The following is a 109641-nucleotide window of genomic DNA, read 5'->3' on the forward strand; positions in this document are numbered from 1 at the left end:
AAGTAACTCATTGAATCTCAAGGAGTTTCTCGTTCCGACTACGCTGGAAGTGGGGCGCATTATAAGGGGATTCGAAAGCCCGTCAAGGCTTAATTCCAAGAAACCTCAATATCGCTGAAAAGCGAAGCAGGGAGGCCTGACGGCCTCCCGGCTTTTCAGTACATCCCTATAAAGCTAAAGCACCCCAGCATCTCGCAAGCGTTGCAAGCTACCGGCATCCAGCCCCAGCACATCGGCCAGCACCACCTCGGTATGCTCACCCAGCAAAGGTGGCGCATGCCGATATTCCACAGGGGTTTCCGACAGCCGAATAGGGCTAGCCACCTGCGGCACGCTGCCCGCCAACACATGCGGCAAGGTCACCGCCAAGCCGCGCGCTACCACCTGGGGGTCCTGAAACATCTGCGCCAGGTCATTGATCGGCCCACAGGGCACCCCTGCAGCCTCCAGCTGCTGCACCCACTCAGCCGTGGTCTTGAACACCGTAGCCTGGCGGATCAACGGAATCAGCTCGGCGCGATTGGCCACCCGCTGCTTGTTGGTCGCAAAGCGCGGGTCGTCCGCCCACTGCGGCTGGCCAGCCACTTCGGCAAACTTGCGGAACTGCCCATCGTTACCCACGGTGAGAATGAAATCACCATCCGCCGTCGGGAAGTCCTGATAAGGGACGATATTGGGGTGCGCATTGCCAAGCCGCCGCGGCGGGTTGCCCGTGGTCAGGTAGTTCATGGCCTGGTTGGCCAGGCATGCCACCTGCACGTCGAGCAACGCCATATCAATGTGCTGGCCAACGCCGGCCTGGTCACGATGGGCGAGGGCAGCCAGGATCGCCACGGTCGAATACAGCCCGGTAAGGATGTCGGTCAGCGCCACCCCGACCTTTACCGGCCCCGCACCTTCTTCACCATCCGGGCGCCCGGTCAGGCTCATCAGCCCGCCCAGCCCCTGGATCATGAAGTCATAGCCGGCTCGCTTGGCATAGGGGCCCGTCTGCCCAAAGCCGGTGATGGAGCAATAGATAAGCTTCGGGTTCACCGCCTTCAGGCTCTGGTAGTCCAGCCCGTAGGCGGCCAGCCCGCCCACCTTGAAGTTCTCGATGACGATATCCGACCTGGCCGCCAGCTCGCGCACCAGGCGCTGGCCTTCCGGCTGGGTGAAGTCGATGGTCACCGAGCGCTTGTTGCGGTTGGCCGAGAGGTAGTAGGCCGCCTCGCTGGTATTCTCGCCCTGCGCATCCTTGAGGAAGGGCGGCCCCCACGCACGGGTGTCGTCGCCACTGCCAGGGCGCTCGACCTTGATCACATCAGCGCCCAGGTCAGCCAGGATCTGGCCAGACCAAGGCCCCGCCAGCACACGAGAGAGATCGAGCACCCGCAGATGAGAGAGCGCACCCATGGCCGGTCTCCTTATTAGTAGAAGGCCTGGATGCCAGTCTGCGCACGGCCCAGGATCAGCGCATGCACATCATGGGTACCTTCATAGGTATTGACCACCTCCAGGTTGACCAGGTGGCGCGCCACGCCGAACTCGTCGGAGATGCCATTGCCGCCCAGCATGTCACGGGCCATGCGCGCGATATCCAGGGCCTTGCCGCAGGAGTTGCGCTTCATGATCGAGGTGATTTCAACGGCCGCAGTGCCTTCATCCTTCATGCGCCCCAAACGCAGGCAACCTTGCAGGGCCAGGGTAATTTCGGTCTGCATGTCGGCCAGCTTCTTCTGGATCAGCTGGTTGGCTGCCAGCGGGCGGCCGAACTGCTGGCGGTCCAGGGTGTATTGGCGCGCGGTGTGCCAGCAGGCTTCCGCCGCACCCAGGGCGCCCCAGGAGATGCCATAGCGCGCCGAGTTCAAGCAGGTGAAGGGGCCTTTGAGGCCACGCACGTCAGGGAAGATGTTCTCTTCAGGGACAAACACGTTGTCCATGACGATTTCGCCGGTGATCGAAGCGCGCAAGCCGACCTTGCCATGAATGGCCGGGGCGCTGAGGCCCTGCCAGCCCTTTTCCAGGACGAAGCCGCGGATATCGCCGGCATCATCCTTGGCCCAGACCACGAACACATCGGCGATCGGGCTGTTGGTGATCCACATCTTGCTGCCGCTCAGGCGATAGCCGCCATCGACCTTCTTCGCCCGGGTAATCATCGAACCTGGGTCGGAGCCATGGTTAGGCTCGGTCAGGCCGAAGCAACCGATCCACTCGCCACTGGCGAGCTTGGGCAGGTACTTCTGCTTCTGCGCCTCGGTACCGAACTCATTGATCGGCACCATCACCAGCGACGACTGCACGCTCATCATCGAGCGGTAGCCAGAATCGATACGCTCCACTTCGCGAGCAATCAGGCCGTAGCACACGTAGTTCAGCCCGCTGCCGCCGTACTGCTCGGGGATGGTCGCGCCCAACAGGCCGACTTCGCCCATTTCGCGGAAAATCGCAGGGTCGGTCTGCTCATGGCGGAAAGCCTCGAGCACGCGCGGCGCCAGCTTGTCCTGGGCGAACTGATAAGCGCTGTCACGCACCATGCGCTCTTCTTCAGTGAGCTGCTGATCCAGCAGCAGCGGGTCGATCCAGTGGAAGCTTGCTTTACCGGCCATGAGCGAAATCCTCGTAATAGGGAGCAGGTTCTTGTGCCCATTGATCCTAGGCCTGTTATGGCACCTGGACAAACGAGGAATGCGCACGCATTAGTGATATTTTGTCACTTCGAAAACAAAAAGAACCCAGCATTGGCGAACCCCACAAGTGAGGTAGACGTACATGCGCCGCAAGATCCCCAGCACTACCGCCCTGGTCTGCTTCGAGGCAGCCGCCCGCCACGAGAGCTTCACCAAGGCCGCCCAGGAACTGGCACTGACCCAGGGCGCCGTCTGTCGGCAGATTGGCGGCCTGGAAGACTTCCTCAATGTGGAACTGTTCCGCCGCTCACGGCGCGGGGTGAAACTGACCGAGGCCGGGCTGTCCTACAGCCGCCAGGTCGCGACGCAACTAGATGCCGTAGAGCGCGACACCCTCTCGGTGATGCGCCAGCAGGGCGCCAACGTGATCGAACTGGCCGTGGTGCCCACCTTCGGCACGCAATGGCTGCTGCCACGGCTCAAGGACTTCCAGCAGCGCCACCCGGAAGTCACCGTCAACCTGACCAACCGCACCCGGCCCTTCCTGTTCGCCGACACGCCGTTCGATGCGGCTATCTATTACGGCGATGCCGACTGGTCCGGCACCCAGTCCCAATGGTTGATGGGCGAAAACCCGCTGCCGGTCTGCAGCCCGGCGTTGCTGGACGGGGAGGGCCTGCTCGATGCCAAGCGCATCGCCAGCCTGCCGCTGCTGCAACAGACCACACGCCCCTACGCCTGGCGCCAGTGGTTCAACGGCCAGGGCCTGAATGTGCCAGGCGACATGACAGGGCCGCGCTATGAACTATTCTCCATGCTTGCCCAGGCCGCGATGCACGAGATGGGCGTGGCGCTGATTCCACCGTTCCTGATCCAGCGCGAACTGGAGGAGGGCAGGCTGGTGGTCGCTAACAGGCACGTGCTGTCCAGCGACAAGGCCTACTATCTGATGATTCCCGAGCGCAAGGTCGAATCCGCCTCCCTGCGCGCCTTTCGTGACTGGCTGGCAGTACAGGCACAGCAGTACATCGCGTCGCGCCAAGCTGCAACGCCTTCCCGACTGCTGTAGTCAATTATTTTAAACACCTACAGATATACGTTTTTGTCGCATACAGACAAACTGTTCAGGTGAATCGAAAAACCCCGCCAAAGCCGCCAAACACGCGGCTTTCAGAGGGTTTTACGACACTCGCGAGCCCATCCGCGAAATCAACGCAAAAAATTTCAAAAAATCCCCTAATCTGCCAATAGCCCATGCTTGACGGGCTGCGGCCAGATCGTTGCGACATACGGTCACAGGGTGACTTGTAGTTTTAACTTCGTTTCGCTCCAGAACCGGTTGTAGGGCCCTGGGTTCGTCTGCAAAATGCTCGGCCCGCCCAGGATTCGGCGGGCTTGGCGCCTAACAGCCAACCCTGCGCACCACCCGAAGTGCGCGGGCTCTTATAAAGACAATAAAGGTCACCGCAGGAGAAATAGTCGTGCACATTGGTGTTCCTCTCGAGACGCAGACCGGTGAGACAAGGGTCGCTGCGACCCCAGAAACCCTCAAGAAACTGATTGGCCAGGGCCATCAGGTCACCGTCCAACGGGGGGCAGGGCTCAACGCCAGCATTCCGGACAGTGCCTATGAGGCCGTGGGTGCTTCCCTGGGGAGCGCTGCCGATGCCTTCGGCGCCCAGCTGGTTCTTAAGGTGGTCGCACCCAACGACCAGGAGCTGGCCCAGATCAACGGCGGCAGCCTTCTGGTCGGCATGCTCAACCCCTTCAACAACGAGCTGATCGGCAAGATGGCCGAGCGCGGCATCACCGCCTTCGCCCTGGAAGCCGCGCCACGCACCTCCCGGGCCCAGAGCCTGGACGTGCTGTCGTCGCAGGCCAACATCGCCGGTTACAAGGCCGTGTTGCTGGCAGCCCACCACTACCCGCGCTTCATGCCCATGCTGATGACCGCCGCCGGCACCGTGAAGGCCGCCAGGGTGCTGATCCTCGGCGCCGGGGTTGCGGGCCTGCAGGCCATCGCCACGGCCAAGCGCCTGGGTGCGGTGATCGAAGCCTCGGACGTGCGCCCGGCGGTGAAGGAGCAGATCGAATCGCTCGGCGCCAAGTTCATCGACGTGCCCTACGAAACCGATGAAGAACGCGAGTGCGCCGAAGGGGTCGGCGGCTATGCCCGGCCGATGCCCGCCAGCTGGATGCAACGCCAGGCCCAGGCCGTGCACGAGCGCGCCAAGCAGGCCGACATCGTCATCACCACCGCGCTGATTCCGGGGCGCAAGGCGCCGACGCTGCTCAGCGCCGAAACCGTGGCGCAGATGAAGCCCGGCTCGGTAGTCATCGACCTGGCTGCCGCCCAAGGTGGCAACTGCCCACTGACGGTCGCTGACCAGGTGGTAATGGAGAACGGCGTGACCATCGTCGGCCCGACCAACCTGCCGGCCCAGGTCGGCGCCGATGCGTCGGCGCTGTATGCGCGCAACCTGCTGGACTTCATGAAGCTGCTGTTCGACAAGGACGGCGCACTGGTCATCAACCTCGAAGACGACATCGTCGCCGCGTGCCTCATGTGCCGCGACGGCCAGGTCGTGCGCAAGAACGGCTAAGGAGCACGACAATGGAAGACATGCTGATTTCCCACGGCATCTACAACCTGATCATCTTCGTGCTGGCCATCTATGTGGGCTACCACGTGGTCTGGAACGTCACCCCGGCGCTGCACACTCCGCTGATGGCGGTCACCAACGCCATCTCGGCGATCGTCATCGTCGGTGCCATGCTGGCTGCCGCCCTGACCGTGACCCCGGCCGGCAAGCTGATGGGCACCCTGGCGGTGGCCCTGGCCGCGGTCAACGTGTTCGGTGGCTTTTTGGTCACCCGTCGCATGCTTGAGATGTTCAAGAAGAAAACCAAGAACGAGGCGCAGAAGTAAGCATGAGCATGAATCTGGTAACGCTCCTCTACCTCGTCGCCTCGGTGTGCTTCATCCAGGCGCTCAAGGGCCTGTCGCACCCGACCACTTCGCGGCGCGGCAACCTGTTCGGCATGATCGGCATGGGGCTGGCCATCCTCACCACGGTGGGCCTCATTTATAAGCTCGGCGCCGAACTGGCAACCGCCGGCATCGGCTACGTCATCGTCGGCCTGCTGGTTGGCGGGACGGCTGGCTCGATCATGGCCAAGCGTGTCGAGATGACCAAGATGCCCGAGCTGGTCGCCTTCATGCACAGCATGATTGGCCTGGCCGCGGTGTTCATCGCCATCGCCGCCGTGCTCGAACCGCAATCGATGGGCATCGTCGCCGCCATCAGCGACCCGATCCCCACCGGCAACCGCCTGGAACTGTTCCTGGGCGCGGCCATCGGTGCCATCACCTTCTCCGGTTCGGTGATCGCCTTCGGCAAGCTGTCGGGCAAGTACAAGTTCCGCCTGTTCCAGGGCGCACCGGTACAGTTTGCCGGCCAGCACAAGCTGAACCTGATCCTCGGCCTGACCACCATCGCCCTGGGCCTGCTGTTCACCTTCACCGGCCACTACAGCGCCTTCACCCTGATGCTGATCCTGGCCTTCGTCATGGGCGTGCTGATCATTATTCCGATCGGTGGCGCCGACATGCCGGTGGTGGTGTCGATGCTCAACAGCTACTCGGGCTGGGCAGCGGCCGGTATCGGCTTCTCGCTGAACAACTCGATGCTGATCATCGCCGGCTCCCTGGTGGGCTCCAGCGGTGCGATCCTCTCGTACATCATGTGCAAGGCGATGAACCGCTCGTTCTTCAACGTCATCCTCGGCGGCTTCGGCGGCGATACCGATACCGGCGCGGCGCAAGGCGCCAAGGAGCAGCGCCCGGTGAAATCCGGCTCGGCCGACGATGCCACCTTCCTGCTCAGCAACGCCGACAGCGTGATCATCGTGCCGGGCTACGGCCTGGCGGTGGCTCGCGCCCAGCACGCGCTCAAGGAACTGACCGAGAAGCTGACCCACAACGGCGTGACCGTGAAGTATGCGATCCACCCGGTGGCGGGGCGCATGCCCGGGCACATGAACGTGCTGCTGGCCGAGGCCGAAGTGCCGTATGACCAGGTGTTCGAGATGGAGGACATCAACGCCGAGTTCGGCCAGGCCGACGTGGTCCTGGTGCTGGGCGCCAACGACGTGGTCAACCCCGCGGCGAAGAACGATCCGAAGTCGCCGATCGCCGGCATGCCGATCCTGGAGGCGTTCAAGGCCAAGACCATCATCGTCAACAAGCGCTCCATGGCCAGCGGCTATGCCGGCCTGGACAACGAACTGTTCTACCTGGACAAGACCATGATGGTGTTCGGTGACGCGAAGAAGGTCATCGAGGATATGGTCAAAGCGGTCGAGTAGGTTGCGATCGAACGTTGCGGATATGAAAACCCCGGCGGATATTCCCCGGGGTTTTTCATTTCACTGATCCAGATCAACGGCTCTATTTCCAGGCTTCTCATACGACCATGGTCGTGGGACGGCGACGGGCGAAATCTCTAGACTGCGCTGCAGTAGCCTCTGTAGCCCGAGATAACAATCCATGTACCGTGATCGTATCCGCTTGTCCTCCCTGCACAGCAAGGTAATGAGTGCGGCTGATGCCGCTGGCCTGATCGAGGACGGCATGACCGTCGGCATGAGCGGTTTCACCCGCGCCGGCGAAGCCAAGGCTGTGCCCCACGCCCTGGCCGAACGCGCCAAGCTGTCGCCGTTGAAAATCAGCCTGATGACCGGCGCCAGCCTGGGCAACGACCTCGACAAGCAGCTGACCGAAGCCGGCGTGCTGGCGCGTCGCATGCCGTTCCAGGTCGACAGCACCCTGCGCAAGGCCATCAACGACGGCCAGGTCATGTTCATCGACCAGCACCTGTCGGAAACCGTCGAGCAACTGCGCAACCAGCAGCTCAAGCTGCCGGACATCGCGGTCATCGAAGCCGTGGCCATCACCGAACAAGGCCACATCGTGCCGACCACCTCGGTGGGCAACTCGGCCAGCTTCGCGATCTTCGCCAAGCAAGTGATCGTCGAGATCAACCTGTCGCACAACGCCAACCTCGAAGGCCTGCACGACATCTATATCCCGACCTACCGCCCGACCCGCACGCCGATCCCGTTGGTGAAAGTCGATGACCGCATCGGCAGCACCGCCATCCCGATCGACCCGGCCAAGATCGTCGGTATCGTCATCAGCGACCAACCCGACTCGCCGTCCACCGTGCTGCCGCCGGACGACGAAACCCAGGGTATCGCCGACCACCTGATCAACTTCCTCAAGAACGAAGTGCAGGCTGGCCGCATGACCAACAAGCTCGGCCCGCTGCAAGCCGGTATCGGCAGCATTGCCAACGCGGTGATGTGCGGCCTGATCGAGTCGCCGTTCGAAGACCTGACCATGTACTCCGAAGTGCTGCAGGATTCGACCTTCGACCTGATCGACGCCGGCAAGCTGAGCTTCGCCTCGGGCAGCTCGATCACCCTGTCGAGCCGCCGCAATGCGGACGTGTTCGGCAACCTCGAGCGCTACAAGGACAAGCTGGTACTGCGCCCGCAGGAAATCTCCAACCACCCTGAAGTGGTACGCCGCCTGGGCATCATCGGCATCAACACGGCGCTGGAGTTCGACATCTACGGTAACGTCAACTCCACGCACGTGTGCGGCACCCGGATGATGAACGGCATCGGCGGCTCCGGCGACTTCGCTCGCAACGCTCACCTGGCGGTGTTCGTCACCAAATCGATCGCCAAGGGCGGCGCGATTTCCAGCGTGGTGCCGATGGTCAGCCACGTCGACCACACCGAGCACGACGTGGACATCCTCGTCACCGAGCAAGGCCTGGCCGACCTGCGTGGCCTGGCGCCTCGCGAGCGTGCCCGGGCGATCATCGACAACTGCGTGCACCCAGACTACCGCGCAGCGCTGAACGACTACTTCGAGCGCGCCTGCCAACGTGGCGGCCACACCCCGCACATCCTGCGCGAGGCGTTGAGCTGGCACGAAAATCTGGAAGAAAGCGGCCGCATGCTGGCTAGCTGATCCACGCAGTACTTTTCGCCGGCAAGCCGGCTCCCACAAGGACAAAGCTGTACCTGTGGGAGCCGGCTTGCCGGCGATAAGCTTCCACTAGAAAAAACTGTTCTACTGTACTGGTATCAACCCCAGTCTCCTCCTCGAAAAATCCCCTCACCCCCACAAAATGCACTACAACAGTGCAGACCAGTACAGTTGCGCCAATTTCGAGTGCAACAGTAGGGTTACACAGTTAACTGAGCCATCGTCTTTCACATGAACTGTATCTACTGTTATGGACAACACAGGAGGATCATGGGCACCAGTTAAATCACTACCTAATCCCGCCACAAGCGGAAGGATGAAGCATCATGGAACGTACCCTCAGTTCCGGTCTGGTTTTTGAAAGCAACGCCCAGCAATCCAACGCCTCGCTGCCGCTGCGCGCCCTGTCGACCCTGCTCCTGTGGCAGCGCCGCATGGCCAGCCGCCGCCAACTGGCTCGCCTGGACTCCCGCCTGCTGGCCGACGCCGGTATCAGCGAGTCGCAGCGCTACGAAGAGCTCAGCAAGCCGTTCTGGCGCTAAGCTCCGGTTCGCCGGCTTCGGCTGGCACCGCGAAATTCCAAACCCGTTGCAGGACGCTGCAACGGGTTTTTTATTGCCCGGCCCCCGTGCTAGAGCGCCGCAAATCTTTACAGGTACAGTTTTAGAAAAATCTAAAACAACCAATACAGTTGCTTTGAGCGTCGTTCGCCGACCTCCGCACGTACTGCCGCGTGATACGCTTGGCTTAAACAGTCTGGTGAAAACCAGTTGTCCCTGTACCGTGACGAACCGTGTGAACGTCCGATAAGCAGATTCACTCGACCCTTTTCCAGGAGTCCACGACCATGTCCCGCAAACACCTGATCGGCGCCGCCCTGTTGCTAGGCCTGGCCGGCACCGCCCACGCCAGCAGCTTCGTCGTCACCACCGATGCCGTAGTGCGCGCCTTTGCAGCATCCACCGACGCCACTTCCGACCTGACCTCGTCGTTCCGTGACGACAAGATCGTCCAGGCCGCCCGCGACGACGCCGCCAGCTTCGTCGGCAGCGAAGGCGCCATCCGCGGCGCCAAGCTGGAAAGCGCCTTCATGCACATCCGCTCGACGCTGCCGGCCCTGCAGGCCAGCGATGCGCAGCTGGCCCAGGCCATCCTGGTTATCTGACAAGCCATCTGATAAACAGGCTGTAAAACGAATGCGCTGGCTGCGGCCGGCGCATTCGTTTTAGCCTTAGCAGCCCAGTCGCAGTCGTTAAGTAGCCCCATGCGTTATCTGTTGCCGATGCTGTTCGCCGCCGTTGCCATGGGCAATGCCCATGCCATGGACACCACTACCCAAGGCCTGGTCATCACAGGCTACGTCACCAGCCAGGTGACGACCGCGCCCTTCGACCGAAAGCTGCTTCGCCAAGCCCGCGACGATGCCGCCGCCTTCGTGGCCACCGATGGCCTGATCCGCGGTGCGCGCCTGGAGGCGGCACTCGATGCGCTGCGCCACAACTGTGCCCGGCACTCCGTCGGCGACCTTGAACTGGCGCAAGCAATTCTCGTCCAATGACCACACCTGACTCCCTGTATTTTTCGGAGATGCTCCATGCGTAAACCGCTGATCGCCGCTTCCCTCGGCATGCTGTTGCTGGCCGACCTGGCCCATGCACAGACCTTGGTGGCCACCAGCAACATCATCGTGCGTGCCTTTGGTCGCTCGATCGATTTCACGTCCGACACCACCACCTCCATCCGCGATTCGAAAGTGGTGCGCGAAGCCCATGACGATGCCGCCAGCTTCGTCGCCAGCAACGGCGACATCCGCGGCGCGCAACTGGAAGCGGCCTTCGACACCCTGCGCGAGCGCGTGCCTGAAGCGCGTGGCGCCAGCGACCAAGTGCTGGCCGAAGCCATCCTGGCGCTGTGACCCGCGTGCGTGCCTGGCTGCTCGGCTGCGTGCTCACGCTGCTGGGCACGCCCGCCCTGGCCGACCTGCAGCTCGATCTGCAGGCGTCCGGCCTCGACCCACGACAGGTGCAAGCCTCCCAGGCCCTGCTCGACGAGGCCATGAGCAAGCTGCCGCCGCGTTTCAAGCAGCAGCTGGACCGGCGCATCCAGGTCAGCTGGACCGACAAGATGCCCGCCGACGCCTATGGCCAGGCGTCGCTGGTCTCGACCCTTGAGCTCAACCGCCGCCTGCTGCCGAGCCTGGCTGACGGCAGCGCAGCGACGCAGGCCACCGGCCGTCCCCACGGCACCGTCCGCCAGGAGCTGCTGGCCACCGTGCTGCACGAACTCACCCACATCTACGACCGCGCACGGCTGTGGCCCGGCGCCGAACGCTCGAAGATCACCCGCTGCATGCGCCAGCAGGGCACCCTGGGCAGGGTCGGGCTGCCGGAAGACTGCCGCGGCCAGGCCGAGCGGCGCTTCACCCTCAGCGATGACCCACGCCTGCTCGACCTGGCCGGATGGCAGCAATACGTCGGCCGCCGCGGCGAGCGCGAGCAGCACAATGGCCAGTTCGTGCGCAGCCCCGACAGCTACGAGCTGAGCAGCCCCAAGGAATTCATCGCGGTCAACATGGAGTATTTCCTCCTCGACCCGAGCTACGGCTGCCGCCGCCCGGCCCTGAACCAGTACCTGCGCGACCACTTCGGCTGGGCGCCCGCGCAAGACAGCTGCGCCAAGGGCCTGCCATTTCTCAACGCTGGCAGTGATTTCGCCCGCCAGCCGCTGGGCGAGATCGACCCCGAGCGGGTCTATGAAGTGGACTACCTGCTGGCCGAGGCCAACCAGAACTGGGTCAGCCGCTGGGGCCACAGCATGCTGCGCCTGGTCATCTGCAAGCCCGGCCGGCCACGCGGGCCGGACTGCCGCCTGGACCTCGACCAGCACCTGGTGCTGTCGTACCGCGCCTTCGTCAACGATGTGCAGCTCTCCAGCTGGGACGGCCTGGTCGGCTCCTACCCGTCGCGGTTGTTCGTGTTGCCCCTCAACCAGGTCATCGATGAATACACCAAGACCGAACTGCGCAGCCTCGCATCGGTTCCATTGAAACTCGACCGCCGCGAAATCGAGAACCTGGTGCGCCAGGCCGCCGAGATGCACTGGAGCTACGACGGCAACTACTACTTCCTGTCCAACAACTGCGCGGTGGAGTCGTTGAAGCTGTTGCGCAGCGGCACCGGCAACCCGCGCCTGAACGACCTCGACAGCATCATGCCCAATGGCCTGCTCGAGGTGCTCAAGGCCAGGGGGCTGGCCGACACCAGCGTGCTCGACAACCCGCGCGAGGCCTTGCGCCTGGGCTACCGCTTCGACTCCTACCGTGACCGTTACCAGGCCATGTTCGAGGTGCTCAAGCAGCAGCTGCCGATCAAGCAGGACAAGGTCGAGGACTGGCTGGAGCAGGGCGCCGAACAGCGCCGCAACTGGTTCGCCCAGGCCAATCTGCGCACCAGCGCGGCGTTGCTGCTGCTGGAGCAGGCGAGCCTGCGCAGGCAGTTGCTGCTGGCCCAGGACGAAGTGAAGCAGCGTTACCTGAATGCCGCCGCGCTCAAGGACGGCACCATCGACAAGGCCAACGACACCCTGCAGCAGATGCTCGCCAACAGCGGCTTCCTCAGCCGCCCGGCAGAGTTGCTCGATGCTGGCGGCTATGGGCTGCCGCAGCCGGATGAGCGCAAGCACCTGGAGAAGGTCAGCAGCGAGCGCCAGGCGCAGTTGCTGAGGCTGAGCACCGACCTGGACAAAGAGGTGAGGGCGCTGCTGGAGCCTTCGCGGGCCAAGGAAATCGCTGCCGTCGAGGCCAATGTGAAGATGGTCGGCGAGCACCTGCGGGCACTGCACAAGGCAGCTGGAGGCCTGGAGCTGCCGTAGTACCTGTTCTGGCCCCATCGCTGGCAAGCCAGCTCCCACAGGTGCCTTGATCGTGGGAGCCGGCTTGCCGGCGATGGAGCCCGAGAGCACACCACAAGGCTTACAGCTGCTCCTCGGCCTCTCCCGGCAACTGCTCATCCAGATGCACCCAGGGCAACCGGCTGCTGGTCCAGATATGCCGCGCCGCCCGCACCTGCTCAGGATGATCCAGCGTCCCCACCGTCACATCGATGCTGCCCGGGCTGTGCTCGGTCACCAACGCCACATGCGCCCCGCATTCCCCGCAGAAATAGCGCTTGCAGCTGGCCGGCGCCACATAGCATTGCGGCCGCCCAGCCATCCAGCGAAACCCCGAGCGGGGCAGGGTGAGCCAGGTCACCACCAGCCCTCCACTGACCCGCCGGCAGATCGAACAATGGCAATGGGCGATGTCCGTCAACTCGCCCTGAAGCCGATAGCGCAAGGCGCCGCAATGGCAGCCTCCCTCGGTTACATCCGGCATCACTACCTCCTGTCGCCCTTTTTGCGGCGAAAGCTGGCTGAAAGCTTGCCCCCCTAGGATAGCCGCCACCACCGGCAGCAGACCGGTTAGCCAGGGCACCCGGATTTTTCCGCGCCCGGCCCAATCAACAACAACAATGGTGATTCCGATGTTCTTCTGTGCCCGCCTTTTCGCAGCCTCCCTCCGCGTGCTCCCTGCGCAGCGCCCCTCGCGCTGATCCGCCCGAACAGCCTTTTCTTTCGCCGCGCCACGCCTGGAGTACTGCCATGCTGACCTTCCTCGGCTTTGCCATGGTCATCACCTTCATGTACCTGATCATGACCAAGCGCCTGTCGGCCTTGATCGCGCTGATCCTGGTACCGATCCTGTTCGCCCTGTTCGGTGGTTTTTCCGCCAAGATCGGCCCAATGATGCTCGAAGGCATCAGCAAGCTCGCGCCCACCGGCGTGATGCTGATGTTCGCCATTCTGTATTTCGCCCTGATGATCGACTCCGGCCTGTTCGACCCGGCCGTGCGCAAGATCCTCAAGCTGGTCAAGGGTGACCCGCTGAAAGTCTCGGTCGGCACCGCCGTGCTGGCCCTGGTGGTGTCGCTCGACGGCGATGGCGCCACCACCTACATGATCTGCTGCGCCGCCATGCTGCCGCTGTACAGCCGCCTGGGCATGAGCCCGCGGATCATGGCCGGCCTGATCATCCTGGCCGGCGGGGTGATGAACATGACCCCCTGGGGCGGCCCGACCGCCCGCGCCGCCAGCGCCCTGCACGTGGACCCGTCGGACATCTTCGTGCCGATGATCCCGGCCATGCTGTTCGGCGTCGTCGCGATCCTGGGCATCGCCTACCTGTACGGCAAGCGCGAGCGCGCCCGCCTGGGCGAGCTGCACCTGCCCACCGACGACATCGACCACAGTGAAATCAGCGTCTCGCAGTTCCCCGAAGCGCGCCGGCCCAAGCTGCTGTGGTTCAACGGCGCACTGACCGCGGTGCTGATGGTCGCGCTGATCGCCGGCCTGCTGCCGCTGCCGGTGTTGTTCATGATCGCCTTCAGTATCGCCATGATCGTCAACTACCCCTGCCTGCAACAGCAGAAAGACCGCATCGCCGCCCATGCCGGCAGCGTGCTGGCCGTGACCGGGCTGATCTTCGCGGCCGGCATCTTCACCGGCATCCTGTCGGGTACCGGCATGGTCGAAGCCATGTCCAAGAGCCTGCTGGCAGTCATCCCGGAAGCCTTGGGCCCTTACCTGGCGGTGATTACCGCGATCGTGAGCATGCCGTTCACCTTCTTCATGTCCAACGATGCGTTCTACTACGGCGTGCTGCCGGTGCTGTCGGAAGCGGCCAGCCACTACGGCATCAGCCCGGTGGAAATGGCCCGCGCGTCGATCGTCGGGCAACCGGTACACCTGCTGAGCCCGCTGGTACCCTCCACCTACCTGCTGGTAGCCCTGGCCGGTATCGAATTCGGCGACCACCAGCGCTTCACCCTCAAGTGGGCAGTGCTGGTCTGCCTGTGCATAATGGCCGCCGCGCTGATGATGGGCATTTTCCCGCTGTTCAGTAGTCTTTAATCAAGTACGCACCACCCCAACGCGAAACGCCCGTTCCTGGGCGTTTCGCCATTACCGTTCGAAGGAAGTACACATGGAATGGCTGACCAGCCCGGAAATCTGGGTTGCCTTTTTTACCCTTACAGCGCTTGAGATCGTTCTCGGTATCGACAACATCATCATGATCTCGATCCTGGTCAGCCGCATGCCCAAGCACATGCAGCCGCGCACGCGGATCTTCGGCCTGGCGCTGGCGATGGTCACCCGCATCATGCTGCTGCTGTCGATCACCTGGGTCATGCGCCTGACCGCCGACTTGTTCGTGGTCTTCGGCCAGGGCATTTCCGGGCGTGACCTGATCCTGTTCTTCGGCGGCCTGTTCCTGCTGTGGAAAAGCTCCCAGGAGATCTACCACGGCCTGGAAGGCGAAGACGAAAGCAGCGATGCGCCCAAGGGCGCGGGCGGCAAGTTCTTCTACACCATCATCCAGATCGCCATCATCGACATCGTGTTCTCGCTGGACTCGGTGATCACCGCGGTGGGCATGGTTTCGCACGTGCCGGTGATGATTGCCGCGATCGTCGTGGCGGTGCTGGTGATGATGCTGTGCGCCGGCGCCATCAGCAATTTCATCGACAAGCACCCGTCGCTGAAGATGCTCGCGCTGTCGTTCCTGATCGTCGTCGGCACCGTGCTGATCGCCGAAGCCTTCGACGTGCATGTGCCCAAGGGCTACGTGTACTTCGCCATGGCGTTCTCGCTGGCGGTGGAGGCGATCAACATCAAGATGCGCACGGCCATGGCGCGTAAAGCGGGCAAGGACCACGACCCGGTGAAACTGCGCAAGGACATTCCAGGTCAATAAGCCCTGGAAGCGCTGCAGAAAAAGGCCCTTCGGGGCCTTTTTTCATGCCCGGGTTTTCATCACAAGCTTCATGACGGAAATATTTCAAATAGCTGCAGAGCGTGCCAAGCTGGCGCGAGGTCCGCAAAACAACTAAAGCTTGAGTGAGCACTGGATAAAAACGCCCACCCCCGGGCCAGGCTCACGGCTTCACCCATTTGGCTCCGCTTCTGGAGCCCGGATAAAAAGGGGGGCTCGACCATGCTGACCCTGCTCAACCTGCTCTCCGCCGTGGCTTTGCTGGTGTGGGGCACTCATATCGTGCGTACCGGCATCCTGCGGGTGTTCGGCTCCAACCTGCGCCGGGTGCTCGGCCAGAACATGAACCGGCGGCCACTGGCGTTCATCGCCGGCATCGTGGTCACGGCCGTGGTGCAGAGCAGCAACGCCACCGCGATGCTGGTGACCTCCTTCGTCGGCCAGGGCCTGATGGCCATGACCCCGGCCCTGGCGATCATGCTCGGCGCCGACGTGGGTACCGCGCTGATGGCGCGGGTGCTCACCCTGGACTTGTCGTGGCTGTCGCCGCTGCTGGTGTTCCTTGGCGTGATCTTCTTCCTCTCGCGCAAGCAGACGCGTGCCGGCCAGCTGGGGCGGGTGGCCATCGGCCTGGGCCTGATCATCCTGGCCCTGCAGCTGATCGTGCAGGCCGCCGCGCCCATCACCCATGCCCAGGGCGTGAAAGTGCTGTTCGCCTCGCTGACCGGCGACATCCTGCTCGATGCCCTGGTCGGCGCGCTGTTCGCCATGATTTCCTACTCGAGCCTTGCCGCAGTGCTGCTGACCGCGACCCTGGCCGGCGCCGAGGTGATCAGCCTGCCGGTGGCCATCGGCCTGGTGGTCGGCGCCAACATCGGCAGCGGCCTGCTGGCATTTCTCAGCACCAGCATGCAGAACGCCGCCGGCCGCCGCGTGGCCCTGGGCAGCCTGTTGTACAAGCTGATCGGGCTGCTTTTGATCATCCCGGTGCTGCACCCGCTGGTGGAGTGGATGGATTCGCTGAGCTTCAGCCCGCAGGAGCTGGTGATCGGCTTCCACCTGCTCTACAACACCTTGCGCTGCCTGATCATGCTGCCCACGGTCAACCCCATGGGCCGCCTGTGCAACCGCCTGCTGCCCGAGCGCGAAGTCGGCAACGGCCAGGTGCGCCCGCGCCACCTCGATGCCTCGGCGCTCACCACCCCGAGCCTGGCCCTGGCCAACGCGGCGCGCGAAACGCTGCGCCTGGGCGATATCGTCGACAGCCTGCTCGAAGCCATGCTCGGCGCCCTGCGCGGCACCCACACCGCCATGCCGCAGCAGGTGCGCGCCCTGGGCGAGGACGGCGAGGCCTTGTACAGCGCGATCAAGCTGTACCTGGCGCAGATGCCCCGGGAAGACCTCAGCGACCAGGACAACCGGCGCTGGGCCGAGATCATCGAGCTGGCGATCAACCTCAAGCTCGCCTGCGACCTGATCGAGCGCATGCTGCGCAAGGTGCAGCAGCAGAAGACCAGCCAGCGCCGGGAGTTTTCCCAGGTCGGCCTGGAGGAGCTCACCGGCCTGCAGGAGCAATTGCTGGCCAACCTGCGCCTGGGCCTGTCGGTGTTCCTCAGCGCCGACCCCGAGAGCGCGCAGCTGCTGTTGCGCGAAAAACGCCGCTTCCGCGCCCAGGAGCGGCGCCTGGCGCACGCCCATGTCAGCCGCCTGCAACGCAAGGTGGTGCAGAGTATCGAGACCAGTTCGCTACACTTGGAGCTGATCGCCGACATGAAGCGGTTGAACTCTTTGTTCTGCAGCAGTGCCTATGTGGTACTGGGTGGCTCGGACACCGGCGGGCTGATGCTCGACGCGGTACCGGACGAAGCCCGCCTGTCCTGACCCTGCCTACCCGGAGACACACGCTCGCCCATGCGTTGCCTGATGTTCGTTTGCCTGCTGATCTGCAGCCTGCCCACGCTTGCCCTCGATCGTTCGCGGGTCGAGGGCTACCTGTTGCCCAACGGCCTGCAGGTGATCCTCAAGCCCGGCTACGAGCGCGACCATGTCGCCATCCGCCTGGTGGTGGGGGTTGGCCTGGACGACTTCGACTGCGAGCAGAAAGAACTGCCGCACCTGCTCGAACACCTGCTGTTCAGCGGCATCGACGAAACCGGCGAAGGCGGCCTCGAAGAGCGCCTGCAGTCGCTGGGCGGGGAGTGGAACGCCTACACCAGCAGCGCCGACACCACCTTCGTCATCGAAGCGCCGGCGCGCAACCAGCGCAAGGTCCTCGACCTGCTGCTGGCGGTGCTTCGCGATACCCGCATCGACGCCAAGAGCCTGGCCACCGCCAAGCGCATCATCGAGCGCGAGGATGGCGGCCACTACGGCCACCTGCAGCGCTGGCTCGACCGCCAGGACATCGGCCACCCCGCCAGTGACCAGCTGGCCACCGAGCTGGGCCTGAAATGCCCCGAGCGCTCCAACCTCGACGACATGACCCTGGAGCAGGTGCAGGCCCTGCGTGACCGCTGGTATGCCGCCAACAACATGACCCTGATCATGGTCGGCGGCCTCGACCGCCTGCTGCCGGCCTACCTGGAGCGCACCTATGGCGAACTACCGGCCACCGAGCCTGAAGAGCGGCGCAACCTCGAAAGCATCAGCCAGCAGGCCGAACAACGCCGCGACCTGAGCCGCGGCGTGCTGGGCGACAGCGCCAAGCTGCATTGGCTGTTCATCGAGCCGGTGCTGGACAACGACCACCAGCAGACCCTCGACCTGCTCTCGCGCTACCTGGACTGGGCGCTGTACGACCAGCTGCGGCTGCGCAACGGCCTGTCCTATGGCCCCTCGGTGCAGCGCGAGAGCTTTGGCGACAGCGGCATGCTCAGTTTCAATGCCGACCTCGAACGCGACGACATCGATGCAGCGGTCAAGGTGATGCAGCAACTGTTCGACCACTTGCGCGAGCAAGGCCTCGACCCGGAGACCTTCGCCCGCATCAAGGATGCCGCCGTGGCCAAGGAGAGCTGGAGCAGCCAGGGCAACAGTGCGCTGGCCGACTACTACTGGGGCGCGCTGAACGACTACAGCAACGGGCGCTTTACCGACCCGGCGCGCAAGCTGCGCCAGGTGAGCCTGGCCCAGGCCAACGATGCGCTCAAGCAATTGCTCAAGGACCAGGGCTACCTGCGGATCGAGAAGCCATTGCTGGGGTATGACGAGTTGTACGGGCTGATTGCGCTGCTGGTGGGGGTGATCCTCGCGGCTGGGCTGCTGCGCTGGCGGCATCACACGCCCCGACGGCCGAGTGGTGCTACACGGGAGCGGTAGTTCGGCGGTATCCTTTTGCCAGTACCGGCCCTATCGCCGGCAAGCCGGCTCCCACAGGGAAAACCACAGGCAGTGGCGTTTTGTGGGAGCTGGCTTGCGAGCGATAGGGCCGGCAGCCTTTCCCTAAAATCGTTGCAGCCCCAATGCCCCCTATCCCCCATTTCGTCCAGCGCGTCATCGAACTGCTCAAACGCTACCCCGGCGTCATCGCCCTCGGCGGTTTTCTCTCTGGCATCGGCAGCTTCATCCTGGTCGACCGCCAGGCCGGCCTGGCCAGCTGGGTCGCCATCCTGTTGCTGGTCAGCTGGGTCTGGCTGATGCTGGAGAACGCCCTCACCGGCCTGTTCGCCCGCACATTCAAACGCGAGATCCCACAACCGCTGCTGCGCTACGCGACGCAGATGATCCACCAGGAAAGCCTGTTCTTCGTCTTGCCGTTCTTCTTCATCACCACCACCTGGAACAGCCTGCAGCTGGTGTTCACCGGCCTGCTCGGCGCTGCCGGGCTGGTGTCGATCATCGACCCGCTGTACTACAAGTGGCTGGCGCCGCGGCGCTGGCTGTTCATGGCGTTTCACACCCTGACGCTGTTCGCGGCGCTGCTGACCGCGCTGCCGATCATCCTGCACCTGACCACCGCGCAAAGCTTCAAGCTGGCGTTGATCGCGGCGATGGCGCTGTCGTTCCCCAGCCTGATCAGCAGCTTCCCGATCAGTACCTGGCGCCGTGGCGTGGCGCTGGTGCTGGTGACCCTGGCCGTGGGCGGCGGCGGCTGGCTGCTGCGCTCGTGGGTGCCGCCGGCGACTTTGTGGATGACCGAGGTGGCGGTCAGCACCGAAGTGCTCAATCGCCAGCCCGGCGAGTCGCTGGAAGAAATCGCCGCCAGCCGCATCCGCAGCGCCGGCCTGTATGCCTATACCGCCATCAACGCACCGCGCGGGCTCAACGAGCGCATCTACCACGTGTGGCAGAAGGACGGCCAGGAGGTCGACCGCATTGCCCTGGATATCCACGGCGGGCGCAAGGAAGGCTACCGGGCCTGGACCCACAAGCAGAACTTCCCGCCCAACCCGGTGGGCAAGTGGCAGGTGCGGGTGCTGACCGAGGATGGCCAGGTGATCGGCGTGCTGCGCTTCAAGGTGGTCGACGACGCCCCGGCGGGCTGATGCAAAAGGGCTGCTTTGCAGCCCCATCGCCGGCAAGCCGGCGATGGGGCCAAGACAGGCACGCTGCGCTATGATCAGCCTCTACGCCCCCACGGGCTGTCAGATGCATGGAGCCTATGACCACTCCCAGCGCCACCCTGGACACCAGCTGCCAACCGGCCTGCCTGCGTATCGCCGGTGACTGGACCCTGGCCCACTACGCCAGCCTCAGGCGCGACAGCGAACAGCTGCGCGCGCAAGCCACAGGCGACGCCATCGCCGACCTCAGCCAACTGGGCCGCCTGGACACCGCCGGGGCCGCGCTGCTGGCCGAGCTGCTCGGCACTGAGCGCCTGAACCACTGCACCAACGAGCTGCCCGAAGCCAGCCGCGCCCTGCTCAAGACCGTCTACACCTCGGTGCAGGACTACTGCATCCCGGTCAAGGCGCCCGAACGCAACGTGCTGCTGCAACTGCTGGAGCGCATCGGTTCCGCGGTTGGCACGCTTTGGCAAGACAGCATGCAGCTGCTCGGCTTCGTCGGGCTGATCCTCGAAACCCTGCTGCGCCGGCTGTTCCAGCCCCACCGCTGGCGCGTCACCCCGGTGGTCGCGCACATCGAGCAGACCGGCCTCGACGCCGCCCCCATCGTCGCCCTGCTGACCTTTCTGGTGGGCGCGGTGGTGGCCTTTCTCGGCGCCACGGTGCTGGCCGCTTTCGGCGCGACCATCTTCACCGTCGACCTGGTGGCCTTCTCGTTCCTGCGCGAATTCGCCGTGCTGCTGACCGCCATCCTCATGGCCGGGCGCACCGCCAGCTCGTTCACCGCGCAGATCGGCTCGATGAAGGCCAACGAAGAGATCGACGCCATCCGCACCCTGGGCCTGAACCCCATCGAATTGCTGGTGGTGCCGCGGGTGCTGGCGCTGCTGATTTCGCTGCCGCTTTTGACTTTCGTGGCGATGATCTGCGGCATCGTCGGCGGCGCGGTGGTGTGCGCCCTGACCCTGGATATTTCACCGGCGATGTTCCTTTCGCTGCTGCAGAGCGACATCGGCGTGCAGCACTTTCTGGTCGGCCTGGCCAAGGCCCCGTTCTTCGCCTTCCTGATCGCCGCCATCGGCTGCCTGGAAGGCTTCAAGGTCAGCGGCAGCGCCGAGTCGGTCGGCGCCCACACCACCTCCAGCGTGGTGCAATCGATTTTCGTGGTCATCGTGCTGGATGCCGTGGCCGCGCTGTTCTGCATGGAGATGGGCTGGTGACGGGCCAACAAGCGGTGATCGAGGCGCGTGGCATCTGCAACCGCTTCGGCAGCCAGGTCGTGCACGAGCACCTGGACCTGGACCTGTACCGTGGCGAAATCCTCGCCGTGGTCGGTGGCTCGGGCAGCGGCAAGTCGGTGCTGCTGCGCAGCATCATCGACCTGCGCCGGCCCAACGAGGGGCTGATCAAGGTGTTCGGCGAAGACCTGGCGAGCCTGGGCGAGGAGCAACGTTCGCAGGTCGAGCGGCGCTTTGGCGTACTGTTCCAGAAGGGCGCGCTGTTTTCCTCGCTGACCGTCACCGAGAACGTGGCCCTGCCGCTGATCGAGCATGCCGGGCTGTCGCGCGACGATGCCGAGCACCTGGCCGGGGTCAAGCTGGCCCTGGCCGGCCTGCCGCTGTCGGCTGCCGACAAGTACCCGTCGTCGCTGTCCGGCGGCATGATCAAGCGCGCCGCACTGGCCCGGGCGCTGGCCCTGGACCCGGACATCCTGTTTCTCGACGAACCTACCGCCGGCCTCGACCCGATCGGCGCCGCCGCCTTCGACCAGTTGATCCTGACCTTGCGCGACGCCCTGGGCCTGAGCGTGTTCCTCATCACCCACGACCTGGACACCCTCTACACCATCACCGACCGCGTCGCCGTGCTGTCGCAGAAAAAAGTGCTGGTCGCCGGCCCCTTGGCCGAGGTCGAGCAAACCAACGACCCGTGGATTCACGAATACTTTCACGGCCCACGCGGGCGCGCTGCCGAACAGGCCGCCGCCAACGCCGGGCAGGAGCGCTGAACGATGGAAACCCGAGCTCATCACGTTCTCATCGGCCTGGTCACCGTGGTGGTGGTGGTCGGTGCCATGCTGTTCGGCCTGTGGCTGACCAAGTCCAGTGTCGACGACGCCTTCAAGGACTACGAAGTGGTCTTCAACGAGGCCGTCTCCGGCCTGTCGCGCGGCAGCCCGGTACAGTACAACGGCATCAAGGTGGGCGATGTGACCAGCCTGCGCCTGGACCCCAAGGACCCGCGCCGGGTGCTGGCGCGTGTGCGCCTGAGCGGCGACACCCCGGTGAAGGAAGACACCCAGGCCAAGCTGACCCTGGCCGGGGTCACCGGCAACTCGTTCATCCAGCTCAGCGGCGGCACCCCGCAAAGCCCGGAGCTCAAGAGCAAGGATGGGCACCTGCCGGTGATCGTCGCCTCGCCCTCGCCGATCTCGCGCCTGCTCAATGACAGCAGCGACCTGGTGACCAACATCAACCTGCTGCTGCACAACGCCAACCTGATGTTCTCCGAGCGCAATATCGAGCGCCTGAGCAACACCCTGGCCAACCTCGAGCAAACCACCGGCGCCTTCGCCAACCAGAAGGGCGGCATTGGCGCGGCCATCGAGCAACTGGCCCAGGTCGGCAAGCAGGCCAATGCCACCCTGGCCGAAACCCAGGCGCTGATGCGCAACGCCAATGGCCTGCTCGGCAACGAGGGCAAGCAGGCCATCGGCAGCGCCGAGCAGGCCATGCAGTCACTGGCGCAAAGCACGGCAACCATCAACAGCCTGCTGCAGGACAACCGCCAGTCGATCGACGACGGCGCGCAAGGGCTGAACCAGCTGACCCCCGCCATCCGCGAGCTGCGCGAGACACTCAATTCGCTCAAGGGCATTTCCCGGCGCCTGGAGGCCGACCCGAGCGGCTACCTGCTCGGCCGCGACACCAACAAGGAGTTCCAGCCATGAATCCGTCGCTGCGCCTGCTGGCCCTGGCGGCCGCCCTGAGCCTGGCCGCCGCCTGCTCGATCCTGCCGCAGCCGGCGCCGGTGGACATGTACCGGCTGCCGGTCAACCAGGCCAGCCGCAACGCAGCGCCGTTGGACTGGTCGCTGCGCCTGAACAAGCCGCTGGCCAGCGAAGCACTGAGCGGCCCGCGCATCGCGGTGGTGCCCGAGGGTGACGTGATCAGCAACTACAAAGGCGCGCGCTGGAGCGACCCGGTGCCCTTGCTGGTGCGCAACCGCCTGCTCGATGGGTTCCAGCGCGATGGCCGGGTGCAGCGCCTGAGCGCCGACGACAGCAACCTGCAGGCCGACTACGAACTGGTGGGCGAGCTGCAGGCGTTCCAGAGCGAGTACCGCTCAGGCGGCGCGGTGGAAGTGGTGGTCCGCTATGACGCGCGCCTGGTCCAGGGGCGCAGCCAGCGCATTCTCGCCAGCAAGCGCTTCGAAGTGCACCAGCCGCTGGCCGACCGCCAGGTGGCCGCGGTGGTGGCGGGCTTTGGCGCGGCCAGCGACAGGCTGGCCGGGCAGGTCATCGACTGGACCGTGGCCCAGGGAACCCAGGCTCAGGCGAAGAACCAGTAGCAGATGCAGATGGCCGCGATCACGCCCGACAACTCGGCCAGCAAGGCGCAGCCCACGGCGTGGCGCACCCGCTGAATGCCCACCGCGCCGAAGTACACCGCCAGCACGTAGAAGGTGGTTTCGGTACTGCCCTGGATGGTCGCTGCCACCAGCGCCGGGAAGCTGTCGACACCGTGGGTCTGCATGGTCTCGATCAGCATCGCCCGGGCGGCGCTGCCGGAGAACGGCTTGACCAGCGCCGTCGGCAGGCCTTCGACGAAACGGGTGTCCATGCCTAGCCAGTTGACCGCGTGGCGAATGCCGTCCAGCAGCAGCTCCAGCGCCCCGGAGGCACGCAGCACGCCCACCGCCACCAGCATCGCCACCAGGTAGGGCAACAGGCTCTTGGCCACGTCGAAGCCTTCCTTGGCGCCGTCCACGAACGCTTCGTAGACCTTCACCCGTTTCAGCGCGCCGATCACCAGGAACAGCACGATCACACCGAACAGCGTGAGGTTGCCGAGGATCGACGACAGGCTGGCCAGCGCCGCCGCCGACAGGGTGCCGAGAAAAGCCATGAAACCGCCCAGCAGCAGCGCGCCCGGGATCATGTAGGCGAGCACCACCGGGTCCCACAGGCGCAGGCGCTGCATCACCGCCACCGACAGCAGGCCGACCAGGGTCGACACGCTGGTGGCCAGCAGGATGGGCAGGAACACCAGGGTGGGGTCGGTGGCGCCTTGCTGCGCCCGGTACATGAAGATGGTCACCGGCAGCAGGGTCAGCGACGAGGCGTTGAGCACCAGGAACAGGATCTGCGCGTTGCTTGCCGTGGTGCTGCTGGGGTTGAGCTCCTGCAGGGCACGCATGGCCTTGAGGCCAATCGGCGTGGCGGCGTTGTCCAGGCCCAGGCCGTTGGCGGCGAAGTTCATGGTGATCAGGCCCAGGGCCGGGTGGCCGGGCGGCACCTCGGGCATCAGCCGGGCGAACAGCGGGCCGAGCACCTTGGCCAGCCATTCGACGATGCCGGCCTGTTCGGCGATCTTCAGAAAGCCCAGCCACAGGGTCAGGGTGCCGAACAGCAGGACCATCACCTCCACCGACAGCTTGGCCATGGCGAAGATGCTCTCGACCATCGCGGCGAAGATGCCGGCGTTGCCGCCGACCAGCCATTGGGCCAGGGCGGAGACGGCCGCCACCAGGAAAAAGCCGAGCCAAAGGCCGTTTAGCATCCGTGTGATCCCCCTGAAAAATGCTCGAATGATAACTGGTTTGGGCTGTACCGGCCTCATCGCCGGCAAGCCGGCTCCCACAGGTATAGCGCTGGGCTTCAGCCGAAAACAAAAAGCCCCGACAGGTCGGGGCTCTTCGTTCAATACGTCAGGCTCAGCGCTTGGCGTGCTCGCCTACCGCTGCAGTTTCCTGCTTGTCGGCCATCAGCGAGGCATAGTACTGCTCGCCCTTGGCCGCGTCGTACATGCCTTCCCAACGGGCGATCACCAGGGCCGCCAGGGCGTTGCCGATCACGTTCAAAGCGGTACGCGCCATGTCCATGATGCGGTCGACACCGGCAATGAAGGCCAGGCCTTCCAGCGGGATGCCCACGCTGCCCAGGGTGGCCAGCAGTACCACGAAGGACACGCCCGGCACGCCGGCGATGCCTTTGGAGGTGACCATCAGGGTCAGCACCAGCAGCAGCTGCTGGCTCCAGGACAGGTCGATGCCGTAGAGCTGGGCGATGAAGATGGCCGCGATGCTCTGGTACAGGGTCGAACCGTCGAGGTTGAACGAGTAGCCGGTCGGTACCACGAACGAGCAGATCGACTTCGGCGCACCGTACTTCTCCATCTTCTCGATCACGCGCGGCAGCACGGTTTCGGAGCTGGAGGTGGAGTAGGCGAGGATCAGCTCATCTTTCATGATGCGCATGATCTTGATCACCGAGAAGCCGAACAGGCGCGCCACCAGGCCCAGCACCATGAAGGCGAAGAAGGCGATGGCGAAGTACACCAGCAGCACCAGCTTGGCCAGCGGCAGCAGCGAGCTGAAGCCGAAGTTGGCGACCGTCACGGCGATCAGGGCGAACACGCCGATCGGGGCGTAGTTCATGATCATGTGGGTGACCTTGAACATGGTCTCCGACACGCCCTGGAAGGTACGTACCAGCGGCTCGCGCAGGTCTGCCTGCAGGCTGGAGAGGCCCAGGCCGAACAGCACCGAGAAGAAGATGATCGGCAGCATTTCGCCACGCATCAGCGCCGCGAAGATGTTCGACGGGATCAGGTTGAGCAGGGTCTCGATGAACGCATGCTCATGCTGCACCTCGGCCGCGGTGGCCTGGTACTTGGAGATGTCCACGGTGCCCAGGGTGCTCATGTCGATGCCGGCACCTGGGTGGAACACGTTGGCCAACACCAGGCCGACGACGATGGCGATGGTGGTCACCACCTCGAAGTAGATGATGGTCTTCAGGCCGATACTGCCCAGTTTCTTCGCGTCGCCAACCCCGGCGATGCCCACGATCAGCGACGAAATCACGATCGGGACGACGATCATCTTGATCAGGCGAATGAAGATGTCACCGGCAGGCTGGAGAACGTTGCTGATCCACCATGCCTTTTCCGCACTGAAGTGGTTCAGCAGCGCGCCGATTGCAACGCCCAGGACCAGACCGATGACGATCTGCCAGGCGAGGCTCAGTTTTGCCTTCTTCATGTCTTTACCCTTTGTTCTAGTGGTCACGGGCACCGACCGGAAAAGCGCGTAACAGAGCCGTTGGCAACGTCACGGGCAGCATGCAGCTTCCGTCCGGAGACCCCATGTAGGGATACCGCGAGCGAGCGACTGAGCGCTCGGGCCAGCGAAAAGGCGGCAACTATTGCGATGGGAAAGCATGAAATCTAATGCCGGAAGCGTATACCCCATACCGATTATGCATACTGATCTGCGTCAAAATGAGGCACTCGCAAGCCCTTGATTTATAACGTTCGGATTCCCGAACAGGGCCAAAGCGCCATTTTTAGGCATATATGGCAGGGCGGAAAGGGTGGCAGAGATGGCTTGTTCGACAATCCGAATGGCATAAATGCCGCTTGCGCGGCCACTCGATTGGACGAAAAAAAATTGATGTACGGTCAAGACAAAATGTGTCCTGACAGCAAATTCCTGAAAGGAGGATGGAAAGATGGACATGGCGCCTCGGAAGCCAGGCCTCAATAGTGTGGGATCACCCGCACCTGACCTAAAGCTTCCGATTCTGCCTTTTCCTGACCCGGCCCAATTCTGGAGGCACTCCCTGTACCCCTAGGCCACTCCGATCCTGCAACAATCAGAACAGCCCGGCCCCTTGGTCATGTGTCGCCCCTCCTCGGGGCGGCGCATCATAGAAGCGAGAACAATAGAAAGGTTCCGCTTCTATTACATGACAGCGCGCGACCGCTGGTCAGTAACGCTCAATACCACTTCGGGTCGCGCTTGAGTTGCTCCTGCAGCATGGCCTTCATGCCGTCGTCCGGCTTGCCCAGCCAGCGGTACTGGGCGTGGCGGGTCGGCGACTTGTCGCTGGGCAGGCCTTCGGGCACTTCCACGAGCATCCCGTAGGCATCGTCCTTGTCCCAGCTGAAAGCCACGATCAGGCGCTTGTAGGTGCAGTTGTCCTGGGACTCGCAGAGCGGGCCGACCAGGTACTTGTCGCCATCTTCGGTGACTGCCGACATTTGCTCCTGGGCGCTGCCGGTGAGGTTGATCACCCACTCGGGCAGGCGCTCCTCGCCCTTGATCGTGTGCTGCCAGGTTTCCCGGTATTCAGGGTCCGAGCCGAGCAACTGGTCGACCCGGACCTGGCCGTCATTGGCCGCCATGGCCCCTGCGCTAGCGCCCAACAGCAGGGCGGTAGCCAGGGCAGTACGTAGCATCCTGCTCATCGTCAACCTCGATTGCGTCCAAAGAAGAAGGAGGCTACGAACAGGACCAGGAAGACAATGAACAGGATCTTCGCGATACCCGTGGCGGCGCCAGCGATACCACCGAAGCCCAGTACGGCAGCGACAATGGCGATGATGAGGAAAGTGATAGCCCAGCTCAGCATGATGCTTCTCCTTTCTTTTTTGAGATCAGTCCGGCCTTGCCGTCAGAACACCCAGCGTTCTTGCGGCACGACATTTTCAACGGTGGCCGGCGAGGTATTGGCAGTCGGCAGCGGTTGGGCTGCCTTCACCAAGGTATTGGCACGTGTTGCCTGCATATGGGTCAGCAGTGCGGTCTGCGCAGCGACCTGATCGGCCAGCCGGGCGGTTTGCACGCTGTAGTAGAAGAGGCCGGCGGCCAAGGTCAGCAGCATCGCCATCCCAAGTAACAGGACCTGGCGCAGGGGGAGTGCGACATTTTGCGAGCGGTTGACGTGTTGGCGGTTCATGCCGGTTCTCCTGCTGTAATTTTTCTTCAAACCTGAAGGGATAATTGCAGCCTGCGTGCCAGCCATTTACATCAAATAAAATCCTTTAAAATCATGTAGTTACGTAATTTCCGCATAGCACTTGAGGACGTATCCTGCACGATGACCGATTTGGCGTCGTGCGAATTGCACGATTCAACCCTCGACCTTGGTAGCCACTTTCAGCAGGTCGGCATCCACACCGCGCACGCCGATGATCTGCCGGGCGATCTCTACCGCGATGGTTTTCTGCTCGCTGCTGACCACCTCGCCAGACAGCCGCACCATGCCTTCTTCACTGGCCACCTTGATGTTCAGGCCGTCCAGGTTGCGGCTGAAACGGAAGCTGCTCTGGATCTTGTCGACCACCCAGCCATCACTGGGCTGCGGCCCCGTGGGGGCATCGACCGGGGTTTCGCGGGCCTTGGCCATGGCCACGGTATCCAGGCTCACCAGGTTGTTGACCAGGTGCACGCCATCGGTGGTGCGTGCCAGCACACCGGCCAGCTCCTTGGCTTCGGCGCTGTCGACCTTGCCGCGCAAGGTCACCACGCCCTCGCTGCTCTGCACCTCGATGGCGGCCTTTTCGGTGATCCGGCTCCACAGCAGCCGCGCACGGATCACCGCGGCCAAGGTGGCATCGCTCAAGCGCTGGGCGTAGGCCCGCGACTCCAGCGGCCGCTCGACCAGCTGGGCGTTGACCCGCAGCTGGTTGTCGACCTGCTCGATGCCGCGGGTGGCCAACGCGACCTGTTCAGCCAGGTGGCGCTCGACCTCATTCTCCACCTCGCCCGACAGGCGCGCCGTCGGCCCCTCGACCGCCACCTGGATTCGAAACGGGTTGAGCATCTGGTTCAGCGAAAGCGCCGTTTGCAACGAGCCCTCCAGGCGCGCGTCCTTGACCGGGTCGGCCATGGCAGTGGTGCAAATGGACAGGAGGCCGACCGTCAATGCGGCCGTTCGGATGGAAAAGGGCATGGTTGCACTCCTTTTGTGGGCAAAATCCATAAATCGTCGCAACCAATGTGCCATCGCCAAGCTCTAACGAAATCATCGAGATATCGGGGCTTGCGGGGGCTGTTTGGCCATTGGCTAGCATGCAAAGGACAGAATCCTTCAGAATTGACCATGCAACTTGCCCGATTTTCCCCACACTAATTGAAGACCTACCCTAAGGAGCTCAGGAAAATGGAATCCGCCCAGGACAACCAAGGCCGCATTCTGCTGGTGGACGACGAGTCCGCGATCCTGCGCACCTTCCGCTACTGCCTGGAAGACGAAGGCTACAGCGTGGCCACCGCCAACAGTGCGGCGCAGGCCGAAGCCTTGTTGCAGCGCCAGGTGTTCGACCTGTGCTTCCTCGACCTGCGCCTGGGCGAGGACAACGGCCTGGATGTACTGGCGCAGATGCGCGTCCAGGCGCCCTGGATGCGCGTGGTGATCGTTACCGCGCATTCGGCGATCGACACCGCGGTCGACGCCATCCAGGCCGGCGCCGCCGATTACCTGGTCAAGCCTTGCAGCCCCGACCAACTGCGCCTGGCCACAGCCAAGCAGCTGGAAGTGCGCCAGCTGTCGGCGCGCCTGGAAGCCCTCGAAGGCGAGGTGCGCAAACCCAAGGACGGCCTCGACTCGCACAGCCCGGCGATGATGGCGGTGCTGGAAACCGCCCGGCAGGTGGCCACCACCGATGCCAACATCCTCATTCTCGGCGAGTCGGGTACCGGTAAGGGCGAACTGGCCCGGGCCATCCATGGCTGGAGCAAGCGCGCGCGCAAAGCCTGCGTGACCATCAACTGCCCATCGCTCAATGCCGAGCTGATGGAAAGCGAACTGTTCGGCCACACCCGCGGCGCCTTCACCGGCGCCAGCGAGAGCACCCTTGGCCGGGTCAGCCAGGCCGACGGCGGCACGCTGTTCCTCGATGAAATCGGCGACTTCCCGCTGGCATTGCAGCCAAAACTGCTGCGCTTCATCCAGGACAAGGAGTACGAGCGGGTCGGTGACCCGGTGACCCGCCGCGCCGATGTGCGCATCCTCGCGGCGACCAACCTGAACCTCGAGGAAATGGTGCGCGAAAGCCGCTTCCGCGAAGACCTGCTGTACCGCCTCAACGTCATCACCCTGCACCTGCCGCCCCTGCGCGAGCGCAGCGAAGACATCCTGACCCTGGCCGACCGCTTCCTCGCCCGCTTCGTCAAGGAGTACTCGCGCCCGGCCCGAGGCTTCAGCGACGAGGCCCGCGCCGCGCTGCTCAACTACCGCTGGCCGGGCAACATCCGCGAGCTGCGCAACGTGATCGAGCGGGCCAGCATCATCTGCCCGCAGGAGCGGGTCGAAATCAGCCACCTGGGCATGGGCGAGCAGCCCGCCAGCAATGCCCCGCGCGTGGGCGCGGCGCTGAGCCTGGATGAGCTGGAGCGCGCCCACATCGGCGCGGTGCTGGCGGCCAGCGATACCCTCGACCAGGCGGCCAAGACCTTGGGCATCGACGCCTCGACCCTCTATCGCAAACGCAAGCAGTACAACTTATGAGATGGCCGATGAAGCTGCGCACGCGGCTTTTCCTGAGTATTTCGGCACTGGTCACGGTGGCCTTGCTGGGCTTGCTGCTGGGCCTGGTGAGCGTACTGCAGATGGCCACGATGCAGCAGCAGTCGGTGCGCGATACTACCCAGGCGCTGGAAACCGGCCTGAAGCTGCGCCAGAACCTGGGTGAACAGCTGACCCTGATGCTCGACCAGGACACGGCCCCGCAAAGCCTGCAAACCTTGCAGCAGAACTTTCAGAGCCTGCTTCACCAAGGGCTGGAGCAAGGGGGCGAGCGCACCGGTTTCAGCAAGGCCAGCAGCAACTACCAGGCCTTCCTCCAGGCCTACCGCGACAGCCCGGCGCCAGCCGTCAGCCTGGGCGTCGACCAACCACTGGGCGCCGCTTTCAACCAGGTCCGCACCGACCTGATCGATTCCCACAAGCAGGCCCTCGACCAGATTACCCGCAGCGAAGAAATCAGCCGCGACCGGGCCATGCTGGTCAGCGGTGTGCTCGGCCTGATGGGCCTGGTGGTGCTGGTGCTGGGCTTCATTACCGCGCACAACATCGCCCGGCGCTTCGGCCAGCCGATCGAAGCCCTGGCCAAGGCGGCCGACCAGCTCGGCCAGGGCAACTTCGATGTCACCCTGCCGGTGACCCAGGCCGTCGAGCTCAACCAGCTGACGCGGCGCTTTGGCCTGATGGCCGATGCCCTGCGCAAGCACCAGGCCACCAATGTCGATGAACTGCTGGCCGGCCAGCAGCGCCTGCAGGCGGTGCTCGACAGCATCGACGATGGCTTGCTGATCATCGACCGGCAAGGGCGCCTGGAACACCTCAACCCGGTTGCCCAGCGCCAGCTTGGCTGGAGCGACAGCCGCGTCGGCACTGGCCTGGCCCAGGCTCTACAGCGCCCGGAGCTGGAGCAGCAGCTGCGCCAGGTGCTGCGTGGCGGCAACCTGGACCGGCCGCCGGACGACTTGAGCATCGAAGTCGATGAAGAATCGCGCCTGCTGACCTACAGCCTGACCCCGGTCAGCCACCCGCAGGGGCCGATCCTGGGCGCGGTGATGGTGCTGCACGATGTCACCGAGCAGCGCGCCTTCGAGCGCGTGCGCAGCGAGTTCGTGCTGCGCGCCTCCCATGAACTGCGCACGCCGGTCACCGGCATGCACATGGCCTTCGGCCTGCTGCGCGAGCGCATCAAGTTCCCGCCCGAGGCCCGCGAGAGCGACCTTCTGGACACCATTGGCGAGGAAATGCAGCGCCTGACCCAGCTGATCAACGACCTGCTCAACTTCTCGCGCTACCAGAGCGGGCTGCAGAAGCTGGAGCTTGCCCCCTGCGCCATCGACGAGCTGCTGGCGCATGCCCAGGCACGCTTCAGCGAGCAGGCGGCGGCCAAGCAGATCGAGCTGGTCAAGGAGCTGGACCTGCCGCTGCCACGGATTCAGGCCGATGTCGCCCAGCTCGACCGGGTGCTCGACAACCTGCTGCACAACGCCATCCGCCATACCGCCAGCGGCGGGCGCATCCGCCTGCATGCCCGGCGCCATGCCGAGCGGGTGATCGTCAGCGTCGAGGACAATGGCGAAGGCATCGCCTATGGGCAACAGGGGCGGATCTTCGAGCCGTTCGTGCAGGTCGGGCGCAAAAAGGGCGGGGCCGGGCTTGGCCTGGCGCTGTGCAAGGAAATCGTGCAACTGCATGGCGGGCGCATGGGGGTGTTTTCGCGCCCGGGCCAGGGCACGCAGTTCTATATGGCCTTGCCGGTCTGAGGGCCGCCCTCAGGGCTCGTCGTCCAGGCGCTGGCGCCCGACTTGCCGGCCGCGGGTGACCAGCTCGGCGAATTGCCGGGCGTTGAGCGGGTGGGCGAACAGCCACCCCTGCCCGTAATTGACCCCTTCGCTGTTGAGCAGCACCGCCTGGGCCTCGCATTCGATGCCCTCGGCAATCACCCGCAGGTGCAGGTCATGGGCCATGCGGATGATGTGCGGGGCCACGCCGCTGCTGGCGGCATCGTGCCCGAGGGCATCGATGAAGGCCTTGTCGATCTTCAGGCAGTCCACCGGCAACGTCTGCAGGTAGGCCAGGCTGCAATAGCCGGTGCCGAAATCGTCGATCAGCACCTGATGCCCGACGGCGCGCAGGGCTTGCAGGTTGTCACGGGCCACCACCACATCGATCAGCCCGCGCTCGGTCACCTCGAAGGCGATCTGGCTGGCCGCTACCCGGTGCAGTGCCAGCAAGCGTGCCGCCACCCGGCCGATGCGCGGCGCCATCACATCGCAGGCGGCGAGGTTCACCGAGATATAAAGGTTGCGGTGCGAGCGCAGCAACTGGCCCAACTGCTCCAGCACCCGCTGCAGGACAAAATCGGTGATCTGGCGGATCTGCCCGGTGTTCTCGGCCAGCGGGATGAACAGATCCGGGCTGGTCAGGGTGCCGTCCGGCCTTCGCCAGCGCACCAGCGCTTCGGCGCCCACGCAGCGGCGGCTGTCCAGCTCGATGATGGGCTGGTAGAGCACCTGCAATTCGCCACGGCGCAACGCGGTCTGCAACTCTGAACTCATCGAGCGGCGCTGCTGGATCAGCTGCAGCACCAGCCAGCCGATGCAGCAGGCTGCCAGCACACTGCCGGGGAACAGCAGCCAGAGCATGCCGTTCATCCTCAGCGGCAGGCTGGCCCGTGGCGCGATCAGCACCAGCTGGTAGTCCGGGGATTTGGTCGGCATGCGATACACCAGGCGGTCATGCAGCTCGAGCAACGCATTGTTGCTGGGCGGCGGCCAGGTGCTTGCCGGAGGCCAGACCTGCGACGGGCCCAGCACCGGGATCGCCCGGGTGCCATTGTCGAGCACCACCAGAAGGCTGCCACCCGGCGGCAGGTCGACCACATCAGTGAGGTGCCCACGTGAGGTGGACACCAGAAAATTGCCCCGCGCGAGCATCAGCGCGGCGAGGTTCTCGTTGGGTTCGGTGGTGGTGTTGAGCCAGTAGCTGTAGGTCGGGCCCTGGATATCCGGCGCCCGCGTGGGCACGAAGGCCCTGGCGCCGCCGCGGTTGGAGCAGGCGACATTGCTGTCGACATAAGCCGCCTCATAGATGAAGCGAGACCCCAAGCCCACCTGTTGCAGCAATGCCAGCATGGCCGGGCTGCATCCACGCAGTGGCTGCGACTGAAGCTCGTCGACGCCTTCGCGCAGTTGGCCGAACACCTGCTCGAGGCGGTCGAGAAAGCGCTCGCCCTGGGCGTTCATCTGCGCGCTCTCGCTTTCCTTCATCTGTTGCAGGGCAATGGCGATGCTGGCGGTGAGCAAGACTGCGGCGCTGGCCACCGCTGCCAAGGTGGCCAGCATCCAGGGTTGGTAAAAAAATTGGCGCAGTGCAGTTATCAGGGCCGACATGGGCAGCATCCAGTTGATATACAAGGTATAGCAACTGGATGGAGGATTGCCCTGGCCGTTGGGCGGAGGAGTCAGCGGGTGCGGTTGAGCACTTGCAGCATCGCTGCCGTCTGGGCATCAGGCGTGCCATCGAAGCGCTGTGGGCGGAAGCGCATCTGGAAGGCCGCGATGACGTGACGGGTGGCGACATCGAGCACCCCGGTCTGCTCGATCGCGTAGCCAAAGCGCGCCAGCTCCTGCTGGAACCAGCCGATGCTCGGCGGGTTGGCGCTGAAGTAGGCCTGCTGGCGGGCCACGGCATTGGCCTCGGGCCATACCCCAAGCCCCTCGTCGGCCAGGCGCTTCCAGGGGAACAGCGGCCCCGGGTCGAGCTTGCGCAGCGGCGCGATGTCGCTGTGGCCGATGATGTGCCGCGGCTCGATGTTGTTGCGCTTGACGATGTCCTTGAGCAGGGCGATCAGCGACTGGATCTGCGCCTCGCTGTAGGGGTACCACACGCGGCCGTTGGGGGTGTCGTCGAACCCTGGGTTGACGATTTCGATGCCGATGGAGCTGGAGTTGAGCCAGGTGCGCCCCTGCCATTGGCTGTCGCCGGCGTGCCAGGCGCGGCGGTTTTCGTCGACCAGCTGATAGACCGTGGCCGGGCCGTCGCCGATCAGGTAGTGGGCGCTGACTTCACCCTGGGTCAGCAGCGCCAGCGAACGCTCCAGCGACGCATTGGTGTAATGCAGGACGACGAACTGGATGCGGTTGTCCTGGTTGGCCGAAGGATGGCTGCGATCGATCCGCAGGCCTGTGGAGCAGCCCGTCAGGATCAGCAGAGCGAGCGCGGTGAAAAGCGTTTTCATCAGGAGGGGCACGTCGATTTGAAGTAAGCGTGCCCATCAGTATAACGAGCCCCTGCCCGGTGTTCTGGATATCCTTGTATCAGCGCGTGCACATCAGCAGGAACTCCATCGAATTGTCGCCACTGGGGCCGTCGACATCGACCAGCTGCGTATTGACCGTAACGCTCTCGTAGGTTGGCTTGCCGACTACTTTGGCGTGGCCATGCACAAGGTGTTGCTCGGAGCTGGCGTCAATCGCAGACACCGCGCAGAAGCCGGGGTCCTGGTGCACGATGCGCTTGTTGAAATGCAGCTTGTACTGGCTGAAATAGTTGTCTTGAGGGGTGTGCTCGACCCGCTCGATCCATGCAGGCCATGCCCGCACCACCTCGCCAGCGGCATTGATGTGCGCGGTCCAGAGCACGTCCCTGGCCATCGCAGCGGAGTGAAAGGCGAAACCTGACAGCAACACCAAAAACCATTTTTTCATCATCAATCTCCTGAAGCAGTGGGTAGATAACCGGGGCATCGAAGCCTCGACACCCGGCCAGCCAGTCTCGGCTCGCCACTGCCCAGGAAGGGGCTACATGTCTACCACCCGATTACGCCCCAGGTCCTTGGCCTTGTAGAGCGCCGCGTCGGCACGCTTGAGCACCTGGTCGCCGCGCTCGCCGGAGCGGAAGGCGCTCACGCCGATGGACGTGGTGATGACCACGCGCTCGCCTTTGAAATGGAACGGGCAGGCCTCGATCGCGGCACGCAGCACTTCGGCGACCTGGGCGGCGGCGGCAGGCGAGGTCTGCGGCAGCAGCACGACGAACTCCTCGCCGCCGAAACGGGCGATGAAGTCGCGTGCCCGCAGGCGCTTGCGCAGCTGATCGGCGACGATCTTCAACACCTTGTCGCCGGCCAGGTGGCCGTAGCTGTCGTTGATGCGCTTGAAGTGGTCGAGGTCGAGAATCGCCATCGCCAGGTGGCCGCCATGCTCCTGCCAGTCGAGCATCTCGCGCTCGACCTGCTCGCTCCAGGCAGCGCGGTTGGGCAGGCCGGTCAGGGGGTCGATGAGGGCCTTCTGGCGCTGCTCTTCCAGGTGCTCGCGATAGCCCAGGGCTTCCTGCTCCATGCTCGCCACCCGTTCGGCCAGACCTTGCAGGCGCCCGGCCAGTTCCTGCTCGCGGCGGTCGCGTTCCTGCTGGTGGTCATCCATGGTGACCAGCAGGCCTTCCAGGCGGTTTTCCAGAATGTGCTTGAGGCTGTCGACATCCGCCGCACCCTGCACGCTGCTCTGCAGGCCATCGACCTGCTCGCGCAGCTGGCTGTCCAGTTCACGCGCGGCGGTGCTGTTGTCGGCATGGCCGGCGCTGGCTTCGTGCAGGTGGCTCTGGAAGGTTTCCAGGCGCTCGTTCAGCTGCTGCAGATAGGTTTCGAACTCGTGCTGGCCGCTGTCGGTGATGGCCAGCATGAGCACGGCCAGGTCATCGAGCACCGGAATCAGTTCGTACCAGTTCAGCCCGCGCGCCACTCGCTCGCGCATCGCCAGGGCCTGGGCCTTGTGGCGCTCGGGCAGGCTGAGGTCATCCAGCAGGCCGATCAGCGTCTGCTCGATATGCGCGGCCACCTGGCTGTAAGGCGGCTCGACCGCGTCCGGGAGCGAGTAGGGGCCGTCTTCGCCGAAGGTTTCCTCAAGGCTCGCCAGGACCTCAGGTTCGGCTGTCGCGTCCTCGGGCAATGCCTGCTCTTCTGCCGCAGGCTCGACGATCGCCGCCTGCTCCACGACGGCTGCCTCGGGCTCTGGCTGTGCAGGCTCTTCTGGCGGCGGCGGTGCAAGCGGGCTCAGCTCATCGGCATCCCTTGGCGGCAGGTCCACCAGCACAGGGCCGTCAGGCAATGGCCGCTGCGGTGCTTCAGCCGGCGCATCGGCAACCACGGGCGCCGGGTGGGTATCGCTCGGTTCCTGCGGCTCGTCTTCGCGGTTACCGAACAGGCGCTGCAAAAGCCCAGGCTTGGCTTGATCGTCCGGCTTGCCCAGCGACGCCAACGCGCGCCCTTGCAGGCCGCTGAGTTCACCCAGCAGCGGGGGCAGCTCGCGTGACTGGCTGACACCCCCATCGAGTTTTTTCGCCAGCTTCTTCAGCGGCCTGGAAACCTCACCGGGCAGCGGCAGGCCTTGAAGTTGGGTCACCAACGCGGTCAGCGCATCGCTGACCTGGTTCATGCGCGTTTCGCGGCGCTGCTCGGAGTCGAGCACGGCCTTTTCCAGGCGTGGAATCAGCCCGGCAAGCCCGGCGTCCATGTTGTCGGTGCGGATGACCTCGCGCATTTCCTTCATGCACTGGTCAACGACCTTGTCGCTGCCTTCTGCGGCAAGGGAGCTGCGCACCAGGCCACGGCGCAGCAAGTCGAGGCGGGCAGCCCAGCGGCGCTCGAGCTTTTCCTGCTGTTCGATGCTTTTTAGGTATTTTTCTTTCCAGCGCTCGGCTTCTTCGGTCATGCCTGGATCCGCAACGGGTAATGCATCTGGGGGACGTGATGACACGCTGTCGGCGCGCGCCCCGAACACTTGAGGGTGCAGGCGGCTTTTGCTGATCTAGCGCAAGACCGGCAGCGTATCCACAGTCAGTGCATCAGGCAATCGGATCTCCACGGCGACCGGGAGGTGGTCGGATATCGGCTGCGCCAACACCTCGACCCGCTCCAGGGTCAGGCTCGAGCTGAGCAGGATATGGTCCAGGCAGCGCTGCGGGCGCCAGCTGGGGAAGGTTGCTTCGACCTGCGGGGCAATCAGGCCCAGGTCGCGCAAGGGGGAATGGTCGAGCAGGTCGGTGGCATGGGTATTCATGTCGCCCATCAGCACCTGATGGCGGTAGCCGCCGATCAGCTCGCGGATGTAGGCCAGCTGGCGGGCGCGGGTCTTGGCACCCAGGGCCAGGTGCATCATCACCACGATCAGCGCATCTTCACCTTCGCCGAAGCGCACCAGAATCGCACCACGGCCGGCCGGGCCGGGCAGGGGGTGGTCTTCGAGCAGTTGTGGCTTGAGGCGACTGAGCACGCCGTTGCTGTGCTGGGCGAAGCGCCCGAGGTTGCGGTTGAGCTGCTGGTACCAATAGGGGAAGGCCCCCAGGTGGGCGAGATGTTCGACCTGGTTGACGTAGCCTGAACGCAGGCTGCCGCCGTCGGCTTCCTGCAGGGCCACCAGGTCGAACTCGCCAAGCAGCTCGCCAATCTTCTGCAGGTTGCCGGCACGCCCGTTGTGCGGCAGCAGGTGCTGCCAGCTGCGGGTCAGGTAATGGCGATAACGCTCGGTGCTGATGCCCACCTGGATATTGAAGCTGAGCAGCCGCAGGCGACCATCCTCAGGCAGGCCGGGAGCCTGCAGGTGATGCTCGTTGACCTGCGGCTGGTGCAGGCCAATGCCACGCGCGGATCGGAAACGGCGCATGGGGTTCGCCGCTTACTTAGCGGCGCGCTCCTTGGCGATCAGCTGGTCGGCGACGTTCAGCACGCCGTCCGGGCCACCGGCGGTGCCCAGGTCGAAGCGGTACTTGCCGTTGACCACCATGCTCGGTACACCGGTGATTTCATACTTCTTCGCCAGTTCCTTGGCCTGGGCGACCTGGCCCTTGATGGCGAAGGAGTTGAAGGTCGCGAGGAACTTGTCCTTGTCGACACCCTGGGTGGCGAGGAAGTCGGCCATGTCTTTAGGGTCGGTCAGGCGCTTGTGCTGGTTCTGGATGGCGTCGAAGACGGCAGCGTGAACCTTCTGCTCGACGCCCATGGCTTCGAGGGTCAGGAACATCTGGCCGTGGGCGTCCCAAGGGCCGCCGAACATGGCTGGTACGCGCTTGAAGTTGACGTCCTTGGGCAGTTTTTCCGCCCATGGGTTGATGGTCGGCTCGAAGTGGTAGCAGTGGGGGCAGCCATACCAGAACAGCTCGACCACTTCGATCTTGCCGGGCACGGATACCGGAACAGGGTTGCTCAGCTCGATGTATTCCTTGCCGGCCGTGGCAGGTTCTGCTGCCTGTACGGCGGCCATACCGAATACGCTGGCAGCGACCAGCGCAGCGCTGAGAATCAGTTTACGCATGCTTTACTCCTGAGCAGTCATTGGTCGCCTCGACGCGACCTGTGTTCAGACAGGTCGGGAAGGGCCCGAGTTCTGTAGTGTACCGGCTGCGGACAGAAAAAAGGGCGGCCCGCGCCGCCCTTTCATCTTTACAGTTGGCGCATTAACCGAATGTTAATGCAGGCCCTGGATGTAGCTGGACAGCGCCTGGATGTCCTTGTTGCTCAGCTTGCTGGAGATGGAGCGCATGATGGCCGCATCGCCATCGTTGGTGCGCTCGCCTTCGCGGAAGTCGGTCAGCTGCTTGGCCACGTACTGGGAATGCTGGCCACCCAGGTGGGGGAAGCCTGCCAGGGCGATGCCCGCGCCATTGGGCGAGTGGCAACCGATACAGGCCGGCATGCCTTTTTCCAGGTCGCCCCCGTTGAACAAGGCCTTGCCGCGCTCGACCAGCGCCGGGTCGGCGGCGCCCACGCTGCCTTTCTGGCTGGAGAAGTAGGCGGCGATGTCGGCCAGGTCCTGGTCACTGAAATTGGCCAGCATGCCGGTCATTTCCAGCACGGTGCGCTTGCCCGACTTGATGTCGTGCAGCTGTTTCTCCAGGTAGCGCTGGCCCTGGCCGGCCAGTTTCGGGAAGTTCGGCGCCAGGCTGTTGCCGTCGGGGTTGTGGCAGGCCCCACAAACGGCCGTTTTGGCCTGGCCGGCGGCGGCATCGCCTTTGATGGGGTCAGCAGCAGTGGCTGCACCGGCGACACCCATGGTCAACAGCAGACTCACGACTAGTTTGTTCATCAGCTAATCCAACACGGCTAAGGGTGAAATGTTATGTATCGGGACTGCCGCTCATCCAAAGGATGACCAAACGGTAGTCCTCGGCACTGCAGTCCATGCACAATCCACGCGGCGGCATAGCCTTGAAACCCTGTGTAACATGCGCCTGAAGTACCTCCATGCCTTTCGCCAGCCTTGGCTCCCATGCTGCCCGGTCACCCCGCTTGGGTGCCTGTGGCAACTGCCCGGCGTGACAGGCCGCACATGTGCGGTTGTACAACGCCTCGGGATCCTGTGTAGCCTGTGCGCTGAAAAACGGCAGGAACATACCGACAGCTAGCAGCCATTTCGCCATGCGAAACGACCTGACAGGGTTGGGGGACGCGCTGCGTTCTGATGCGCGAGCTATTGTTCGACACCCCATGCCCGTTCTCCTTCGCTGGGAGAATGAGCACACAAAAACTGGGGCATTATATACTTCCGCCATCCAAACGGAAACGACACCGCTTGCCGGCCTAGGCTTTGGCAACACCCACATCGGAAATCCCATGCAAGTCAAGAACCCCATCCTCGGCCTCTGCCAGAAAGCCAAATTCGCCCTCAGCGCTGCCAAGGTCGAACAATGCCCGGACGACCAGGGTTACGAGGTGGCTTTCGCCGGCCGTTCCAACGCCGGCAAATCCAGCGCCCTCAATACCCTGACTCATGCCAGCCTGGCGCGTACCTCGAAAACTCCAGGGCGCACCCAGCTGTTGAATTTCTTCAGTCTGGACGATGAACGGCGTTTGGTCGACCTGCCGGGCTACGGATATGCAAAAGTCCCGATTCCGCTCAAGCAGCACTGGCAGCGTCACCTGGAAGCCTACCTGGGCAGCCGCGAGTGCCTGCGCGGTGTGATCCTGATGATGGACGTGCGCCATCCGATGACCGACTTCGACAAGATGATGCTCGACTGGGCCAAGGCCAGCGGCATGCCGATGCACATCCTGCTGACCAAGGCCGACAAGCTGACCCACGGCGCCGGCAAGAACACCCTGCTCAAGGTGCAGTCGGAAATTCGCAAGGGCTGGGGCGATGGCGTGACCATCCAGCTGTTCTCGGCACCCAAGCGCCTGGGCCTGGAAGAGGCCTACAAGGTGCTGGCGGACTGGATGGAGCTGGAAGACAAGCCGGTGGCCTGAAGGCGCCCTTTTTGTAGGAGCGGCCTTGTGTCGCGACAGGGGCGCGAAGCGGCCCCTGCAACCTGTGCAGCGCTGCTGAAATCCTGGGGCTGCTTTGCAGCCCTTTCGCGACATGAGGCCGCTCCTACCAGGGACTGCGCAGGGCCCTTTAATCAAATTCCGGGCAAAAAAAACCCCGGACTTCGTATGGGGAGGGGGAAGTTCGGGGTTCAAGTCCGGACCGCTAGGGCGGGGCCCGGGTATCTGCCAACACTTAACACAACATAGGAGCATCGAAAGGCTTCACCAGCCGTTCAGTTACTCTGAGTGGCGCTTCACCACTTTAGTTCCGAAGCCCTCAAAACTATTTGCGATAGTTTCATGAAACCTCCGAACTAATGGCATCGAGCCATGCCAGGATCCGCGTCACTACGTCGCAGATCCTACACAGCTTTCCCAGCTCAATCAGTGAGCTTCGTCCCAATTCGCGCCAATACCCACTTCGACCAGCAGCGGAACATCCAGTTGCGCCGCACGGCTCATGTGCCCGCGAATTTCATCTTTGACCTGCTCGACCAAATTCTCACGCACCTCCAGCACCAGTTCATCGTGCACCTGCAGGATCACGCGCGCATCCAGGCCGCTCTGGCTAAGCCAGTTGTCGACGTTGACCATCGCCCGCTTGATGATGTCGGCCGCCGTGCCCTGCATCGGCGCGTTGATCGCCGTGCGCTCGGCGCCTTTGCGCAGGGCCGGGTTCTTGGCATTGATATCGGGCAGGTACAGGCGCCGGCCGAACAGGGTTTCGACGAAACCTTGCTCGGCGGCCTGGGCGCGGGTGCGCTCCATGTAGGCCAGCACGCCCGGGTAGCGGGCGAAGTAGCGGTCGATGTAGTCCTGGGACTGCTTGCGATCGACGCCGATCTGCTTGGCCAGGCCAAACGCGCTCATGCCGTAGATCAGGCCGAAGTTGATGGCCTTGGCACTGCGCCGCTGGTCGGTGGTCACCGCTTCCAGGGCGACGCCGAACACTTCCGCCGCAGTGGCGCGATGCACGTCCAGGTCGTTGCGGAAGGCGTGCAGCAAGCCTTCATCCTTGGCCAGGTGGGCCATGATGCGCAGCTCGATCTGCGAATAGTCCGCCGCCAGCAGCTTGTAGCCCGGGCTGGCGACGAAGGCCTGGCGAATGCGCCGGCCTTCGGCGGTGCGGATCGGGATGTTCTGCAGGTTCGGGTCGCTGGACGACAGCCGCCCGGTGGCGGCCACGGCCTGCTGATACGAGGTATGGATACGCCCGGTGCGCGGGTTGATCTGCCCCGGCAACTTGTCGGTGTAGGTGCTCTTGAGCTTGCTCAGGCTGCGGTACTGCATCAGCACTTCAGGCAGTGGGTAGCCTTGTTCGGCCAGCTCGTCGAGCACTGCTTCGGCAGTCGATGGCTGGCCCTTGGCGGTCTTGCTCAGCACCGGCATGCCCAGCTTGTCGTAGAGGATCGTGCCCAGTTGCTTGGGCGAACCCAGGTTGAATTCCTCACCGGCCAGCTCGAAGGCGCGGCGCTCCAGCTCGGCCATCTTCACCCCCAGCTCGCCACTTTGCACCTGCAGCAGCGCGGCATCGACCAGCGCGCCCTGGCGCTCGATCTTGGCCAGCACCGGCACCAGCGGCATCTCGATGTCCATCAGCACCGGCTGCACGCTCGGCGTCTTGGCCAGGCGCGCCTGCAGGGCCTGGTGCAGGCGCAGGGTGATGTCGGCGTCTTCGGCGGCGTAGGGGCCGGCCTTTTCCAGGTCGATCTGGTTGAAAGTCAGCTGCTTGGCGCCCTTGCCGGCGATGTCCTCGAAGGCGATGGTGGTGTGGTCGAGGTACTTCTGCGCCAGGCTGTCCATGTCGTGGCGGGTGGCGGTGGAGTTGAGCACGTAGGACTCGAGCATGGTGTCGTAGGCCACGCCGCGCATCTCGATGGCCGGGCTGCCATTGGCCAGGATGTTGATGTCGTACTTGGCGTTCTGCCCGACCTTGTCCTTGGCCGGGTCTTCCAGCAGCGGCTTCAACGCCAGCAGCACGGCCTCGCGGTCCAGTTGGGCAGGCGCGCCCTCGTAGTCGTGGCCCAGCGGCACGTAGGCGGCTTCATGGGCATCGACCGCGAACGACAGGCCGACCAGCTGCGCCTGTTGTGCATCGAGGCTGGTGGTTTCGGTGTCGAAGGCGAACAGCGGCGCCTGGCGCAGCTTCTCCAGCCAGGCGTCGAAGCGGGCCTGGTCGAGAATGGTCTCGTACTTGGGCTCGACCTTGGCGGCCGGCTCCTCGGCCGGGGCGATCTCATCGCCGGCCCTGGCCGCATCGCGCTGCACGTCGGCGATCCAGCTCTTGAACTCCATTTCGGTGTACAGCGCCAGCAGGGCCTCGCGGTCCGGCTCGCCGCACACCAGCGCGTCCACTTCGATATCCAGCGGCACATCGACCTTGATGGTCGCCAGTTCGTAGGACAAGAACGCCGCGTCGCGGTGTTCCTGCAGCTTGGCGGGCAGGGTCTTGGCACCCCGGATGGCCAGCGTCGGCACCTTGTCGAGGTTGGCGTAGAGGTCGCTGAGGCCGCCGCCGATACCGGTCAGCAGGCCGACCGCGGTCTTCTCGCCCACGCCAGGCACGCCTGGGATGTTGTCGACCTTGTCGCCCATCAGGGCGAGGAAATCGATGATGTGCTCCGGGCCCACGCCGAATTTTTCGTGCACGCCGGCAACGTCCAGCACGCTGCCGGTCATGGTGTTGACCAGGGTCACGTGGCCGTCCACCAGCTGCGCCATGTCCTTGTCGCCGGTCGAGATGATCACCGGCCGGCCCATGGCTGCGCTGCTGCGCGCCAGGGTGCCGATCACGTCGTCCGCCTCCACGCCCTCGACGCACAGCAGCGGGTAGCCCAGCGCCTTGACGCTGGCGTGCAAAGGCTCGACCTGGACCCGCAAGTCGTCGGGCATGCTCGGGCGGTTGGCCTTGTATTCGGCGAACATGGCGTCGCGGAAGGTGCCGCCCTTGGCGTCGAACACCACGGCGAACAGGCTGTCGGGGTACTGTTTGCGCAAGCTCTTGAGCATGTTCAGCACACCCTTGACCGCGCCGGTGGGCATGCCCTTGGAGGTGGTCAGCGGCGGCAGCGCGTGGAAGGCGCGATAAAGGTAGGAGGAACCGTCCACCAGGACGAGGGGCGCTTGGCTCATGAGCAGAATCAACCTTTTCGGCGGGTCCGGAGCTAGAATAGCCGGATCAATGACGACAAAGGGACAAGGTTATCATGCGTACACTCAATCGCCTGTTACTGCTCGGCCTGTTGGCAACCATGCCAGTCGTCACCCTGGCGGCGGACGACGCCCCCTCGGCAGATCCCGAGGTGACCATTCGCACGGAAGGCGACAAAACCATCCAGGAATACCGGCAGAACGGCTTCCTGTATGCGATCAAGATCACGCCGAAAAACGGCAAGCCTTATTTTCTGGTACGCGCCGATGGCTCTGATGGCAATTTCATTCGTTCCGACCAGCCGGACATGCTGATCCCGTCCTGGAAGATCTTCGAGTGGTAATCTGACGCGTATCGTTCACATCAACCCGGCACTTCCCGGCGGAAGTGCCCGTATGGGCATTTTTTCATCATGTCAGTCTTCACCCCCGTGACCCGGCCTGAGCTGGAAACCTTTCTGGCGCCTTACGAGCTGGGCCGTCTGCTCGACTTCCAGGGCATTGCCGCCGGCACCGAAAACAGCAACTTCTTCGTCAGCCTCGAACAGGGGGAGTTCGTCCTGACGCTGATCGAACGCGGCCCCAGCGAGGACATGCCGTTCTTCATCGAGCTGCTCGACACCCTGCACGGCGCCGACATGCCGGTGCCCTATGCCATCCGCGACCGCGACGGCAACGGCCTGCGCGAGCTGTGCGGCAAGCCGGCGCTGCTGCAGCCGCGGCTGTCGGGCAAGCACATCAAGGCGCCGAACAACCAGCACTGCGCCCAGGTTGGCGAGCTGCTGGCGCACATCCACCTGGCCACCCGCGACCACGTCATCGAACGCAAGACCGACCGTGGCCTGGACTGGATGCTGGCATCCGGCGCCGAGCTGATGCCGCGCCTGAGCGCCGAACAGGTGGCGCTGCTGCAGCCGGCACTGGCTGAAATCACCGCGCACAAGGCGCAGATCCTGGCCCTGCCACGGGCCAACCTGCATGCCGACCTGTTCCGCGACAACGTGATGTTCGAGGGCACCCACCTGACCGGTGTGATCGACTTCTACAACGCCTGCTCGGGCCCGATGCTGTATGACATCGCCATCACCGTGAACGACTGGTGCCTGGATGAGCAGGGCGCAATCGACCTGCCACGCGCCCAGGCGCTGCTGGCGGCCTACGCGGCGCTGCGGCCGTTTACGGCAGCCGAGGCCGAGCTGTGGCCGGAAATGTTGCGGGTAGGCTGTGTGCGCTTTTGGCTGTCGCGCCTGATTGCCGCGGAATCGTTTGCCGGGATGGATGTGATGATCCATGACCCGAGCGAGTTCGAGGTGCGCCTGGCGCAGCGTCAGCAGGTGGCCTTGAAGCTGCCGATCGCGCTCTGAGCGTAGCGGCCCTATCGCCGGCAAGCCGGCTCCCACAGGTTGATCACGCCCCGCAATGACGGTGCAGTACCTGTGGGAGCCGGCTTGCCGGCGATAGGGCCAGCCCAGCCATCACAACTGCTCCAGGCACCCCGCCAAATCGCTGCCCAGTTTTTCCAGCAAGCGCTCATAGCCCTTGGCATCCACCGGGTCGGTACCGCCCAGGGCATCCAGCTCCGCCAAGCGCACCGGCAACCCGGCCGTCAGCGTCTCGGCCAAGCGCGGACGCAGCGGCGGCTCACTGAACACACAGGTCTTGCCCACTTCCTGCAGGCGCTTGCGCATGGCCGCCACGTGCTGCGCGCCAGGCTGCACTTCCGCCGCCACGCTGAACACGCCGGTGTGCTTCAGGCCATAGGCAGACTCGAAGTAGTCGAACGCTTCGTGGAACACGAAATAAGGCTTGTCGGCGATGCCGGCCACTCGCGCTTTGATGCGCGCATCCAGGCCATCGAGGCGCTCGGTGAAAGCCTTCAAGTTGCTCTGGTAACGCGCCGCGTTGGCCGGGTCGGCCGCCGCCAGGTCCGCCGCCATCTTCGCCGCGATCACCCGCGCGTTGAGCGACGACAGCCACAGGTGCGCATCCAGGCTGCCCGGGCGGTGGTCGTGGTCATGCTCGTCCGCGTCGTCTGCCTCGTGGGAATGGCTGTCCTCGCCGAAATGGCGCAGCTGCAGGCCAGGCAACGCCTGCACGGCGACCGTTGGCTTGCTGCGGCTGCCCAGCACCCGCGGCAGGAAGTTCTCCATGTCGGGACCGATCCAGTACAGCAGGTCGGCATCGCCCACCTTGCGCACATCGGAGGGGCGCAGCGCATAGTGGTGCGGCGAGGCGCCCGGCGGCAGCAGCACGTCAGGGCTGCCGACACCGTCCTGCACCGCGGCGGCGATCTGCTGCAACGGCTTGATACTGGTCAGCACGCGCACGTCGGCCTGCGCCGAGCAGGCGATGAATGCGACAAAAAGCACAAGGAATCGGGACACGATGAATACTCGACTCGTCAGAAACAGGTAACATAATAACGTCTCCATCCAGAACCGTCGCTGCCCATGTCCATCACGCCGCTGGCTCACCGTCCCCACGATCACTCCCATTGCGTGCACAGCGCCCTGGCCGAAGCCGACGCCTTGTGCGCCCGCCAGGGCCTGCGTCTGACCGCGCTGCGCCGCCGCGTGCTGGAACTGGTGTGGCAGAGCCACAAGCCGCTGGGCGCCTACGACATTCTCGCCGTGCTCAGCGAGCAGGATGGCCGCCGCGCCGCGCCGCCCACGGTGTACCGCGCCCTCGACTTCCTCCTGGAAAACGGCCTGGTGCACCGCATCGCCTCGCTCAACGCCTTCATCGGCTGCAGCCACCCGGAGCACGCCCACCATGGCCAGTTCCTGATCTGCCGCGTGTGCCACGTGGCCATCGAGCTGGAGCAGGACAGCATCAGCGATGCCATCGTCGCCAGCGCCAAGGGCGTGGGCTTCACGGTCGAGACGCAGACGGTGGAAATCGTCGGCCTGTGCGGCAACTGCCGGAGCGCGGCATGAGCGACGCCCTGATCCGCCTCGAGCAGGTCGGCGTCACCTTTGGCGGCGAGGCGGTGCTCGACAGCATCGACCTGGCGGTCGCTCCCGGCCAGATCGTGACCCTGATCGGCCCCAACGGCGCCGGCAAGACCACCCTGGTGCGTGCCGTGCTCGGGCTGCTCAAGCCGCACCGCGGCAGCGTGTGGCGCAAGCCGAAGCTGCGCATCGGCTACATGCCGCAGAAGATCCAGGTAGACCCGACCCTGCCGCTCTCGGTGCTGCGCTTTCTGCGCCTGGTGCCCGGCGTAGACCGCGCGGCAGCCTTGTCGGCGCTGCAGGAAGTGGGTGCCGAGCAGGTGATCGACAACCCGATCCAGACCATTTCCGGTGGCGAGATGCAGCGTGTGCTGCTGGCCCGGGCGCTGCTGCGCGAACCGCAGTTGCTGGTGCTGGACGAGCCCGTGCAGGGCGTCGACGTGGTCGGCCAGACCGAGCTGTACAACCTCATCACCCGCCTGCGCGACCGCCACGGCTGCGGCGTGCTGATGGTCTCGCACGACCTGCACCTGGTGATGAGCGCCACCGACCAGGTGGTGTGCCTCAACCGCCATGTGTGCTGTTCGGGCCACCCCGAGCAGGTCAGCAACGACCCGGCCTTCGTCGAGCTGTTCGGCCAGAACGCCCCGAGCCTGGCCATCTATCACCACCATCACGACCACAGCCACGACCTGCACGGCTCGGTCGTCGCCCCTGGCGCCCATGTTCACGGAGAGCACTGCAAGCATGGCTGATTTTCTTCTCTACGCCTTGCTTGCAGGCCTTTCCCTGGCGCTGGTGGCGGGCCCGCTGGGCTCCTTCGTGGTGTGGCGGCGCATGGCCTATTTTGGCGACACCCTGTCCCACGCCGCCCTGCTGGGCGTGGCCCTGGGCTTCGTGCTGGATGTCAGCCCGGCGCTGGCGGTCACCGTCGGCTGCCTGTTGCTGGCCATCCTCCTGGTGACCTTGCAGCAGCGCCAGCCACTGGCCTCGGACACGCTGCTCGGCATCCTCGCGCCCAGCACCCTGTCGCTGGGCCTGGTGGTGCTGAGCTTCATGAAGGACGTGCGCATCGACCTGATGGCCTACCTGTTCGGCGACCTGCTGGCGATCAGCCCTGGCGACCTGGGCTGGATCCTCGGCGGCAGCGCCCTGGTGCTGCTGTTGCTGGCCGCATTGTGGCGGCCGCTGCTGGCAATCACCGTGCACGAAGAGCTGGCCATGGTCGAAGGCCTGCCGGTGGCCGCCCTGCGCATGGCATTGATGCTGCTGATTGCCGTGGTGATCGCCGTGGCCATGAAGATCGTCGGCGTGCTGCTGATCACCTCGCTGCTGATCATCCCGGCGGCTGCGGCGCAGCGCCACGCCCGCTCGCCCGAGCAGATGGCACTGGGTGCCAGCCTGCTGGGCGTGACCGCGGTTTGCGGGGGCCTGGCCATGTCCTGGTTCAAGGACACCCCGGCCGGCCCGTCGATCGTGGTCTGCGCGGCAGTGCTATTCTTGCTGAGCCTGGCCCTGCCAAAACGCTGAAAAGCGGGGTGCGCATCGGCGTGCCCTGCAACCTTTTCGCGGGTAAAGGGTCTGTAAGACCTGTTTTCGAGCGTGCGCACCTGGGTGTAGACTTGCTCGCTTTTTGCGCAAATAGAGAGTCGCAGGAATGAAGCCGTTCGCATCCCGTTATCTGCTTGTTGCCGCGTTTTCCCTGTTCCTGGCCGCCTGTTCCAGTGCGCCGGTGGAGCAGGCCAGTGCACCTGCCCAAGCCGATGCCTGGCAGCAGCTGCAGCAGAATATCGCCAGCAATGAGCTGGCCACCGCCGAAGACCAGCTGGCTGCCTTGCAGGCCCAGTCGCCGAACGACGCGCGCCTGGAGCAATACCAGCGCCAGTTGGCCGAGGCCTACCTCAAGCGCAGCCAGATCGTGCTGCAAAAAGGCGATGTCAACGCCGCCGCAACCGCGCTGGCGCGCGCCCGTGCGCTGATGCCGCAGGCCCCGGCAGTTACCGGCGGCGACGCCGTTGGCCAGGCCCGCAAGGCCGAGCTGGAGAAAGCCGAGGCGGCCTTGAAAGCTGCCGAGGCCAAGCCCCAGGCGCGGGTGATCGACCCAACGGCGCCGAGCACGGTGATCGCGCTGAAGACCACCGACATCGCCGCCATGCGCCGCCAGCTCGATGAAATTGCCAAGGATGTGGTGAATTACCAGTGCGAGGTGGTGTTCCAGGTGCCGCGCACCGAGGACGCGCCGTGGCTGAAGAACCTGCTGGAGAAGCGGGTGCACAAGATCGACAGTGGCTTCAAGCTGAAGCAGAAGCATGAGATTCAGCGCAAGATGCCGGCTCAGGTGGTATTGGTCCCACATCAGCGGTGACGTTTCAGGGCCTCATCGCCGGCAGGCCGGCTCCCACAGAGAGCTCCACAGGCCCTCGAGACCTGTGGTTGGCCCTGTGGGGGCCGGCTTGCCGGCGATGAAGGCGCCGCCGATCAGGCAGGCACAGCCTCTGCAGCCGCCTCCCGCTCCCACACCCGATGCCCTTCCACTGCTTTGACAAAGGCATCCACGGCCTTCTGCTCATCCCCCAGCAGCAACCCCTTGTCTTCCTTGAGCCCCAGGCTGTCGAGCAATGCCTTGGCATCCTTGGCCAGCATGATCGCCTTCAGGTGCTTGTAGCCCTCGAGCAGGAAATGCTTGGCCACGCCGCTGGCGCTCAACGCATCGATCGAGGCCTTGCCGCCCGCGACGACGATCCCGTCGAACATCACCGAAGGCATCCCTTCGATCGAGGCATCCACTTTCAACGGCTTGCCATCGGCCATCTTCACAGGCGCCGAAGTAGGCCCCAGCAGCATCGGCCGCGCGCTCTTGGCCTCAAGCGCCTTGACCAGCCTGTCGACACTGGCTGCATCCACGCCATCGGCCACCAGCACGGCAATCTTGCGCCCCTTGATGCCCACATCGCCGGGGTGGTTCATCTGGCTCAAAGCCTTGGACTGCGCGGGTTTGCTGCCTTTTACCTGGACCGTGCCCTGCTTGGGCGCCGGTAGCCCCAGGTTGGCCGCCACCGCCGCCGCCAGCTTCAGGTCGATGTTGGCCAGGATCTCGTTCACCTGGCGAGCCCGGATCGCCTCGCGCTCCACCTTGCCCAGCTCGAAGCTGTAGGCCTTGATGATGTGCTGCTGCTCGGTCGGGCTCATGCTCTGGAAGAACAGCCGCGCCTGGGAGAAGTGGTCGCCGAACGACTCGCTGCGCTGGCGAATCTTGTGCGCCTCGATGCGCTCCTGGTAGCTCTCGAAGCCGCCATCCTGCGCGGCGGGTGGGGTTTCTTTCGGCCAGCCGCCATCGATCGAATTGGGCTCGTAAGACGCGCGCCCCTTGTCGATGGTCATGCGGTGCATGGCATCGCGCTGGCTGCTGTGGTTGGGCGCCACCGGCCGGTTGATCGGGATTTCATGGAAGTTCGGCCCGCCCAGGCGGCTGATCTGGGTATCGGTGTAGGAGAACAGCCGGCCCTGCAGCAGCGGGTCGTTGCTGAAATCGATGCCCGGCACGATATGCCCGGGGCAGAAGGCCACCTGCTCGGTTTCGGCGAAGAAGTTGTCCGGGTTGCGGTTGAGCACCATCTTGCCCAGCGGCGTCACCGGCACCAGCTCTTCGGGGATGAGCTTGGTGGGGTCGAGCAGGTCGAAGTCGAACTTGTGCTCGTCGGCCTCCGGCACGATCTGCACGCCCAGCTCCCATTCCGGGTAATCGCCGGTTTCGATCGCGTCCCACAGGTCGCGGCGGTGGTAATCGGTGTCCTTGCCGGCCAGCTTCTGGGCTTCGTCCCAGAGCACCGAATGCACGCCCTGGCGCGGCTTCCAGTGGAACTTGACGAAGCTGGCCACGCCTTGGGCGTTGATCAGGCGGAAGGTGTGCACGCCAAAGCCCTCCATCATCCGCAGGCTGCGCGGGATGGCGCGGTCGGACATGGCCCAGATGACCATGTGCGCCGATTCCGGCACCAGCGAGACGAAGTCCCAGAAGGTGTCGTGGGCCGAGCCGCCGGTGGGCATCTCGTTGTGCGGCTCGGGTTTGACCGCATGCACGAAGTCGGGGAACTTGATCGCATCCTGGATGAAGAACACCGGCATGTTGTTGCCAACCAGGTCGAAATTGCCCTCATCGGTGTAGAACTTCACGGCAAAACCGCGCACATCGCGCACCGTGTCACCCGAGCCGCGCGGCCCCTGCACGGTGGAAAAGCGCACGAACACCGGGGTGATCTTCTGCGGGTCCTGCAGGAAACCGGCCTTGGTCAGCTCGGCATGGTTGCCGTAGCTCTGGAAGTAGCCATGGGCCCCGGTGCCGCGGGCGTGGACGATGCGTTCGGGGATGCGCTCGTGGTCGAAGTGGGTGATCTTCTCGCGCATGATGAAGTCTTCGAGCAGCGATGGCCCGCGCGCTCCGGCCTTCAGGCTGTTCTGGTTGTCGGCGACCTTTACCCCCTGGTTGGTGCGCAGCGCCTGGCCGGTGGCATCGCTGCGAAACGCCTCCAGGCTCTGCAGCTTGGCGTTGGTATTGGCCCGGTCGGGGGTCTGGGTGCCGGCGGCCTCGCTGTGCTTGGGCGCGTCCGTTTTCTTGCTGGGCATGGTCGGCTCTCCTCGTCAGTCATCAGGCGTGCCCTTGGTCGGGCTTGTTCAAGTAGTGACTGGAGGGCTTTGCCGAGCGTTCAATCGGGATTACCAGTTGTCGTGTTATGCCCGATGGATTGGTCCGTTACGAAATAAATGCTAAGAACAACTATGGGAAAAGGCTAAAATGCGCCACCCCAGCCAACCGCTGACCCCAAATTCCATGCGCCCCACAAGGTTCGCTACGTGATCGAGTTCCAACATGTACACAAGACCTACCGCGTCGCCGGTAGGGAAATCCCCGCCCTGAACCCGACCAGCCTGGCCATCGAAGACGGCCAGGTGTTCGGCCTGATCGGCCATTCCGGCGCCGGCAAGAGCACCCTGCTGCGCCTGATCAACCGCCTGGAAGAGCCTTCCGGCGGCAAGATCATCGTCGACGGCGAAGACGTCACCGCGTTCAACGCCAACCAGCTGCGTGGCTTCCGCCAGCAGGTGGGCATGATCTTCCAGCACTTCAACCTGCTGGCGTCCAAGACCGTGGCCGACAACGTGGCCCTGCCGCTGACCCTCGCCGGCGAGCTGTCGCGCAGCGCAATCGACAAGCGTGTCAGCGAACTGCTGGCCCGTGTCGGCCTGCAGGACCACGCCAAGAAGTACCCGGCGCAGTTGTCTGGCGGCCAGAAGCAGCGCGTCGGCATCGCCCGCGCCCTGTCCACCAACCCCAAGATCCTGCTGTGCGACGAGGCCACCAGCGCCCTCGACCCACAGACCACGGCCTCGGTGCTGCAACTGCTGGCCGAGATCAACCGCGAGCTGAAGCTGACCATCGTGCTGATCACCCACGAGATGGACGTGATCCGCCGGGTCTGCGACCGCGTGGCGGTGATGGATGCCGGGCAGATCGTCGAGCAAGGCTCGGTGGCCGAGGTGTTCCTGCACCCGCAGCACCCGACCACCAAGCGTTTCGTCCAGGAAGACGAACAGGTCGACGAAGGCGAGCAGCGTGACGACTTCGCCCACGTGCCAGGGCGCATCATCCGCCTGACCTTCCAGGGCGACGCCACCTACGCGCCGCTGCTGGGCACCGTGGCCCGCGAAACCGGTGTGGACTACAGCATCCTCGCCGGGCGTATCGACCGCATCAAGGATGTGCCCTATGGGCAGCTGACCCTGGCCGTGACTGGCGGCGACATGGAAGCGGCGTTCGACCGCTTCAAGGCAGCTGACGTACATATGGAGGTACTGCGTTGATGGACGCCCTGAATTTCTTTGCCAACGTCGACTGGGCCGAAATCTGGCTGGCGACCATCGACACCATGATCATGCTGTTCGGCTCGCTGTTCTTCACCGTGCTGCTGGGCCTGCCGCTGGGCGTGCTGCTGTTCCTCTGCGGGCCGCGCCAGATGTTCGAGCAGAAGGGCGTGTACGCGCTGCTGTCGCTGGTGGTCAACATCCTGCGCTCGCTGCCGTTCATCATCCTGTTGATCGTGATGATCCCGATCACCGTGCTGATCACCGGCACCTCGCTGGGCGTGGCCGGTGCCATCCCGCCGCTGGTGGTGGGCGCCACGCCGTTCTTCGCGCGCCTGGTGGAAACCGCCCTGCGTGAAGTGGACCGCGGCATCATCGAGGCCACCCAGTCGATGGGCGCCACCACCCGCCAGATCATCACCAACGCACTGCTGCCGGAAGCCCGCCCGGGCATCTTCGCCGCCATCACCGTCACCGCCATCACCCTGGTGTCGTACACCGCCATGGCCGGCGTGGTCGGCGCCGGCGGCCTGGGCGACCTGGCCATCCGCTTCGGCTACCAGCGCTTCCAGACCGACGTCATGGTGGTCACCGTGGTGCTGTTGCTGGTACTGGTTCAAGTCCTGCAGAGCGTGGGCGACAAACTGGTGGTGCATTTTTCCCGTAAGTAACCCCAATGGGGTCGGCCCGGCCGACCCGTTCGGGGGCCGTCGCGGCCCTCACAAGGAGTGATTCATGAAGAAGCTGCTTGCTGTTGCTGCCGCTGTCGCGGCCTTCTCGGTCCATGCCGGTGACCTGACCGTCGCCGCCACCCCGGTGCCGCACGCCGAGATCCTCAACTTCGTCAAACCCCAGCTGGAAAAAGAGGGTGTGAACCTGAAGGTGAAGGAATTCACCGACTACATCCAGCCGAACGTGCAAGTGGCCGAAAAGCGCCTGGACGCCAACTTCTTCCAGCACCAGCCGTACCTGGATGAGTTCAACAAGGCCAAGGGCACCCACCTGGTCAGCGTGACCGGCGTGCACATCGAGCCGCTGGGCGTGTACTCGTCCAAGATCAAGAAGCTCGACGAGCTGCCGTCCGGCGCCACCGTGGTCATCCCCAACGACGCCACCAACGGCGGCCGCGCCCTGCTGCTGCTGGACAAGGCCGGGGTGATCAAGCTCAAGGACAACAGCAACATCCTGTCGACCGTGAAGGACGTTGCCCAGAACCCGAAGAACGTGAAGTTCCGCGAGCTGGAAGCGGCCACCATCCCGCGCGTGCTGACCCAGGTCGATATCGCCCTGATCAACACCAACTACGCGCTGGAAGCCAAGCTGAACCCGGAACAGGACGCGCTGGCCATCGAAGGCAGCGACTCGCCTTACGTCAACATCCTGGTTGCCCGCCCAGACAACAAGGACTCCGAAGACATGAAGAAACTGGCAGCAGCGCTGCACTCGCCTGAGGTGAAGCAGTTCATCACCGAGAAGTACAAGGGCGCTGTGGTACCGGCGTTCTAAGGCTTAGCATTTCGTTGCGCCCATCGCCGGCAAGCCGGCTCCCACAGGCACGTGTGGGAGCCGGCTTGCCGGCGATGCTTTTTGCGGCTTGCATCAATCGCGCTTGACCAGCCCCGGCAACTGCGCCACCAGCTTCTGGTTGTTGAACGGCGCGCGAATGAAGCCGCGCTGGCGCCCATCCGGCCCCACGACGGCCAGGTTGCCGCTGTGATCCACGGTATACCCAGGCTTGCTGGTATCGGCCGGAATGAACGGAATGCTCAAGGCATTGGCGAGCTTCTGGGTATCCTCGATCGACCCCGCCACCCCCACGAAATCCTTGTCGAAGTAGCCCAGGTACTGCTTGAGCTGGTTGGGCGTATCGCGATTCGGGTCCACGCTCACCAGCACCACCTGCAGGCGGTCGACGGCTTCCTTGGGCAGCTCGCTCTTCACTTGGCGCAGCTGCGCCAGGGTGGTCGGGCAGATGTCCGGGCAGTAGGTGTAGCCGAAGAACAGCAGCGACCATTTGCCCTTGAGGTCGTCCAGCTTCACCGGCTGGCCGTCCTGGTTGGTCATGGTCACATCCGCCACCGTGCGGCTTTGCGGCAGCAGGATGATGCCGGCGTCGATCAGCTCGGCAGGGTTGGGCTGGTTGCGGCCATTGAGCACCTTGTTGACGGTCAGGCCCATGATCAAGGCGACCACGGCAACGAGGATGAAGACGGTTTTCTGGGTTCGGGTCATAAGCTCAGCAACAAGTAGTGGTCAACGAGCAACGCGATGAACAGCGCGAACAGGTAGCCGATAGAGTACTTGAAGGTGCCGATCGCCGCGTGCGGCCGGCTGCCACGGTACAACACCCAGGCCCATTGCAGGAAGCGCAGGCCCAGGGCGAGGGCGCAGGCCAGGTACAGCGGGCCGCTCATGTGGATGGCATAGGGCAGCAGCGTCACGGCCAGCAGAATCAGGCTGTACAGCAGGATATGCAGCTTGGTGTAGCGCTCGCCGTGGGTCACCGGCAACATCGGGATATCGGCCTTGGCGTACTCCGCCTTGCGGTGGATGGCCAGGGCCCAGAAGTGCGGGGGCGTCCAGGCGAAGATGATCAGCACCAGCAGCAACGGCTCGGCACTGATGTGGCCGCTCACCGCCACCCAGCCGAGCAGCGGCGGAGCTGCCCCGGCCAGGCCGCCGATGACGATGTTCTGCGGCGTGGCGCGCTTGAGAAAGCCGGTATAGAGCACCGCATAGCCGAGCAGCGAGGCCAGGGTGAGCCAGGCGGTGAGGGCATTGGTGAACACCAGCAGCAGGGTCATGCCCAGCAGCGCCAGGGCCAGGGCGAACAGCAGCGCCGGCAGCGGCTCCACCCGGCCCTCGGCCAGCGGGCGTTTGTGGGTGCGCGCCATCAGCGCGTCGATACGCCGGTCCACCACATGGTTGACCACCGCCGCGCCGCCCGCGCACAGGCCGATGCCCAGGTTGCCGAACAGCAACACGTTCCAGCTCACCCCCGCGCGGGTGGCGAGCAGCATGCCCACCAGCGAGGTGATCAGCATCAGCACCACGACCTTGGGCTTGGTCAGTTCCAGGTAGTCGCGCCAGCCGGCACGCCGGGCACTCAGAAGCGTCGCCACGAGCCATTCCTCATGTGTTGGGAGACGGCCACGCCAGCGACCGGCCGCAGGCGCCAGCCCTGGCCGACGCCGACGCGCACCTTGTCGACCACGCGGATGCGGTAGTTGACCAGCACCATGCTCAGCAGCAGCAGTGCGCCGCCGGCGTTGTGCGCCACGGCCACCGCCAACGGCAGGTGCAGCAGCACGTTGCTGATGCCCAGCCCGACCTGCAGCGCCAAGGCGCCCAGCACCAGCCGCGACAGGCCCGGCAGGCCGCAGCGGTACAGCTTCCAGCTGAGCATCAGCAGCACCGCAGTGACCATCAGCGCACCCAGGCGGTGGCTGATATGGATGGCGGTACGTGCATCGCTGTCCAGTTGCCCGCCCAGGTAGTTGGGGCCCACGTGCTGAGTCAGGTGGAAGCCGTTGCTGAAGTCTGCCGCCGGCCACCACTGGCCATGGCAGGTGGGCAGGTCGATACAGGCGACCGCCGCGTAGTTGGCGCTGACCCAACCGCCCAGGGCGATCTGGCCGATCACCACCAACAGGGCCAGGGCGGCGATGCGGCGCAGGCTCAGGGGCAGTTTCGGCAAGGGCGCAAAGGCCCGGGATAGACGCAGGGATAACAGGAACAGCAAGCTCAGGGTGGTGAAGCCGCCAAGCAGGTGCGCGGTGACCACCTGCGGCCACAGCTTCAGCGTCACTGTCCACATGCCGAAGGCCGCCTGGGCCAGTACCACCCCCAGCAACAGCACCGGCAGGCGATAGGGTTGCCCCTCCCGGGCATGCCGGCGCAGCGCCTGGAAGGCCAGCAAGGCGATCACCACGGCCAGCGTGCCGGCGAAATAGCGGTGCACCATCTCGGCCCAGCCCTTGGCCGCTTCCACCGGGTGCTCGGGGAAGTTCAGCTCGGCGTGGGCCAGCTGGGCGTCGGTCTTGGGCACGCTGATGAAGCCGTAGCAACCTGGCCAGTCCGGGCAGCCGAGGCCCGCGTGGGTCAGGCGGGTGTAGGCCCCGAGCATGACGACCAGCAAGGCCAGCAGGGTGGCGAACACAGCAAGGCGAAATCCAGGTCTGGCCATGGCAGGCTCCTAGCCGATGTTGGACAGCTTGAGCAGGTGGCGCAGGTCGTCCAGCACATGCTTGCCGTTGACCTTGGCGTCGTAGCGCAGCACCAGGTTGCCGTGGGGGTCGACGATCCACAACTGCGAGCCGGGCTCGGCGACTTTCTGTGCATATCGCTGGGCGTCCATGGGGTAACGCTGCAGCTGCGGGTATTCACGCCCCAGCAGCGCCTGGTAGTCCGCGCTCAACGGCTGGGCAGCGGCCAGGGCATGGCTGGCCCGGCTGGCATCGCGGCCCAGGCCGACCTGGATCTGCCGGGCCAGGTACACCAGTTGCTGGCAGTCCGCGGCGCACCCGGCAGGTGCGCTGACCAGCAATTGCCAGCGCGCATCCTCGCCGGCGATGCCGATGTCGGCCCGGCTCTGGCCGTTGCCGATCATCGCGCCGTGGTAGCTGCGCCCGTCCGGCACCCAGAATTTGAGCTTGTACATGCTGGTGGCCAGGATCATCGGGCCAAGCACCACCAGGAGAATCAAAATCAGCTGCAAACGCCCGCGGGCCGTGGGTTTGCGACGTTCAGGCGGGTCCAGTGGAGTGGTGGCGGCGGCCATGGTTGTTCTCCTTTTTCCTGTTGTGCCAGCCGAAGTAGAGGTAGAGCAGCACCAGCGCCGTGGCCAGGGCAAACCACTGCACGGCATAGCCCAGGTGCTTTTCCGGGCCCAGGGCAACCACCGGCCAGTCCAGGCGGTAGCTGGCCGGGCCAGGCTCAAGGCGCAGTTCATGGGCAAAACCTTCGCGGTCCAGCTGCTGCCACAGCTGCTCAGGGTGAATGGCCGTCAGCAGGTGCGGCCACTGGCCGCCCTCCGGGTCCGGGCGCAGCTGGAAGGTATGGCCGGGCTCCACGTACACCGAGGCATCCAGGGCCAGCGCCTGGGCCGGGGTGTCGAAATGCACCGGCACGCGGCGGTCGGGCCATGCCAGCCAGCCGCGATTGACCAGCAGCCACAGGCCGCTGGGCTGATCGTGGAAGGGTTGCAGCAGCTCGACGCCGGCCTGGCCATCGCGCATGCGGTTGTCCAGCAGCAGGCTGTGCTCGGCATCAAAGCGCCCGTACAGGTGGACCCGGCGGAAGGCCGTGTCGTCGTTCTGCTGCAGCATGGCGGTGGCCAGCGGCGCGTCGGCACTGCGCTGGGCGTAGGTGTCGAGCAGCGCGCGCTTTTCATCGGCGCGGCCGAGTTGCCAGCAGCCCAGCGCAATCAACCCCGGGAGCAGCGCGAGCACCACCAGGGTCGGTATCCAGCCTGGGCGAAAGGGCCTCATCGCAGGCTCGCCAGGTCAATCGCTATACTTGTAGTCATCACTGCATCCCCCCGGAGTTGACGCCATGCTCAAGGCCGCGATTGTCCTGATGCTGTTGGCCACGGTTGCCAGCCTGTTCAGTGGCCTGGTGTTTCTGGTCAAGGACGATGAGAACTCCACCCGGCTGCTCAAGGCCCTGACCGTGCGTGTCACCCTGGCCAGCTTGACCATTGGCCTGGTGGCGTATGGATTCATCAGTGGGCAGCTGGTTTCTCACGCGCCTTTCTAGTCATGCATCTTGGGGCCGCTTCGCGGCCCATCGCGACACAAGGCCGCTCCTACAGCACATACACAAAGATGAACAACCCCACCCAGACCACGTCGACGAAGTGCCAATACCAGCTGGCGGCTTCGAAGCCGAAGTGTTTCTCCGGGTTGAAATGCCCGCGCAGGATGCGCACGAACATGACGATCAGGATGATCGTGCCCAAGGTCACGTGGGCACCGTGGAAGCCCGTGAGCATGAAGAACGTCGCGCCGTAGATCCCCGAACCCAGGGTCAGCCCCAGCTTTGTGTAGGCCTCGTGGTATTCGTAGGCCTGCAAGGTGATGAAGCTGATGCCCAGCAGGATGGTCAGCGCCATCCACAGCTTCAGCGCCCCACGATGGTCACGCCGCAGGGCGTGGTGGGCGATGGTGATGGTCACGCTCGAGCTGACCAGCAAGATGGTGTTGATCAGCGGCAGGTGCCAGGGGTTGATGACTTCCTTGGGCGGCGGGAACAGCTTGGGGTCCGGGGTGTGCAGCAGCGGCCAGGTGAATTCGAAGCTGGGCCAGAGCATGTGCGCAACGCCCTTGGCCCCCTCGCCGCCGAGCCAGGGCCCGGCCAGCACGCGCACGTAGAACAGCGCGCCGAAAAAGGCCATGAAGAACATCACCTCGGAGAAGATGAACCAGCTCATGCCCCAGCGGAACGAGCGGTCCAGCTGCGGGCTGTAGAGCCCCGCGCGGCTTTCCCTGACCACCGAGCCGAACCAGCCGAACAGCATGTAGGCCAGGAACAGCGCGCCGACGAAGAAGATCAGCGGCCCGTGGGAGTCGGGGTGGCCGGCCTTGAGGTCATTGAACCAGGTGCCCAGGCCGAACACCGTGATGAACATGCCGATGGTGGCGATGATCGGCCACTTGCTCTGCGCCGGAACATAGTAGTGCTCATGACTTGCCATTGCTGTTCTCCTTCCCTTAACGGGCGCTTTGGACGCCCTGGGCCGCGTTGTGGGCGACCGGCGGGTGGCGAGCGGTGATGTCGAACAAGGTGTAGGCCAGGGTCAGGTGCTTCACGCTGGCCGGCAGGTCGCGGTCGACGATGAAGCGCACCGGCATTTCGATGCGCTCACCCGGCTGCAGCACCTGCTGGGTAAAGCAGAAGCACTCGGTCTTGTGGAAATACGCCGCCGCCTCGGCCGGGGTGATGCTGGGGATGGCCTGGGCGCTCATGGGCCGATTGGTCGGGTTGTGGGCAACGAAGATCATCTGGTTGACCGCGCCCGGGTTGACCTCCAGCTGGTCGGCGGTGGAATAGAAATCCCAGACCATGTCGCTGGCGTTGGTGGACATGAACTGCACCCGCACCGAGCGCGTGGTGTCGCTGACCTGGCTGCCCTCGTACTGCCCGCCGGTCTTGCCGTTGATGCCGAAGGCCTTGCACATCACGTCGTAGATCGGCACCAGGGCGAAGCCGAAGGCGAACATCACCACGGTCAGCATCAGCAGGCGCAGCACCAGGCGTTTGAGCGGTTGGCCGTTCATGGGCGGTTACCTATTTCACTTCCGGCGGTGTCTGGAAGGTGTGGTAGGGCGCAGGCGAAGGGATCGACCACTCCAGGCCCTCGGCGCCATCCCAGGGCTTGGCCGGGGCCGGCGCGCCACCGCGGATGCACTTGATGACGATGAACAGGAAGAAGACCTGCGTGGCGCCGAAGATGAACGCGCCGATCGACGACACCATGTTGAAGTCGGCGAACTGCAGGTTGTAGTCGGGGATACGCCGCGGCATGCCGGCAAGGCCAACGAAATGCATGGGGAAGAAGGCCATGTTCATGCCGATGAACGACAGCCAGAAGTGCAGCTTGCCGAGGGTTTCGTCGTACATGTGGCCGGTCCATTTCGGCAGCCAGAAGTAGGCCGAGGCGAAGATGCCGAAAATCGCCCCCGGCACCAGCACATAGTGGAAGTGCGCCACCACGAAGTAGGTGTCGTGGTACTGGAAGTCGGCCGGGGCGATGGCCAGCATCAGCCCGGAGAAGCCGCCGATGGTGAACAGGATGACGAAGGCGATGGCGAACAGCATCGGCGTCTCGAAGGTCAGCGAGCCCTCCCACATGGTGCTGACCCAGTTGAACACCTTCACCCCGGTGGGCACGGCGATCAGCATGGTGGCGTACATGAAGAACAGCTCGCCGACCACCGGGATGCCGACCACGAACATGTGGTGGGCCCAGACGATGAACGACAGGAAGGCGATCGCGCCGGTGGCGTAGACCATCGAGGTGTAGCCGAACAGCGGCTTGCGCGAGAACGCCGGGATGATCGAGCTGACCGCGCCGAACGCCGGCAGGATCATGATGTACACCTCGGGGTGGCCGAAGAACCAGAACACGTGCTGGAACAGGACCGGGTCGCCGCCGCCGGCGGCGCTGAAGAAGCTGGTGCCGAAGTGGATGTCCATCAGCATCATGGTCACCACCCCGGCCAGCACCGGCATCACCGCAATCAGCAGGAACGCGGTGATCAGCCAGGTCCAGACGAACAGCGGCATTTTCATCAAGGTCATGCCGGGTGCGCGCAGGTTGAGGATGGTGGCGATCACGTTGATCGCGCCCATGATCGAGCTGATGCCCATCAGGTGGATGGCGAAGATGAAGAAGGTCACGCTGGCCGGGGCGTAGGTGGTCGACAGCGGGGCGTAGAAGGTCCAGCCGAAGTTGGGCCCGCCGCCGGGGCTGAACAGCGTCGAGACCAGCAGCAGGAACGCCGCCGGCAGCAGCCAGAAGCTGAAGTTGTTCATCCGTGGCAGGGCCATGTCCGGCGCCCCGATCATCAGCGGGATCATCCAGTTGGCCAGGCCGACGAAGGCCGGCATCACCGCGCCGAACACCATGATCAGGCCGTGCATGGTGGTCATCTGGTTGAAGAACGCCGGCTCCACGATCTGCAGCCCGGGCTGGAACAGCTCGGCGCGGATGACCATGGCGAACGAGCCGCCGAGCAGGAACATCATGAAGCTGAACCACAGGTACATCGTGCCGATGTCCTTGTGGTTGGTGGTCAGCACCCAGCGCATCAGGCCCTTGGCGGGGCCGTGCGCGTGGTCATGGCCGTGGGCGTGGTCGTCGATCACTGCACTCATGTCCTGTCTCCTGCAATCCACTGACTGCGGCGAATGGCCCGGCTCATTTCGCTTCTGCCTGCTTGAGCGCCAGCACGTCCTTCGGCGTGACCATGTCACCCTTGTTGTTGCCCCAGGCGTTGCGCTCGTAAGTGACCACGGCGGCGATGTCGACTTCCGAGAGCTGCTTGCCGAACGCCGCCATGGCCGTGCCCGGGCGGCCATGGAAGACCACGCTCAGGTGTTCTTCCTTAGGCCCCGTGGCCACCTTCGAGCCCTTGAGCGCCGGGAACATCGGCGGCAGGCCCTGGCCTTCGGCCTGGTGACAGGCCACGCAGGTGGTGTGGTAGATCTTGTCGCCACGCTCGACCAGCTCCTGCAGCGTCCATTCCTTGCTGGTCAGCTCCTTGAGCTTGGCCGCCTCGGCCTTGCGCTCGCCGAGCCAGGTGTCGTAGTCGGCCTTGGACTTGACCTCGACCACCACCGGCATGAAGCCGTGGTCCTTGCCGCACAGCTCGGTGCACTGGCCGCGGTAGATGCCGGGCTTGTCGATGCGCGCCCAGGCTTCGTTGACGAAGCCTGGGATGGCGTCACGCTTGACCGCGAACGCCGGCACCCACCAGGAATGGATCACGTCGGCGGCGGTCACCAGAAAGCGCACCTTGGCGCCGACCGGCAGCACCAGGGGCTGGTCGACCTCGAGCAGGTAGTGCTCGTCCTTGGGGGCCTTGTTGTGGATCTGCTCGGTGGGGGTGGCCAGGTTGCTGAAGAACTCGACGTCCTGGCCCAGGTATTTGTAGTGCCACTTCCACTGGTAGCCGGTGACCTGGATGTCGATGTCCGACTCGCTGGCGTCGTAGATGTCGATCAGGGTCTTGGTGGCGGGGATGGCCATGGCCACCAGAATCAGGAACGGGACAACGGTCCAGAGGATTTCCACCCAGGTATGCTCGTGGAAATGCGCCGCCTGCTGGCCGGTGGAACGCCGGTGCAGGACCATCGACCAGAACATCGCGCCGAACACCACGATGCCGATGATCACGCAGATCCAGAAGATGGTCATGTGCAGGTCGAACACGGCGTTGGAGACTTCCGTCGCCCCTGGCGCCATGTTCACGGTCCAGGCGGCGTTGGCCTGACCGAAAACCGACCACAACAGAAGGCCCATCCAGACATGTGGATGTCGCATCATTGCGGGTTCCCCTTTTAATTCTTGTTGTCCCGAAGGCATGGCCTGCGGCAAGCGGGAACGGCGGTCAAGACTGCCTGGCTTCGACGACCGAGCCCCTGCGAAAGCAGACGGGCCTCATCAACGAATCACGTTCAACCCGAGTATAGACACCGACCAATGGCACGCAACGCGAGGGGCGTAATGAACTGCACGAAATCGTGAAATGGCACGCAACGCGCGTGCTAGAGAGGGTCTGGCATAATGGTGGCACTTGGTTATACCCAACAGCGCACACGTTTGCGAGATTTATAACAAATGAGTCTTAGGTATTCGGTATACCGAGCTAATTTAGTGTCTTCCGTTTGAAACGTCTTGTCCCTGGAGTTGTCATGAACATCGCTGCTGTACGCGAGCAGATTAGCCAAGCCCACGATCACGAAGGCCGGACCGGCCAACTGAAAGAGCGTCTCGAGCTGCAACTGCCCCACCTGCACCCCTCGATCCAACTGCCTGAGCAGGACGCCCAGGGTACTTTGGCGCGCTTCGTCAGCGCTTACATCGACCAGGTTCCAGAACTGCTCGAGGCCGCCCACGAGGTAGCCCGCGAGGCTGGCATCGAGTCGCAGATCAAGCCGGTGCTGAAAATTGCCGAGGCTTATTTCCTGCAGCCGCCGAGCATGATGCAGGGCCATGTGGGCCTGGATTGCCTGCTGGATGAAGCCTACCTCGCCCATCGCCTGGTGGAGGAGGTGAACGACCTGTACATCCGCCACTTCCAGCAGCCGCTGATCCCCTTCGATACCACCCTGGCCAACCTGATCGCTCACCAGCTGATCGGCGAGACCTTCGCCAACCAGCTCGATGAGGTGGTGCACCATTCGGTGGACGAGATGCTCGATGACGAGAGTTTCGCCGCCGAGTCGGTGGAGGCCTACCGCGAGGCCCTGTGCAGCCCGCAAACCGGCGCAGCCTGGAAGCGCTGGCCGTGCCTGTCGCGCCAGCTCGGCGTGGAGCTGGGCCAACCCGCCTGACCGCTTCCCCGCCGCTCGCCTGCGGGCGGCGGGGCGCCGCGCGGTAATAGCACTTTCGAATCAGTGGCCAATAGTGGCAAAATGCCTCATACCCTGATTCGAGGCATGGATGCTTACGTCTTCGCGCTTTTCCTTGCGCCAAATGCTGTTCGGCCTTTCGCTGATACTGATCGCACTGCTCGACCCGATCGGCCTGGCCAGCTCCACCGATGAGGCTTCATCGCGCTGGCTGAACCGCTTGCTGGCGAACTGGTACGCCGATGCGGGGCAGCGCCAGGTCGTGGTGGTGCTGATCGACGACGAGTACCTGCAACAGAACGACACCTTCTGGCCGCTGCCCTATGCCGAGCAGAGCCGGCTGTTCAAACGCCTGCTGGCCTACCAGCCCGGGGCCGTGTTCATCGACCTGCTCTACAGCCACGACCATTCCCAGGCCACCCCCGGCCAGGCGCCGCGCGTGCAGAGCCAGGCGCTGGCCAACGTCTTCGAACGCTACTGGCAGCAAGGCATCCCGCTGATCGTGGCGAATACCGGCGTCGAGCGCGGGGCCCAGGGCGGGGTCAACACGTTGCCCAGCCTGGCCCAGGTCAGCACGCCGGCGCTGGTCAGCTGGAGCGGGTTCGGCAGCCAGTATCCGCTTGCCGTCAACACCGACCTGGGCGCCATGGAAACCCCGGCGCTGGTGATGTACCGCCAGTACTGCCACCTGCATGGCTGCCCCGAGCTGCCCGCCGACGCCCAGGCGGCAGCCCTTCGCCCGCCCATGGCGGTGCAGTGGGGCGTGCACCAGTCGCCGCTGCAGGCGCAGGTGTCGGACATCAGCGACTGCAAGGTGCCTGGCCTGTTCGATCAACTGCTGCAGGCGCTGTTCTGGAAACTGGGCAGCAACGCCCAGGCCAACTGTGCCTACAACCTGACCCTCAATGCCCGCGACCTCGAGGTGACCGACCCCGATGAGCAAGCCCTGCTCAGGCAACTGCTGCAGGGCAAGCAAGTACTGGTCGGCGCGCGCATCGCCGGTACCGGCGACGTCACCCAATCGCCCCTGCACGGCAAGGTGCCGGGGGTGTACCTGCATGCCATGGCGCTGGACAACCTGATCAACTGGGGCATGGGCTACTACCGCGCCACACCCAGCCTGCCCGGCAGCGTTTCGGTGGATGTCCTGGACGTTATCGAACTGGCCTTGCTGGGCCTGCTCACCTACCTCAAAGGCACGCTCGATGCGCCCCTGCTGGCCGGCAACGGCCGGCACGCCCGCCTGCGGCTCCGGCCACTGACCGCCTGGGCCCTGGTCGTCGTGCTGCTCGGCAGCCTGAGCGCCGGCCTGTGGCTCAACAACTTCACCCCCGCCAACGTGCTCGGCCTGTTGCTGCTGTCGATGACGCTGTTCAGCCAGCGCATCCAGGCCGCGATCGAAAGCGATGTGCCCGGCCGTTCGATTTTCTCCAGCCAAGGAACCCAGCGATGAGCAAGACCTTCCTATTCCTGTTTTCCCTGTTGTTCAGCCACAGCCTGCTCGCCGCCGGCCCCATGGTCGATGCCTTCCTCCAGGACCCGGTGCCGGTGCTCGATGACCAGGGCAAGTCGCTGCGCGACATCGCCCGCGCCAGCCTGCCCAAGCAGGCGCTGCCGGTGCTGCAGTACAACAAGGAGCTGGACCTGGTGCAGGTCGACCTGGGGAGTGAAAAAGTCTGGCTGGACCCAATGACCGTGCGCGTCAACCCGCCGCTGAACGTGGTCAAGCTGCCCTGCCAGAAACTCTCCAGCAGCCTTGCCGAGGATCACCAGAACAACTCCACCATCGGCTTCGGCGCCGGGTGTGCCAAATGAAGGGCATCAAGCGCATCGCCGCCGTGCTTGGCGCCGCCACCCTGGCCCAACTGGCCGGCTGCCAGACGCTCAATGGCGCCAATGATGCCTTCCAGAACCTGGTCGGCCCCTCGACCCAGTCGCGCCTGCAGGGCCGCTACCTGGACCAGCCCGAAGTTCATCAGTACTACCGCCTGGACCCACAGCATGCCGGCCAGCTGCGCCTGAGCTTCGATGGCCGCACATTGCCTGCAGACGAAATCCGCCAGCAGAACCTGGTGCAGATCCCCGAGCTTCAGGCCTACCTGCAACGCATCGTCGTGCGCCTGGCCAAGGGCTGGCCGGGCGAAGCGCCAGCGTTGCAGGTGCGTATCGTCGACAGCTACGCCTTCGGCCCCTCGGCAGACCCTTACGGCAACGTGTTCGTGCCCCTGGGCATGCTCGACAACGTCGAGAGCGAGGACGAGATCGCCGCCATGCTCGGCCACGAGATGAGCCATGTGCTGCTGCGCCATCACGACCGCCTGGCGGCGTTCCAGCAGCAGAAAGAGCTGGTGACCAACATCGCCAGCACCGTGGTGATCGCCGCCGTGGTCAAGAACACCGGCAGAAACAGCGCCACCGGCCAGTTCTTCAGCAAAGACCCGCAAGCCACGCAGAAGACCATCGGCAACACCGTGCTCTATACCGCGCTGGCCAACAGCTTCTCCGACAACGTCTGGAGCACGGCCTGGGGCCGTACCCAGGAAGACCAGGCCGACCTCTTGGGCGCCGACCTGATGGTGCGGGCCGGCTATGCACCGCGCGCCTCCAGCGTGAGTCTGCAGCGGCTGAACGATTTCCAGGGCAAGCAGAAGCCGCTGCTGAGCAGCTTCCTGCAAGAGCGCCAGCTGGCCGTGACCGAGTCGCTCAAGCAGTTCGACATCAACCGCACCACCCGCGAGATCCAGACCTTGCTCAACCAGGGCGTGGGTACCGCCCTGGCCTCCACGGGCCAGTACTTCAACCGCTCGCACATGTCGCCCGTGCAACGCGACGAGGAGCTGCGCCAGTACCTGCAACGCGAGTACAAGCAGCAGTCGCGGGCACGCGTGGACCGCCGCAGCTGGCCGCAGGTGCGCGACAGCGCCGCCGTGCAGCGCGCGTTGCAGGGCTACCGGGACGCCTATGCGGCCACTACTGCGCTCGATCAGAAAAAAATCCCCGAGGCCTCGACCTTCGTCACCCGCGCCCTGGCCTCGCCGGTTGCCGACCAGCCAGGCATCCGCCGCGCCGCCTTCAGCCTGCACATGGCCCAGGGCAAGAGCCGCGAGGCGCTGGCCGATCTGCAATCGATCCGCGACTGGACCCTGGCCAGCCCCTCGATCTACGACCTGATGATTGGCCACCACCTGCGCAACGGCGACCCGCAAGCTGCGCTGGCGATGATCGACAAGGCCGAGCGCACCCTGGGTTCGGAGGAGCTGTTCATCACCGAAAAGCTCATGGCCAACCGGCAGCTCAAGGCCGGCAACGAGGTGCAGGAGGTACTGCGCAAGTGCGAGCAGTACCCAAGCCGCAAGGAAGGCTGCCGCAAGCTGGTGCCGAAATCGGCGTGATGCCAGTCAGTGCTCGGGGACGGCGCGCAAGCGCCCCTCGACCCTGCGCTTGAGGCCCCGTGGCTCGATGATCAGGCGCGAGCCACAGTGGCGCTGGGTGCGCGCCCAGTCTTCCAGCAGCTCCATCACCGAGTGGTCGATGTAGCGCAGGTGAGTCATCGGCACATGCAGCTGGGTGCCCGCCGGTACGCTTTCCAGTACCTGCGTCAGCGCCGGCACCTTGAGGAAGGTGGCCGCACCGCCCAGGCGCAGCGCCATATGCCCCGGCTGCTCCAGGGCCACCAGGCTGATCTTCAGCCGCGCCGCCTTGAAGGCCAGTTTCAGCAAGGTCAGCCCGAAGCCCACCAGCACACCGGTGAGCAGGTCGGTGAAGATGATCGCCAGCGCCGTTGCCGCGTAGGTGAACATCGGCATCCGCCCGTAGCGGCCCAACCCGCGCAAGGCCTTCACATCCACCAGCTTGATGCCCGTGTACACCAGCACACCGGCCAGGCTGGCCACCGGTATCTGCTGCAGCACGCTGCTGAGCACCACCACGAAGGCCAGCAGCCACAGGCCATGCAGGATGGCCGAAGCGCGGGTCTGGGCGCCGGCCTGGACATTCGCCGAGCTGCGCACGATCACCCCGGTCATCGGCAGCGCACCCAGCACCCCGCAGAGCATGTTGCCGATGCCCTGGGCCGACAGCTCACGGTCGAAGTCCGAACGCTGGCCGCTGTGCATGCGGTCTACCGCTGCGGCCGAGAGCAGCGTCTCGGCACTGGCGATGAAGGCCAGGGCGAAGGCCGCCACCAGCAAGGTGGGGTCGGCGAGTTTGAGCAGGTCGCCAGGGCGCAGCCAGTCGATAGCTTGCGACAAGTCGGCTGGCACCTGCACGCGGTTGACCGGCAGCGCCAGCCACAGGCTGACCGCCGTCATCGCCGCCACCCCCAGCAGGGCGCCGGGGATGAAGCGCAGCTTCTGCGGGCGCAAGCGCTCCCAGCCCCACATCAGGGCGATGGTGCCCAGGCCCAGCGCGCCGGCTTGCCAGCCCGCGCCTGCGCTTTCGATCGGCAGGGCATCGGCGACGGTCGCCGGAAACGCCAGCAGGTTCTGCAGGCCCGAGGGCTGCGGCGTGGTGTCGAACATCACATGCACCTGTGACAGCACGATCAGCACGCCAATGCCGGCCAGCATGCCGTACACCACCGCCGGCGCCGTGACGCGGAACCAGCAGCCCAGGCGCAGGCGCCCGGCCAGCAATTGCAACAGCCCGGCCAGCAGCAGGATCGGCCCGAGCATGGCCATGCCATGCTGGCGCACCAGCTCGAACACCAGCACGGCCAGGCCCGCCGCGGGGCCGCTGACCTGCAGCGGCGAGCCGGCCAGAAAGCCCACCACGATGCCACCGATGATGCCGGTGATCAGGCCCTTGGCCGGCGGCATGCCCGAGGCGATGGCAATGCCCATGCACAACGGCAGGGCCACCAGAAACACCACCACCGAGGCCAGCAACTCACGCGGCAGGGCCGCTTTCAACTGTGTCATGTTCACTGTGTTTCTCCTTTCTCAATCGCACGGCCATTCCTCTGGCCGTGGGCACGTTGGCCCCTGACGAACGCGCAGGCGCGGGCCGCCAGCGGGTTTGCCGGCAGGGCAGTCAGGGAATTCAAGGCAGCCGAAGGCCGCGCCACACCCTGGTGGGTGCAGCCGGCTATCAAGGTTCTAGCGTTGGATGGGTCGCTTAGTAGCGGCCTCTCGGCGTGGCGCAGGGTACCGGTTCGCCGGCAGCCAGGGGCAGGAAGCTGTCGCTGAGGGCGTCGTAGGCTTCGATCTTGCTGGTTTCGATGTCGTACACCCAGCCGTGGATGTACAGCTCGCCCGCCGCCAGGCGCGATGCCACGGACGGGTGGGTGCGCAGGTGGTGCAGCTGGGCGATGACGTTTTCCTTGGTCAGCACCTGCATGGTTTCGTGCTCGCTGCCGCAGGAGCAGTTGTTCTCGACCACGGTGCGCGCCACTTCGGCATGCCGCAGCCAGGCGGAAACGGTCGGCATCTTGGCCAGCGACTGCGGGTTGAGTACCGCGCGCATGGCGCCACAGTCGGAGTGGCCGCAGATGATGATGTGGTGAACCTTCAGCGCCGAGACGGCGTATTCGATGGCGCTGGAAACACCGCCGTTCATCTGGCCATAGGGCGGTACCACGTTACCGACGTTACGGGTCACGAACAGGTCGCCTGGCGAGCTCTGGGTGATCAGCTCGGGGACGATGCGCGAGTCGGCACAGGTGATGAACATGGCGCGCGGGGTTTGCGCGGTGGCGAGCTTCTTGAACAGCTCTTGTTGCTCGGGAAAGACGTCATGGTGAAAACGCAGGAAGCCGTCGACGATGTGCTTCAGGGCGGCATCGGCGCTTTCCGCCGGAGCCTGCGGAATGACCTTGGATGGGTCCTTGACGGGCATGATTCATCCTCTTGACGGTGTTGTGGTAAATCCAGTTTACCGGTGAAAGATTCTGGCTATGCAGGGTTTTAGATGACACGCACGAGCCATAGATCACAGTCTTCGTGGACTGGTTTCCTACGCTAGCGGGGAAAACTTAACTGAAACTTAATTCGAAGGCTCTAGAACAGGCGTTCCAGAAGGAAAAGGCGGGAGCTGAATAATAGCAAAAAAGCATCAGCTGCCAAGACCCTCGAATGGAATTATGTGCTTGGATTAGCCAGGCTGAGGATCAGAACAGCGCCATCTGCCCACCCGGCGGGCAGAATGCCGAGCAGTCCAGCGCCTGCGCCTCGCGCCCGGCGAATTCCAGCCGCCGCATGGCCTTGGCAAAGCGTTGCGTCAGCAGTTCGGCGAACACACCTTCCCCGCGCATCCGCGAGCCGAACCGGCTGTCGTAAAGCTCGCCACCACGGCTCTGCCGGATGAGGCTGAGCACATGGGCTGCACGCTGGGGGTAGTGGTCCTGCAGCCATTGCTCGAACAGCGGCGCCACCTCCAGCGGCAGGCGCAGCATCATGTAGGCCGCGCTTTGCGCGCCAGCCTCCTTGGCGGCCTCGAGCAGGCGTTCCAGCTCGCTGTCGTTGATCATCGGAATCATCGGCGAGCACAGCACCCCCACCGGCACCCCCGCCTCGCGCAGCACCCGAATCGCCCGCAGCCTGGCCTTGGGCGATGCCGCGCGCGGTTCGAGCACGCGCTTGAGGTCGTCATCCAGGGTGGTCAGGCTGATCATCACCCGCGCCAGGCGCTGGCGCGCCATCTCGGCCAGCAGATCGAGGTCGCGCAGTACCAGCGAGCCCTTGGTGACGATGGTTACCGGATGGCGAAAGCGCAGCAGCACCTCCAGCAGGCGCCGGCTCAGTTGCTGCTCGCGCTCGATCGGCTGGTAGGGGTCGGTATTGGCGCCCAGGTTGATCGGCGCGCAGACGTAGCCCGGCTTGCTCAACTGTTGCGCGAGCACCTCGGCGGCGTTGGTCTTGGCGATCAGCTTGGTTTCGAAGTCCAGCCCCGGGGAAAGGTCCCAATAGGCATGGGAAGGGCGGGCGTAGCAGTAGATGCAGCCATGCTCGCAGCCCCGGTAGGGGTTGATCGAGCGGTCGAAGGGCAGGTCGGGCGAGGTATTGCGGGCGATGATGGTCTTGGCGGTTTCGATGCGTACCTCGGTGCCCTGGGTGAAGGGCACTTCCTGGTACCAGCCGTCATCCTCCACCACCGAATGGCTCGGGGCGAAGCGGTTGTGCGGGTTGTGTGCCGTGCCACGGCCTTTCTGCGGTACTGGAGGCATCATTGCTCACCCCGATACTGTACCTATATACAGTATCGCGGCGAGCAGGATTGTTCCAGCGCCTCTGGTCAGCCAGGCAGCTTTCAGTCGGCCGGTTTCTTCAGCTTCGGATTAGGGAAGAACTGCACCGTCTGCACCTTGGCGGGGGCGGCCTTGGGCGCGAGGTGGTTGACCCGGGTACCCAGCTCCTTGGGAACCGACAGGCCCTGTTCGTTGAGGGTGTCGGTGAAGCCGCAGGCCACGCATTCGCGGTGCGGCACACCGTCCTCGTTCCACATCATCAGCTTGTCCGGCTCGCTGCACGCCGGGCATACGGCCCCGGCGATGAAGCGCTTCTTGGTCTTGTTCACGACTACCTCGCTCATGCCGCCGCGTCCTCGCTCAGGCCGCTGTGGCGCAACAGTGCATCGATGGAAGGCGCGCGGCCACGGAAGTCGACGAACAGCACCATCGGCTCGCGCGAACCGCCACGGGCCAGGATCGCCTCGCGGAAGGCGCGGCCGGTTTCAGCGTTGAGCACACCTTCTTCCTCGAAGCGCGAGAAAGCATCGGCCGACAGCACTTCGGCCCACTTGTAGCTGTAGTAGCCCGCGGCGTAACCGCCGGCAAAGATGTGCGCAAAGCTGTTGGGGAAGCGGTTGTACGCCGGCGGGCGCATGACCGACACCTCGTCGCGCACCCCTTCGAGCACCTGCAGCACGCTGCGCCCGTCGCCGTGGCTGGCGTGCAGCTCGAAGTCGAACAGCGAGAACTCCAGCTGGCGCACCATCATCATGCCCGACTGGAAGTTCTTCGCCGCCAGCATCTTGTCCAGCAGGTCCTGGGGCAGGGCGGCGCCGGTCTCGTAGTGGCCGGAAATCAGCGCCAGGCCTTGCGGCTCCCAGCACCAGTTTTCCATGAACTGGCTCGGCAGCTCGACGGCATCCCAGGCCACGCCGTTGATGCCGGAAACGCCGGCATGCTCGATGCGGGTGAGCAGGTGGTGCAGGCCGTGGCCGAACTCGTGGAACAGGGTGGTGACTTCATCGTGGGTCAGCAGCGCTGGCTTGCCGGGCGCGGCCGGGGTGAAGTTGCACACCAGGTTGGCCACCGGGCTCTGCAGCGCGCCTTCGGCGGTGCGGCGACGGTCGCGGGCGCCGTCCATCCAGGCGCCGCCACGCTTGTTGGCGCGGGCATAGAGGTCGAAGAAGAAGCGCCCGACATGCTGGCCGTTTTCCTTGATCTCGAACAGGCGCACGTCCGGGTGCCAGCTGTCGAAGCCCTTGAGTTCGGCGATTTCGATGCCGTACAGGCGCTGGACGATGTTGAACAGGCCAGACAGCACCTTGTCGATCGGGAAGTAGGCGCGCAGGGCTTCCTGCGAGACGCTGTAGCGCTGCTCGCGCAGTTTTTCGCCAAAGTAGCCGGCGTCCCAGCTGGCCAGCTCGGCGCAGCCTTGCTCGGCGGCATAAGCCTTGAGCTGCGCCAGGTCCTGGGCGGCAAAGGGCTTGGAACGCTTGGCCAGGTCACGCAGGAAGCTCAGCACCTGGTCGCTGGACTCGGCCATCTTGGTGGCCAGGCTCAGTTCGGCGTAGTTCGGGTAGCCCAGCAGCTCGGCCAGCTCCTGGCGCAGGTCGAGGATCTCGCGCATCACCGGGCCATTGTCGAACTGGCCGGCATTCGGGCCCTGGTCGGAGGCGCGGGTGCAGTAGGCGGCGTACAGCTCTTCACGCAGGGCGCGGTCGCTGGCGTAGGTCATCACCGCGTAGTAGCTGGGGAACTCCAGGGTGATCAGCCAGCCGTCGAGGCCCTTGGCCTGGGCGGCGGCGGCCATCTGCGCCTTGGCCGAATCGGTCAGGCCGGCGAGGGCGGCTTCGTCGGTGACGTGCTTGCTCCAGGCCTGGGTGGCGTCGAGCAGCTGGTTGGAGAAGCGGCTGCCCAGTTCGCTGAGCTTGCTCTGCACTTCGGCGTAGCGCTGCTGCTTGTCGGCCGGCAGGTCGATACCCGACAGGCGGAAGTCACGCAGGGCATGCTCGAGAATGGTCTTCTGCGCCACGTCGAAGCCTTTGGCCTCGGGGCTGTTCACCAACGCCTGGTAGGCGTCGAACAGTGCGCGGTTCTGGCCAAGCTCGGTGGAGTAGGCGCTCAACGCCGGCAGGCACGACTCATAGGCCTCGCGCAGCTCGGGGCTGTTGCACACCGCATTGAGGTGGCTGACCGGGCTCCAGGCTGCGCCCAGGCGGTCGTTGAGTTCGTCCATGGCGAGCACCAGGCCGGCCCAGGTGGGCTGCTGGCCTTGCTTTTCGAGGATCTGGGCAATGGCCTTGCGGTTATCGGCCAGGATCTGTTCGATGGCCGGCAGCACGTGTTCGGCACGGATCGCCGAGAAGGGCGGCAGATCATAGGATTGCAGAAGCGGGTTGTTGGCACTCACGGTTTGGATACCTTGGCAGAAGAAACACTTCACCATCTTAATTACAATCGACGCCGACCGCAGCAGGCAGCCTGCCTATCGGCACAGATGAGAGACGCTATCATGGCCATCCGACGCTTCCAGCAACACACTCCGAAAGTTGCACCACGGGCCTTTGTCGACCGTTCGGCGGTGGTGCTGGGCGATGTGGAAATCGGCGAGGACAGCTCAGTGTGGCCGCTGACGGTAATCCGCGGCGACATGCACCGCATCCGCATTGGCGCGCGCACCAGCGTGCAGGACGGCAGCGTTCTGCACATCACCCATGCCGGGCCGTTCAACCCAGACGGCTTCGCGCTGATCATCGGCGACGAGGTGACCATCGGTCACAAAGTCATGCTGCATGGCTGTACCCTGGGCAGCCGCATCCTGGTGGGCATGGGCAGCACCATCATGGACGGCGCCATCGTCGAGGACGAGGTGATCATCGGTGCCGGCAGCCTGGTGCCGCCGGGCAAGCGCCTGGAAAGCGGCTACCTGTACGTGGGCAGCCCGGTGAAACAGGCCAGGGCGCTGACCGACAAGGAACGGGCGTTTTTCCCCTACAGCGCCAGCAATTACGTGAAGCTCAAGGACCAGCACCTGGCCGAAGGCTACGACCAACCTGAATGACTTGAGTGGACCCTCAGACATGCACCAGCAGAACATCCTTTTCGACCTCGACGGCACCCTGACCGACCCGCGCCTGGGCATCACCCGCTCGATCCAGTACGCCTTGGCCAAGCTGGGCATCGACGAGCCGGACCTGACGCGCCTCGAGCACTTCATCGGCCCACCCCTGCTGCAGGCGTTCATGCAGTACTACAGCTTCGACGAAGCCAAGGCGTGGGACGCGGTGAACTTCTACCGGGAACGTTTCCGCGTTACCGGCCTGTACGAGAACCTGGTGTTCGACGGCGTGCCCGAGCTGCTGCAGGCGCTCAATGGCCAGGGCCGCACCCTGTACATCGCCACTTCCAAGCCTTGGGAGTTCGCCCGCGAAATCGCCCGGCACTTTGCCTTCGACCATCACTTCAAGGTGATCTACGGCAGCGAGCTGGACGGTACGCGCACCCACAAGGTCGAGCTGATTCGTCACCTGCTCGACGAAGAAGGGCTGGATGCGGCGCAGACGCTGATGATCGGTGACCGCAAGCACGACCTGATCGGCGCCCGCAGCAATGGGCTGCAGGCGGTGGCGGTGGGGTACGGGTTCGGTAGCGAGGAAGAACTGAGGGCCGAGGAACCGGCCTTCCACTTTGCCACCGTGGCAGATATGCACCAGGCCTTCATCAAGGGTTGAGTCCATTGCGGCTGCTTTGCAGCCCATCGCCGGCAAGCCAGTTCCCACAGCCCCGGTGGGAGCTGGCTTGCCAGCGAATGGGCCGCAAAGCGGCCGCAAAATCTCACTGCCTCCCCACCAATCGCATCAACGCCGCCTTGCGTTCCTCAGCCGGCAACCGCCCCAATGCCTCAACCCGCTGATAGAACCGCGCCCAGTCCCCGCCAACCTCGCCAAACAGCGCCGCAAACGCCGGCACCCACTGGTCATACAACCCAAACGGCAACAGCTTGGCATTGCTCATGGGCCCATACATCCAGGCGTCATAGCGCTTGTCCCCAGCCCACTGTTCGTCACGCACCTGCCGGTACTCACGCCGTAACCGCTCGAACTCCGCCCGCTTGGCCGCACGCTTGTGCGCGTCATCCAGCGGCCCGGAATAAATCGCCTGCAGCCGATCACGGCTCGCCAACACCAGGCCAATGAACTGGTCCTGCTGCCCTGGCAGCTGGCTCTCGCTGGCCGCAAGCCCACGCGCTGCGCGCCATTGCCGCGTGCCTTCCTGCTCGACGAAGGTGGCGAACGACTCGTTGAACGCCGTGTCGTCCTGCAGGTAGAAGCGCTGGTGCGCCAGCTCATGGAAGATCAACGTGGCCAGGCGTTCGTCACCCCAGCCCAGCATCGTCGACAAGATCGGGTCATCGAACCAGCCAAGCGTCGAGTACGCCTCGACACCGCCCACATACACATCCATGCCGTCCTCGCGCATCAAGGCCGCCGCGCCTCGGGCCGCGCCCTTCTGGTAATAGCCGCGGTAGGCGACGCAGCCGGCAACCGGGAAGCAGTGGGTCACAGGTTGCAGGGACAGCTCGGGCGTGGCGAACACGTTCCACACCACGTAGGGGCGGCCCAGGTCGGCATACACCCGGTAACTGCGGTTATCCGGCAGTTTCAGGTGCTCGCTGGCGAACACCCTGGCCTGTTCGGCGTGCTGCAGCCGGGCCCGCAACTGCGCGCTGCTGGCCGGGTCGTCAATCACCTGCTGCACCGGTTGGCGTGCATGCAACAGCTGCCACTGCCCCTCGGCCAGCTGGCCGTAATAGCCCAGCGTGCTGCAACCGCCGAGCAGAAAAGCGCCCAGTACGGGAACCAAAGCGCTGAAAACGCGGTCGAGTGGCCCAGGGCCTGAGCGCTTCAAAAGAAAAAACCACACCATCTTGGGCTGTCCAGATCGCTCACGGCCGATGCGCTCCAAGACTATCCGCCACGGGGGAGTTTCGCCATGCGTGCATTGTTCGTCGCCGGTTCACTGTTGCTGGTCTCGGCCTGTTCGACCCTGCCCGACCCAGACCCGAACCAGGCCTGGATCGACCTGACCCCGCACGACAACACCTCACTACACGCGGTGCAGGTGGACGAACGCGACTGGGCCGACAACCGCTATTTCGAAGTGCAGCCCGGCAGCCACGAACTGACCGTGCGCTACCAGTTCCCGGTTACCCCGAGCAACATCGGCCCGGTCGACGAGCCCCTGTGGCGCGACTGCCAGCTCAACCTGACCTTCAAGGACTTCAACGCCGGCCAACGCTACGAGCTGCAAGCGGGCAGCATCGGCTTCCGGCCGTGGGTCAAGCTGTATGACCAGCAGCAGAAACTGCTCGGCCAGGGCATGCCGGCAGGCTGCCAACGCACCTGAACGGCGCAAACGGCGCTATGCTTGTAGCTTGTGAGTTGCAAGTGGAGTTTCACCATGCGCCAGCCCATGATGCTGATCGCCCTCAGTGCACTGGGGGCTTGCGCCAGCCCCTTGCCCCCCGTCGACCCCAAGCAGGCCTGGGTCGACCTCTACACCATGACCCCCGGCCGCGTGATCATGGCCGACCGCCTCGACGGCAAGCGCCTGGACGACGGGCGCTACTTCCAGGTGACGCCTGGCAAGCACGAATTGGTGGTGCGTTTCGATTATGAAATCTACGCCGGCGGCATGCTGACCTCGCCCAAAGACCGCACCTGCTACTTGACGGTACGCTTCGACGACTTCAAGGCCGGCGAACGCTATCGCCTGGAGGCCCGCGCCCCGGTGATGGAGCCGCAGGTGCTGCTGTACGACGCCAGCCGCAAGGTCCTGGTCAACGAGCCCAGCGACGTGTTCTGCATCCCATGAAGAAAGGGCCGCCAGGCGGCCCCCTCAGCTACCGGTCATTTTTCTGGTAGATGATTTTCTTGGTGCCGGCATCGCAGCTGCCAACGACCATGTTCTGGTCCTTGACCTCGTTGTTGGGCACGATCTCCAAGGTGTATGACGGCACGCCCTGGGCCTGGATCTTGGCTTCGATCTCGGCCTTCAGTTCCTCGCACGGTTTGACCGCCGCCAGTGCAGATGTGGCCAGCAGGGATGCCAGCACGGCGATTGCTACGCGAATCATGGAACGGCTCCTGGAAGGGCAGCATTGGCTGCCGACACCTTTTAGACTACAGGAAACCGCCCCCGTTGCGCCGCTCAGCCCACCAGCGTGGCGTCCAGGCTGATCTTGGCATTGAGCACCTTGGAGACCGGGCACCCGGCCTTGGCCTTGTTGGCGATTTCCACAAACTGCGCCTCGTTCGCCCCCGGCACCTTGGCCTTGAGAATCAGGTGCACGGCGGTGATGGCAAAGCCATCGGGCTGCTTGTCGAGGGTGACCTCGGCAATGGTGTCGATCCGCTCAGGGGTCAGCCCGGCCTCGCCGAGCATCATCGACAGCGCCATCGAGAAGCAGCCGGCATGGGCCGCGCCGATCAGTTCCTCCGGGTTGGTCCCGGGCGAGCCCTCGAACCGCGTGTTGAACCCATAGGGGTTCTGCTTGAGCGCGCCACTCTCCGTCGAGAGCAGGCCCTTGCCATCCTTAAGGCCACCTTGCCAGATCGCCGATGCTGTCTTTTTCATGCTGCCTCCTGGTCACTCGGTTACTTGCCTAAGGTTCAGAGGACAGCGCCCTACGGCAAGTTCAGCCCAATCTCGCTGCAGGCATTGAATACGCCGAATGTGCCCATACACAGATAAAAAGGCCTCAGGCCTTCCCCCTTCATGGAGGCTTCGATGACGACGCTGCGTGACCTGAAAATTTCCACCCTCGACCTGGTGCCGGTGCGCGCCGACGCGGGGCCTGCACAATCGCTGCGCAACTCCCTGGACCTGGCCCAGCACGCCGAGCGTCTCGGCTACCACCGCTTCTGGGTGGCCGAGCACCACAACATGGATGGCATCGCCAGTTCGGCCACCTCGGTGCTGATCGGTTACCTGGCCGGCGGCACCTCGACCATCCGCGTGGGTTCCGGCGGGGTCATGCTGCCCAACCACGCGCCACTGGTGATCGCCGAGCAGTTCGGCACCCTGGCCAGCCTGTACCCGGGGCGCATCGACCTGGGCCTGGGCCGAGCGCCCGGCTCCGACCAGATGACTGCCCGCGCCCTGCGCCGCGAGCGCTCGGGCAGCGCCGACGACTTCCCGGACGATGTCGAGGAGCTGTCACGCTACCTCGGCCCGCGCACCGATGATCAAAAAGTGATCGCCGTGCCCGGCCACGACACCGACGTGCCGATGTGGCTGCTCGGCTCCAGCCTGTTCAGTGCGCAATTGGCCGGCATGCGCGGCATGCCCTACGCCTTTGCCTCGCACTTCGCGCCGCGCTACATGCACGAGGCGATTCGCATCTACCGCGACCACTTCAAGCCTTCGACCACGCTGGACAAGCCTTACGTGATGCTGGGCATTCCGATGGTGGTGGCCGAAACCGACGAGAAGGCCGAATACCTGGCCACTTCGGTGTACCAGCGCATCCTTGCCCTGATTCGCGGGCAGAGCCTGATGCAGCGCCCGCCGGTGGCGAGCATGGACGGGCTGTGGCTGCCCCATGAGCGGGACGCGGTGGGTAGTTTCCTGGGCCTGGCAATGGTGGGTAGCCCACAGAAGGTGCGGGCCAAAGTTGAGGTGCTGCTGGAGCAGACCGGGGCGGATGAGCTGATCTTCACCTGCGACCTGTATGAGCATGCGGACCGGGTGCGGTCTTATGAGTTGCTGGCGCAGGCCTTGAAAGCCGAGTAAGCCGCAATCGCCGGCAAGCCGGCTCCCACGGGGTCATTGTGGGAGCCGGCTTGCCGGCGATCGGGCCAGCGCTCAATTGCGTCGATAGATGATTTCCTTGGTACCGGCTTCACAGCTACCAATCACCTTGCCAGCCCCTTTACCCTTCTCGGCGATCTCCAAGGTGTAGCCCTTCACCCCCTTGGCATCCAGCTTCGCCGCAAGCTCCGCCTTCAAATCCTCGCAAGGCTTGCCCGCCGCCAGCGCACCACCGGCCAGCACCATCAGACCTACTGCCAGAACCAACTTCTTCATCACTCGCTTTCCTTGTGCAGATGAAAATCGAAAAGGGCGCCGGCCGGGCGCCCCTTTGACTGTATTACGCCATCACGCCGGGCATTACCAGCCCGGCGCTGTTTCAGCTGTTGGCGATACGGAAGCCCACCTTGAGCGTGACCTGAAAATGCGCCGCCTTGCCGTCGCGGATATGGCCACGGGTATCGATCACCTCGAACCACTCCAGGTGCTTGATGCTCTTGCCGGCTTCGGCCAGGGCATTGTTGATCGCCTCTTCGATGCTGGTAGGCGAAGACCCCACCAGCTCGATCTTCTTGTAGGTGTGATGATCGGACATGAGCGCTCTCCTTGATTGACGGTGAGATTGAGCCTAGCAGCGCAGGCCTGGTTTACCTGCGAGCCGTCGCCCAGGGTGAAAGTTCGATCGCACTTTCGCCGCAGCGTGCAGTCGCAATCCTTACAGTCCATTCTGCAAAGGAGAGTCAACATGCACCGCAACTCGCTGCGTAAAACGTCCCTGGAAAGCATGGAAGCGGAGATCGAAAGCCTTCTGAAAAGCCTGGAAACCCTCAAGCATGACGCTTCGGAGGAATCCCAGAAGTCGGTGAAGGCTATCCGCAGCAACGCGGAAAGCGCGCTGAAACACTCGCGCAGCCTGCTCAGCGATGCCTACGAGGAAGTGAAGACCCGCACCCGCCAGACCGGCATCGCCACCCGCGACTACGCCCAGGAGCACCCCGTCACCACCGCCGGCGTGGCAATTGGCGCGCTGGGCCTGCTGGCCGCCTACCTGCTGTACCGCCGCAACTAACCCGCCTGCCGTTCCAGTTCACGGCGCAGCCACTGCGCCAACTGCTCGGCGCGCCCGTCCGCGGCGCGCCGTGGCACCCACAGCGCCAGCGCTGCGGGGGTCGGTGAAAACCCCCAGGGTGCGCACAACCTGCCTGCGCGCAAGTCGTCAGCCACCAGCGGCTGGGGCGCAATTGCGACGCCAAGGCCGGCTACCGCGGCTTCGAGCAAGTAGTACAAGTGCTCGAAAGCCTGGCCGTACTTCAGCTCAGCCACTTCCAAACCCTGTTCTTCAGCCCAGGTCGGCCATGCCTGCGGGCGCGAAGTGGTGTGCAGCAAACTCTCGCCGAGCAAGGCCTTGGCCGGGGCGCCACGCAAGCGTTCGAAGCCCGCGTAGTGGGGGCTGAGAACCGGCCCGATGCGCTCCTCGGCCAGCACATGCACCTGCATGTCTGCAGGCCAGGGCGGCTCGGCGTACACCAGCAGCGCATCCAGCCCTGGCCGTCGGGGGTCAAGGTCGCCTTCGCCCGCCGACAGGTGCAGGCGCAGCTCGGGCAAGTCGGCCTTGAGCCGGCCGAGCCTGGGGATGAACCAGCGCGCCAGCAGGCTGCCCGAGCACCCCAGCACGAACGGCGCCTCGCTGTTGTCGCGGCTCAACTCGGCACATACCCCGCGCAGCTTGTCGAATGCCTCGCCACTGGCATCGCGCAGCCGGGCGCCGGCATCTGTGAGTTTGATGCCGCGCCCGTCCTTGACGAACAGGGCCACGCCCAAGTGCGCCTCAAGCACCTTGATCTGCCGGCTCACCGCCCCATGGGTCACGTGCAGCACTTCGGCAGCCTGGCTGACGCTGTTGAGCCGGGCGGTGGCCTCGAAGGCCCGCAGGGCATTGAGGGGAGGGAGGTCTTGGGCCATTTACGTGTGAGTTTTCCTGACAGGTTTGCGCAATCTTATCGGTTTTCAGCCGGGCTTGCCGTGGTTAGAGTAAAGCCCATCACTCATTCATCACGCCCTGGAGCGACCCATGACCCAGACCCAATACCGCGCCGGCCCAGACGCCAACGGCCTGTTCGGCTCGTTCGGCGGCCGCTACGTGGCCGAAACCCTGATGCCGCTGGTGCTGGACCTGGCCCGCGAGTACGAAGCGGCCAAGGCCGACCCGAAATTCCTCGAAGAGCTGGCCTACTTCCAGCGCGACTACATCGGCCGCCCCAACCCGCTGTACTTCGCCGAGCGCCTGACCGAGCACTGCGGCGGCGCCAAGATCTTCTTCAAGCGTGAAGAGCTCAACCACACCGGCGCGCACAAGGTGAACAACTGCATCGGCCAGGTGCTGCTGGCCAAGCGCATGGGCAAGAAACGCCTGATCGCCGAAACCGGCGCCGGCATGCACGGCGTGGCCACCGCCACCGTTGCGGCGCGCTTCGGCCTGCCCTGCGTGATCTACATGGGCGCCACCGACATCGAGCGCCAGCAGGCCAACGTGTTCCGCATGAAGCTGCTGGGCGCCGAGATCGTGCCGGTCACCGCCGGTACCGGCACCTTGAAGGACGCCATGAACGAGGCCCTGCGCGACTGGGTCACCAACGTCGACGACACCTTCTACCTGATCGGCACCGTTGCCGGCCCGCACCCGTACCCGGCCATGGTCCGCGACTTCCAGTCGATCATCGGCAAGGAAACCCGCGCCCAGCTGCAAGAAAAGGAAGGCCGCCTGCCTGACAGCCTGATCGCCTGCGTGGGCGGTGGCTCCAACGCCATGGGCCTGTTCCACGACTTCCTCGACGATGCCAGCGTGCAGATCATCGGCGTCGAAGCCGGCGGCCACGGGGTCGATACCGACAAGCACGCCGCCAGCCTCAATGGCGGGGTACCGGGCGTGCTGCACGGCAACCGCACCTACCTGCTGCAGGACGACGATGGCCAGATCACCGACGCCCACTCGATTTCCGCCGGCCTCGACTACCCAGGCATCGGCCCGGAGCACGCCTACCTGCACGAAGTGAAGCGCGTGGAATACGTCAGCATCACCGATGACGAAGCCCTCGACGCGTTCCATGCCACCTGCCGCCTGGAAGGCATCATCCCGGCCCTGGAAAGCTCCCACGCGCTGGCCGAAGCGATCAAGCGCGCGCCGCAGCTGCCCAAGGACCACCTGATGGTGATCTGCCTGTCCGGCCGCGGCGACAAAGACATGCAAACCGTGATGAACCACATGGCAGCCCAGGAGAAACAGGCATGAGCCGTCTTGAACAACGCTTCGCCGAGCTGAAGGCCGAAGGCCGCGCCGCCCTGGTCACCTTCGTCACCGCTGGCGACCCTGGCTACGACGCCTCGCTGCAGATCCTCAAGGGCCTGCCGGCGGCCGGTGCCGACGTGATCGAACTGGGCATGCCGTTCACCGACCCGATGGCCGATGGCGTGGCCATCCAGCTGGCCACCCTGCGCGCACTGGAAGCCGGCCAGACCCTGGCCAAGACCCTGCAGATGGTGCGTGAATTCCGCATCGGCAACCAGGCCACGCCCATCGTGCTGATGGGTTACTACAACCCGATCCACCGCTTTGGCGTGGACACGTTCGTCGCCGAGGCGAAGGAGGCCGGTGTCGATGGCCTGATCATCGTCGACCTGCCACCTGAGCATGACGCCGAACTGGCCGCCCCGGCCCAGGCCGCAGGCATCGATTTCATTCGCCTGACCACCCCGACCACCGACGATGCACGCCTGCCGCGCGTGCTGGAGCGCAGCTCCGGGTTCGTCTACTACGTGTCGGTGGCCGGTGTGACCGGTGCTGGCTCGGCAACCACCGAGCACGTGACCGAGGCGATTGCCCGCCTGCGCCGGCATACCGCTTTGCCGATCAGCGTGGGTTTCGGTATTCGCACGCCGGAGCAGGCCGCGGCAATCGCACGCCTGGCCGATGGTGTGGTGGTGGGCTCGGCGCTGGTCGACAAGATTGCCCAGGCCAAGGATGCCGACCAGGCCGTCGGCGATGTATTGACCCTGTGCTCGGCACTGGCTGAAGGGGTGCGCGGCGCTCGCCGCTGACCCGCGTCGCCTTCATCGCCGGCAAGCCGGCTCCCACAGGGTCAGTGCTGCACATGCCCACTGTGGGAGCCGGCTTGCCGGCGATAGGGCCAGCAAAACCAACCTATTACTCAAAGATCGACAGATCCAAGGGCCGCACGGCCCCCATCCAGATCGCATGATCGCGGTGGTCCGCCAACTCATCCCCGGTCAGCGGATGCAGAAACACCACCAACCCCTTCCGGTACAACGCCAACCACGGCAGCACCACCCCCACCACCTCCGGCCCGAACGCCAGCTGGCAGCTCCAGTCCGGGTGCGGCCCGACCGGTTTCTGGTGCATGCGGCCCATGGTCACGGGAAACAGCCGCGTGGCCTCTTCGCACAGCTCGCGGGCCTGCTCGAGGGTCGCTGCGTCGTAATAGATGTGGGCGTGGTAACCCTTGATCCTCTGCACGATAACTCCTGATTGCGGTCAAACCATCACCACCTGCAAAGGGAGTGACGTGGTGAAAAATGCCGAAACCCCAGTGTTCAAACTGGTGCTGTTCGGGGCTGAAAGCAGCCTGGGCAGTGCCCTGATGGTCGAGCTGCTGTCGCGCCAGCACGAGGTCACCGCAGTGGTCGACGACCTCAACCGCCATGCGCCGCGCCCGGGCCTGCATTTCAAGATAGGCGGGCTGGCCAGCGCTGACCAGGCCGAACAAGGCGCCGCAGGGGGCTCGGCGGTGATTGCCTTGCTGCCGGCGCTGGCGCCGGGCGACCTGCCTGGGCAGTGGCGGATGGCCGAGGCGCTGGTGGCCGGGCTGGGCCGCACGACTATACGCCGGCTGTTGCTGGTGGGCGATTTTGCCGTGCTGGATACGCCGGGCCGCTACAGCGATGAACAGCGTGGAGGGGCGGACCAGGTGGTCGATACCCTGCAGCGCAGTGCCCTGCACTGGACGCTGATCAATGCGCCGGCGGATTGGCCTGGCATGGGCATGGAGCACTTTCGCACGGCCAGCGGCACGGTGGATCCGCAGCTGGAGGCGCCGTTGCGGCGCTTGGCCGGGGTGGCGGCGGGGATGGTCGACATGCTGGAGCTGGGGCTGCATCGGGGCGAGCACCTTAACTTCGTATCCTGAGGCCCCATCGCCGGCAAGCCGGCTCCCACGGGGCCTTGTGGGAGCCGGCTTGCCGGCGATGGGCTGCACAGCAGCCCCTGTCACACCCCGCGCTCATTTTCCAACCAATCCACAAACCGCTCGATCAACGCCCCCCGCCGCTTGCGCGGCGGCAGCACCGCGTAATAACCGCGCTGCGAGCGCAAGCTCCCCTCCAGCGGCCGGCACAAAAGCCCTTGCTCGACCAGCCCATCAACCAGATGCCCCCAGCCAATCGCCACCCCCTGGCCGGCAATCGCCGCCTGGATCAGCAAGGTGTAGTTATCGAACCGCAACTGCCCCGGCGGTGGCGGGCTAGCCAGGCCGAACCCACGAAACACCCCCGCCCAATCGAACCAGCGGCTGGCCTGCTCACCGCGCAAATGAAGCAATGGCAAACGCTGCAAAGCCACGGCTGACGCTGGTTTGCCATGAATCAAGCGAGGGCTGCAGACCGGGAAGACCTCCTCATCGAACAACCAGCGGCTCTCACCCTGATGAAAACGCCCATCACCGAACAGCACCGCCACATCGATGTCCGGGCGCAACATCGCCTGGCTGCGCTCGCCGGTCACCAGGCTCACGTCCACCTGTGGATAAGCCTCATGAAAACGCTGCAGACGGGGCATCAGCCAGAACGCCGCAAAGGCGAAGTCGGTGGCCACCTGCAGCACCTCGCGCTGGCCGCGCCCGCTGACTTCGGCAATGCCATCGTCCATGGCCTGCAAGCCTTGGTGAACCTGCTCGAACAGCAACTGGCCCGCTTCGGTCAGCTCGATACCCCGGTAGATGCGGTCGAACAACCGCGTGCCCAGCTGCGCCTCCAGGCGTTTGACCTGCTGGCTCACCGCCGGCTGCGTGGTGCCCAGCTCCAGCGCGGCAGCCGTGAAGCCGCGCAGGCGGGCAGCGGCCTCGAACACGCGCAAGGTATCCAGTGACAGCTCGGCAAGGTGGTCAAACATAAGCGTGGCTAATCCCAGTCATTGCCCGGCATGGGCTTTACCCATGTTAGCCACAGCCGCATCTTGGTAGGCAAGCGGTTCGCATAACCCAAGACAATGGAAGCCTCCCATGACGCGCCCGAATATCCTGTTCATCATGGCCGACCAGATGGCCGCCCCGCTGTTACCGATCTACGCCCCTTCGCCCATCCAGATGCCGCACCTGAGCCGCCTGGCGGAACAGGCGGTGGTGTTCGATTCGGCCTACTGCAACAGCCCACTCTGTGCACCCTCACGTTTCACCCTGGTCAGCGGCCAGTTGCCCAGCCGGATCGGCGCCTACGACAATGCCGCTGATTTCCCCGCCGATATCCCGACTTATGCCCACTACCTGCGCCGCCTGGGCTACCGCACGGCGCTGTCGGGCAAGATGCATTTCTGCGGCCCCGACCAGCTGCACGGCTACGAACAGCGCTTGACCTGCGACATCTACCCCGCCGACTACGGCTGGGCGGTGAACTGGGATGCCCCGGATGAACGCCCCAGCTGGTACCACAACATGTCGTCGGTGCTGCAGGCCGGCCCCTGCGTGCGCACCAACCAGCTGGATTTCGACGAAGAAGTGGTGTTCAAGGCCCGCCAATACCTCTACGACCATGTGCGCGAAAACGACGGCCGGCCGTTCTGCCTGACCGTGTCCATGACCCACCCCCACGACCCGTACACCATCCCCAGGCGCTACTGGGATCGCTACGAGGGTGTGGATATCCCCATGCCGCGCGACGTGTACGCCCAGCAAGCACTCGACCCCCATTCACAACGCCTGCTCAAGGTCTACGACCTGTGGGACAAGCCCCTGCCTGTGGACAAGATCCGCGATGCCCGCCGCGCCTACTTCGGCGCCTGCAGCTACATCGACGACAACATCGGCCAGCTGCTTGACACCCTGGAGGAATGCAACCTGGCCGACGACACCCTGATCGTGTTCTCCGGCGACCACGGCGACATGCTTGGCGAGCGCGGGCTCTGGTACAAGATGCACTGGTTCGAGATGTCGGCGCGGGTGCCGCTTTTGATCCACGCGCCCAAGCGCTTTGCCGCCGCGCGCGTGAGCGCCTCGGTGTCCACCTGCGACCTGCTGCCGACCCTGGTCGAGCTGGCCGGCGGGGCTGTGGATAAAACGCTGCACCTGGATGGCCGCTCGCTGCTCGGCCACCTGCAAGGGCAGGGCGGCCACGACGAAGTGATTGGCGAATACATGGCCGAAGGCACGGTCGGCCCGCTGATGATGATCCGCCGCGGCGCCTACAAGTTCATATACAGCGAAGATGACCCCTGGCTACTCTATGACCTGAGCCGCGACCCGCACGAGCGGGAGAACCTCGCCGGCAGCCCCGACCACCAGGCGCTGCTGCAGGCATTTGCCGATGAAGCCCGGCAGCGCTGGGATATCCCCAGCCTGCGCCAGCAGGTACTGGCCAGCCAACGGCGCCGCCGCCTGGTGGCCGAAGCGCTGGCCATCGGCACGCTGAAAAGCTGGGACCACCAACCCTGGGTGGACGCCAGCCAACAGTACATGCGCAACCACATCGACCTCGACGACCTCGAGCGCAAGGCACGTTATCCACAGCCCGCACCCATGGATTGATGAAGAGAGGCCGCCATGCACAAGTTCTCCACCGCCGTGTTCGCCCTGGCCCTGGGCCTGGGCACTGCCGGCGCCCACGCCGACGACGCGCAATGCCGCAGCGTGAAACTGGCCGACCCCGGCTGGAGCGACATTGCCGCCACCAACGCTGTCGCCCGGGTGCTTCTGGAAAGCCAGGGCTACCAGGTCAAGGTCGACAGCCTGGCGGTGCCGATCATCTATGGCGGCCTCAAAGACGGCAAGGTCGATGCCTTCCTCGGCAACTGGATGCCGGCGCAACAGGGCTTTCATGACAAGTTCGTCGCCAATGGCGACGTGCAGCGGCTCTCGCGCAACCTGGAGGGAACCGAATTCACCCTGGCGGTGCCCGACTACGTGTGGAATGCCGGGGTGAAGGATTTCGCCGACCTGCAGAAACACGCAGGCGAGTTCGACAAGAAACTCTACGGCATCGGCTCCGGCGCCCCGGCCAACTTGTCGCTCAAGCAGATCATCGACCACAACGACTTCAACCTCGGCCAGTGGAAGCTGGTGGAGTCGAGCGAGCAGGCGATGCTGGCGCAGGTGGACCGGGCGGTGAAGAAGAACCAGTTCATCGTCTTCCTCGGCTGGACCCCGCACCCGATGAACGTGAAGCTCAAGATGCACTACCTGACGGGCGGGGAGCAGTGGTTCGGCAGCAAGGGCGAGGTCTATACCCTGACCCGCAAGGGTTATCCACAAGCCTGCCCGAATGCGGCTAAGCTGCTGGGCAATCTGCAATTCACCCTGGACATGGAAAACAGCATCATGGCCGAGGTTGTGGATAAGAAGATCAGCTTCGATGAAGCGGCCAAGGCTTGGGTCAAGGCGCATCCGCAGGTAGTCGAGGGTTGGTTGGCTGGGGTGCAGCCGCAGTGAACCCAGCCCTTGTGCAATCCCTGTAGGAGCCGGCTTGCCGGCGATGAGGCCAGAACAGCCAGCACAAGCCCCCCCAAGCGAGTTACCCAATGATTCACCTGACCCACCTACTGCCCTTCCTCACCTGGCTGCCCCGCCAATCGGGCCGCAGCCTGCGCCAGGACCTGCTGGTGGGCCTGAGCGGGGCGATCCTCGCCCTGCCGCAATCGATCGCCTACGCCCTGATCACCGGCCTGCCTGCCGAATATGGCCTGTACGCGGCGATCGTGCCGGTGCTGATCGCCTGCTTGTGGGGCTCCTCCTGGCACCTGATCTGCGGCCCGACCGCCGCCATCTCCATCGTCCTCTACGCCAGCATCAGCCCCTTGGCCGTGGCCGGCAGCGCCGACTACGTGACCTTGGTGCTGCTGCTGACGTTCCTCGGCGGCGTCTTCCAGCTGCTGCTCGGCCTGCTGCGCTTCGGCGCGCTGGTGAACTTCGTCTCCCATTCGGTGGTGCTCGGCTTCACCCTGGGCGCGGCCATCGTCATTGCCCTGGGCCAGTTGCCCAACCTGCTGGGCATGGACCTGCCGAGCCAGGCCACGGCGCTGAAGACCGTGCAGGACCTGGCCAGGCATGCCGGCGAGGTCGATGTGCCGTCGCTGCTGCTTGGCCTGGCGACCGTGGTGATCGGCGTGGCCTTGAAACTCTGGCGCCCGCGCTGGCCGAGCCTGTTGATAAGCCTGATGGTGGTCAGCGGGGTCGCCTGGCTGCTGCCAGGTTTCTTCGGCCATGTGGCGCGGGTACCAGCCTTCACCGGCCAGTTGCCGCCATTCAGCCCCTTGCCGCTGCTGGACCTGGAGCTGATCCTGCGCCTGCTGCCCAGTGCCGTTGCGGTGGGCATGCTTGGCCTGGTGACCAGCCTGTCGATCGCCCGCTCGCTGTCGGCGCGCTCGGAGCAGTTGATCGACGCCGACCAGGAAATCCGCGCCCAGGGCCTGTCGAACATCGTCGGTGCGTTCTTCTCGGGCTACCTGTCATCCGGCTCGTTCACCCGTTCGGGCCTGAGCTACGACGCCGGCGCCCGCTCGCCCCTGGCCGGCGTGTTCTCGGCGCTGTGGGTGGCGCTGTTCGCGGTGACCGGGGCCGGGCTGATCGCGCACCTGCCGATCCCGGCCATGGCCGGCAGCATCCTGCTGATCTGCTGGGGGCTGGTGGACCACCGGGCGATTCGTGCGCTGTTCCGGGTCAGCCGCTCGGAGTTTCTGGTGATGGCGCTGACGGCGGCGGCGACCTTGCTGCTGGAGCTGCAGACGGCGATTTATGCCGGGGTGCTGGCATCGCTGTTCTTCTACCTCAAGCGCACGTCGCGCCCGCGCGTGCAGCAGAGCCGGGAAGGGCAGGCGGATGTGCTGCGGGTGGGTGGGTCGATCTTCTTTGGTGCGGCGCATTACCTGCAGGTGCGCTTGCAGCGCTGCCAGGGGCCGCATGTGGTGATCGATGCGCGGCAGGTGAACTTCATCGACTATTCGGGGGTAGATATGTTGCACCGCGAGGCGCGGCGGCTGCGCCGGGCGGGGGGGAGTTTGACGATGCAGCGGGCCAGGCCGCAGGTGATCGAGGAATTGCAGAAGTTGGAGGGGGGGGAGCTGTGTCCCATTCGGTTTATTGAGTGATCGTGGGGGCTGCTTTGCAGCCCTTTCGCGACACAAGGCCGCTCCTACAGGGGATTGCGGTGCCTTGTAGGAGCGGCCTTGTGTCGCGAAAGGGCCGCAAAGCGGCCCCAAAACATCAACCCCGTGCCAGCTGCCGGCGCAACTCGTCCAGCACCGGCCGCGTATCCGGCCGAATCCCACGCCAGATGAAGAACGCCTCGGCCGCCTGCTCGGCCAGCATGCCCAGCCCATCCAGCACCTTCACCGCCCCCAGCTTGCTCGCCCACTGGCAGAACGGCGTCGGCTCCTTGCCGTACATCATGTCGTAGCACACCGTGCGCCCGGCCTCGACCAGGCTTTCGGCAATCGGCGGCAACTCGCCGGCCAGGCTGGCCGAGGTGGCGTTGATGATCACGTCCACCGGCTCCTGCAGCCAGCCATACCCACTGGCCACCACCGGCCCCAGTTCGGCGAATTCGCGCGCCAGCAGCTCGGCCTTTTCCACCGTGCGGTTGGCGACCACCAGCGATTGCGGGTCCAGCGCCAGGATCGGCTCCAGCACACCGCGTACCGCACCGCCCGCGCCGAGGATGAGGACGCGCTTGCCGGCCAGCTCGACCCCGGCATTCACCGTCAGGTCACGCACCAGCCCGGCGCCATCGGTGTTGTCGCCCTGCAGCGTGCCGTCGGCCAGCTTCTTCAGGGTATTCACCGCCCCGGCGCGCTGGGCGCGTGGGGTCAGGCTGTCGCACAGGCGGTAGGCCTCTTCCTTGAACGGCACGGTCACGTTGGCACCGCTGCCTTGCTTGAAGAAACCGCGGGCGCAGTCGCTGAACTCGTCCAGCGGCGCCAGCAAGGTGCTGTACTCCAGGTCCTGGCCGGTCTGCTCGGCGAACAGCCGGTGAATCAACGGCGACTTGCTGTGGCCGATGGGGTTGCCGAAAACGACGTACTGGTCCATGGGAGCTCCTCGGTTATCCACAGGCTTACTGGGCGAGCCAGTCGCGATCTTGCAGGAAGTAGTCGGTCAGGCGCGCTTCCTCGCTGCCGGGCGCGGCCTTCCAATCGTAACCCCAGCGTACCTGCGGCGGCAGCGACATGAGGATCGACTCGGTACGCCCACCGGACTGCAGCCCGAACAGGGTGCCGCGGTCATAGACCAGGTTGAACTCCACGTAGCGGCCGCGGCGGTACTCCTGGAATTCGCGCTGTTCGGCAGTGTAGGGCGTGTGCTTGCGGCGCTGCACGATCGGCAGGTAGGCGTCGACATAGGCATCGCCGATGGCGCGGATGAAGGCGAAGCAGGTGTCGAAGTCCCACTCATTCAAGTCGTCGAAGAACAGGCCGCCGATACCGCGTGGCTCGCCGCGGTGCTTGATGTGGAAGTAGCGGTCGCACCAGGCCTTGTAGCGCGGGTACACGTCGGCGCCGAACGGCGCGCAAGCCTGCTCGGCCACGCGGTGCCAGTGGATGCAGTCTTCTTCATTGCCGTAGTACGGGGTCAGGTCGAAGCCGCCACCGAACCACCAGACCGCTTCTTCGCCTTCTTTCTCGGCGATGAAAAAGCGCACATTGGCGTGGGAAGTGGGCACATGCGGGTTGTGCGGGTGGATCACCAGCGACACGCCCAGGGCCTCGAAGCCACGGCCCGCCAGCTCGGGGCGGTGGGCACTGGCCGACGGCGGCAGGCCGGCGCCGAACACGTGGGAGAAGTTCACCCCGCCTTTCTCGATCACCTGGCCCTCGCCGATCACCCGCGTGCGCCCCCCGCCACCGGCTTCGCGCACCCAGGCATCCTCGACGAAGCGGGCGCCGCCGTCTTCGGCTTCGAGGGCAGAGCAGATGCGGTCTTGCAGGTCGAGCAGGTAGGCTTTCACGGCCTCGGTGCGGCTAGTCATCGGGTCACCAGGAACGGGCAGGGAAGAATTCGGCGCGTAGCATACCACCGCCAACCCGCGCGCCGCAGTTGACGGCGATCAAGCAAAGGCGTCCGATAGAAGGCCTTTCCCGATCCCGACAACAGGAGTGCGAGATGGCCAAGCGTATCCAGTTCAGCCAGCATGGCGGCCCGGAAGTACTGCAGTTCGTGGAGTTCGACCCGCCAGCCCCCGGCCCGCAGCAAGTGCGTGTGCGTAACCATGCGGTCGGCTTGAACTTCATCGACACCTATTTCCGCAGCGGGCTGTACGCCCCACCGGCGCTGCCTTCTGGCCTGGGCACCGAAGGTGCCGGGGTGATCGAGGCCGTGGGCGAGGGCGTCACCCGCTTGAAGGTGGGTGACCGCGTGGCCTACGCCGGCGGCCCGCTGGGCGCCTACAGCGAAGTGCATACGCTGCCCGAAGCCAACCTGGTGAAGCTGCCCGACGACATCAGCTTCGAACAGGCGGCGGCGGTGATGCTCAAGGGTTTGACCGTGCAGTACCTGCTCAAGCAGACCTACGCCGTGCAGCCGGGCGATGTGATCCTGTTCCACGCTGCTGCCGGGGGCGTCGGCTCGCTGGCCTGCCAGTGGGCCAAGGCGCTCGGGGCCAAGTTGATCGGCACCGTCAGCTCCGCCGAAAAGGCCGAGCGGGCCAAGGCGCTGGGGGCGTGGGCGACCATCGACTACAGCCGCGAGGACGTGGCCAAGCGCGTGCTTGAACTGACCGACGGCAAGAAATGCCCGGTGGTGTATGACGGCGTCGGCGCCGACACCTGGCTGACCTCGCTCGACTGCCTGCAGCCGCGCGGGTTGATGGTGAGCTTTGGCAATGCGTCCGGCGCAGTGACTGGGGTGAACTTGGGGATCTTGTCGCAGAAGGGTTCGCTGTATGTCACCCGGCCGACCCTGGCCGGCTATGCCAACAATGCCGAAAACACCCAGGCCATGGCGGATGACCTGTTTGCCATGATTGGCAGTGGCAAGCTGGTGGTGGATATCCAGCAGCGGTATCCGCTGAGCGAGGCGGCCAAGGCGCAGACCGAGCTGTCGGCGCGGCGGACGGTGGGGTCGACTGTTCTACTGCCCTGAACCTTGGGGCCGCTTGCGGCCCCTTCGCGGGCTTTTCCACGAGGACAGGCAGCACGATCAGTCGTAGTGGTATCGGCACTGCAAGATGGTCATCTGCCCTCTTTCAAAGAGGTAGACCAGCCGGTGCTCGCGGGTAATGCGACGGGACCAGAATCCTGAAAGATCTCCCTTCAGAGGCTCAGGTTTGCCTGTGCCTTTGAAAGGCGTACGTAGGCATTCCTTGATCAGGGTGTTGATCGTAGCAAACACATCAGCGTCAGCATCTTTCCAGTGACAGTAGTCATCCCAACCTTCCGCAGTAAACGCAACGCTCACGCAATTGCGGGCTTCAGTCTTGTTCCGCTGCTTTGACTTCATGTTCATCTATGGACAGCTCATGGGTTACAGCTGTACCCGACCGCAACTGCTCGATGGAGGCGCGCAAGCGCTTGGCGTTAGTGGAAGAGCCCAGCAAATACAGGGTCTCTTGCATGCCGTTGTAGTCTTCAAGCGAAATCATGACCACCGGCTCGCCACGTTGGCGAGTGATGATCGCAGGCTCATGATCTCGACATACATCATCCATCGTCTGCTTCAGGTCGGCGCGAGCCTGGCTAAAAGTCAGTACATGCATTTTTCAAATCCTTCCCAGGCGTAGCCTGGATCAGGTTCTTCTCGACCCAGCCAGGGTAAATGGATGGGCAATAGGCTTGGTTCTGCAAACACAAACATTGTACAAGCCTAGGTACAAACCTCAACTTCCCATGGTCGGAAACCATGAGATCGCGGAGCTTAGGGCGAACGGCTTAGGGCAGGAAGGTGATGGTGCTCAACTGCACGCGTAGGAAATATCTATGTTCCTAACAATCGCCGGCAAGCCGGCTCCCACAGGTTGAGTGGCGCTCTTGCAGGCGGCGGGGTACCACTTCAGAAAAAGCCAGCACCCCTTTGTAGGAGCGGCCTTGTGTCGCGAAAGGGCCGAAAAGCGGCCCCCGAGTGCAATACCGGTGCGGAAATTGATGGGGCTGCTGCGCAACCCTTTCGCGACACAAGGCCGCTCCTACAGCAATTAGCGCTCACCCAAGAGGATCAACCCGGGCGCACGACCTCGCCGGTCACCAGGTCACGAATCACACTCGGATTCTTCCGCCCACCCAGCGCCCCACCGAGCACCAGGTCCAGCTGGCCATGGAAGTACTGCTCCACCCGCAACCGCGTCTTCGCCGCCGGCCGCCCACCCGGGTTGCACGACGTGGAAATCAGCGGCCCCACCAACGCACACAACTCGCGCACCTGGGGATGATCACTGACCCGCAGCGCCACCGAGTCATGCTGCCCCGTCACCCACTCCGGCAACAGGTCCTGGTGTGGCACCAGCCAGGTATTGGGGCCGGGCCAGGTGCTGCCCATGCGGTCGATCCAGTCTTCGGGGAAGTCCTCGAACAAGAAGTCGAACTGGCGGATGTTGTCGGCCACCAGAATCAGCCCCTTATCCACAGGCCGCGACTTCAGCGCCAGCAGGCGATACACCGCGTCCTCGTTCCATGGGTCGCAGCCCAGGCCCCAGACCGCTTCCGTCGGGTAGGCGATTACCGCGCCGGCCCGGATCTCACGTGCGGCTTGTTGCACACGCCAACTGCTCACCATTTTGTATCTCCGCATTTAAGCCATGGGCGCAGTTTACTTAGCCCACGCGGGCAAACCAACGCCCGGCTTCATTACTGACCCGGCCTTCGAGCTCCAGCTCGGTCAATAGCGCCAGCACCTGGGCCAAGGGTAGCTCGCTACCGGCGGCCAGCGCCTCGCTGGTCTGCGGCGCGGCATGTAGCAAAGCGAGCAGGGGATGGGAGGGTTTATCCACAGCGGGCGGCGGCAGGTTCTGCCATCCCTGCAAGGTTTCCAGAATCTGCTCCACACTCTCCACCAGCAGCGCGCCATCGCGGATCAGCTGGTGGCAACCCTTGGCGCCGGGGTGGTGGATGGAGCCTGGGATGGCATACACCTCGCGGCCCTGTTCGGCTGCCAGGCGTGCTGTGATCAACGAGCCGCTGGCAAGGCTGGCCTCGACCACCAGCACACCCAGCGACAAACCACTGATGATGCGATTGCGCCGCGGGAAGTTGCCCGGCAGCGGGCCGGCATCCAGCGGGTACTCGGAAACCAGCGCGCCACCGCTGTCGATCATGGCCTTGGCCAAGTCGCGGTGGCGCTGTGGATAAAGTTTTTGCAGGCCCGTGCCCAGCACCCCGATCGTGCTCCCCCCAGCCTGCAGCGCCGCCCGATGAGCGGCACCGTCGATGCCCAGGGCAAGGCCACTGGTGATGGTGAACCCGGCCTGCGCCAGGTAACGCGAGAATGCCCGGGCGGTGTCGAGTGCCGGCGGTGAAGCACGCCTGCTGCCCACTATCGCCAGCTGCGGCCGCTCGAGCACGGCAGGGTCGCCGGCGACGAACAACAGCGGCGGGGGATCATCGATTTCGGCCAGCAAGGCCGGGTAGCCAGGGCTGTCCCACATCAGCAAATGCTGGCCGGGGCGCTCTAACCAGGCCATTGCGGCCAGTGCGGCGTCGCGCACGGCGGCGCTGCGCCGGGCATCGGCGGCGGCCTGCCCAAGACCCAGGGCACGCCAGGCACCCGCCGGCGCACTGAGCGCCGAAGAGGCACTGCCGAACGCTTCGAGCAGGGTGTGAAACCTTCGCAAGCCAATTTCCGGCAGGCAATGCAGGCGCAACCTGGCCTCAAGCTCCGCCGGCGGGCAAGGCGACAAATGGTGAAACGGCATGGTGATCATCCTTGATCGAAACAGGGCCATCTACGTGGCACAACCTGTGGATAACTGTGTGGGTAACACTTTGAAAAGCTGTCCATTAAATGCGGGCTATCAAGCCTATAGACACCCTAGACGAGCTTGCCAGGTGCCGAAATCGTCGATTCCCTTTATTATGTGTGTTCAGTTTTCAACCGAACGCACAGTGACTGCCTGACCTTATGGCCATCTTGAACATTCTCGAATTCCCGGACCCGCGCCTGCGCACCCTTGCCAAACCGGTGACGGAGTTCGACGACGCCCTGCGTCAGCTGATCGACGACATGTTTGAAACCATGTACGAAGCCCCTGGCATCGGCCTGGCCGCGACCCAGGTCAACGTGCACAAGCAGGTCGTGGTCATGGACCTGAGCGAAGACCGCAGCGAACCGCGCGTCTTCATCAACCCCACCGTCGAAGAGCTGACCCACGACATGGGCCAGTACCAGGAAGGCTGCCTGTCGGTACCGGGCTTCTACGAGAACGTCGACCGCCCCCTGCGCGTGCGGGTCAAGGCCCAGGACCGCGACGGCAAGCCGTTCGAACTGGAATGCGAAGGCCTGTTGGCGGTGTGCGTGCAGCACGAGTTCGATCACCTCAACGGCAAGCTGTTCGTCGACTACCTGTCGCAACTCAAACGCGACCGGATCAAGAAGAAGCTGGAAAAGCAGCACCGCCAGCAAGCCTGATCCCGACCTTCCAGAAGGCTTGCTCCGGCAAGCCTTTTTCTTTTTTGAAGCGAGAACTCCATGCGCATCGTCTTTGCAGGCACTCCAGAGTTTGCCGCCGAACACCTCAAGGCCCTGCTCGACAGCCCGTACCAGATCGTGGCTGTCTACACCCAGCCCGACCGCCCTGCCGGCCGCGGCCAGAAGCTCATGCCGAGCCCGGTCAAGCAATTGGCCGTGGCCCATGACATCCCGGTGTTCCAGCCGCCAACCCTGCGCAACGAAGACGCCCAGGCCGAACTCGCCGCGCTCAAGCCAGACCTGATGGTGGTGGTCGCCTACGGCCTGATCCTGCCCCAGGCCGTGCTGGATATCCCGCGCCTGGGCTGCATCAACAGCCACGCCTCGCTGCTGCCACGCTGGCGCGGCGCGGCGCCGATCCAGCGCGCCGTGGAAGCCGGCGATGCCGAGAGCGGCGTGACCGTGATGCGCATGGAAGCGGGCCTGGACACAGGCCCCATGCTGCTCAAGGTGGTGACCCCGATCAGCGCCGACGACACCGGCGGCAGCCTGCACGACCGCCTCGCCGAAATGGGCCCGCCGGCTGTAGTCCAGGCCATCGCGGGCCTGGCAGACGGTTCGCTGCAAGGTGAAGTGCAGGACCATGCCCTGGCCACATATGCACACAAGCTGAACAAAGACGAAGCGCGCATCGACTGGAACCGCCCGGCTGCGGAACTGGAGCGCCTGATCCGCGCCTTCAACCCCTGGCCGGTGTGCCACAGCACCCTGGACGGCGAGAGCGTGAAGGTACTGGCCGCCAAGTTGTCCACAGGCCAGGGCGCCCCCGGCGAAATTCTCGAAGCCAGCAAGGACGGCCTGGTGGTCGCCTGCGCCGACCAGGCGCTGAGCCTCACCCGCCTGCAATTGCCCGGCGGCAAGGCCCTGGCCTTCAGTGACCTGTTCAACAGCCGCCGCGAGAAGTTCGCCAGTGGCAAGGTGCTCGGCCAATGAACCCACGCCTCGCCGCCGCCCGTGCCTTGGCCGCTGTCCTCAGCGGCAAGGCCTCGCTGAACAGCTCGCTGCCGGCGCAACTGGACAAGGTCGAAGAACGCGACCGTGGCCTGACCCAGGACCTGGCCTTCGGCACCGCCCGCTGGCAGCCGCGCCTGGACCTGCTCGCCGCCCAGTTGCTGCAAAAACCCTTCAAGGCCGCCGATGCCGATGTGCAGGCGCTGCTGCTGGTCGGCCTGTACCAGCTGTTCTACACGCGCATTCCGGCCCACGCCGCCATCGGTGAAACCGTCGGGTGCGCCGACAAGCTGAAAAAGCCCTGGGCCAAGGGCCTGCTCAACGCCGTGCTGCGCCGCGCCCAGCGCGAAGGCGAGGCGCTGCTGGCCGACATGGAACGCGACCCGGTAGTGCGCACCGCCCACCCGCGCTGGCTGCAAAAGCAGCTCAAGGCCTTCTGGCCAGAGCAGTGGGAAGCGATCTGTGCGGCCAACAACGCGCACCCGCCGATGATCCTGCGGGTCAACCGTCGCCATCACAGCCGTGACGCCTACCTGGCGCTGTTGGCCGAAGCCGGCATTGCCGCCAGCGCTTGCCAGTACAGCCGCGATGGCATCGTGCTGGGCGAAGCCTGCGACGTGCGCGGCCTGCCGGGCTTCGCCGAAGGCTGGGTGAGTGTGCAGGACGAAGCGGCGCAGCTGTCTGCCGACCTGCTCGAACTGGCCCCCGGCCAGCGCGTGCTCGACGCCTGCTGCGCCCCCGGCGGCAAGACCTGCCACCTGCTCGAAGCCGAAGCAGGGCTGGCGCACCTGGTGGCCATCGACCTGGAAGCCAAGCGCCTGACCCGCGTGCGCGAAAACCTCGAGCGCCTCAAGCTGGAAGCCGAACTGATCGCCTGCGATGCCCGCGACACCGCCAGCTGGTGGGACGGCAAACCGTTCCAGCGCATCCTGCTCGACGCCCCGTGCTCGGCCACCGGCGTGATCCGACGCCACCCGGACATCAAGCTGACCCGCCAGGCCGATGACATCCCCGCCCTGGCCACGCTGCAAGGTGAGCTGCTCGATGCCCTGTGGCCAACCCTGGAAGTGGGCGGCATGCTGCTGTACGCCACCTGCTCCAGCCTGCCGACCGAGAACACCGAGGTGATCGGCGCCTTCCTCGCCCGCACCCCCGGTGCCCGCGAACTGGCCCTGGCCACCGAAGCCGGCCTGCCCCAGCCGCACGGGCGCCAGCTGCTGGCCCAGGAAGGCGGCCACGACGGCTTCTACTATGCCAAGCTGATCAAGATCGCCGCCTCGCGCGGGTAAGCACACGTTAGGGAGTAGCGGATGAAGATCATCATCCTCGGTGCAGGGCAGGTGGGCGGTACGCTGGCGGAGCACCTGGCGAGCGAAGCCAACGACATCACCGTGGTCGATACCGACGGCGAGCGCCTGCGCGACCTGGGCGACCGCCTCGACATCCGCACCGTGCAGGGCCGTGGCTCGCTGCCCACGGTGCTGCGCCAGGCCGGTGCCGACGACGCCGACATGCTGGTGGCAGTGACCAACAGCGACGAAACCAACATGGTCGCCTGCCAGGTGGCCTACACGCTGTTCCACACCCCGACCAAGATCGCCCGGGTGCGCGAATCGGCCTACCTCACCCGCGAAGAGCTGTTCGACAACGACCACATCCCGGTGGACGTGCTGATCAGCCCCGAGCAGGTGGTGACCAACTACATCAAGCGCCTGATCGAGCACCCAGGCTCGCTGCAGGTGATCGACTTCGCCGAAGGCAAGGCCCAGCTGGTGGCGGTCAAGGCGTACTACGGCGGGCCGCTGGTGGGCCAGCAACTGCGCCAGATCCGCGCGCACATGCCCAACGTCGACACCCGCGTGGCGGCGATCTTCCGCCGCGACCGGCCGATCACGCCACGCGGCGATACCTTGATCGAAGCGGACGACGAGGTGTTCTTCATTGCCGCACGCAAGGACATCCGCGCGGTGATGGGCGAGCTGCGGCGCATCGATGAAACCAACAAGCGTGTGGTCATCGCCGGTGGCGGGCAGATCGGCGAGCGCCTGGCCGAGGCCATCGAAAGCCGCTACCAGGTGAAGATCATCGAGATGAGCCCGGCCCGCTGCCGCCACCTCTCCGACACCCTGGAAAGCACCGTGGTGCTGCAGGGCAGTGCCTCGGACAAGGACCTGATGCTCGAAGAGAACATCGCCGATGCCGACATCTTCCTGGCCCTGACCAACGACGACGAGGCCAACATCATGTCGTCGCTGCTGGCCAAGCGCCTTGGCGCGCGCAAGGTGATGACCATCATCAACAACCCGGCCTACGTCGACCTGGTGCAAGGCGGCGACATCGATATCGCCATCAGCCCGCAGCTGGCCACCATCGGCACCTTGCTGGCGCACGTGCGCCGGGGCGATATCGTCAGCGTGCACTCGCTGCGCCGCGGCGCGGCCGAGGCCATCGAGGCGGTGGCGCATGGCGATTCGAAGTCGAGCAAGGTGGTCGGCAAGGCCATCGAGGACATCGCCCTGCCGCCGGGCACCACCATCGGCGCGATCATCCGCGACGAAGAAGTGATGATCGCCCACGACGACACGGTGATCGAGTCGGGCGACCATGTGATCCTGTTCGTTGTGGATAAAAAGCACATTCGGGATGTGGAGAAGCTGTTCCACGTCGGCTTGAGTTTCTTCTAGGGGAAGAGGGCATGCGCGAATCGCTGGAGAAGATGCTGGCCAAGGGTGTGGATAACCCTTTGCTGAGGTTTGGTTTGGGCAAGGCCTGGCTGGACGAGGGCAATGGGGCCGAGGCGGCGGTGCACCTGGCGCGCTGTGTGGAGCAGGACCCGAAGTATTCGGCGGCCTGGAAGCTGCTGGGCAAGGCGTATCAGTTGCAGGGCGATGTGGCGGCGGCGCGCACGGCCTGGGAGGACGGGATCGTGGCGGCGCAGGCCCATGGCGACAAGCAGGCCGAGAAGGAAATGGCGGTGTTTCTCAGGAAGCTGAACAAGGTTTGAGATTGCTGGGGCTGCTTTGCAGCCCTTTCGCGACACAAGGCCGCTCCTACAGGGACCGCGATCCTCTGTAGGAGCGGCCTTGTGTCGCGAAAGGGGCGCAAAGCGCCCCCAAAAACCTCAATACCAGCGCGGCTCCCCGGCCGGCCGCTTCTTGAAGCGCTTCATGCTCCACATGTACTGGCTCGGGTACTCGCGCACATAACGCTCGACCACCTTGCTCATGGCCGCCGCCGACACGTTCACATCGGTGCTGTACATCTCTTCCGGCGCCGCCTCCAGAAACACCTTGAAGCCCGAACCATCCGGCAGCCGCAGGGCATGCAGGAACACCCCCACCGCCTTGCCCCCGGCCAGCATGTTCGGCACGAACTTGCTGGTCAGCGCCTGGGTCCCGAGAAACGGCACGAACACCCCCGCCGACTCGGCCGGCTCCGGGTCGGCAGGGATGCCCACCTGGCCACCGCGGCGCACTTCCTTGATCACGCTGAGGATGCCTTCCTTGGTCGAAGGCGCCACGCGGTTGCCCATCTGCACGCGCTGCTCGCGCAGCAGGTCATCCACCGCCTTGAGCTTCGGCGGGCGGTAGAAGATGATCGGTTTGCACTGGCTGCAATAGAAGTGGTTGAGCACTTCCCAGTTGCCCAGGTGGCTGGTGATGCCGACCACGCCCTTGCCCGAGGCCAGGGCCTGCTCCAGCACTTCCAGGCCGTGCACTTCCTTGACCAGGTCCAGCGAACGCTGCGGCGGCCAGATCCAGGCACAGGCGCTTTCGACAAAGGACTTGCCGATATCTTTCAGCGCGCGGCCCACCAGCTGCTCGCGTTCGACCGGGTCCATCTGCGGGAAGCACTTGGCCAGGTTGATGCGCACCACGTTGCGCGAGCCATTGGGGACTTTCCACATCAGCCAGCCGATACCGGCGCCAACGCGCTGTACAGCGCCCCAGGGCAGCTTGGCGAACAGGCGTAGCACCCCGACCATCAGGGCGCCCTTGAACTTTTCCACAGGCGAATTCCTTATTTCAGCAAGGCGCGCATTGTAACCCCTCAGCGCAGCAAGGCGGCGTAGCGATCGCAATCGGTGGTGTGGTCCATGACCATGCCGGTGGCCTGCATGAAGGCGTAGCAGATGGTCGGGCCGACGAAGGTGAAGCCGGCTTTCTGCAGGGCCTTGCTCATTGCCTTGGCCTCGTCGGTGACGGCCGGCACTTCGCCGCGGCTGGTGAAGTGGTTGATCTTCGGCTCGCCGCCGACGAACGACCACAGCCATTGGCCAGGGTTGTCCAGCGCCAGCCAGGCCTGGGCATTGCGGCGCACGGCCTTGAGCTTGAGGCGGTTGCGGATGATGCCGGTATCGAGCATCAGCTCTTCGACCCGTTCGTCGCTCATCTGCGCCAGCAGGTGCGGGTCGAAGCCGTGCAGAACCTCGCGATAGCGCTCGCGTTTGCGCAGCACGGTGATCCATGACAACCCTGCCTGGAACCCTTCGAGCAAAAGCATCTCGAAGAGCAACGCCGGGTCACGCTGTGGCGTTCCCCATTCCTGGTCGTGGTAGGCCTGGTACAACGGATCGTCGGTACACCAAAAGCAGCGTGGCATAAGGCTCCAATGAGTAGAGGGCGAAGCGAATCAGGTTATACTCCCGCTCTTTACATCCGCATCCCCAGATACAGGTGAATTTCGTGAGCCAGCCTACGCCAGCCGTGCGTACCTTCCAAGACCTGATCCTCGCCCTGCAGAACTACTGGGCAGCTCAAGGTTGTGTGGTGCTTCAGCCCTACGATATGGAAGTAGGCGCCGGCACTTTCCACACCGCTACATTCCTGCGCGCCGTCGGCCCGGAGACCTGGAACGCTGCCTACGTGCAGCCCAGCCGTCGTCCTGCCGACGGGCGGTATGGCGAAAACCCAAACCGCCTGCAGCACTACTACCAGTTCCAGGTGGTGCTCAAGCCGAACCCGGCCAACTTCCAGGAGCTGTACCTCGGCTCGCTGAAAGCCATCGGCCTGGATCCGCTGGTCCACGATATCCGCTTCGTCGAAGACAACTGGGAATCGCCGACCCTGGGCGCCTGGGGCCTGGGCTGGGAAATCTGGCTCAACGGCATGGAGGTGACCCAGTTCACCTACTTCCAGCAAGTGGGCGGCATCGAGTGCTACCCGGTCACCGGTGAAATCACCTACGGCCTGGAGCGCCTGGCCATGTACATCCAGGGCGTCGACTCGGTGTACGACCTGGTGTGGGCCGACGGCCCGTTCGGCAAGGTCACCTACGGCGACGTGTTCCACCAGAACGAGGTGGAGCAGTCGACCTACAACTTCGAGCACGCCAACGTCGAGAAGCTGTTCGAACTGTTCGACTTCTACGAAAGCGAAGCGAACCGCCTGATCAAGCTGGACCTGCCGCTGCCGACCTATGAAATGGTGCTGAAGGCTTCGCACACCTTCAACCTGCTGGATGCCCGCCGCGCCATCTCGGTGACCGAGCGCCAGCGCTACATCCTGCGTGTCCGTACCCTGGCCCGGGACGTGGCGCAAAGCTATCTGCAAGCCCGCGCACGCCTGGGCTTCCCGATGGCCACCCCTGAACTGCGTGACGAAGTGTTGGCGAAGCTGGAGGCTGCACAATGAGTGCTCAAGATTTCCTGGTTGAACTGGGCACCGAAGAGCTGCCACCCAAGGCCCTGGCAACCCTCGGCGACGCCTTCCTGGCCGGCATCGAGAAGGGCCTGCAGGCCGCTGGCCTGAACTACACCGGCAAGCAGGTGTATGCCGCGCCGCGCCGCCTGGCCGTGCTGATCCGCCAGCTCGACGTGCAGCAGCCAGACCGCAGCATCAACATCGACGGCCCGCCCATGCAGGCTGCCTTCAAGGACGGCGAGCCGACCCAGGCTGCCCTGGGCTTTGCCAAGAAGTGCGGCGTGGAGCTGTCGGAAATCGACCAGAGCGGCGCCAAGCTGCGCTTCTCCCAGCACATCCCGGGCAAGGCCACTGCCAGCCTGCTGCCGACCATCGTCGAGGATTCGCTCAACGACCTGCCGATCCCCAAGCGCATGCGCTGGGCGGCCAGCCGTGAAGAGTTCGTGCGCCCGACCCAGTGGCTGGTGATGCTACTCGGCGACCAGGTGGTCGACTGCACCATCCTGTCCCAGCAGGCCGGCCGTGAATCCCGTGGCCACCGTTTCCACCACCCGGAAAACGTGGTCATCACCACCCCGGCCAACTACGTCGAAGACCTGCGCAAAGCCTACGTGCTGGCCGACTTCGCCGAGCGCCGCGAGCTGATCGGCAAGCGTACCGCCGAGCTGGCCCTGCAGCAGGAAGGCACTGCCATCGTGCCGCCGGCGCTGCTGGACGAAGTGACCGCGCTGGTCGAGTGGCCGGTGCCGCTGGTGTGCTCGTTCGAGGAGCGTTTCCTCGAGGTGCCGCAGGAAGCCCTGATCACCACCATGCAGGACAACCAGAAATACTTCTGCCTGCTCGACAGCGAAGGCAAGCTGCTGCCGCGCTTCATCACCGTGGCCAACGTCGAGAGCCGTGACCCCAAGCAGATCGTGCAGGGTAACGAGAAGGTCGTGCGCCCGCGCCTGACCGACGCCGAGTTCTTCTTCAAGCAGGACAAGAAGCAGCCGCTGGAAACCTTCAACGAGCGCCTGAAGAACGTGGTGTTCCAGGCTCAGCTGGGCACTGTCTACGACAAGGCCGAGCGTGTGTCCAAGCTGGCCGCGTTCATCGCCCCGCTGATCGGCGGCGACGCCCAGCGCGCCGGCCGTGCCGGCCTGCTGTCCAAGTGCGACCTGGCCACCGAGATGGTTGGCGAGTTCCCTGAGATGCAGGGCGTTGCCGGTTACTACTACGCGCTCAACGATGGCGAGCCGCAAGACGTCGCCCAGGCCCTGAACGAGCAGTACATGCCGCGCGGTGCTGGCGCCGAGCTGCCGCAGACCCTCACCGGTGCGGCCGTGGCCATCGCCGACAAGCTCGACACCCTGGTCGGCATCTTCGGCATCGGCATGCTGCCCACCGGCAGCAAGGACCCGTACGCCCTGCGCCGTGCCGCCCTGGGCGTGCTGCGCATCCTGATCGAGAAGCAGCTGGACCTGGACCTGACCACCGCGGTCGAGTTCGCGGTCAAGCAGTTCGGTGCCAAGGTCAAGGCCGCCGGCCTGGCCGAGCAGGTGCTGGAATTCATCTTCGACCGCCTGCGTGCGCGCTACGAAGACGAAGGCATCGACGTTGCCACCTACCTGTCGGTACGTGCCCTGAAGCCGGGCTCGGCCCTGGACTTCGACCAGCGCGTGCAGGCCGTGCAGGCCTTCCGCAAGCTGCCGGAAGCCGAAGCCCTGGCCGCGGTGAACAAGCGTGTGTCGAACTTGCTGAGCAAGGCCGAAGGCGCCATCGCCGAGCAGGTCGAGCCGAAGTACTTCGACAACGCCAACGAGTTCTCCCTGTACTCGGCCATCCAGCAGGCCGACCAGGCCGTGCAACCGATGGCTGCGGCACGCCAGTACAGCGAATCGCTGGCTCGCCTGGCCGCCCTGCGCGACCCGGTCGACGCCTTCTTCGAGGCGGTGATGGTCAATGCCGAGGACGCCAAGGTACGCGCCAACCGTTATGCCCTGCTCAGCCGCCTGCGCGGCCTGTTCCTGGGCGTTGCCGACATTTCGCTGCTGGGGTAAGCCTTGAAACTGCTGATTCTCGATCGTGACGGGGTGATCAACCAGGACTCCGACGCCTACATCAAGTCGCTGGATGAGTGGATCCCGATACCCGGCTCGATCGAGGCGATCGCGCAGTTGAGCAAGGCGGGCTGGACGGTGGCCGTGGCCACCAACCAGTCCGGCATCGCCCGTGGCTACTACTCGCTGGCAACCCTGGAGGCCATGCATGCGCGCTTGCGCGAGCGGGTGGCCGAGCAGGGCGGTGAAGTGGGCCACATCGTGTACTGCCCGCACGGGCCAGACGAAGGCTGCGCTTGCCGCAAGCCCAAGCCGGGCATGCTGCGGGCGATTGCCGAGCACTACCAGGCCGACCTTCACGGCGTGTGGTTCGTCGGCGACAGCACGGGTGACCTGCAGGCCGCCCTGGCCGTCGGAGCTCAACCGGTGCTGGTGAAAACCGGCAAGGGCGAGCGGACCCTGGAAAAAGGCGTCGGTGAAACTACACTGATTTTCGACGATCTGGCAGCTATCGCCAGAGAACTAATTTAAACAATGCGCCTACGGGCGCATTTTTCTCAGGCGGGCACGCCCCGCAACGGTACTTGCCACTATGTCGATCCTGCAGGCGATCAGAATCTTTCTTTTTTACCTGCTGCTGGGCACCAGTTCGCTGTTGTGGTGCTCGCTTAGCTTCTTCGTTGCGCCCTTTTTGTCGTTCCCCAAGCGCTACAAGTTCATCAACGTCTACTGGTGCCGCTGCGCGTTGTTCTTGAGCCGTAGCATTCTGGGCATCGACTACAAGATCACCGGTGCGCAGAACGTGCCCAGCGAGCCTTGCGTGATTCTTTCCAATCACCAGAGCACCTGGGAGACCTTCTTCCTGTCGGCGTACTTCTCGCCGCTGAGCCAGGTGCTCAAGCGTGAGCTGCTGTACGTGCCGTTTTTCGGCTGGGCAATGGCCATGCTGCGGCCGATCGCGATCAACCGCGACAACCCCAAGGAAGCCCTGCGCCAGGTCGCCAGCCAGGGTGACGAGCTGCTCAAGCAGAAGGTGTGGGTGCTGATCTTCCCGGAAGGGACGCGCGTGCCGTTTGGCACCGTGGGCAAGTTCTCCCGTGGCGGTACCGCGCTGGCGGTGAATGCCGGGTTGCCGGTGCTGCCGATTGCGCACAACGCTGGCAAGTTCTGGCCGAAAGCTGGCTGGGGCAAGCGCGCCGGCACCATCGAGGTGGTGATCGGCGAACCGATGTACGCCAACGGCACTGGCCCTCGCGCCATCGCCGAGCTCAACGACCGCGCTGCCGCCTGGAACGAGGCGACCCAGCGGGCCATGGGCTCGCTGCCGCCAGTGGATGAAAAACCGCAGGAGCAGATGGCTTGAGCTTCTGTGGATAAGTTGTTAGCAATTTTTGGACTAAATGCCGTAAGTGATAGCTAAGTGTTTGAATTGGCTGTTTATTTCTCTGTATGACATTTTTCCGAAAATCGTGCATAAGTTTTTTCGGGGCATAAGAAAACCGGCTTTTACAGCCGGTTTTTTTATGGGTTGTAGGAGCGGCCTTGTGTCGCGAAAGGGCTGCAAGGCAGCCCCCGGCGATTTCAGCAATGGCTGATAATTTGGGGCCGCTGCGCGCCCCTTTCGCGACACAAGGCCGCTCCTACAAAGCCTCAGATCTTGTCGATATCCACATCCTTGGTTTCTTTGAGGCAGAAGATCCCCACCACCAGGCTGATCCCGGTCACCAGCACCGGGTACCACAGCCCATAGAAGATATCCCCGGTGTACACCACCAACGCAAACGACACGGTCGGCAAAAAGCCCCCGAACCAGCCGTTGCCGATGTGGTAGGGCAGGGACATCGAGGTGTAGCGGATGCGCGTCGGGAACAGCTCGACCATCACCGCCGCCAATGGTCCGTAGGTCATGGTGGCAATCAGGATCATCGCCACGATCAGCACCACCACCATCACCTGGTTGACCTGCGTCGGGTCCGCCTTGGCCGGGTAGCCCGCCTGTTCCACCGCCGTGCGCATGGCGGCTTCGTCGAAGCCGTTGATGGTCTTGTCGCCAATGTTCACCACGACCTGGCTGCCCGCCACATCCACCGAGCTGTAGGGCAGGCCCTGCTTGACCAGGAAGGTCTTGACCTTGTCACACGGGCTGTCGAAACGCGCCTTGCCCACCGGGTCGAACTGGAAGGTGCAGCTCTGCGGGTCGGCGGTGACGACGATGGGCGCCTGGCGGCTGGCAGCGTCGATCTGCGGGTTGGCGTAGTGGCTGAGCGCCTTGAACAGCGGGAAGTACAGCACCGTGGCCAGCAGCAGGCCGAGCATCAGGATCGGCTTGCGCCCGATGCGGTCGGACAGCCAGCCGAAGAACACGAAGAACGGCGCGCCGATCACCACGCTGATGATCAGCAGGGTGTTGGCCTGGGCCGGGTCCATCTTGAGCATCTGGGTCATGAAGAACAGCACGTAGAACTGCGCCGTGTAGAAGGTCACGGCCTGCCCGGCGTTGATGCTGAACAGCGCAGTGAGCACCACCTTGAGGTTCGGCCAGGAGGTGAACGACTCACGGATCGGCGACTTGCTGACCTTGCCCTGGGCCTTCATTTTCACGAAGGCCGGCGACTCGTGCATGCTCATGCGGATCCAGGTGGAAATCGCCAGCAGCACGATCGACAGCAGGAACGGCAGGCGCCAGCCCCAGGTTTCGAACTGGTCGCCACTGATGTAGCGGCTGCCCAACACCACCAGCAACGACAACAGCAGGCCGAGGGTGGCCGTGGACTGGATGAACCCGGTGTGGAAACCACGCTTGCCCGCTGGCGCGTGCTCGGCAACGTAGGTGGCGGCGCCACCGTATTCGCCGCCCAGGGCCAGGCCCTGGAGCATGCGCAGCACCACCAGGATGATCGGCGCAGCGATGCCGATGCTGGCGTAGGTAGGCAGCAGGCCGACCGCGAAGGTGGACAGGCCCATCAGCACGATGGTCACCAGGAAGGTGTACTTGCGCCCGATCATGTCGCCCAGGCGGCCGAACACCAGGGCGCCGAAAGGCCGCACCAGGAAGCCGGCGGCAAAGGCCATCAGGGCGAAGATGAAGGCGGTGGTGTCATTCACGCCAGCGAAGAACTGCTTGCTGATGACCGCTGCCAGCGCGCCATAGAGAAAAAAGTCATACCACTCGAAAACCGTCCCGAGGGATGACGCGAAAATGATCTTGCGTTCTTCACGGCGGCTGGGGGTGCTCGCCGTCGCCCCCTGCTCTTGGATGTAATCCGACATCGTTGCTGTCCTCGGCCCACAGGCCACAGTGATTATTCTTTTTGTTCCACTGTCGGCAGCCTCTGACCACAGCCGCCGGTACTGCACGCACCCGGGTCAGGGCGTCGGTATCGCGTCTTCGTTTAGGTAGGTCTGGGTAGCCGCTCCTTTGAGGATCAGTTGCGCCGCCTTCTCGGCGATCATCAGGGTGGGGGAACAGGTATTGCCGGAGGTGATCTGCGGCATGATCGAGGCATCCGCCACGCGCAGGCCGGGGATGCCGTGCACGCGCAGCTGATTATCCACAACGTCCAGCGCGCCGTTGCCCATGCGGCAGGTGCCCACCGGGTGGAAGATGGTGGTGCCGATCTTGCCGGCGGCTTCGAACAGTTGTTCTTCGCTCTGCAGCGCCGGGCCCGGCAGGTATTCCTCGGGGGCGAAGGCGGCCAGGGCAGGGGCCTGGACGATGCGCCGGGTGATGCGAATGGCATCGGCGGCGACGCGCAGGTCCTGGGGGTCGCTCAGGTAGTTGGGGTCGATCAGCGGGGCGCGGTGCATATCTGCGCTGGCGATGTCGATGCGCCCGCGGCTTGCCGGGCGCAGGTTGCACACCGACGCGGTAAAGGCCGGGAACTGATGCAGCGGCTCGCCGAAGCGCTCCAGCGAAAGCGGTTGCACGTGGTACTGCAGGTTGGGCGTGGCCTGCTCGGGGCTCGAGCGCACGAACGCGCCGAGCTGGCTTGGCGCCATGGCCAACGGGCCGCTGCGGTCGTACAGGTAGCGCAGGCCCATGCCCATCTTGCCCCACAAGCTGTTGGCCATCTGGTTGAGGGTGCGGGTGTTGCGGATCTGGTAGATCAGGCGCAGCTGCAGGTGGTCCTGCAGGTTGCCGCCTACCCCGGGCATGTCGTGGCGCACGGCGATCCCCAGGCTTTGCAGCAGCTTGCTCGGGCCGATGCCCGAACGCTGGAGAATGCCAGGCGAACCCACGGCGCCAGCGCACAGAATGATCTCGCGGCGCGCGGCAAACTCATGCCAGGCGCCTTGCCAGCGGGCTTTCACTGCCCGCGCACGGGTGTTGTTGAGCAGTACCTGGTCGACCTGCACGTCCGTGAGCACGGTGAGGTTGGCGCGGCCTTTTATCGGCCGCAGGAACGCCTTGGAGGCATTCCAGCGCACGCCGCTGCGCTGGTTGACCTGAAAGTATCCACAGCCCTGGTTGTCACCGGTGTTGAAGTCGTCGACCTTGCCGATGCCGGCCTGCTCGGCGGCATCGCGGAAGGCATCGAGGATCGGCCAGCTGTAGCGCTGGCGCTCGACCCGCCATTCACCGTCGCCGCCATGGTGCTCGCTGCTGCCGGCAAAGTGGCTTTCGCTGGCCTTGAACAGTGGCAGCACGTCTTTCCAAGCCCAGCCATCGTTGCCTTGCTCGGCCCAATGGTCGTAGTCGGCGGCCTGGCCGCGCATGTAGATCATGCCGTTGATCGAGGAACAGCCGCCCAGCACCTTGCCCCGGGGGTAACCCAGGCTGCGACCGCCCAGGCCGGGTTGTGCCTCGGTCTTGAAGCACCAGTCGGTGCGTGGGTTGCCGATGCAGTAGAGGTAACCGACGGGGATGTGAATCCAGGGATAGTTGTCGCGGCCGCCCGCTTCGAGCAGCAATACCCGGCAGGTGGGGTCGGCGGACAAACGATTGGCCAACAGGCAGCCGGCGGGACCGGCACCTACGACCACGTAATCGAAGACAGAATCGGCTGACGGCATGTGCAACCTCGCGCCTGATTATTGTTCTTGTCGTCCTACATCTTATTGATTAATTTCGCAGAGGAAACACGAGATTTCGCGCAGCCGTTGTGCGTTTTAGCACAGCGGTAAGCCTGTACCGGCCCTATCGCCGGCAAGCCGGCTCCCACAGGTAAAGCCCAGGCTTCGAGCCATGTGGTGAACCTGTGGGAGCCGGCTTGCCGGCGATAGGGCCGGAACGAACAGCACAAAGGGACAAGCATGTTCGACTGGAATGATCTGCGGTTTTTCCTCGAGTTGCAGC

111 protein-coding genes (1 of these 111 only partly in view) are annotated in these 109641 nt (G+C 64.6%); 59 read left to right on the forward strand and 52 right to left on the reverse strand.

All coding sequences use genetic code 11. From position 1 onward, the window contains the following. Positions 1 to 174: 174 nt before the first annotated feature. Positions 175 to 1395, reverse strand: a complete 1221-nt coding sequence (locus ACIPG5_RS08245; RefSeq protein WP_401374234.1) for a CaiB/BaiF CoA transferase family protein — start codon at positions 1393 to 1395, stop codon at positions 175 to 177. Between the two features lie 14 nt (positions 1396 to 1409). Beyond that, positions 1410 to 2591, reverse strand: a complete 1182-nt coding sequence (locus ACIPG5_RS08250) for an acyl-CoA dehydrogenase (protein WP_176515865.1) — start codon at positions 2589 to 2591, stop codon at positions 1410 to 1412. 163 nt (positions 2592 to 2754) lie between these two features. On the opposite strand from ACIPG5_RS08250, the gene ACIPG5_RS08255 reads away from it, so the two are divergent. The 10 genes from ACIPG5_RS08255 (at position 2755) to ACIPG5_RS08300 (ending at position 12543) form a co-directional block, all read left to right on the forward strand. Then, complete coding sequence (locus ACIPG5_RS08255; RefSeq protein WP_401374237.1) at positions 2755 to 3681, forward strand: LysR family transcriptional regulator; 927 nt, start codon at positions 2755 to 2757, stop codon at positions 3679 to 3681. Positions 3682 to 4093: 412 nt separating this feature from the next. Beyond that, positions 4094 to 5215 carry a Re/Si-specific NAD(P)(+) transhydrogenase subunit alpha gene (locus ACIPG5_RS08260; protein WP_176515868.1) on the forward strand — a complete coding sequence of 374 codons (1122 nt, stop codon included), beginning with the start codon at positions 4094 to 4096 and terminating at the stop codon, positions 5213 to 5215. Between the two features lie 11 nt (positions 5216 to 5226). Beyond that, on the forward strand, positions 5227 to 5541 hold the full coding sequence (locus ACIPG5_RS08265) for an NAD(P) transhydrogenase subunit alpha (protein ID WP_003256966.1): 315 nt from the start codon (positions 5227 to 5229) through the stop codon (positions 5539 to 5541). Between the two features lie 2 nt (positions 5542 to 5543). Continuing rightward, positions 5544 to 6980, forward strand: coding sequence for an NAD(P)(+) transhydrogenase (Re/Si-specific) subunit beta (locus ACIPG5_RS08270; RefSeq protein WP_176515870.1), 1437 nt, complete (start codon positions 5544 to 5546; stop codon positions 6978 to 6980). Positions 6981 to 7161: 181 nt separating this feature from the next. Beyond that, positions 7162 to 8655: an acetyl-CoA hydrolase/transferase family protein gene (locus tag ACIPG5_RS08275; RefSeq protein ID WP_176515872.1), complete on the forward strand. Its 1494-nt coding sequence runs from the start codon at positions 7162 to 7164 to the stop codon at positions 8653 to 8655. Between the two features lie 344 nt (positions 8656 to 8999). Further along, a complete protein-coding gene (locus tag ACIPG5_RS08280; RefSeq protein WP_176515874.1) occupies positions 9000 to 9215 on the forward strand; it encodes a DUF1127 domain-containing protein in 216 nt (71 codons plus the stop codon). A gap of 305 nt (positions 9216 to 9520) precedes the next feature. Continuing rightward, positions 9521 to 9838: a DUF2388 domain-containing protein gene (locus ACIPG5_RS08285; RefSeq protein ID WP_176515876.1), complete on the forward strand. Its 318-nt coding sequence runs from the start codon at positions 9521 to 9523 to the stop codon at positions 9836 to 9838. Positions 9839 to 9937: 99 nt separating this feature from the next. Next, complete coding sequence (locus ACIPG5_RS08290; RefSeq protein WP_176515878.1) at positions 9938 to 10231, forward strand: DUF2388 domain-containing protein; 294 nt, start codon at positions 9938 to 9940, stop codon at positions 10229 to 10231. 36 nt (positions 10232 to 10267) lie between these two features. Continuing rightward, on the forward strand, positions 10268 to 10588 hold the full coding sequence (locus ACIPG5_RS08295) for a DUF2388 domain-containing protein (RefSeq protein WP_176515880.1): 321 nt from the start codon (positions 10268 to 10270) through the stop codon (positions 10586 to 10588). Then, positions 10585 to 12543, forward strand: a complete 1959-nt coding sequence (locus ACIPG5_RS08300) for a DUF4105 domain-containing protein (protein ID WP_401374243.1) — start codon at positions 10585 to 10587, stop codon at positions 12541 to 12543. Before ACIPG5_RS08295 ends, ACIPG5_RS08300 begins: the two co-directional genes overlap by 4 nt. Before the next feature lie 100 nt (positions 12544 to 12643). Here the strand turns inward: ACIPG5_RS08300 and ACIPG5_RS08305 are convergent, their stop codons facing one another. Then, positions 12644 to 13045 (reverse strand): GFA family protein, encoded by a 402-nt coding sequence (locus ACIPG5_RS08305; protein WP_176515884.1) that lies wholly within the window; start codon positions 13043 to 13045, stop codon positions 12644 to 12646. Positions 13046 to 13311: 266 nt separating this feature from the next. Here ACIPG5_RS08305 and ACIPG5_RS08310 point away from each other — a divergent pair, with 266 nt between their 5' ends. The 9 genes from ACIPG5_RS08310 to ACIPG5_RS08350 all read left to right on the forward strand — a co-directional run bounded on the left by ACIPG5_RS08310 (position 13312) and on the right by ACIPG5_RS08350 (position 23556). Then, positions 13312 to 14619, forward strand: a complete 1308-nt coding sequence (locus tag ACIPG5_RS08310; protein ID WP_401374247.1) for a CitMHS family transporter — start codon at positions 13312 to 13314, stop codon at positions 14617 to 14619. A gap of 73 nt (positions 14620 to 14692) precedes the next feature. Next, the gene (locus ACIPG5_RS08315; protein WP_176515888.1) at positions 14693 to 15463 is read left to right on the forward strand and encodes a TerC family protein; all 771 of its coding nucleotides are present in this window, start codon (positions 14693 to 14695) and stop codon (positions 15461 to 15463) included. A gap of 240 nt (positions 15464 to 15703) precedes the next feature. Beyond that, a complete protein-coding gene (locus ACIPG5_RS08320; RefSeq protein ID WP_176515890.1) occupies positions 15704 to 17362 on the forward strand; it encodes a Na/Pi cotransporter family protein in 1659 nt (552 codons plus the stop codon). A gap of 30 nt (positions 17363 to 17392) precedes the next feature. After that, positions 17393 to 18799: a M16 family metallopeptidase gene (locus tag ACIPG5_RS08325; RefSeq protein WP_401374251.1), complete on the forward strand. Its 1407-nt coding sequence runs from the start codon at positions 17393 to 17395 to the stop codon at positions 18797 to 18799. Between the two features lie 143 nt (positions 18800 to 18942). Next, positions 18943 to 19965 carry a DUF5924 family protein gene (locus tag ACIPG5_RS08330; RefSeq protein ID WP_176515894.1) on the forward strand — a complete coding sequence of 341 codons (1023 nt, stop codon included), beginning with the start codon at positions 18943 to 18945 and terminating at the stop codon, positions 19963 to 19965. A 107-nt stretch (positions 19966 to 20072) separates the two neighbouring features. Continuing rightward, the gene (locus ACIPG5_RS08335) at positions 20073 to 21206 is read left to right on the forward strand and encodes an MlaE family ABC transporter permease (RefSeq protein WP_401374254.1); all 1134 of its coding nucleotides are present in this window, start codon (positions 20073 to 20075) and stop codon (positions 21204 to 21206) included. After that, the gene (locus tag ACIPG5_RS08340) at positions 21203 to 21994 is read left to right on the forward strand and encodes an ABC transporter ATP-binding protein (RefSeq protein ID WP_401374257.1); all 792 of its coding nucleotides are present in this window, start codon (positions 21203 to 21205) and stop codon (positions 21992 to 21994) included. Before ACIPG5_RS08335 ends, ACIPG5_RS08340 begins: the two co-directional genes overlap by 4 nt. A gap of 3 nt (positions 21995 to 21997) precedes the next feature. Next, complete coding sequence (locus tag ACIPG5_RS08345; RefSeq protein WP_401374260.1) at positions 21998 to 22936, forward strand: MlaD family protein; 939 nt, start codon at positions 21998 to 22000, stop codon at positions 22934 to 22936. Further along, on the forward strand, positions 22933 to 23556 hold the full coding sequence (locus ACIPG5_RS08350; RefSeq protein ID WP_401374262.1) for an ABC-type transport auxiliary lipoprotein family protein: 624 nt from the start codon (positions 22933 to 22935) through the stop codon (positions 23554 to 23556). Before ACIPG5_RS08345 ends, ACIPG5_RS08350 begins: the two co-directional genes overlap by 4 nt. Here the strand turns inward: ACIPG5_RS08350 and ACIPG5_RS08355 are convergent. The 6 genes from ACIPG5_RS08355 to ACIPG5_RS08380 all read right to left on the reverse strand — a co-directional run bounded on the left by ACIPG5_RS08355 (position 23538) and on the right by ACIPG5_RS08380 (position 28945). Further along, positions 23538 to 24767, reverse strand: a complete 1230-nt coding sequence (locus ACIPG5_RS08355; protein ID WP_176515905.1) for a nucleoside recognition domain-containing protein — start codon at positions 24765 to 24767, stop codon at positions 23538 to 23540. The genes ACIPG5_RS08350 and ACIPG5_RS08355 overlap by 19 nt on opposite strands. 154 nt (positions 24768 to 24921) lie before the next feature. Further along, the gene (gltP, locus tag ACIPG5_RS08360; protein ID WP_176515907.1) at positions 24922 to 26250 is read right to left on the reverse strand and encodes a glutamate/aspartate:proton symporter GltP; all 1329 of its coding nucleotides are present in this window, start codon (positions 26248 to 26250) and stop codon (positions 24922 to 24924) included. Between the two features lie 737 nt (positions 26251 to 26987). Beyond that, complete coding sequence (locus ACIPG5_RS08365) at positions 26988 to 27458, reverse strand: inhibitor of vertebrate lysozyme family protein (protein WP_176515911.1); 471 nt, start codon at positions 27456 to 27458, stop codon at positions 26988 to 26990. 2 nt (positions 27459 to 27460) lie between these two features. Next, positions 27461 to 27622, reverse strand: coding sequence for a DUF1328 domain-containing protein (locus tag ACIPG5_RS08370; RefSeq protein ID WP_176515913.1), 162 nt, complete (start codon positions 27620 to 27622; stop codon positions 27461 to 27463). 42 nt (positions 27623 to 27664) lie between these two features. Beyond that, positions 27665 to 27949 (reverse strand): hypothetical protein, encoded by a 285-nt coding sequence (locus tag ACIPG5_RS08375; protein WP_176515915.1) that lies wholly within the window; start codon positions 27947 to 27949, stop codon positions 27665 to 27667. A gap of 174 nt (positions 27950 to 28123) precedes the next feature. After that, on the reverse strand, positions 28124 to 28945 hold the full coding sequence (locus tag ACIPG5_RS08380) for a BON domain-containing protein (protein ID WP_176515917.1): 822 nt from the start codon (positions 28943 to 28945) through the stop codon (positions 28124 to 28126). Between the two features lie 210 nt (positions 28946 to 29155). Here ACIPG5_RS08380 and algB point away from each other — a divergent pair, with 210 nt between their 5' ends. Both algB and ACIPG5_RS08390 read left to right on the forward strand, forming a co-directional pair. Next, complete coding sequence (gene algB / locus ACIPG5_RS08385) at positions 29156 to 30502, forward strand: sigma-54-dependent response regulator transcription factor AlgB (RefSeq protein ID WP_176515919.1); 1347 nt, start codon at positions 29156 to 29158, stop codon at positions 30500 to 30502. Next, on the forward strand, positions 30499 to 32277 hold the full coding sequence (locus ACIPG5_RS08390; protein WP_176515921.1) for a KinB sensor domain-containing domain: 1779 nt from the start codon (positions 30499 to 30501) through the stop codon (positions 32275 to 32277). Before algB ends, ACIPG5_RS08390 begins: the two co-directional genes overlap by 4 nt. Positions 32278 to 32286: 9 nt before the next feature. Here ACIPG5_RS08390 and ACIPG5_RS08395 read toward each other — a convergent pair whose 3' ends face one another. The 8 genes from ACIPG5_RS08395 to ACIPG5_RS08430 form a co-directional block, all read right to left on the reverse strand. After that, positions 32287 to 33906 carry an EAL domain-containing protein gene (locus ACIPG5_RS08395; protein WP_401374269.1) on the reverse strand — a complete coding sequence of 540 codons (1620 nt, stop codon included), beginning with the start codon at positions 33904 to 33906 and terminating at the stop codon, positions 32287 to 32289. A 71-nt stretch (positions 33907 to 33977) separates the two neighbouring features. Beyond that, positions 33978 to 34754 carry an N-acetylmuramoyl-L-alanine amidase gene (locus ACIPG5_RS08400; RefSeq protein WP_176515926.1) on the reverse strand — a complete coding sequence of 259 codons (777 nt, stop codon included), beginning with the start codon at positions 34752 to 34754 and terminating at the stop codon, positions 33978 to 33980. A 79-nt stretch (positions 34755 to 34833) separates the two neighbouring features. Beyond that, positions 34834 to 35226: a hypothetical protein gene (locus ACIPG5_RS08405; RefSeq protein ID WP_401374273.1), complete on the reverse strand. Its 393-nt coding sequence runs from the start codon at positions 35224 to 35226 to the stop codon at positions 34834 to 34836. Positions 35227 to 35316: 90 nt separating this feature from the next. Next, a complete protein-coding gene (locus ACIPG5_RS08410) occupies positions 35317 to 37224 on the reverse strand; it encodes a GGDEF domain-containing protein (RefSeq protein ID WP_401374276.1) in 1908 nt (635 codons plus the stop codon). Positions 37225 to 37320: 96 nt separating this feature from the next. Beyond that, complete coding sequence (locus ACIPG5_RS08415; protein ID WP_176515933.1) at positions 37321 to 38175, reverse strand: endonuclease/exonuclease/phosphatase family protein; 855 nt, start codon at positions 38173 to 38175, stop codon at positions 37321 to 37323. A 12-nt stretch (positions 38176 to 38187) separates the two neighbouring features. Continuing rightward, entirely contained in the window at positions 38188 to 38823 is a 636-nt protein-coding gene (dsbA, locus tag ACIPG5_RS08420) for a thiol:disulfide interchange protein DsbA (protein WP_176515935.1), read from the reverse strand. Between the two features lie 153 nt (positions 38824 to 38976). Further along, positions 38977 to 39594, reverse strand: coding sequence for a cytochrome c (locus ACIPG5_RS08425; protein ID WP_176515937.1), 618 nt, complete (start codon positions 39592 to 39594; stop codon positions 38977 to 38979). 31 nt (positions 39595 to 39625) lie between these two features. Beyond that, positions 39626 to 39928: a cytochrome c5 family protein gene (locus tag ACIPG5_RS08430; protein ID WP_176515939.1), complete on the reverse strand. Its 303-nt coding sequence runs from the start codon at positions 39926 to 39928 to the stop codon at positions 39626 to 39628. A 193-nt stretch (positions 39929 to 40121) separates the two neighbouring features. Here ACIPG5_RS08430 and yihA point away from each other — a divergent pair, with 193 nt between their 5' ends. Next, positions 40122 to 40754: a ribosome biogenesis GTP-binding protein YihA/YsxC gene (gene yihA / locus ACIPG5_RS08435; protein WP_016394236.1), complete on the forward strand. Its 633-nt coding sequence runs from the start codon at positions 40122 to 40124 to the stop codon at positions 40752 to 40754. A 444-nt stretch (positions 40755 to 41198) separates the two neighbouring features. Here yihA and polA read toward each other — a convergent pair whose 3' ends face one another. After that, entirely contained in the window at positions 41199 to 43946 is a 2748-nt protein-coding gene (gene polA / locus ACIPG5_RS08440; protein ID WP_401374282.1) for a DNA polymerase I, read from the reverse strand. 74 nt (positions 43947 to 44020) lie between these two features. Between polA and ACIPG5_RS08445 the strand changes: the two genes are divergently transcribed. Next, positions 44021 to 44308 carry a DUF2782 domain-containing protein gene (locus ACIPG5_RS08445; protein ID WP_013970316.1) on the forward strand — a complete coding sequence of 96 codons (288 nt, stop codon included), beginning with the start codon at positions 44021 to 44023 and terminating at the stop codon, positions 44306 to 44308. 69 nt (positions 44309 to 44377) lie between these two features. After that, positions 44378 to 45328 (forward strand): homoserine kinase, encoded by a 951-nt coding sequence (locus ACIPG5_RS08450; RefSeq protein WP_176515943.1) that lies wholly within the window; start codon positions 44378 to 44380, stop codon positions 45326 to 45328. Positions 45329 to 45439: 111 nt separating this feature from the next. Here the strand turns inward: ACIPG5_RS08450 and ACIPG5_RS08455 are convergent, their stop codons facing one another. Then, complete coding sequence (locus tag ACIPG5_RS08455) at positions 45440 to 46396, reverse strand: zinc ABC transporter substrate-binding protein (RefSeq protein WP_401374286.1); 957 nt, start codon at positions 46394 to 46396, stop codon at positions 45440 to 45442. Between the two features lie 18 nt (positions 46397 to 46414). Here ACIPG5_RS08455 and zur point away from each other — a divergent pair, with 18 nt between their 5' ends. The 4 genes from zur (at position 46415) to ACIPG5_RS08475 (ending at position 49280) form a co-directional block, all read left to right on the forward strand. Next, positions 46415 to 46900 carry a zinc uptake transcriptional repressor Zur gene (gene zur, locus ACIPG5_RS08460; protein ID WP_236236232.1) on the forward strand — a complete coding sequence of 162 codons (486 nt, stop codon included), beginning with the start codon at positions 46415 to 46417 and terminating at the stop codon, positions 46898 to 46900. Further along, positions 46897 to 47670: a zinc ABC transporter ATP-binding protein ZnuC gene (gene znuC / locus ACIPG5_RS08465; RefSeq protein WP_176515949.1), complete on the forward strand. Its 774-nt coding sequence runs from the start codon at positions 46897 to 46899 to the stop codon at positions 47668 to 47670. The genes zur and znuC overlap by 4 nt, the downstream gene beginning before the upstream one ends. Then, positions 47663 to 48445, forward strand: a complete 783-nt coding sequence (gene znuB / locus ACIPG5_RS08470; protein WP_176515951.1) for a zinc ABC transporter permease subunit ZnuB — start codon at positions 47663 to 47665, stop codon at positions 48443 to 48445. The genes znuC and znuB overlap by 8 nt, the downstream gene beginning before the upstream one ends. 127 nt (positions 48446 to 48572) lie before the next feature. Further along, on the forward strand, positions 48573 to 49280 hold the full coding sequence (locus tag ACIPG5_RS08475; RefSeq protein WP_176515954.1) for a PA5502 family lipoprotein: 708 nt from the start codon (positions 48573 to 48575) through the stop codon (positions 49278 to 49280). Between the two features lie 113 nt (positions 49281 to 49393). Here the strand turns inward: ACIPG5_RS08475 and katE are convergent, their stop codons facing one another. Further along, a complete protein-coding gene (katE, locus tag ACIPG5_RS08480) occupies positions 49394 to 51538 on the reverse strand; it encodes a catalase HPII (RefSeq protein ID WP_401374292.1) in 2145 nt (714 codons plus the stop codon). A gap of 228 nt (positions 51539 to 51766) precedes the next feature. Between katE and ACIPG5_RS08485 the strand changes: the two genes are divergently transcribed. The 3 genes from ACIPG5_RS08485 (at position 51767) to ACIPG5_RS08495 (ending at position 54280) form a co-directional block, all read left to right on the forward strand. Then, the gene (locus tag ACIPG5_RS08485; RefSeq protein ID WP_176515959.1) at positions 51767 to 52774 is read left to right on the forward strand and encodes a methionine ABC transporter ATP-binding protein; all 1008 of its coding nucleotides are present in this window, start codon (positions 51767 to 51769) and stop codon (positions 52772 to 52774) included. Then, the gene (locus tag ACIPG5_RS08490; RefSeq protein WP_176515961.1) at positions 52774 to 53445 is read left to right on the forward strand and encodes a methionine ABC transporter permease; all 672 of its coding nucleotides are present in this window, start codon (positions 52774 to 52776) and stop codon (positions 53443 to 53445) included. The genes ACIPG5_RS08485 and ACIPG5_RS08490 overlap by 1 nt, the downstream gene beginning before the upstream one ends. A gap of 64 nt (positions 53446 to 53509) precedes the next feature. After that, a complete protein-coding gene (locus tag ACIPG5_RS08495; protein ID WP_176515963.1) occupies positions 53510 to 54280 on the forward strand; it encodes a MetQ/NlpA family ABC transporter substrate-binding protein in 771 nt (256 codons plus the stop codon). 93 nt (positions 54281 to 54373) lie between these two features. On the opposite strand, the gene ACIPG5_RS08500 is transcribed toward ACIPG5_RS08495, so the two are convergent. Genes ACIPG5_RS08500 through ACIPG5_RS08520 form a run of 5 tightly spaced genes read right to left on the reverse strand, consistent with a single transcriptional unit; the run spans position 54374 to position 58263 of the window. Continuing rightward, positions 54374 to 55006: an SCO family protein gene (locus tag ACIPG5_RS08500; protein ID WP_236193428.1), complete on the reverse strand. Its 633-nt coding sequence runs from the start codon at positions 55004 to 55006 to the stop codon at positions 54374 to 54376. Beyond that, positions 55003 to 55896, reverse strand: a complete 894-nt coding sequence (cyoE, locus tag ACIPG5_RS08505; protein WP_176511693.1) for a heme o synthase — start codon at positions 55894 to 55896, stop codon at positions 55003 to 55005. Before cyoE ends, ACIPG5_RS08500 begins: the two co-directional genes overlap by 4 nt. Next, positions 55881 to 56960, reverse strand: coding sequence for a COX15/CtaA family protein (locus ACIPG5_RS08510; protein WP_314616415.1), 1080 nt, complete (start codon positions 56958 to 56960; stop codon positions 55881 to 55883). Before ACIPG5_RS08510 ends, cyoE begins: the two co-directional genes overlap by 16 nt. A 9-nt stretch (positions 56961 to 56969) precedes the next feature. Next, a complete protein-coding gene (locus tag ACIPG5_RS08515) occupies positions 56970 to 57554 on the reverse strand; it encodes a hypothetical protein (protein ID WP_401374299.1) in 585 nt (194 codons plus the stop codon). Then, a complete protein-coding gene (locus tag ACIPG5_RS08520) occupies positions 57520 to 58263 on the reverse strand; it encodes an SURF1 family protein (RefSeq protein ID WP_176511696.1) in 744 nt (247 codons plus the stop codon). The genes ACIPG5_RS08515 and ACIPG5_RS08520 overlap by 35 nt, the downstream gene beginning before the upstream one ends. 64 nt (positions 58264 to 58327) lie before the next feature. On the opposite strand from ACIPG5_RS08520, the gene ACIPG5_RS08525 reads away from it, so the two are divergent. Continuing rightward, the gene (locus ACIPG5_RS08525) at positions 58328 to 58531 is read left to right on the forward strand and encodes a twin transmembrane helix small protein (RefSeq protein ID WP_016394254.1); all 204 of its coding nucleotides are present in this window, start codon (positions 58328 to 58330) and stop codon (positions 58529 to 58531) included. A gap of 49 nt (positions 58532 to 58580) precedes the next feature. Here ACIPG5_RS08525 and ACIPG5_RS08530 read toward each other — a convergent pair whose 3' ends face one another. From ACIPG5_RS08530 to coxB, 4 genes are read right to left on the reverse strand one after another with little or no spacing between them, the layout of a single operon-like run. Further along, positions 58581 to 59468: a cytochrome c oxidase subunit 3 gene (locus tag ACIPG5_RS08530; protein WP_176511697.1), complete on the reverse strand. Its 888-nt coding sequence runs from the start codon at positions 59466 to 59468 to the stop codon at positions 58581 to 58583. Positions 59469 to 59484: 16 nt separating this feature from the next. After that, positions 59485 to 60051: a cytochrome c oxidase assembly protein gene (locus ACIPG5_RS08535; RefSeq protein WP_176511698.1), complete on the reverse strand. Its 567-nt coding sequence runs from the start codon at positions 60049 to 60051 to the stop codon at positions 59485 to 59487. Positions 60052 to 60061: 10 nt separating this feature from the next. Then, complete coding sequence (gene ctaD, locus ACIPG5_RS08540) at positions 60062 to 61651, reverse strand: cytochrome c oxidase subunit I (protein ID WP_176511699.1); 1590 nt, start codon at positions 61649 to 61651, stop codon at positions 60062 to 60064. A 43-nt stretch (positions 61652 to 61694) separates the two neighbouring features. Beyond that, complete coding sequence (gene coxB, locus ACIPG5_RS08545; RefSeq protein ID WP_176511700.1) at positions 61695 to 62822, reverse strand: cytochrome c oxidase subunit II; 1128 nt, start codon at positions 62820 to 62822, stop codon at positions 61695 to 61697. Positions 62823 to 63190: 368 nt separating this feature from the next. Here coxB and ACIPG5_RS08550 point away from each other — a divergent pair, with 368 nt between their 5' ends. The 4 genes from ACIPG5_RS08550 (at position 63191) to ACIPG5_RS08565 (ending at position 67242) form a co-directional block, all read left to right on the forward strand. Further along, entirely contained in the window at positions 63191 to 63832 is a 642-nt protein-coding gene (locus ACIPG5_RS08550) for a hypothetical protein (protein WP_176511701.1), read from the forward strand. Between the two features lie 109 nt (positions 63833 to 63941). Next, entirely contained in the window at positions 63942 to 65303 is a 1362-nt protein-coding gene (locus tag ACIPG5_RS08555) for a CHASE2 domain-containing protein (protein WP_176511702.1), read from the forward strand. Beyond that, positions 65300 to 65665, forward strand: a complete 366-nt coding sequence (locus ACIPG5_RS08560; protein WP_176511703.1) for a hypothetical protein — start codon at positions 65300 to 65302, stop codon at positions 65663 to 65665. The genes ACIPG5_RS08555 and ACIPG5_RS08560 overlap by 4 nt, the downstream gene beginning before the upstream one ends. After that, the gene (locus tag ACIPG5_RS08565; RefSeq protein WP_401374307.1) at positions 65662 to 67242 is read left to right on the forward strand and encodes a M48 family metalloprotease; all 1581 of its coding nucleotides are present in this window, start codon (positions 65662 to 65664) and stop codon (positions 67240 to 67242) included. Before ACIPG5_RS08560 ends, ACIPG5_RS08565 begins: the two co-directional genes overlap by 4 nt. Before the next feature lie 6 nt (positions 67243 to 67248). Here the strand turns inward: ACIPG5_RS08565 and ACIPG5_RS08570 are convergent, their stop codons facing one another. The 5 genes from ACIPG5_RS08570 to prlC form a co-directional block, all read right to left on the reverse strand. Next, the gene (locus ACIPG5_RS08570) at positions 67249 to 68769 is read right to left on the reverse strand and encodes a SulP family inorganic anion transporter (RefSeq protein WP_401374310.1); all 1521 of its coding nucleotides are present in this window, start codon (positions 68767 to 68769) and stop codon (positions 67249 to 67251) included. 196 nt (positions 68770 to 68965) lie between these two features. Continuing rightward, positions 68966 to 69685: a carbonic anhydrase gene (locus ACIPG5_RS08575; protein ID WP_008092112.1), complete on the reverse strand. Its 720-nt coding sequence runs from the start codon at positions 69683 to 69685 to the stop codon at positions 68966 to 68968. Positions 69686 to 69956: 271 nt separating this feature from the next. Beyond that, the gene (locus ACIPG5_RS08580) at positions 69957 to 71015 is read right to left on the reverse strand and encodes a PA0069 family radical SAM protein (RefSeq protein WP_401374313.1); all 1059 of its coding nucleotides are present in this window, start codon (positions 71013 to 71015) and stop codon (positions 69957 to 69959) included. Between the two features lie 80 nt (positions 71016 to 71095). Next, positions 71096 to 71377, reverse strand: coding sequence for a YheV family putative zinc ribbon protein (locus ACIPG5_RS08585; RefSeq protein WP_176511707.1), 282 nt, complete (start codon positions 71375 to 71377; stop codon positions 71096 to 71098). Then, positions 71374 to 73425 (reverse strand): oligopeptidase A, encoded by a 2052-nt coding sequence (prlC, locus tag ACIPG5_RS08590; RefSeq protein WP_248284594.1) that lies wholly within the window; start codon positions 73423 to 73425, stop codon positions 71374 to 71376. Before prlC ends, ACIPG5_RS08585 begins: the two co-directional genes overlap by 4 nt. Positions 73426 to 73527: 102 nt before the next feature. On the opposite strand from prlC, the gene ACIPG5_RS08595 reads away from it, so the two are divergent. Beyond that, positions 73528 to 74076 (forward strand): gamma carbonic anhydrase family protein, encoded by a 549-nt coding sequence (locus ACIPG5_RS08595; protein ID WP_176511709.1) that lies wholly within the window; start codon positions 73528 to 73530, stop codon positions 74074 to 74076. Between the two features lie 19 nt (positions 74077 to 74095). Beyond that, positions 74096 to 74746, forward strand: a complete 651-nt coding sequence (locus ACIPG5_RS08600) for an HAD family hydrolase (RefSeq protein WP_401374317.1) — start codon at positions 74096 to 74098, stop codon at positions 74744 to 74746. A gap of 103 nt (positions 74747 to 74849) precedes the next feature. On the opposite strand, the gene ACIPG5_RS08605 is transcribed toward ACIPG5_RS08600, so the two are convergent. Further along, positions 74850 to 75923: an aminopeptidase gene (locus ACIPG5_RS08605; RefSeq protein ID WP_401374320.1), complete on the reverse strand. Its 1074-nt coding sequence runs from the start codon at positions 75921 to 75923 to the stop codon at positions 74850 to 74852. 84 nt (positions 75924 to 76007) lie between these two features. Here ACIPG5_RS08605 and ACIPG5_RS08610 point away from each other — a divergent pair, with 84 nt between their 5' ends. Then, positions 76008 to 76421 (forward strand): hypothetical protein, encoded by a 414-nt coding sequence (locus ACIPG5_RS08610; protein WP_286915614.1) that lies wholly within the window; start codon positions 76008 to 76010, stop codon positions 76419 to 76421. Positions 76422 to 76475: 54 nt separating this feature from the next. Continuing rightward, on the forward strand, positions 76476 to 76889 hold the full coding sequence (locus ACIPG5_RS08615; RefSeq protein ID WP_176511713.1) for a hypothetical protein: 414 nt from the start codon (positions 76476 to 76478) through the stop codon (positions 76887 to 76889). 28 nt (positions 76890 to 76917) lie between these two features. On the opposite strand, the gene ACIPG5_RS08620 is transcribed toward ACIPG5_RS08615, so the two are convergent. Then, the gene (locus tag ACIPG5_RS08620) at positions 76918 to 77151 is read right to left on the reverse strand and encodes a DUF1161 domain-containing protein (protein ID WP_176511714.1); all 234 of its coding nucleotides are present in this window, start codon (positions 77149 to 77151) and stop codon (positions 76918 to 76920) included. A 74-nt stretch (positions 77152 to 77225) separates the two neighbouring features. Beyond that, positions 77226 to 77651 carry an OsmC family protein gene (locus tag ACIPG5_RS08625; protein WP_176511715.1) on the reverse strand — a complete coding sequence of 142 codons (426 nt, stop codon included), beginning with the start codon at positions 77649 to 77651 and terminating at the stop codon, positions 77226 to 77228. A gap of 153 nt (positions 77652 to 77804) precedes the next feature. Here ACIPG5_RS08625 and ACIPG5_RS08630 point away from each other — a divergent pair, with 153 nt between their 5' ends. Next, on the forward strand, positions 77805 to 78809 hold the full coding sequence (locus ACIPG5_RS08630) for an LLM class flavin-dependent oxidoreductase (RefSeq protein WP_401374325.1): 1005 nt from the start codon (positions 77805 to 77807) through the stop codon (positions 78807 to 78809). Positions 78810 to 78881: 72 nt separating this feature from the next. Here ACIPG5_RS08630 and ACIPG5_RS08635 read toward each other — a convergent pair whose 3' ends face one another. Together ACIPG5_RS08635 and ACIPG5_RS08640 are read right to left on the reverse strand one after the other, a co-directional pair. Next, on the reverse strand, positions 78882 to 79103 hold the full coding sequence (locus ACIPG5_RS08635) for a DUF1161 domain-containing protein (protein WP_176511717.1): 222 nt from the start codon (positions 79101 to 79103) through the stop codon (positions 78882 to 78884). A 103-nt stretch (positions 79104 to 79206) separates the two neighbouring features. Beyond that, a complete protein-coding gene (locus ACIPG5_RS08640) occupies positions 79207 to 79422 on the reverse strand; it encodes a dodecin (RefSeq protein WP_176511718.1) in 216 nt (71 codons plus the stop codon). A gap of 150 nt (positions 79423 to 79572) precedes the next feature. Between ACIPG5_RS08640 and ACIPG5_RS08645 the strand changes: the two genes are divergently transcribed. Further along, entirely contained in the window at positions 79573 to 79896 is a 324-nt protein-coding gene (locus tag ACIPG5_RS08645; protein ID WP_176511719.1) for a YqjD family protein, read from the forward strand. Here the strand turns inward: ACIPG5_RS08645 and ACIPG5_RS08650 are convergent. Further along, positions 79893 to 80789 (reverse strand): LysR family transcriptional regulator, encoded by an 897-nt coding sequence (locus ACIPG5_RS08650; protein ID WP_401374329.1) that lies wholly within the window; start codon positions 80787 to 80789, stop codon positions 79893 to 79895. The genes ACIPG5_RS08645 and ACIPG5_RS08650 overlap by 4 nt on opposite strands. A 109-nt stretch (positions 80790 to 80898) precedes the next feature. Here ACIPG5_RS08650 and trpB point away from each other — a divergent pair, with 109 nt between their 5' ends. After that, entirely contained in the window at positions 80899 to 82116 is a 1218-nt protein-coding gene (gene trpB, locus ACIPG5_RS08655; protein ID WP_176511721.1) for a tryptophan synthase subunit beta, read from the forward strand. After that, positions 82113 to 82922 carry a tryptophan synthase subunit alpha gene (trpA, locus tag ACIPG5_RS08660; protein ID WP_401374332.1) on the forward strand — a complete coding sequence of 270 codons (810 nt, stop codon included), beginning with the start codon at positions 82113 to 82115 and terminating at the stop codon, positions 82920 to 82922. Before trpB ends, trpA begins: the two co-directional genes overlap by 4 nt. 106 nt (positions 82923 to 83028) lie before the next feature. Here the strand turns inward: trpA and ACIPG5_RS08665 are convergent, their stop codons facing one another. Continuing rightward, positions 83029 to 83358, reverse strand: coding sequence for a DOPA 4,5-dioxygenase family protein (locus ACIPG5_RS08665; protein ID WP_176511723.1), 330 nt, complete (start codon positions 83356 to 83358; stop codon positions 83029 to 83031). Positions 83359 to 83410: 52 nt separating this feature from the next. Here ACIPG5_RS08665 and ACIPG5_RS08670 point away from each other — a divergent pair, with 52 nt between their 5' ends. After that, positions 83411 to 84028 carry an NAD(P)-dependent oxidoreductase gene (locus ACIPG5_RS08670; RefSeq protein WP_176511724.1) on the forward strand — a complete coding sequence of 206 codons (618 nt, stop codon included), beginning with the start codon at positions 83411 to 83413 and terminating at the stop codon, positions 84026 to 84028. Between the two features lie 80 nt (positions 84029 to 84108). On the opposite strand, the gene ACIPG5_RS08675 is transcribed toward ACIPG5_RS08670, so the two are convergent. After that, positions 84109 to 85008 (reverse strand): choline sulfate utilization transcriptional regulator, encoded by a 900-nt coding sequence (locus ACIPG5_RS08675; RefSeq protein ID WP_401374336.1) that lies wholly within the window; start codon positions 85006 to 85008, stop codon positions 84109 to 84111. Between the two features lie 109 nt (positions 85009 to 85117). Between ACIPG5_RS08675 and betC the strand changes: the two genes are divergently transcribed. The 3 genes from betC (at position 85118) to ACIPG5_RS08690 (ending at position 89190) form a co-directional block, all read left to right on the forward strand. After that, the gene (gene betC, locus ACIPG5_RS08680; protein ID WP_314616405.1) at positions 85118 to 86635 is read left to right on the forward strand and encodes a choline-sulfatase; all 1518 of its coding nucleotides are present in this window, start codon (positions 85118 to 85120) and stop codon (positions 86633 to 86635) included. 15 nt (positions 86636 to 86650) lie between these two features. After that, positions 86651 to 87535 carry a choline ABC transporter substrate-binding protein gene (gene choX, locus ACIPG5_RS08685; RefSeq protein WP_401374339.1) on the forward strand — a complete coding sequence of 295 codons (885 nt, stop codon included), beginning with the start codon at positions 86651 to 86653 and terminating at the stop codon, positions 87533 to 87535. A gap of 89 nt (positions 87536 to 87624) precedes the next feature. Then, positions 87625 to 89190, forward strand: coding sequence for a SulP family inorganic anion transporter (locus tag ACIPG5_RS08690; RefSeq protein ID WP_401374342.1), 1566 nt, complete (start codon positions 87625 to 87627; stop codon positions 89188 to 89190). A gap of 115 nt (positions 89191 to 89305) precedes the next feature. Here ACIPG5_RS08690 and aroE read toward each other — a convergent pair whose 3' ends face one another. Together aroE and hemF are read right to left on the reverse strand one after the other, a co-directional pair. Further along, complete coding sequence (gene aroE, locus ACIPG5_RS08695; RefSeq protein WP_401374345.1) at positions 89306 to 90130, reverse strand: shikimate dehydrogenase; 825 nt, start codon at positions 90128 to 90130, stop codon at positions 89306 to 89308. Positions 90131 to 90155: 25 nt separating this feature from the next. Next, positions 90156 to 91067 carry an oxygen-dependent coproporphyrinogen oxidase gene (gene hemF, locus ACIPG5_RS08700; RefSeq protein WP_176511730.1) on the reverse strand — a complete coding sequence of 304 codons (912 nt, stop codon included), beginning with the start codon at positions 91065 to 91067 and terminating at the stop codon, positions 90156 to 90158. A 134-nt stretch (positions 91068 to 91201) separates the two neighbouring features. On the opposite strand from hemF, the gene ACIPG5_RS08705 reads away from it, so the two are divergent. Then, positions 91202 to 92179: an NADPH:quinone reductase gene (locus ACIPG5_RS08705; RefSeq protein WP_401374347.1), complete on the forward strand. Its 978-nt coding sequence runs from the start codon at positions 91202 to 91204 to the stop codon at positions 92177 to 92179. Positions 92180 to 92236: 57 nt separating this feature from the next. Here the strand turns inward: ACIPG5_RS08705 and ACIPG5_RS08710 are convergent, their stop codons facing one another. The 4 genes from ACIPG5_RS08710 to dprA form a co-directional block, all read right to left on the reverse strand. Continuing rightward, the gene (locus ACIPG5_RS08710) at positions 92237 to 92542 is read right to left on the reverse strand and encodes a Txe/YoeB family addiction module toxin (protein WP_401374350.1); all 306 of its coding nucleotides are present in this window, start codon (positions 92540 to 92542) and stop codon (positions 92237 to 92239) included. Continuing rightward, the gene (locus ACIPG5_RS08715; RefSeq protein WP_401374352.1) at positions 92508 to 92792 is read right to left on the reverse strand and encodes a type II toxin-antitoxin system Phd/YefM family antitoxin; all 285 of its coding nucleotides are present in this window, start codon (positions 92790 to 92792) and stop codon (positions 92508 to 92510) included. The genes ACIPG5_RS08710 and ACIPG5_RS08715 overlap by 35 nt, the downstream gene beginning before the upstream one ends. 455 nt (positions 92793 to 93247) lie before the next feature. Next, a complete protein-coding gene (locus ACIPG5_RS08720) occupies positions 93248 to 93805 on the reverse strand; it encodes an L-threonylcarbamoyladenylate synthase (RefSeq protein WP_286915600.1) in 558 nt (185 codons plus the stop codon). 37 nt (positions 93806 to 93842) lie between these two features. Beyond that, positions 93843 to 94940 carry a DNA-processing protein DprA gene (gene dprA / locus ACIPG5_RS08725; RefSeq protein ID WP_401374355.1) on the reverse strand — a complete coding sequence of 366 codons (1098 nt, stop codon included), beginning with the start codon at positions 94938 to 94940 and terminating at the stop codon, positions 93843 to 93845. Between the two features lie 206 nt (positions 94941 to 95146). Between dprA and def the strand changes: the two genes are divergently transcribed. Genes def through ACIPG5_RS08750 form a run of 5 tightly spaced genes read left to right on the forward strand, consistent with a single transcriptional unit; the run spans position 95147 to position 99668 of the window. Beyond that, complete coding sequence (gene def, locus ACIPG5_RS08730) at positions 95147 to 95653, forward strand: peptide deformylase (RefSeq protein ID WP_176511735.1); 507 nt, start codon at positions 95147 to 95149, stop codon at positions 95651 to 95653. A gap of 60 nt (positions 95654 to 95713) precedes the next feature. Continuing rightward, positions 95714 to 96646, forward strand: a complete 933-nt coding sequence (gene fmt, locus ACIPG5_RS08735) for a methionyl-tRNA formyltransferase (protein WP_401374358.1) — start codon at positions 95714 to 95716, stop codon at positions 96644 to 96646. Continuing rightward, positions 96643 to 97953 carry a 16S rRNA (cytosine(967)-C(5))-methyltransferase RsmB gene (gene rsmB / locus ACIPG5_RS08740; protein WP_401374361.1) on the forward strand — a complete coding sequence of 437 codons (1311 nt, stop codon included), beginning with the start codon at positions 96643 to 96645 and terminating at the stop codon, positions 97951 to 97953. The genes fmt and rsmB overlap by 4 nt, the downstream gene beginning before the upstream one ends. A 21-nt stretch (positions 97954 to 97974) precedes the next feature. Beyond that, on the forward strand, positions 97975 to 99348 hold the full coding sequence (trkA, locus tag ACIPG5_RS08745; RefSeq protein WP_176511738.1) for a Trk system potassium transporter TrkA: 1374 nt from the start codon (positions 97975 to 97977) through the stop codon (positions 99346 to 99348). Between the two features lie 11 nt (positions 99349 to 99359). After that, entirely contained in the window at positions 99360 to 99668 is a 309-nt protein-coding gene (locus tag ACIPG5_RS08750; RefSeq protein ID WP_176511739.1) for a tetratricopeptide repeat protein, read from the forward strand. 117 nt (positions 99669 to 99785) lie between these two features. On the opposite strand, the gene ACIPG5_RS08755 is transcribed toward ACIPG5_RS08750, so the two are convergent. Beyond that, positions 99786 to 100673, reverse strand: a complete 888-nt coding sequence (locus ACIPG5_RS08755) for a lysophospholipid acyltransferase (RefSeq protein WP_176511740.1) — start codon at positions 100671 to 100673, stop codon at positions 99786 to 99788. 41 nt (positions 100674 to 100714) lie between these two features. Further along, a complete protein-coding gene (locus ACIPG5_RS08760; protein WP_176511741.1) occupies positions 100715 to 101266 on the reverse strand; it encodes a DNA-3-methyladenine glycosylase I in 552 nt (183 codons plus the stop codon). A gap of 83 nt (positions 101267 to 101349) precedes the next feature. Between ACIPG5_RS08760 and glyQ the strand changes: the two genes are divergently transcribed. The 4 genes from glyQ to ACIPG5_RS08780 all read left to right on the forward strand — a co-directional run bounded on the left by glyQ (position 101350) and on the right by ACIPG5_RS08780 (position 105708). Continuing rightward, a complete protein-coding gene (gene glyQ / locus ACIPG5_RS08765) occupies positions 101350 to 102297 on the forward strand; it encodes a glycine--tRNA ligase subunit alpha (RefSeq protein ID WP_012312032.1) in 948 nt (315 codons plus the stop codon). Continuing rightward, positions 102294 to 104345 carry a glycine--tRNA ligase subunit beta gene (gene glyS, locus ACIPG5_RS08770; RefSeq protein ID WP_176511742.1) on the forward strand — a complete coding sequence of 684 codons (2052 nt, stop codon included), beginning with the start codon at positions 102294 to 102296 and terminating at the stop codon, positions 104343 to 104345. The genes glyQ and glyS overlap by 4 nt, the downstream gene beginning before the upstream one ends. A 3-nt stretch (positions 104346 to 104348) precedes the next feature. Next, positions 104349 to 104876 carry a D-glycero-beta-D-manno-heptose 1,7-bisphosphate 7-phosphatase gene (gmhB, locus tag ACIPG5_RS08775; RefSeq protein WP_401374366.1) on the forward strand — a complete coding sequence of 176 codons (528 nt, stop codon included), beginning with the start codon at positions 104349 to 104351 and terminating at the stop codon, positions 104874 to 104876. Between the two features lie 61 nt (positions 104877 to 104937). Continuing rightward, positions 104938 to 105708 (forward strand): lysophospholipid acyltransferase family protein, encoded by a 771-nt coding sequence (locus ACIPG5_RS08780; protein ID WP_401374369.1) that lies wholly within the window; start codon positions 104938 to 104940, stop codon positions 105706 to 105708. 287 nt (positions 105709 to 105995) lie between these two features. Here ACIPG5_RS08780 and ACIPG5_RS08785 read toward each other — a convergent pair whose 3' ends face one another. Both ACIPG5_RS08785 and ACIPG5_RS08790 read right to left on the reverse strand, forming a co-directional pair. Then, positions 105996 to 107615 (reverse strand): MFS transporter, encoded by a 1620-nt coding sequence (locus ACIPG5_RS08785; RefSeq protein ID WP_401374371.1) that lies wholly within the window; start codon positions 107613 to 107615, stop codon positions 105996 to 105998. A gap of 96 nt (positions 107616 to 107711) precedes the next feature. Further along, positions 107712 to 109358: a GMC family oxidoreductase gene (locus ACIPG5_RS08790; RefSeq protein WP_401374373.1), complete on the reverse strand. Its 1647-nt coding sequence runs from the start codon at positions 109356 to 109358 to the stop codon at positions 107712 to 107714. A gap of 240 nt (positions 109359 to 109598) precedes the next feature. Here ACIPG5_RS08790 and ACIPG5_RS08795 point away from each other — a divergent pair, with 240 nt between their 5' ends. Continuing rightward, a protein-coding gene (locus ACIPG5_RS08795) for a LysR family transcriptional regulator (RefSeq protein WP_176511747.1) crosses the window boundary here: on the forward strand, positions 109599 to 109641 show its 5' end (the start). It continues 845 nt past the right edge of the window; only the first 43 of its 888 coding nucleotides appear in the window; the start codon lies at positions 109599 to 109601; its stop codon lies beyond the right edge, outside the window.

The sequence above is a fragment of the Pseudomonas sp. NPDC087029 genome, from assembly GCF_044745345.1.
Classification (GTDB): Bacteria; Pseudomonadota; Gammaproteobacteria; order Pseudomonadales; family Pseudomonadaceae; genus Aquipseudomonas; species Aquipseudomonas faucium.

What these genes read in the sequence shown, in the direction of transcription:
- ACIPG5_RS08245 (WP_401374234.1), bottom strand. Translation starts at nt 1,395, where the DNA reads ATGGGTGCGCTCTCTCATCTGCGGGTGCTCGATCTCTCTCGTGTGCTG.
- ACIPG5_RS08250 (WP_176515865.1), bottom strand. Translation starts at nt 2,591, where the DNA reads ATGGCCGGTAAAGCAAGCTTCCACTGGATCGACCCGCTGCTGCTGGAT.
- ACIPG5_RS08255 (WP_401374237.1), top strand. Translation starts at nt 2,755, where the DNA reads ATGCGCCGCAAGATCCCCAGCACTACCGCCCTGGTCTGCTTCGAGGCA.
- ACIPG5_RS08265 (WP_003256966.1), top strand. Translation starts at nt 5,227, where the DNA reads ATGGAAGACATGCTGATTTCCCACGGCATCTACAACCTGATCATCTTC.
- ACIPG5_RS08270 (WP_176515870.1), top strand. Translation starts at nt 5,544, where the DNA reads ATGAGCATGAATCTGGTAACGCTCCTCTACCTCGTCGCCTCGGTGTGC.
- ACIPG5_RS08275 (WP_176515872.1), top strand. Translation starts at nt 7,162, where the DNA reads ATGTACCGTGATCGTATCCGCTTGTCCTCCCTGCACAGCAAGGTAATG.
- ACIPG5_RS08280 (WP_176515874.1), top strand. Translation starts at nt 9,000, where the DNA reads ATGGAACGTACCCTCAGTTCCGGTCTGGTTTTTGAAAGCAACGCCCAG.
- ACIPG5_RS08285 (WP_176515876.1), top strand. Translation starts at nt 9,521, where the DNA reads ATGTCCCGCAAACACCTGATCGGCGCCGCCCTGTTGCTAGGCCTGGCC.
- ACIPG5_RS08290 (WP_176515878.1), top strand. Translation starts at nt 9,938, where the DNA reads ATGCGTTATCTGTTGCCGATGCTGTTCGCCGCCGTTGCCATGGGCAAT.
- ACIPG5_RS08295 (WP_176515880.1), top strand. Translation starts at nt 10,268, where the DNA reads ATGCGTAAACCGCTGATCGCCGCTTCCCTCGGCATGCTGTTGCTGGCC.
- ACIPG5_RS08305 (WP_176515884.1), bottom strand. Translation starts at nt 13,045, where the DNA reads ATGCCGGATGTAACCGAGGGAGGCTGCCATTGCGGCGCCTTGCGCTAT.
- ACIPG5_RS08310 (WP_401374247.1), top strand. Translation starts at nt 13,312, where the DNA reads ATGCTGACCTTCCTCGGCTTTGCCATGGTCATCACCTTCATGTACCTG.
- ACIPG5_RS08315 (WP_176515888.1), top strand. Translation starts at nt 14,693, where the DNA reads ATGGAATGGCTGACCAGCCCGGAAATCTGGGTTGCCTTTTTTACCCTT.
- ACIPG5_RS08320 (WP_176515890.1), top strand. Translation starts at nt 15,704, where the DNA reads ATGCTGACCCTGCTCAACCTGCTCTCCGCCGTGGCTTTGCTGGTGTGG.
- ACIPG5_RS08325 (WP_401374251.1), top strand. Translation starts at nt 17,393, where the DNA reads ATGCGTTGCCTGATGTTCGTTTGCCTGCTGATCTGCAGCCTGCCCACG.
- ACIPG5_RS08330 (WP_176515894.1), top strand. Translation starts at nt 18,943, where the DNA reads ATGCCCCCTATCCCCCATTTCGTCCAGCGCGTCATCGAACTGCTCAAA.
- ACIPG5_RS08335 (WP_401374254.1), top strand. Translation starts at nt 20,073, where the DNA reads ATGGAGCCTATGACCACTCCCAGCGCCACCCTGGACACCAGCTGCCAA.
- ACIPG5_RS08345 (WP_401374260.1), top strand. Translation starts at nt 21,998, where the DNA reads ATGGAAACCCGAGCTCATCACGTTCTCATCGGCCTGGTCACCGTGGTG.
- ACIPG5_RS08350 (WP_401374262.1), top strand. Translation starts at nt 22,933, where the DNA reads ATGAATCCGTCGCTGCGCCTGCTGGCCCTGGCGGCCGCCCTGAGCCTG.
- ACIPG5_RS08355 (WP_176515905.1), bottom strand. Translation starts at nt 24,767, where the DNA reads ATGCTAAACGGCCTTTGGCTCGGCTTTTTCCTGGTGGCGGCCGTCTCC.
- gltP (WP_176515907.1), bottom strand. Translation starts at nt 26,250, where the DNA reads ATGAAGAAGGCAAAACTGAGCCTCGCCTGGCAGATCGTCATCGGTCTG.
- ACIPG5_RS08365 (WP_176515911.1), bottom strand. Translation starts at nt 27,458, where the DNA reads ATGAGCAGGATGCTACGTACTGCCCTGGCTACCGCCCTGCTGTTGGGC.
- ACIPG5_RS08370 (WP_176515913.1), bottom strand. Translation starts at nt 27,622, where the DNA reads ATGCTGAGCTGGGCTATCACTTTCCTCATCATCGCCATTGTCGCTGCC.
- ACIPG5_RS08375 (WP_176515915.1), bottom strand. Translation starts at nt 27,949, where the DNA reads ATGAACCGCCAACACGTCAACCGCTCGCAAAATGTCGCACTCCCCCTG.
- ACIPG5_RS08380 (WP_176515917.1), bottom strand. Translation starts at nt 28,945, where the DNA reads ATGCCCTTTTCCATCCGAACGGCCGCATTGACGGTCGGCCTCCTGTCC.
- algB (WP_176515919.1), top strand. Translation starts at nt 29,156, where the DNA reads ATGGAATCCGCCCAGGACAACCAAGGCCGCATTCTGCTGGTGGACGAC.
- ACIPG5_RS08390 (WP_176515921.1), top strand. Translation starts at nt 30,499, where the DNA reads ATGAGATGGCCGATGAAGCTGCGCACGCGGCTTTTCCTGAGTATTTCG.
- ACIPG5_RS08395 (WP_401374269.1), bottom strand. Translation starts at nt 33,906, where the DNA reads ATGTCGGCCCTGATAACTGCACTGCGCCAATTTTTTTACCAACCCTGG.
- ACIPG5_RS08400 (WP_176515926.1), bottom strand. Translation starts at nt 34,754, where the DNA reads ATGAAAACGCTTTTCACCGCGCTCGCTCTGCTGATCCTGACGGGCTGC.
- ACIPG5_RS08405 (WP_401374273.1), bottom strand. Translation starts at nt 35,226, where the DNA reads ATGATGAAAAAATGGTTTTTGGTGTTGCTGTCAGGTTTCGCCTTTCAC.
- ACIPG5_RS08410 (WP_401374276.1), bottom strand. Translation starts at nt 37,224, where the DNA reads ATGACCGAAGAAGCCGAGCGCTGGAAAGAAAAATACCTAAAAAGCATC.
- ACIPG5_RS08415 (WP_176515933.1), bottom strand. Translation starts at nt 38,175, where the DNA reads ATGCGCCGTTTCCGATCCGCGCGTGGCATTGGCCTGCACCAGCCGCAG.
- dsbA (WP_176515935.1), bottom strand. Translation starts at nt 38,823, where the DNA reads ATGCGTAAACTGATTCTCAGCGCTGCGCTGGTCGCTGCCAGCGTATTC.
- ACIPG5_RS08425 (WP_176515937.1), bottom strand. Translation starts at nt 39,594, where the DNA reads ATGAACAAACTAGTCGTGAGTCTGCTGTTGACCATGGGTGTCGCCGGT.
- ACIPG5_RS08430 (WP_176515939.1), bottom strand. Translation starts at nt 39,928, where the DNA reads ATGGCGAAATGGCTGCTAGCTGTCGGTATGTTCCTGCCGTTTTTCAGC.
- yihA (WP_016394236.1), top strand. Translation starts at nt 40,122, where the DNA reads ATGCAAGTCAAGAACCCCATCCTCGGCCTCTGCCAGAAAGCCAAATTC.
- polA (WP_401374282.1), bottom strand. Translation starts at nt 43,946, where the DNA reads ATGAGCCAAGCGCCCCTCGTCCTGGTGGACGGTTCCTCCTACCTTTAT.
- ACIPG5_RS08445 (WP_013970316.1), top strand. Translation starts at nt 44,021, where the DNA reads ATGCGTACACTCAATCGCCTGTTACTGCTCGGCCTGTTGGCAACCATG.
- ACIPG5_RS08450 (WP_176515943.1), top strand. Translation starts at nt 44,378, where the DNA reads ATGTCAGTCTTCACCCCCGTGACCCGGCCTGAGCTGGAAACCTTTCTG.
- ACIPG5_RS08455 (WP_401374286.1), bottom strand. Translation starts at nt 46,396, where the DNA reads ATGGAGACGTTATTATGTTACCTGTTTCTGACGAGTCGAGTATTCATC.
- zur (WP_236236232.1), top strand. Translation starts at nt 46,415, where the DNA reads ATGTCCATCACGCCGCTGGCTCACCGTCCCCACGATCACTCCCATTGC.
- znuC (WP_176515949.1), top strand. Translation starts at nt 46,897, where the DNA reads ATGAGCGACGCCCTGATCCGCCTCGAGCAGGTCGGCGTCACCTTTGGC.
- znuB (WP_176515951.1), top strand. Translation starts at nt 47,663, where the DNA reads ATGGCTGATTTTCTTCTCTACGCCTTGCTTGCAGGCCTTTCCCTGGCG.
- ACIPG5_RS08475 (WP_176515954.1), top strand. Translation starts at nt 48,573, where the DNA reads ATGAAGCCGTTCGCATCCCGTTATCTGCTTGTTGCCGCGTTTTCCCTG.
- katE (WP_401374292.1), bottom strand. Translation starts at nt 51,538, where the DNA reads ATGCCCAGCAAGAAAACGGACGCGCCCAAGCACAGCGAGGCCGCCGGC.
- ACIPG5_RS08490 (WP_176515961.1), top strand. Translation starts at nt 52,774, where the DNA reads ATGGACGCCCTGAATTTCTTTGCCAACGTCGACTGGGCCGAAATCTGG.
- ACIPG5_RS08495 (WP_176515963.1), top strand. Translation starts at nt 53,510, where the DNA reads ATGAAGAAGCTGCTTGCTGTTGCTGCCGCTGTCGCGGCCTTCTCGGTC.
- ACIPG5_RS08500 (WP_236193428.1), bottom strand. Translation starts at nt 55,006, where the DNA reads ATGACCCGAACCCAGAAAACCGTCTTCATCCTCGTTGCCGTGGTCGCC.
- ACIPG5_RS08510 (WP_314616415.1), bottom strand. Translation starts at nt 56,960, where the DNA reads ATGGCCAGACCTGGATTTCGCCTTGCTGTGTTCGCCACCCTGCTGGCC.
- ACIPG5_RS08515 (WP_401374299.1), bottom strand. Translation starts at nt 57,554, where the DNA reads ATGGCCGCCGCCACCACTCCACTGGACCCGCCTGAACGTCGCAAACCC.
- ACIPG5_RS08520 (WP_176511696.1), bottom strand. Translation starts at nt 58,263, where the DNA reads ATGAGGCCCTTTCGCCCAGGCTGGATACCGACCCTGGTGGTGCTCGCG.
- ACIPG5_RS08525 (WP_016394254.1), top strand. Translation starts at nt 58,328, where the DNA reads ATGCTCAAGGCCGCGATTGTCCTGATGCTGTTGGCCACGGTTGCCAGC.
- ACIPG5_RS08530 (WP_176511697.1), bottom strand. Translation starts at nt 59,468, where the DNA reads ATGGCAAGTCATGAGCACTACTATGTTCCGGCGCAGAGCAAGTGGCCG.
- ACIPG5_RS08535 (WP_176511698.1), bottom strand. Translation starts at nt 60,051, where the DNA reads ATGAACGGCCAACCGCTCAAACGCCTGGTGCTGCGCCTGCTGATGCTG.
- ctaD (WP_176511699.1), bottom strand. Translation starts at nt 61,651, where the DNA reads ATGAGTGCAGTGATCGACGACCACGCCCACGGCCATGACCACGCGCAC.
- coxB (WP_176511700.1), bottom strand. Translation starts at nt 62,822, where the DNA reads ATGATGCGACATCCACATGTCTGGATGGGCCTTCTGTTGTGGTCGGTT.
- ACIPG5_RS08550 (WP_176511701.1), top strand. Translation starts at nt 63,191, where the DNA reads ATGAACATCGCTGCTGTACGCGAGCAGATTAGCCAAGCCCACGATCAC.
- ACIPG5_RS08555 (WP_176511702.1), top strand. Translation starts at nt 63,942, where the DNA reads ATGCTTACGTCTTCGCGCTTTTCCTTGCGCCAAATGCTGTTCGGCCTT.
- ACIPG5_RS08560 (WP_176511703.1), top strand. Translation starts at nt 65,300, where the DNA reads ATGAGCAAGACCTTCCTATTCCTGTTTTCCCTGTTGTTCAGCCACAGC.
- ACIPG5_RS08565 (WP_401374307.1), top strand. Translation starts at nt 65,662, where the DNA reads ATGAAGGGCATCAAGCGCATCGCCGCCGTGCTTGGCGCCGCCACCCTG.
- ACIPG5_RS08570 (WP_401374310.1), bottom strand. Translation starts at nt 68,769, where the DNA reads ATGACACAGTTGAAAGCGGCCCTGCCGCGTGAGTTGCTGGCCTCGGTG.
- ACIPG5_RS08575 (WP_008092112.1), bottom strand. Translation starts at nt 69,685, where the DNA reads ATGCCCGTCAAGGACCCATCCAAGGTCATTCCGCAGGCTCCGGCGGAA.
- ACIPG5_RS08580 (WP_401374313.1), bottom strand. Translation starts at nt 71,015, where the DNA reads ATGATGCCTCCAGTACCGCAGAAAGGCCGTGGCACGGCACACAACCCG.
- ACIPG5_RS08585 (WP_176511707.1), bottom strand. Translation starts at nt 71,377, where the DNA reads ATGAGCGAGGTAGTCGTGAACAAGACCAAGAAGCGCTTCATCGCCGGG.
- ACIPG5_RS08595 (WP_176511709.1), top strand. Translation starts at nt 73,528, where the DNA reads ATGGCCATCCGACGCTTCCAGCAACACACTCCGAAAGTTGCACCACGG.
- ACIPG5_RS08600 (WP_401374317.1), top strand. Translation starts at nt 74,096, where the DNA reads ATGCACCAGCAGAACATCCTTTTCGACCTCGACGGCACCCTGACCGAC.
- ACIPG5_RS08610 (WP_286915614.1), top strand. Translation starts at nt 76,008, where the DNA reads ATGCGTGCATTGTTCGTCGCCGGTTCACTGTTGCTGGTCTCGGCCTGT.
- ACIPG5_RS08615 (WP_176511713.1), top strand. Translation starts at nt 76,476, where the DNA reads ATGCGCCAGCCCATGATGCTGATCGCCCTCAGTGCACTGGGGGCTTGC.
- ACIPG5_RS08620 (WP_176511714.1), bottom strand. Translation starts at nt 77,151, where the DNA reads ATGATTCGCGTAGCAATCGCCGTGCTGGCATCCCTGCTGGCCACATCT.
- ACIPG5_RS08625 (WP_176511715.1), bottom strand. Translation starts at nt 77,651, where the DNA reads ATGAAAAAGACAGCATCGGCGATCTGGCAAGGTGGCCTTAAGGATGGC.
- ACIPG5_RS08630 (WP_401374325.1), top strand. Translation starts at nt 77,805, where the DNA reads ATGACGACGCTGCGTGACCTGAAAATTTCCACCCTCGACCTGGTGCCG.
- ACIPG5_RS08635 (WP_176511717.1), bottom strand. Translation starts at nt 79,103, where the DNA reads ATGAAGAAGTTGGTTCTGGCAGTAGGTCTGATGGTGCTGGCCGGTGGT.
- ACIPG5_RS08640 (WP_176511718.1), bottom strand. Translation starts at nt 79,422, where the DNA reads ATGTCCGATCATCACACCTACAAGAAGATCGAGCTGGTGGGGTCTTCG.
- ACIPG5_RS08645 (WP_176511719.1), top strand. Translation starts at nt 79,573, where the DNA reads ATGCACCGCAACTCGCTGCGTAAAACGTCCCTGGAAAGCATGGAAGCG.
- ACIPG5_RS08650 (WP_401374329.1), bottom strand. Translation starts at nt 80,789, where the DNA reads ATGGCCCAAGACCTCCCTCCCCTCAATGCCCTGCGGGCCTTCGAGGCC.
- trpB (WP_176511721.1), top strand. Translation starts at nt 80,899, where the DNA reads ATGACCCAGACCCAATACCGCGCCGGCCCAGACGCCAACGGCCTGTTC.
- trpA (WP_401374332.1), top strand. Translation starts at nt 82,113, where the DNA reads ATGAGCCGTCTTGAACAACGCTTCGCCGAGCTGAAGGCCGAAGGCCGC.
- ACIPG5_RS08675 (WP_401374336.1), bottom strand. Translation starts at nt 85,008, where the DNA reads ATGTTTGACCACCTTGCCGAGCTGTCACTGGATACCTTGCGCGTGTTC.
- betC (WP_314616405.1), top strand. Translation starts at nt 85,118, where the DNA reads ATGACGCGCCCGAATATCCTGTTCATCATGGCCGACCAGATGGCCGCC.
- choX (WP_401374339.1), top strand. Translation starts at nt 86,651, where the DNA reads ATGCACAAGTTCTCCACCGCCGTGTTCGCCCTGGCCCTGGGCCTGGGC.
- ACIPG5_RS08690 (WP_401374342.1), top strand. Translation starts at nt 87,625, where the DNA reads ATGATTCACCTGACCCACCTACTGCCCTTCCTCACCTGGCTGCCCCGC.
- aroE (WP_401374345.1), bottom strand. Translation starts at nt 90,130, where the DNA reads ATGGACCAGTACGTCGTTTTCGGCAACCCCATCGGCCACAGCAAGTCG.
- hemF (WP_176511730.1), bottom strand. Translation starts at nt 91,067, where the DNA reads ATGACTAGCCGCACCGAGGCCGTGAAAGCCTACCTGCTCGACCTGCAA.
- ACIPG5_RS08705 (WP_401374347.1), top strand. Translation starts at nt 91,202, where the DNA reads ATGGCCAAGCGTATCCAGTTCAGCCAGCATGGCGGCCCGGAAGTACTG.
- ACIPG5_RS08710 (WP_401374350.1), bottom strand. Translation starts at nt 92,542, where the DNA reads ATGAACATGAAGTCAAAGCAGCGGAACAAGACTGAAGCCCGCAATTGC.
- ACIPG5_RS08715 (WP_401374352.1), bottom strand. Translation starts at nt 92,792, where the DNA reads ATGCATGTACTGACTTTTAGCCAGGCTCGCGCCGACCTGAAGCAGACG.
- ACIPG5_RS08720 (WP_286915600.1), bottom strand. Translation starts at nt 93,805, where the DNA reads ATGGTGAGCAGTTGGCGTGTGCAACAAGCCGCACGTGAGATCCGGGCC.
- dprA (WP_401374355.1), bottom strand. Translation starts at nt 94,940, where the DNA reads ATGCCGTTTCACCATTTGTCGCCTTGCCCGCCGGCGGAGCTTGAGGCC.
- def (WP_176511735.1), top strand. Translation starts at nt 95,147, where the DNA reads ATGGCCATCTTGAACATTCTCGAATTCCCGGACCCGCGCCTGCGCACC.
- fmt (WP_401374358.1), top strand. Translation starts at nt 95,714, where the DNA reads ATGCGCATCGTCTTTGCAGGCACTCCAGAGTTTGCCGCCGAACACCTC.
- rsmB (WP_401374361.1), top strand. Translation starts at nt 96,643, where the DNA reads ATGAACCCACGCCTCGCCGCCGCCCGTGCCTTGGCCGCTGTCCTCAGC.
- trkA (WP_176511738.1), top strand. Translation starts at nt 97,975, where the DNA reads ATGAAGATCATCATCCTCGGTGCAGGGCAGGTGGGCGGTACGCTGGCG.
- ACIPG5_RS08750 (WP_176511739.1), top strand. Translation starts at nt 99,360, where the DNA reads ATGCGCGAATCGCTGGAGAAGATGCTGGCCAAGGGTGTGGATAACCCT.
- ACIPG5_RS08760 (WP_176511741.1), bottom strand. Translation starts at nt 101,266, where the DNA reads ATGCCACGCTGCTTTTGGTGTACCGACGATCCGTTGTACCAGGCCTAC.
- glyS (WP_176511742.1), top strand. Translation starts at nt 102,294, where the DNA reads ATGAGTGCTCAAGATTTCCTGGTTGAACTGGGCACCGAAGAGCTGCCA.
- ACIPG5_RS08780 (WP_401374369.1), top strand. Translation starts at nt 104,938, where the DNA reads ATGTCGATCCTGCAGGCGATCAGAATCTTTCTTTTTTACCTGCTGCTG.
- ACIPG5_RS08785 (WP_401374371.1), bottom strand. Translation starts at nt 107,615, where the DNA reads ATGTCGGATTACATCCAAGAGCAGGGGGCGACGGCGAGCACCCCCAGC.
- ACIPG5_RS08790 (WP_401374373.1), bottom strand. Translation starts at nt 109,358, where the DNA reads ATGCCGTCAGCCGATTCTGTCTTCGATTACGTGGTCGTAGGTGCCGGT.